The 115,343-nt window shown below is 42.1% G+C and carries 109 protein-coding genes and 2 pseudogenes (2 of these 111 only partly in view); 90 read left to right on the plus strand and 21 right to left on the minus strand.

Annotated features, from left to right (window positions below):
• From E2R31_RS06490 to E2R31_RS06595, 22 genes are all read left to right on the plus strand, one after another.
• On the plus strand, positions 1 to 184 hold the final stretch of the coding sequence (locus E2R31_RS06490) for a mechanosensitive ion channel family protein (protein ID WP_084946949.1). 377 nt of this gene lie to the left of the window's left edge; the window shows 184 of its 561 coding nt (coding positions 378-561); its start codon lies beyond the left edge, outside the window; its stop codon occupies positions 182 to 184.
• Between the two features lie 57 nt (positions 185 to 241).
• Complete coding sequence (locus tag E2R31_RS06495) at positions 242 to 1,150, plus strand: magnesium transporter CorA family protein (protein ID WP_000899719.1); 909 nt, start codon at positions 242 to 244, stop codon at positions 1,148 to 1,150.
• Positions 1,151 to 1,167: 17 nt separating this feature from the next.
• Positions 1,168 to 1,695 (plus strand): YqeG family HAD IIIA-type phosphatase, encoded by a 528-nt coding sequence (locus E2R31_RS06500; RefSeq protein WP_132973540.1) that lies wholly within the window; start codon positions 1,168 to 1,170, stop codon positions 1,693 to 1,695.
• Between the two features lie 2 nt (positions 1,696 to 1,697).
• Positions 1,698 to 2,804, plus strand: a complete 1,107-nt coding sequence (gene yqeH / locus E2R31_RS06505; protein ID WP_132973542.1) for a ribosome biogenesis GTPase YqeH — start codon at positions 1,698 to 1,700, stop codon at positions 2,802 to 2,804.
• A gap of 205 nt (positions 2,805 to 3,009) precedes the next feature.
• Positions 3,010 to 3,321, plus strand: coding sequence for a ribosome assembly RNA-binding protein YhbY (gene yhbY, locus E2R31_RS06510; protein WP_000060169.1), 312 nt, complete (start codon positions 3,010 to 3,012; stop codon positions 3,319 to 3,321).
• Between the two features lie 51 nt (positions 3,322 to 3,372).
• Positions 3,373 to 4,002 carry a nicotinate-nucleotide adenylyltransferase gene (locus E2R31_RS06515; protein WP_132973544.1) on the plus strand — a complete coding sequence of 210 codons (630 nt, stop codon included), beginning with the start codon at positions 3,373 to 3,375 and terminating at the stop codon, positions 4,000 to 4,002.
• Positions 4,002 to 4,595: a bis(5'-nucleosyl)-tetraphosphatase (symmetrical) YqeK gene (gene yqeK, locus E2R31_RS06520; RefSeq protein WP_132973546.1), complete on the plus strand. Its 594-nt coding sequence runs from the start codon at positions 4,002 to 4,004 to the stop codon at positions 4,593 to 4,595. The genes E2R31_RS06515 and yqeK overlap by 1 nt, the downstream gene beginning before the upstream one ends.
• Positions 4,596 to 4,949, plus strand: a complete 354-nt coding sequence (gene rsfS, locus E2R31_RS06525) for a ribosome silencing factor (RefSeq protein WP_042767955.1) — start codon at positions 4,596 to 4,598, stop codon at positions 4,947 to 4,949. It begins immediately after the preceding gene.
• Positions 4,950 to 5,060: 111 nt separating this feature from the next.
• Positions 5,061 to 5,801, plus strand: a complete 741-nt coding sequence (locus E2R31_RS06530) for a class I SAM-dependent DNA methyltransferase (RefSeq protein WP_165941817.1) — start codon at positions 5,061 to 5,063, stop codon at positions 5,799 to 5,801.
• 9 nt (positions 5,802 to 5,810) lie between these two features.
• Positions 5,811 to 6,908 (plus strand): nucleotidyltransferase, encoded by a 1,098-nt coding sequence (locus E2R31_RS06535; RefSeq protein WP_132973548.1) that lies wholly within the window; start codon positions 5,811 to 5,813, stop codon positions 6,906 to 6,908.
• A gap of 204 nt (positions 6,909 to 7,112) precedes the next feature.
• Positions 7,113 to 8,726, plus strand: a complete 1,614-nt coding sequence (locus E2R31_RS06540) for a ribonuclease Y (RefSeq protein WP_132973550.1) — start codon at positions 7,113 to 7,115, stop codon at positions 8,724 to 8,726.
• A gap of 134 nt (positions 8,727 to 8,860) precedes the next feature.
• On the plus strand, positions 8,861 to 9,487 hold the full coding sequence (gmk, locus tag E2R31_RS06545) for a guanylate kinase (protein WP_000775041.1): 627 nt from the start codon (positions 8,861 to 8,863) through the stop codon (positions 9,485 to 9,487).
• 24 nt (positions 9,488 to 9,511) lie between these two features.
• Complete coding sequence (gene rpoZ, locus E2R31_RS06550; RefSeq protein WP_002875802.1) at positions 9,512 to 9,826, plus strand: DNA-directed RNA polymerase subunit omega; 315 nt, start codon at positions 9,512 to 9,514, stop codon at positions 9,824 to 9,826.
• A 65-nt stretch (positions 9,827 to 9,891) separates the two neighbouring features.
• On the plus strand, positions 9,892 to 12,288 hold the full coding sequence (locus tag E2R31_RS06555) for a primosomal protein N' (protein ID WP_132973552.1): 2,397 nt from the start codon (positions 9,892 to 9,894) through the stop codon (positions 12,286 to 12,288).
• 12 nt (positions 12,289 to 12,300) lie between these two features.
• Positions 12,301 to 13,236: a methionyl-tRNA formyltransferase gene (fmt, locus tag E2R31_RS06560; RefSeq protein WP_084949214.1), complete on the plus strand. Its 936-nt coding sequence runs from the start codon at positions 12,301 to 12,303 to the stop codon at positions 13,234 to 13,236.
• A complete protein-coding gene (gene rsmB, locus E2R31_RS06565) occupies positions 13,229 to 14,542 on the plus strand; it encodes a 16S rRNA (cytosine(967)-C(5))-methyltransferase RsmB (protein WP_165941799.1) in 1,314 nt (437 codons plus the stop codon). Before fmt ends, rsmB begins: the two co-directional genes overlap by 8 nt.
• Positions 14,543 to 14,557: 15 nt before the next feature.
• Positions 14,558 to 15,298 carry a Stp1/IreP family PP2C-type Ser/Thr phosphatase gene (locus E2R31_RS06570; protein ID WP_084946411.1) on the plus strand — a complete coding sequence of 247 codons (741 nt, stop codon included), beginning with the start codon at positions 14,558 to 14,560 and terminating at the stop codon, positions 15,296 to 15,298.
• Positions 15,295 to 17,178, plus strand: a complete 1,884-nt coding sequence (gene pknB, locus E2R31_RS06575) for a Stk1 family PASTA domain-containing Ser/Thr kinase (protein WP_132973556.1) — start codon at positions 15,295 to 15,297, stop codon at positions 17,176 to 17,178. The genes E2R31_RS06570 and pknB overlap by 4 nt, the downstream gene beginning before the upstream one ends.
• Before the next feature lie 87 nt (positions 17,179 to 17,265).
• Positions 17,266 to 18,024 (plus strand): threonine/serine exporter family protein, encoded by a 759-nt coding sequence (locus E2R31_RS06580; RefSeq protein ID WP_132973558.1) that lies wholly within the window; start codon positions 17,266 to 17,268, stop codon positions 18,022 to 18,024.
• A 1-nt stretch (position 18,025) separates the two neighbouring features.
• Positions 18,026 to 18,481, plus strand: coding sequence for a threonine/serine exporter family protein (locus E2R31_RS06585; RefSeq protein WP_000176909.1), 456 nt, complete (start codon positions 18,026 to 18,028; stop codon positions 18,479 to 18,481).
• A gap of 118 nt (positions 18,482 to 18,599) precedes the next feature.
• Positions 18,600 to 19,772, plus strand: a complete 1,173-nt coding sequence (locus tag E2R31_RS06590) for a hydroxymethylglutaryl-CoA synthase (protein ID WP_132973560.1) — start codon at positions 18,600 to 18,602, stop codon at positions 19,770 to 19,772.
• Positions 19,772 to 21,046: a hydroxymethylglutaryl-CoA reductase, degradative gene (locus E2R31_RS06595; RefSeq protein ID WP_049519323.1), complete on the plus strand. Its 1,275-nt coding sequence runs from the start codon at positions 19,772 to 19,774 to the stop codon at positions 21,044 to 21,046. Before E2R31_RS06590 ends, E2R31_RS06595 begins: the two co-directional genes overlap by 1 nt.
• A gap of 36 nt (positions 21,047 to 21,082) precedes the next feature.
• On the opposite strand, the gene E2R31_RS06600 is transcribed toward E2R31_RS06595, so the two are convergent.
• Positions 21,083 to 22,048, minus strand: a complete 966-nt coding sequence (locus E2R31_RS06600) for a LacI family DNA-binding transcriptional regulator (protein WP_000225990.1) — start codon at positions 22,046 to 22,048, stop codon at positions 21,083 to 21,085.
• Positions 22,029 to 23,483: a sucrose-6-phosphate hydrolase gene (locus E2R31_RS06605; RefSeq protein WP_049519321.1), complete on the minus strand. Its 1,455-nt coding sequence runs from the start codon at positions 23,481 to 23,483 to the stop codon at positions 22,029 to 22,031. The genes E2R31_RS06600 and E2R31_RS06605 overlap by 20 nt, the downstream gene beginning before the upstream one ends.
• A 378-nt stretch (positions 23,484 to 23,861) precedes the next feature.
• On the opposite strand from E2R31_RS06605, the gene E2R31_RS06615 reads away from it, so the two are divergent.
• A complete protein-coding gene (locus E2R31_RS06615) occupies positions 23,862 to 25,748 on the plus strand; it encodes a sucrose-specific PTS transporter subunit IIBC (protein ID WP_132973564.1) in 1,887 nt (628 codons plus the stop codon).
• A gap of 158 nt (positions 25,749 to 25,906) precedes the next feature.
• Positions 25,907 to 26,794, plus strand: coding sequence for a fructokinase ScrK (scrK, locus tag E2R31_RS06620; RefSeq protein ID WP_000164288.1), 888 nt, complete (start codon positions 25,907 to 25,909; stop codon positions 26,792 to 26,794).
• A 322-nt stretch (positions 26,795 to 27,116) separates the two neighbouring features.
• Here the strand turns inward: scrK and E2R31_RS06625 are convergent, their stop codons facing one another.
• Positions 27,117 to 27,734 carry a TVP38/TMEM64 family protein gene (locus E2R31_RS06625; protein WP_132973566.1) on the minus strand — a complete coding sequence of 206 codons (618 nt, stop codon included), beginning with the start codon at positions 27,732 to 27,734 and terminating at the stop codon, positions 27,117 to 27,119.
• A 135-nt stretch (positions 27,735 to 27,869) separates the two neighbouring features.
• On the opposite strand from E2R31_RS06625, the gene E2R31_RS06630 reads away from it, so the two are divergent.
• The 29 genes from E2R31_RS06630 to dtd all read left to right on the plus strand — a co-directional run bounded on the left by E2R31_RS06630 (position 27,870) and on the right by dtd (position 63,339).
• The gene (locus E2R31_RS06630) at positions 27,870 to 30,503 is read left to right on the plus strand and encodes a DEAD/DEAH box helicase family protein (protein ID WP_132973568.1); all 2,634 of its coding nucleotides are present in this window, start codon (positions 27,870 to 27,872) and stop codon (positions 30,501 to 30,503) included.
• Between the two features lie 67 nt (positions 30,504 to 30,570).
• Positions 30,571 to 33,564, plus strand: a complete 2,994-nt coding sequence (locus E2R31_RS06635) for a type I restriction endonuclease subunit R (RefSeq protein ID WP_132973570.1) — start codon at positions 30,571 to 30,573, stop codon at positions 33,562 to 33,564.
• 407 nt (positions 33,565 to 33,971) lie between these two features.
• The gene (locus E2R31_RS06640; RefSeq protein ID WP_132973572.1) at positions 33,972 to 34,187 is read left to right on the plus strand and encodes a hypothetical protein; all 216 of its coding nucleotides are present in this window, start codon (positions 33,972 to 33,974) and stop codon (positions 34,185 to 34,187) included.
• A gap of 25 nt (positions 34,188 to 34,212) precedes the next feature.
• Positions 34,213 to 34,974 (plus strand): DUF6261 family protein, encoded by a 762-nt coding sequence (locus E2R31_RS09840; RefSeq protein ID WP_165941800.1) that lies wholly within the window; start codon positions 34,213 to 34,215, stop codon positions 34,972 to 34,974.
• 237 nt (positions 34,975 to 35,211) lie between these two features.
• Positions 35,212 to 37,413: an AAA family ATPase gene (locus tag E2R31_RS06650; protein WP_132973574.1), complete on the plus strand. Its 2,202-nt coding sequence runs from the start codon at positions 35,212 to 35,214 to the stop codon at positions 37,411 to 37,413.
• Between the two features lie 24 nt (positions 37,414 to 37,437).
• Positions 37,438 to 38,181 (plus strand): PD-(D/E)XK nuclease domain-containing protein, encoded by a 744-nt coding sequence (locus E2R31_RS06655; protein WP_132973576.1) that lies wholly within the window; start codon positions 37,438 to 37,440, stop codon positions 38,179 to 38,181.
• 95 nt (positions 38,182 to 38,276) lie between these two features.
• Entirely contained in the window at positions 38,277 to 39,428 is a 1,152-nt protein-coding gene (locus E2R31_RS06660; protein ID WP_132974232.1) for a restriction endonuclease subunit S, read from the plus strand.
• Between the two features lie 16 nt (positions 39,429 to 39,444).
• A complete protein-coding gene (locus E2R31_RS06665; protein WP_132973578.1) occupies positions 39,445 to 40,641 on the plus strand; it encodes an HAD family hydrolase in 1,197 nt (398 codons plus the stop codon).
• A gap of 27 nt (positions 40,642 to 40,668) precedes the next feature.
• The gene (locus E2R31_RS06670) at positions 40,669 to 42,471 is read left to right on the plus strand and encodes a P-loop NTPase fold protein (protein ID WP_132973580.1); all 1,803 of its coding nucleotides are present in this window, start codon (positions 40,669 to 40,671) and stop codon (positions 42,469 to 42,471) included.
• 23 nt (positions 42,472 to 42,494) lie between these two features.
• Positions 42,495 to 43,250: a hypothetical protein gene (locus E2R31_RS06675; protein WP_132973582.1), complete on the plus strand. Its 756-nt coding sequence runs from the start codon at positions 42,495 to 42,497 to the stop codon at positions 43,248 to 43,250.
• A 44-nt stretch (positions 43,251 to 43,294) separates the two neighbouring features.
• Positions 43,295 to 44,896 (plus strand): type I restriction-modification system subunit M, encoded by a 1,602-nt coding sequence (locus tag E2R31_RS06680; protein WP_132973584.1) that lies wholly within the window; start codon positions 43,295 to 43,297, stop codon positions 44,894 to 44,896.
• A 35-nt stretch (positions 44,897 to 44,931) separates the two neighbouring features.
• Complete coding sequence (locus tag E2R31_RS06685; protein ID WP_000840048.1) at positions 44,932 to 45,708, plus strand: hypothetical protein; 777 nt, start codon at positions 44,932 to 44,934, stop codon at positions 45,706 to 45,708.
• Between the two features lie 81 nt (positions 45,709 to 45,789).
• Entirely contained in the window at positions 45,790 to 46,194 is a 405-nt protein-coding gene (locus E2R31_RS06690; protein ID WP_000438482.1) for a YbgA family protein, read from the plus strand.
• The gene (locus E2R31_RS06695; protein WP_001241795.1) at positions 46,178 to 46,543 is read left to right on the plus strand and encodes a TIGR02328 family protein; all 366 of its coding nucleotides are present in this window, start codon (positions 46,178 to 46,180) and stop codon (positions 46,541 to 46,543) included. Before E2R31_RS06690 ends, E2R31_RS06695 begins: the two co-directional genes overlap by 17 nt.
• Before the next feature lie 213 nt (positions 46,544 to 46,756).
• Positions 46,757 to 47,065, plus strand: coding sequence for a type II toxin-antitoxin system RelE/ParE family toxin (locus E2R31_RS06700; protein ID WP_050547201.1), 309 nt, complete (start codon positions 46,757 to 46,759; stop codon positions 47,063 to 47,065).
• Positions 47,055 to 47,348: a helix-turn-helix domain-containing protein gene (locus tag E2R31_RS06705; protein ID WP_000796006.1), complete on the plus strand. Its 294-nt coding sequence runs from the start codon at positions 47,055 to 47,057 to the stop codon at positions 47,346 to 47,348. Before E2R31_RS06700 ends, E2R31_RS06705 begins: the two co-directional genes overlap by 11 nt.
• A gap of 352 nt (positions 47,349 to 47,700) precedes the next feature.
• Positions 47,701 to 49,950, plus strand: a complete 2,250-nt coding sequence (gene metE / locus E2R31_RS06710) for a 5-methyltetrahydropteroyltriglutamate--homocysteine S-methyltransferase (protein ID WP_132973586.1) — start codon at positions 47,701 to 47,703, stop codon at positions 49,948 to 49,950.
• Between the two features lie 92 nt (positions 49,951 to 50,042).
• Complete coding sequence (gene metF / locus E2R31_RS06715; RefSeq protein ID WP_132973588.1) at positions 50,043 to 50,909, plus strand: methylenetetrahydrofolate reductase [NAD(P)H]; 867 nt, start codon at positions 50,043 to 50,045, stop codon at positions 50,907 to 50,909.
• 728 nt (positions 50,910 to 51,637) lie between these two features.
• A complete protein-coding gene (gene pnp, locus E2R31_RS06725) occupies positions 51,638 to 53,851 on the plus strand; it encodes a polyribonucleotide nucleotidyltransferase (RefSeq protein ID WP_132973590.1) in 2,214 nt (737 codons plus the stop codon).
• 15 nt (positions 53,852 to 53,866) lie between these two features.
• Positions 53,867 to 54,484, plus strand: a complete 618-nt coding sequence (gene cysE, locus E2R31_RS06730) for a serine O-acetyltransferase (RefSeq protein WP_125848259.1) — start codon at positions 53,867 to 53,869, stop codon at positions 54,482 to 54,484.
• Positions 54,485 to 54,495: 11 nt separating this feature from the next.
• Positions 54,496 to 55,362, plus strand: coding sequence for a GNAT family N-acetyltransferase (locus E2R31_RS06735; RefSeq protein ID WP_125848261.1), 867 nt, complete (start codon positions 54,496 to 54,498; stop codon positions 55,360 to 55,362).
• Between the two features lie 4 nt (positions 55,363 to 55,366).
• Positions 55,367 to 56,131, plus strand: coding sequence for a nucleoside phosphorylase (locus E2R31_RS06740; protein ID WP_132973592.1), 765 nt, complete (start codon positions 55,367 to 55,369; stop codon positions 56,129 to 56,131).
• 8 nt (positions 56,132 to 56,139) lie between these two features.
• Complete coding sequence (locus tag E2R31_RS06745) at positions 56,140 to 56,661, plus strand: dihydrofolate reductase family protein (protein ID WP_000301974.1); 522 nt, start codon at positions 56,140 to 56,142, stop codon at positions 56,659 to 56,661.
• Between the two features lie 17 nt (positions 56,662 to 56,678).
• On the plus strand, positions 56,679 to 58,022 hold the full coding sequence (gene cysS / locus E2R31_RS06750; protein WP_038804836.1) for a cysteine--tRNA ligase: 1,344 nt from the start codon (positions 56,679 to 56,681) through the stop codon (positions 58,020 to 58,022).
• On the plus strand, positions 58,015 to 58,401 hold the full coding sequence (locus tag E2R31_RS06755; protein WP_125424704.1) for a Mini-ribonuclease 3: 387 nt from the start codon (positions 58,015 to 58,017) through the stop codon (positions 58,399 to 58,401). Before cysS ends, E2R31_RS06755 begins: the two co-directional genes overlap by 8 nt.
• A gap of 3 nt (positions 58,402 to 58,404) precedes the next feature.
• Positions 58,405 to 59,274 carry a helix-turn-helix domain-containing protein gene (locus tag E2R31_RS06760; protein WP_125424705.1) on the plus strand — a complete coding sequence of 290 codons (870 nt, stop codon included), beginning with the start codon at positions 58,405 to 58,407 and terminating at the stop codon, positions 59,272 to 59,274.
• 113 nt (positions 59,275 to 59,387) lie between these two features.
• Positions 59,388 to 60,518, plus strand: a complete 1,131-nt coding sequence (locus E2R31_RS06765; protein WP_000229937.1) for an ABC transporter ATP-binding protein — start codon at positions 59,388 to 59,390, stop codon at positions 60,516 to 60,518.
• Positions 60,519 to 60,660: 142 nt separating this feature from the next.
• Complete coding sequence (locus tag E2R31_RS06770; RefSeq protein WP_125424706.1) at positions 60,661 to 62,877, plus strand: RelA/SpoT family protein; 2,217 nt, start codon at positions 60,661 to 60,663, stop codon at positions 62,875 to 62,877.
• A gap of 18 nt (positions 62,878 to 62,895) precedes the next feature.
• On the plus strand, positions 62,896 to 63,339 hold the full coding sequence (dtd, locus tag E2R31_RS06775; RefSeq protein ID WP_084949175.1) for a D-aminoacyl-tRNA deacylase: 444 nt from the start codon (positions 62,896 to 62,898) through the stop codon (positions 63,337 to 63,339).
• A gap of 30 nt (positions 63,340 to 63,369) precedes the next feature.
• Here dtd and E2R31_RS06780 read toward each other — a convergent pair whose 3' ends face one another.
• From E2R31_RS06780 to E2R31_RS06805, 6 genes are all read right to left on the minus strand, one after another.
• Entirely contained in the window at positions 63,370 to 63,783 is a 414-nt protein-coding gene (locus E2R31_RS06780) for a hypothetical protein (RefSeq protein ID WP_132973594.1), read from the minus strand.
• 107 nt (positions 63,784 to 63,890) lie between these two features.
• Complete coding sequence (locus E2R31_RS06785; protein WP_132973596.1) at positions 63,891 to 64,541, minus strand: metal-dependent transcriptional regulator; 651 nt, start codon at positions 64,539 to 64,541, stop codon at positions 63,891 to 63,893.
• Positions 64,542 to 64,624: 83 nt separating this feature from the next.
• Entirely contained in the window at positions 64,625 to 65,119 is a 495-nt protein-coding gene (gene tpx, locus E2R31_RS06790) for a thiol peroxidase (protein ID WP_009729879.1), read from the minus strand.
• A 122-nt stretch (positions 65,120 to 65,241) separates the two neighbouring features.
• Positions 65,242 to 66,171, minus strand: a complete 930-nt coding sequence (locus E2R31_RS06795; protein ID WP_132973598.1) for a metal ABC transporter substrate-binding protein — start codon at positions 66,169 to 66,171, stop codon at positions 65,242 to 65,244.
• Between the two features lie 26 nt (positions 66,172 to 66,197).
• Positions 66,198 to 67,046 carry a metal ABC transporter permease gene (locus E2R31_RS06800; protein WP_000559800.1) on the minus strand — a complete coding sequence of 283 codons (849 nt, stop codon included), beginning with the start codon at positions 67,044 to 67,046 and terminating at the stop codon, positions 66,198 to 66,200.
• On the minus strand, positions 67,043 to 67,765 hold the full coding sequence (locus E2R31_RS06805) for a metal ABC transporter ATP-binding protein (protein WP_000618098.1): 723 nt from the start codon (positions 67,763 to 67,765) through the stop codon (positions 67,043 to 67,045). Before E2R31_RS06805 ends, E2R31_RS06800 begins: the two co-directional genes overlap by 4 nt.
• Before the next feature lie 179 nt (positions 67,766 to 67,944).
• On the opposite strand from E2R31_RS06805, the gene E2R31_RS06810 reads away from it, so the two are divergent.
• Positions 67,945 to 69,837: a M13 family metallopeptidase gene (locus E2R31_RS06810; protein ID WP_132973600.1), complete on the plus strand. Its 1,893-nt coding sequence runs from the start codon at positions 67,945 to 67,947 to the stop codon at positions 69,835 to 69,837.
• Between the two features lie 38 nt (positions 69,838 to 69,875).
• On the opposite strand, the gene E2R31_RS06815 is transcribed toward E2R31_RS06810, so the two are convergent.
• From E2R31_RS06815 to E2R31_RS06830, 4 genes are all read right to left on the minus strand, one after another.
• Positions 69,876 to 70,505: an MBL fold metallo-hydrolase gene (locus tag E2R31_RS06815; protein WP_132973602.1), complete on the minus strand. Its 630-nt coding sequence runs from the start codon at positions 70,503 to 70,505 to the stop codon at positions 69,876 to 69,878.
• A gap of 83 nt (positions 70,506 to 70,588) precedes the next feature.
• On the minus strand, positions 70,589 to 71,662 hold the full coding sequence (locus E2R31_RS06820; RefSeq protein WP_132973604.1) for a DUF2974 domain-containing protein: 1,074 nt from the start codon (positions 71,660 to 71,662) through the stop codon (positions 70,589 to 70,591).
• Positions 71,663 to 71,773: 111 nt separating this feature from the next.
• Positions 71,774 to 72,550 carry a ferredoxin reductase domain-containing protein gene (locus E2R31_RS06825; protein ID WP_132973606.1) on the minus strand — a complete coding sequence of 259 codons (777 nt, stop codon included), beginning with the start codon at positions 72,548 to 72,550 and terminating at the stop codon, positions 71,774 to 71,776.
• An 85-nt stretch (positions 72,551 to 72,635) separates the two neighbouring features.
• Positions 72,636 to 73,205 (minus strand): TetR/AcrR family transcriptional regulator, encoded by a 570-nt coding sequence (locus tag E2R31_RS06830; protein WP_132973608.1) that lies wholly within the window; start codon positions 73,203 to 73,205, stop codon positions 72,636 to 72,638.
• A gap of 322 nt (positions 73,206 to 73,527) precedes the next feature.
• On the opposite strand from E2R31_RS06830, the gene E2R31_RS06835 reads away from it, so the two are divergent.
• From E2R31_RS06835 to E2R31_RS06855, 5 genes and pseudogenes are all read left to right on the plus strand, one after another.
• The gene (locus tag E2R31_RS06835; protein WP_071851469.1) at positions 73,528 to 74,205 is read left to right on the plus strand and encodes a response regulator transcription factor; all 678 of its coding nucleotides are present in this window, start codon (positions 73,528 to 73,530) and stop codon (positions 74,203 to 74,205) included.
• Positions 74,198 to 75,172: a sensor histidine kinase gene (locus E2R31_RS06840; RefSeq protein WP_132973611.1), complete on the plus strand. Its 975-nt coding sequence runs from the start codon at positions 74,198 to 74,200 to the stop codon at positions 75,170 to 75,172. Before E2R31_RS06835 ends, E2R31_RS06840 begins: the two co-directional genes overlap by 8 nt.
• A gap of 6 nt (positions 75,173 to 75,178) precedes the next feature.
• Positions 75,179 to 75,277 (plus strand): annotated as a pseudogene (locus E2R31_RS10165) (peptide ABC transporter); the annotation flags it as partial.
• A gap of 55 nt (positions 75,278 to 75,332) precedes the next feature.
• Positions 75,333 to 75,634, plus strand: a pseudogene (locus E2R31_RS06850) (DUF898 family protein).
• A 279-nt stretch (positions 75,635 to 75,913) separates the two neighbouring features.
• Positions 75,914 to 76,963: a DUF389 domain-containing protein gene (locus E2R31_RS06855; protein WP_000147509.1), complete on the plus strand. Its 1,050-nt coding sequence runs from the start codon at positions 75,914 to 75,916 to the stop codon at positions 76,961 to 76,963.
• 212 nt (positions 76,964 to 77,175) lie between these two features.
• Here E2R31_RS06855 and thrS read toward each other — a convergent pair whose 3' ends face one another.
• The 3 genes from thrS to E2R31_RS09845 all read right to left on the minus strand — a co-directional run bounded on the left by thrS (position 77,176) and on the right by E2R31_RS09845 (position 80,388).
• Positions 77,176 to 79,119, minus strand: a complete 1,944-nt coding sequence (thrS, locus tag E2R31_RS06860; RefSeq protein WP_132973613.1) for a threonine--tRNA ligase — start codon at positions 79,117 to 79,119, stop codon at positions 77,176 to 77,178.
• Complete coding sequence (locus tag E2R31_RS06865; protein ID WP_009014075.1) at positions 79,112 to 79,756, minus strand: ATPase AAA; 645 nt, start codon at positions 79,754 to 79,756, stop codon at positions 79,112 to 79,114. The genes thrS and E2R31_RS06865 overlap by 8 nt, the downstream gene beginning before the upstream one ends.
• 257 nt (positions 79,757 to 80,013) lie before the next feature.
• Entirely contained in the window at positions 80,014 to 80,388 is a 375-nt protein-coding gene (locus tag E2R31_RS09845; protein WP_001233901.1) for a hypothetical protein, read from the minus strand.
• A gap of 196 nt (positions 80,389 to 80,584) precedes the next feature.
• Here E2R31_RS09845 and E2R31_RS06875 point away from each other — a divergent pair, with 196 nt between their 5' ends.
• The 3 genes from E2R31_RS06875 (at position 80,585) to E2R31_RS06885 (ending at position 83,011) form a co-directional block, all read left to right on the plus strand.
• On the plus strand, positions 80,585 to 81,427 hold the full coding sequence (locus tag E2R31_RS06875; protein ID WP_000161103.1) for a metallophosphoesterase family protein: 843 nt from the start codon (positions 80,585 to 80,587) through the stop codon (positions 81,425 to 81,427).
• A 56-nt stretch (positions 81,428 to 81,483) separates the two neighbouring features.
• Entirely contained in the window at positions 81,484 to 81,921 is a 438-nt protein-coding gene (locus E2R31_RS06880; RefSeq protein WP_001167385.1) for an Rrf2 family transcriptional regulator, read from the plus strand.
• A 67-nt stretch (positions 81,922 to 81,988) separates the two neighbouring features.
• Entirely contained in the window at positions 81,989 to 83,011 is a 1,023-nt protein-coding gene (locus E2R31_RS06885; protein WP_000273629.1) for a YdcF family protein, read from the plus strand.
• 68 nt (positions 83,012 to 83,079) lie between these two features.
• Here the strand turns inward: E2R31_RS06885 and E2R31_RS06890 are convergent, their stop codons facing one another.
• The 5 genes from E2R31_RS06890 to E2R31_RS06910 form a co-directional block, all read right to left on the minus strand.
• Complete coding sequence (locus E2R31_RS06890) at positions 83,080 to 83,862, minus strand: DUF4037 domain-containing protein (protein WP_000613846.1); 783 nt, start codon at positions 83,860 to 83,862, stop codon at positions 83,080 to 83,082.
• 131 nt (positions 83,863 to 83,993) lie between these two features.
• Positions 83,994 to 84,653 (minus strand): amino acid ABC transporter permease, encoded by a 660-nt coding sequence (locus E2R31_RS06895; RefSeq protein WP_132973615.1) that lies wholly within the window; start codon positions 84,651 to 84,653, stop codon positions 83,994 to 83,996.
• 9 nt (positions 84,654 to 84,662) lie between these two features.
• A complete protein-coding gene (locus tag E2R31_RS06900; protein ID WP_000183469.1) occupies positions 84,663 to 85,340 on the minus strand; it encodes an amino acid ABC transporter permease in 678 nt (225 codons plus the stop codon).
• Positions 85,341 to 85,352: 12 nt separating this feature from the next.
• A complete protein-coding gene (locus tag E2R31_RS06905; RefSeq protein ID WP_132973617.1) occupies positions 85,353 to 86,147 on the minus strand; it encodes a transporter substrate-binding domain-containing protein in 795 nt (264 codons plus the stop codon).
• A gap of 10 nt (positions 86,148 to 86,157) precedes the next feature.
• Positions 86,158 to 86,916, minus strand: a complete 759-nt coding sequence (locus E2R31_RS06910) for an amino acid ABC transporter ATP-binding protein (RefSeq protein ID WP_001229578.1) — start codon at positions 86,914 to 86,916, stop codon at positions 86,158 to 86,160.
• Between the two features lie 177 nt (positions 86,917 to 87,093).
• Between E2R31_RS06910 and recJ the strand changes: the two genes are divergently transcribed.
• The 28 genes from recJ to truA form a co-directional block, all read left to right on the plus strand.
• Positions 87,094 to 89,316, plus strand: a complete 2,223-nt coding sequence (gene recJ, locus E2R31_RS06915; protein ID WP_165941818.1) for a single-stranded-DNA-specific exonuclease RecJ — start codon at positions 87,094 to 87,096, stop codon at positions 89,314 to 89,316.
• Positions 89,317 to 89,490: 174 nt separating this feature from the next.
• A complete protein-coding gene (locus E2R31_RS06920) occupies positions 89,491 to 91,152 on the plus strand; it encodes a ribonuclease J (RefSeq protein ID WP_132973619.1) in 1,662 nt (553 codons plus the stop codon).
• A gap of 68 nt (positions 91,153 to 91,220) precedes the next feature.
• Complete coding sequence (locus E2R31_RS06925) at positions 91,221 to 92,000, plus strand: alpha/beta hydrolase (protein WP_132973621.1); 780 nt, start codon at positions 91,221 to 91,223, stop codon at positions 91,998 to 92,000.
• Positions 92,001 to 92,104: 104 nt separating this feature from the next.
• Positions 92,105 to 92,806 (plus strand): M57 family metalloprotease, encoded by a 702-nt coding sequence (locus tag E2R31_RS06930; protein WP_132973623.1) that lies wholly within the window; start codon positions 92,105 to 92,107, stop codon positions 92,804 to 92,806.
• A 101-nt stretch (positions 92,807 to 92,907) separates the two neighbouring features.
• Positions 92,908 to 94,755, plus strand: a complete 1,848-nt coding sequence (uvrC, locus tag E2R31_RS06935; protein ID WP_084946363.1) for an excinuclease ABC subunit UvrC — start codon at positions 92,908 to 92,910, stop codon at positions 94,753 to 94,755.
• A complete protein-coding gene (locus tag E2R31_RS06940; protein ID WP_132973625.1) occupies positions 94,745 to 95,590 on the plus strand; it encodes a metallophosphoesterase family protein in 846 nt (281 codons plus the stop codon). Before uvrC ends, E2R31_RS06940 begins: the two co-directional genes overlap by 11 nt.
• 152 nt (positions 95,591 to 95,742) lie before the next feature.
• On the plus strand, positions 95,743 to 96,267 hold the full coding sequence (locus E2R31_RS06945; RefSeq protein WP_132973627.1) for a hypothetical protein: 525 nt from the start codon (positions 95,743 to 95,745) through the stop codon (positions 96,265 to 96,267).
• 185 nt (positions 96,268 to 96,452) lie between these two features.
• Entirely contained in the window at positions 96,453 to 97,058 is a 606-nt protein-coding gene (locus tag E2R31_RS06950) for a nitroreductase family protein (RefSeq protein WP_000670152.1), read from the plus strand.
• A 12-nt stretch (positions 97,059 to 97,070) separates the two neighbouring features.
• Positions 97,071 to 98,471, plus strand: coding sequence for a dipeptidase PepV (gene pepV, locus E2R31_RS06955; protein ID WP_132973629.1), 1,401 nt, complete (start codon positions 97,071 to 97,073; stop codon positions 98,469 to 98,471).
• Positions 98,472 to 98,524: 53 nt separating this feature from the next.
• Positions 98,525 to 99,115 (plus strand): uracil-DNA glycosylase family protein, encoded by a 591-nt coding sequence (locus tag E2R31_RS06960; protein ID WP_132973631.1) that lies wholly within the window; start codon positions 98,525 to 98,527, stop codon positions 99,113 to 99,115.
• The gene (locus E2R31_RS06965; RefSeq protein WP_125450305.1) at positions 99,112 to 99,399 is read left to right on the plus strand and encodes a rhodanese-like domain-containing protein; all 288 of its coding nucleotides are present in this window, start codon (positions 99,112 to 99,114) and stop codon (positions 99,397 to 99,399) included. Before E2R31_RS06960 ends, E2R31_RS06965 begins: the two co-directional genes overlap by 4 nt.
• Positions 99,400 to 99,584: 185 nt before the next feature.
• Positions 99,585 to 100,910 carry a branched-chain amino acid transport system II carrier protein gene (gene brnQ, locus E2R31_RS06970; RefSeq protein ID WP_162284892.1) on the plus strand — a complete coding sequence of 442 codons (1,326 nt, stop codon included), beginning with the start codon at positions 99,585 to 99,587 and terminating at the stop codon, positions 100,908 to 100,910.
• Positions 100,911 to 101,010: 100 nt separating this feature from the next.
• The gene (locus E2R31_RS06975; protein ID WP_125450304.1) at positions 101,011 to 102,048 is read left to right on the plus strand and encodes a M42 family metallopeptidase; all 1,038 of its coding nucleotides are present in this window, start codon (positions 101,011 to 101,013) and stop codon (positions 102,046 to 102,048) included.
• Between the two features lies 1 nt (position 102,049).
• Positions 102,050 to 102,511, plus strand: a complete 462-nt coding sequence (locus E2R31_RS06980; protein WP_125450303.1) for an HIT family protein — start codon at positions 102,050 to 102,052, stop codon at positions 102,509 to 102,511.
• Between the two features lie 14 nt (positions 102,512 to 102,525).
• Positions 102,526 to 103,242 carry an LD-carboxypeptidase LdcB/DacB gene (gene ldcB / locus E2R31_RS06985; protein WP_044021158.1) on the plus strand — a complete coding sequence of 239 codons (717 nt, stop codon included), beginning with the start codon at positions 102,526 to 102,528 and terminating at the stop codon, positions 103,240 to 103,242.
• 122 nt (positions 103,243 to 103,364) lie between these two features.
• Complete coding sequence (rplK, locus tag E2R31_RS06990; RefSeq protein WP_001085808.1) at positions 103,365 to 103,790, plus strand: 50S ribosomal protein L11; 426 nt, start codon at positions 103,365 to 103,367, stop codon at positions 103,788 to 103,790.
• A gap of 97 nt (positions 103,791 to 103,887) precedes the next feature.
• The gene (rplA, locus tag E2R31_RS06995; RefSeq protein ID WP_001085675.1) at positions 103,888 to 104,577 is read left to right on the plus strand and encodes a 50S ribosomal protein L1; all 690 of its coding nucleotides are present in this window, start codon (positions 103,888 to 103,890) and stop codon (positions 104,575 to 104,577) included.
• 175 nt (positions 104,578 to 104,752) lie between these two features.
• On the plus strand, positions 104,753 to 105,265 hold the full coding sequence (locus tag E2R31_RS07000) for an adenine phosphoribosyltransferase (RefSeq protein WP_001049316.1): 513 nt from the start codon (positions 104,753 to 104,755) through the stop codon (positions 105,263 to 105,265).
• 181 nt (positions 105,266 to 105,446) lie between these two features.
• A complete protein-coding gene (gene metA / locus E2R31_RS07005; RefSeq protein ID WP_132973633.1) occupies positions 105,447 to 106,391 on the plus strand; it encodes a homoserine O-acetyltransferase MetA in 945 nt (314 codons plus the stop codon).
• A gap of 8 nt (positions 106,392 to 106,399) precedes the next feature.
• Positions 106,400 to 107,077: a DnaD domain-containing protein gene (locus tag E2R31_RS07010; protein WP_132973635.1), complete on the plus strand. Its 678-nt coding sequence runs from the start codon at positions 106,400 to 106,402 to the stop codon at positions 107,075 to 107,077.
• Positions 107,078 to 107,173: 96 nt separating this feature from the next.
• Complete coding sequence (gene tpiA, locus E2R31_RS07015; RefSeq protein WP_132973637.1) at positions 107,174 to 107,932, plus strand: triose-phosphate isomerase; 759 nt, start codon at positions 107,174 to 107,176, stop codon at positions 107,930 to 107,932.
• Between the two features lie 178 nt (positions 107,933 to 108,110).
• Positions 108,111 to 109,847: an ABC transporter ATP-binding protein gene (locus tag E2R31_RS07020; protein WP_132973639.1), complete on the plus strand. Its 1,737-nt coding sequence runs from the start codon at positions 108,111 to 108,113 to the stop codon at positions 109,845 to 109,847.
• A gap of 8 nt (positions 109,848 to 109,855) precedes the next feature.
• Positions 109,856 to 111,637 (plus strand): ABC transporter ATP-binding protein, encoded by a 1,782-nt coding sequence (locus E2R31_RS07025; RefSeq protein WP_132973641.1) that lies wholly within the window; start codon positions 109,856 to 109,858, stop codon positions 111,635 to 111,637.
• A 149-nt stretch (positions 111,638 to 111,786) separates the two neighbouring features.
• On the plus strand, positions 111,787 to 112,305 hold the full coding sequence (locus tag E2R31_RS07030) for a Dps family protein (RefSeq protein WP_165941801.1): 519 nt from the start codon (positions 111,787 to 111,789) through the stop codon (positions 112,303 to 112,305).
• 210 nt (positions 112,306 to 112,515) lie between these two features.
• Positions 112,516 to 112,854, plus strand: coding sequence for a zinc ribbon domain-containing protein YjdM (locus E2R31_RS07035; protein ID WP_132973645.1), 339 nt, complete (start codon positions 112,516 to 112,518; stop codon positions 112,852 to 112,854).
• A gap of 2 nt (positions 112,855 to 112,856) precedes the next feature.
• A complete protein-coding gene (locus E2R31_RS07040; protein ID WP_132973647.1) occupies positions 112,857 to 113,480 on the plus strand; it encodes a Pr6Pr family membrane protein in 624 nt (207 codons plus the stop codon).
• A gap of 112 nt (positions 113,481 to 113,592) precedes the next feature.
• Complete coding sequence (locus E2R31_RS07045; protein ID WP_132973648.1) at positions 113,593 to 114,744, plus strand: MFS transporter; 1,152 nt, start codon at positions 113,593 to 113,595, stop codon at positions 114,742 to 114,744.
• A 96-nt stretch (positions 114,745 to 114,840) separates the two neighbouring features.
• On the plus strand, positions 114,841 to 115,343 hold the 5' portion of the coding sequence (gene truA / locus E2R31_RS07050; protein ID WP_132973650.1) for a tRNA pseudouridine(38-40) synthase TruA. The gene runs 247 nt beyond the window's last position; 503 of the gene's 750 nt are visible here — the first part of the coding sequence; the start codon lies at positions 114,841 to 114,843; the stop codon falls past the right edge of the window.

Raw genomic sequence — 115,343 nt, forward strand, 5'->3', positions numbered from 1 at the left:
CCTCTTTGAACGCCAGCTCGATGTGGGCGACGAAGTGGTCCTCACAAATGGTCCTATTACCGTATCTGGAAAGGTTGTCAGTGTAGGAATCCGTACGACCCAACTTCGCAGTGACGACCAAGCCCTTCACTTTGTTCCCAACCGAAATATCACTGTTGTCAGCAACTTCTCTCGTACAGAGTAGGTCTGCTATTTTGGCAGATTTGTGGTACAATAGAAAGAGTTTGGTAAAGGAGAGAGTATGCTATTTGTAGAGAAAAAACTAGGTCACAATTGTACCTGGATAGACCTTGATGTGGACAAGATTAAAAACATGGAAGATCTTTCTGACGTCTATGGATTGGACAAGGAAACCATCGAGTATGCTCTAGATAGAAATGAACGAGCCCACATGGATTATAACCGTGAAACGGGGACGGTAACCTTCATTTATAATGTTCTTGATTTAGAAAAAGACAAAGAATATTATGAAGCGATTCCGATGACCTTTATCGTTGAAAAACAACGGTTGATCACTATCAGCAATCACAAGAATACTTATGTGATTAAACGCATGGCAACCTACCTTGAAAGTCATGAAATTATTTCCATCTACAAATTTCTTTTTGCCAGTTTAGAGATTATTAGTAATGCTTATTATCCAGTTATTGAAGAGATGGATAAAAGTAAGGATGAAATCAGTGCACTTCTTCGTCAAAAAACGACTAAAAAAAATCTTTTTGCCCTCTCTGACTTGGAAACTGGTATGGTTTACCTGACAGCAGCTGCCAAACAAAATCGTCTCCTCTTGGAACACATCCAAGGGCATGCTCTTTATCGCAATCTTAATGAGGTAGAAAGAGAGCAGTTTGACGATGCCATGATTGAAGCCCATCAGTTGGTTTCAATGACAGACTTGATTTCTCAAGTTTTGCAACAACTCTCAGCCTCTTACAACAATATCCTAAATAATAATCTAAATGATAATTTGACAACTTTGACAATTATCTCAGTCTTGCTAGCTATCCTTGCGGTTATTACAGGATTCTTTGGAATGAATGTTCCCTTACCGTTTACAGATGAACCAAATGCTTGGATTTATATTTTGATAGCTAGTCTCATTTTATGGGCAGTCTTAGCTCAATGTTTAAAGAAAATTGCTAGAAATTAAAAAGAAAAGGAGCCAGAATGGCGATTGAAAATTACATGCCAGATTTTGCTGTGGAAGCAGTCTATGATCTGACAGTCCCAAGCCTGCAGGCGCAGGGGATCAAGGCTGTTTTGGTCGATTTGGACAATACCCTCATTGCTTGGAACAACCCTGATGGGACGCCAGAGATGAAGCAATGGCTACATGACCTTCGGGACGCAGGGATTCGCATTATCGTGGTCTCAAATAACACCAAAAAACGAGTGCAACGCGCAGTTGAGAAATTTGGAATTGATTACGTTTATTGGGCTCTTAAGCCCTTCACCTTTGGAATTGACCGTGCCATGAAGGAATTCCACTATGAGAAAAATGAAGTGGTCATGGTCGGCGACCAGCTCATGACTGATATACGAGCAGCCCACCGTGCAGGTATTCGCTCGATTTTGGTCAAACCCTTGGTAGAGCATGACTCTATCAAAACGCAGATTAACCGAGCTCGCGAGCGTCGTGTCATGAAGCAAATAACTGAAAAGTACGGACCGATTACATATAAAAAAGGAATCTAACTATGGAAGAAATTCTCTGTATTGGTTGTGGAGCAACCATTCAGACGACAGATAAGGCTGGTCTTGGATTTACTCCCCAGTCGGCACTTGAAAAAGGGTTGGAGACTGGCGAAGTCTATTGCCAACGCTGTTTCCGTCTCCGTCATTACAATGAAATCACAGATGTCCAGTTGACGGACGATGATTTCCTCAAGCTCTTGCACGAGGTGGGGGACAGCGATGCCTTGGTGGTCAATGTCATTGATATCTTTGACTTTAATGGTTCTGTCATCCCAGGCTTGCCACGCTTTGTATCGGGCAATGATGTTCTCTTGGTCGGAAATAAAAAAGATATTCTGCCCAAGTCTGTTAAACCGAGCAAGATTAGCCAGTGGCTTATGGAACGTGCCCACGAGGAAGGACTTCGTCCTGTCGATGTCGTCCTGACTTCAGCCCAAAACAAGCATGCCATTAAGGAAGTCATTGATAAGATTGAGCATTATCGTAAGGGCCGTGATGTCTATGTGGTCGGTGTGACCAACGTTGGAAAATCAACCCTTATCAATGCCATTATCCAAGAAATCACAGGTGACCAGAATGTCATCACGACTTCGCGCTTCCCAGGGACAACCTTGGACAAGATTGAGATTCCGCTTGACGACGGATCTTATATTTACGATACGCCGGGAATCATCCACCGCCACCAGATGGCCCACTACTTGACGGCTAAAAACCTCAAGTATGTCAGTCCTAAAAAGGAAATCAAGCCCAAAACCTACCAGCTCAATCCTCAACAAACCCTGTTTCTAGGTGGTCTCGGACGATTTGACTTCATTGCAGGAGAAAAGCAAGGTTTCACTGCCTTCTTTGACAATGAACTCAAATTGCATCGTACCAAGCTCGAAGGGGCCAGTGCTTTCTACGACAAGCACCTCGGAACCCTTTTAACACCACCAAATAGCAAGGAAAAAGAGGACTTTCCAAAACTAGTCCAGCATGTATTTACCATCAAGGACAAAACAGACCTAGTCATCTCAGGACTCGGCTGGATCCGTGTAACAGGAAGCGCCAAAGTCGCCGTTTGGGCACCAGAAGGCGTCGCAGTCGTCACACGAAAAGCAATAATTTAAACACAGAAAGGAAAGAGTTGTCTGAATTCGGGCGAGCCCCGTAGAGAATACTTTTCGCCGTGGTGTCAGTTGGTACAAGTGATTGTACCAACTGCGGAAAATTTGAGACCTTAGGCTCAAATTTTAGTCATGAAAGTCCAAAGGACTTTGCTGACGTCCGTCACCACTTCAGAAAAGTATAAAAAGAAACTCTTTTAAAGAAATTATGTCATTAACATCGAAACAACGTGCCTTCCTTAACAGCCAGGCACACACCCTCAAACCTATCATCCAAATTGGAAAAAATGGTCTCAATGACCAAATCAAGACCAGTGTCCGTCAAGCTCTTGACGCGCGTGAATTGATCAAGGTTACTCTCTTACAAAACACAGATGAGAACATTCACGAAGTAGCTGAAATTTTGGAAGAAGAAATTGGTGTGGATACTGTCCAAAAAATCGGACGCATCTTGATCTTGTTTAAACAATCTAGCAAGAAAGAAAATCGCAAGATTTCTAAAAAAGTCAAAGAAATCTAAGACCTTACTCCAAACAACTGTTTTTACAGAGAATTAAAGGAAGACGAGCCTATGGCAATCGAATTATTGACTCCCTTTACCAAGGTAGAGTTGGAGCCAGAAATCAAGGAGAAAAAACGCAAACAAGTCGGGATTTTAGGGGGGAATTTTAACCCCGTTCACCATGCCCATCTCGTTGTGGCGGACCAAGTACGACAACAGTTAGGATTGGACCAGGTCCTGCTCATGCCTGAATACCAGCCACCTCATGTAGACAAAAAAGAAACCATCCCTGAACACCACCGTCTCAAGATGCTTGAATTGGCGATTGAGGGGATCGAAGGTCTGGACATTGAAACTATTGAGCTAGAGCGCAAGGGTATCTCCTACACCTACGACACCATGAAGATTTTGACCGAGCAACATCCAGAAACGGATTATTACTTCATTATCGGGGCTGATATGGTGGACTATCTACCTAAGTGGTACCGAATTGATGAGCTGGTCGACATGGTTCAGTTTGTAGGGGTTCAGCGTCCGCGCTACAAGGCAGGGACTTCCTATCCAGTCATTTGGGTGGATGTGCCTCTCATAGACATTTCCTCCAGCATGGTGCGTGACTTCATTGCCCAAGGTCGGAAGCCCAACTTTCTCCTACCTCAGCCAGTGCTAGACTACATCGAGAAGGAGGAGCTTTACTGATGGCATACCAAGACTATATCAACTGTTCCCGTGAGGTTTTGTTGGAAAAAATGGCAGAGCTTCTGCCTGAAAAACGCTTGATCCATTGCTTGGGTGTGGAGCGTGCAGCCATAGAACTAGCGGAGAGATTTGGAGTCGATGCCGAGAAAGCTGGTCTTGCAGGCCTTCTTCATGATTATGCTAAAAAGTTGTCAGATCAGGAATTTCTAGACTTGATTGACCGTTACCAATTAGACCCTGACCTCAAAAACTGGGGCAATAATGTCTGGCATGGGATGGTTGGGATTTACAAGATTCAAGAAGATTTGGATTTGCATGATTCAGAAATTCTGCGGGCCATTGAGATCCATACAGTCGGGGCTGACCAGATGACTGATCTTGATAAGGTTATCTACGTCGCAGACTACATTGAGCACAATCGTGCCTTCCCAGGCGTGGATCAGGCGCGTGAAATTGCTGAGCTATCGCTCAATAAGGCAGTGGCCTACGAAACAGCTCGTACCGTGGAGCATCTAGCTCATCAGGGATTCCCCATCTATCCCCAAACCCTTGAAACCCATAACGCCTTTGTGCACTATTTGAAAGAGGACTAAATGAACGAAAAAGAATTACTAGAACTAGTCGTGAAAGCGGCGGATGAGAAACGTGCGGAGGATATCCTCGCACTTGATGTACAAGATTTGACCAGCGTGACGGACTACTTTGTCATCACGAGCTCGATGAATAGCCGTCAGTTGGACGCTATTGCTGATAACATTCGTGAAAAAGTAGCTCAAGCAGGCTTTAAAGGTAGCCATGTTGAAGGCGATGCAGCGGGAGGCTGGGTTTTGCTGGATCTCGGTGGTGTCGTTGTGCATATCTTCTCAGAAGAAATGCGTGCCCACTATAACCTAGAAAAACTATGGCATGAGGCAGAGTCAGTAGACATTTCGGAAGCCTTGGCATAGGAGATGAACTCAGTTGTAGTCAACTGGGTTTCTTTGCTTATTTTAAAAGGAAAGTGATAGAAAGGTAAAGGGCGAGTGGTGTTTGCCATGGAGGCTCTTGGTATCATGATTATGGCAACTTATGAAACTTTTGCGGCTGTTTACGATGCTGTGATGGACGATAGTTTATACGATAAATGGACGGATTTTTCTCTGCGTCATTTGCCTAAGACCAAGGAGAGAAAGAAGCTTTTGGAATTGGCTTGTGGAACAGGCATCCAATCTGTGCGCTTTTCTCAGGCTGGTTTTGATGTGACAGGACTTGACTTGAGCGCGGATATGTTGAAGATTGCTGAGAAAAGAGCGGCTTCGTCCAAGCAAAAGATTGATTTTATTGAAGGCAACATGCTGGATTTATCCAAAGCGGGTAAATATGATTTTGTCACGTGTTATTCGGACTCTATCTGCTACATGCAGGATGAGGTGGAAGTAGGGGATGTCTTTAAGGAAGTATATAATGCCCTCAACGAAGATGGTGTATTCATCTTTGATGTGCATTCAATCTACCAGACTGATGAGGTTTTTCCAGGCTATTCTTACCATGAAAATGCGGAAGACTTCGCCATGCTTTGGGACACCTATGAGGACGAAGCTCCTCACTCCATCGTGCATGAGTTGACCTTCTTTATCAAGGAGGCTGACGGTTCCTTTAGTCGCCACGATGAAGTGCATGAGGAGCGAACTTATGAGGTTTTGACCTATGATATTTTGCTGGAACAGGCTGGATTCAAGTCTTTCAAACTCTATGCGGACTTTGAGGACAAGGAGCCAACAGCAACCACTACCCGTTGGTTTTTTGTCGCGCAGAAGTAGGAGAGCATCATGACCATCACAGGTATTATCGCGGAGTTCAATCCTTTTCATAATGGGCACAAATATCTGCTTAATCAGGCGGAGGGGCTGAAAATCGTTGCCATGTCTGGGAATTTCATGCAGAGAGGCGAGCCTGCTATCGTGGATAAGTGGACAAGGGCCCAGATGGCGCTTGGAAATGGCGCTGATCTGGTAGTGGAATTGCCCTTTTTAGTCAGTGTTCAGGCAGCGGATTTCTTTGGGCAAGGGGCTGTGGATATCTTGACTCGATTGGGCATTGATAGTCTTGCTTTTGGGACAGAAGAAATTCTGGATTACCAGAAAATTGCTGACTTATACACAGAGAAAGGTGCTGGGATGGAGAAATTTGTGGATAATCTGCCTGATTCGCTCTCCTATCCCCAGAAAACTCAAGCCATGTGGAAGGAATTTGCAGGTCTTGATTTTTCAGGTAATACTCCCAATCATGTCCTTGCTCTGGCCTATGCCAAGGCAATTGCAGGACGAAACATCAAGCTTGAGCCGATTCAGCGTCAAGGTGCTGGCTATCACTCTGTGGACAAGGAAGTGGACTTTGCCTCTGCAACAGCTCTCCGCCAGCATCAATCAGACCAAGATTTCTTAGAACGCTTTATGCCTTCTGTTGACCTCTTTGAGCAGGCCAGTAAGGTGAGTTGGGATGACTATTTTCCTTTTCTACGCTATCAAATCTTGTCAAATCCAGACCTAACCACCATCTATCAGGTCAATCAAGAAATGGCTGTGCGCATCAAGGATGCTATCAAAACAGCCCAGTCTTTGGAAGAATTGGTCGAGGCGGTTGCGACCAAACGCTACACCAAGGCGCGTGTACGTCGCCTATTGACTTATATCTTGGTGCAAGCTAGAGAAAGTTCCTTGCCAGAAGGCATCCATGTCCTTGGCTTTACGGAAAAAGGCAGACAACATCTCAAGTCTCTGAAAGAGCAGGTCCATCTAGTCAGCCGAATTGGCAAAGAACCTTGGGATGTTATGACCCAAAAGGCAGATCAGATCTACCAACTAGGACAGCCAAGCATCGCAGAGCAGAATTTTGGTCGAGTGCCCATTAGAATGGAATCAAACTAAGTCTACTGAAAGGTAGGCTTTTTTTGCCTCGGCTTTCATGAAAATTTAAATTTTTAAAGAATCTTAATTTTGCTTGAAAATATAAGGATTTTCTTCCGAAATTCACACAAAACTCTTCAATTTGGGTTTGTGAAAATCGGTTTTTTATGATAGAATATTAAGGAATGTATGTCATTCGATAAACAAATTTAATGAGGTAAAAACATGGAAATCATGACCATTGCGATTGTTGTTTTTGCCGTCATCATTGGTTTAGTCATTGGATATGTCAGCATCTCAGCTAAGATGAAATCATCTCAAGAGGCTGCAGAGTTGATGCTTCTAAATGCTGAACAAGAAGCAACTAATTTACGAGGACAAGCTGAGCGTGAAGCGGATTTATTGCTAAATGAAGCCAAGAGCGAAAGCAAGTCTCTTAAAAAAGAAGCACTATTGGAGGCCAAAGAGGAAGCCAGAAAATACCGTGAAGAAGTGGACGCTGAATTTAAGTCAGAACGTCAGGAACTCAAGCAAATCGAAAGTCGTTTGACGGAGAGAGCTACGAGCCTTGACCGTAAGGACGACAATTTGACGAACAAAGAAAAAACACTTGAACAAAAAGAACAAAGTATTTCTGATAGAGCAAAAAACCTTGATGCACGTGAAGAGCAATTAGAGGAAGTCGAAAGACAAAAAGAAGCTGAACTTGAACGTATCGGTTCCCTTTCCCAGAGTGAGGCTCGAGATATTATCTTGGCTCAGACAGAGGAAAACTTGACCAAGGAAATTGCTAGTCGCATTCGTGAGGCTGAGCAAGAAGTGAAGGAACGTTCAGACAAGATTGCGAAAGATATCTTGGTTCAGGCTATGCAGCGTATCGCTGGTGACTATGTAGCAGAGTCAACAAACTCGACAGTTCACCTGCCAGATGATACCATGAAGGGGCGCATTATCGGTCGTGAAGGGCGTAATATTCGTACCTTTGAAAGTTTGACAGGGGTCGATGTGATTATCGACGATACACCGGAAGTGGTAACCTTGTCAGGATTTGATCCGATTCGTCGTGAAATTGCTCGTATGACCATGGAAATGTTGCTCAAGGATGGCCGTATCCACCCAGCTCGTATCGAGGAGTTGGTGGAGAAAAACCGTCAAGAGATTGACAATAAGATCCGCGAATATGGTGAGGCTGCTGCCTATGAGATTGGTGCGCCAAACCTTCATCCAGACTTGATGAAGATCATGGGACGTTTGCAGTTCCGTACTTCTTATGGACAAAATGTCTTGCGTCATTCGATTGAGGTTGCTAAGCTATCTGGTATCATCGCCAGTGAACTTGGTGAAAATGCAGCTCTTGCCCGTCGTGCTGGATTCCTTCACGACATTGGGAAAGCTATTGACCGCGAGGTTGAAGGTAGCCACGTTGAGATTGGTACGGAATTGGCTCGTAAGTACAAGGAACACCCAGTTGTGGTGAATACCATTGCTAGCCACCACGGCGATGTCGAAGCCGAAAGCGTCATTGCAGTGATCGTTGCCGCAGCAGATGCCTTGAGTGCAGCGCGTCCAGGTGCTCGTAGTGAATCTCTTGAAAGCTATATCAAGCGTCTCCATGATTTGGAAGAAATCGCCAATGGCTTTGAAGGAGTGCAAAATAGCTTTGCTCTTCAAGCAGGACGTGAAATACGTATCATGGTTAATCCAGGACAAATCAAGGACGACAAGGTCACAATCTTGGCACACAAAGTTCGTGAGAAAATTGAAAATAATCTCGATTACCCAGGAAATATCAAAGTAACCGTGATCCGCGAACTTCGTGCAGTAGATTATGCTAAATAAATAAGAAAGAGCAGTTGAAATATTACTGCTTTTTTGTTACACTAGATAGAAAGACTGTAGAAGGATCACTGACGCTATCATCAGTATCCGAGAGAAATTTTACTTTATTTCACAGACTAACTAAAGGAGACATAATGGCAGACCGAGGCTTGCTAATCGTTTTTTCTGGTCCTTCAGGAGTTGGGAAAGGAACGGTTAGAAGAGAGATTTTTGAGAGTTCTGAGAATCAATTTCAATACTCTGTATCGATGACGACACGTGCGCAACGTCCTGGTGAAGTGGACGGAGTGGACTATTTCTTCCGTACTCGTGAAGAGTTTGAAGAGCTGATCCGTCAAGGCCAGATGTTGGAATATGCAGAATATGTCGGTAACTACTATGGAACTCCTCTGACCTATGTCAATGAAACTCTGGACAAGGGAATCGATGTCTTTCTTGAGATTGAAGTGCAAGGAGCTCTTCAGGTTAAGAAAAAGGTTCCAGATGCTGTCTTTATATTTTTAACGCCACCAGACTTGGATGAATTGCAAGATCGTTTGGTAGGTCGTGGAACAGATAGCGCTGAAGTGATTGCCCAACGAATCGAAAAAGCCAAGGAAGAAATTGCTCTCATGCGTGAGTATGATTATGCTATTGTTAACGATCAGGTGCCCCTCGCTGCTGAGCGTGTCAAGCGTGTGATCGAAGCAGAACACTTCCGTGTGGACCGTGTCATTGGTCACTACCAGGAGATGTTGCCAAAATCTCCAACTACTCGATAAACTATAGGAAACAGGTACAAGCAAATGATGTTAAAACCCTCTATCGATACCTTGCTGGACAAGGTACCATCAAAATATTCACTCGTAATCTTGGAAGCAAAACGCGCCCACGAACTAGAGGCCGGTGCGCCAGCAACTCAAGAGTTTAAGTCTGAAAAATCAACTCTTCGTGCTTTGGAAGAAATCGAGTCTGGAAATGTAACCATTCACCCAGATCCAGAAGGAAAACGCGAAGCGGTTCGTCTCCGTATCGAAGAAGAAAAACGCCGCAGAGAAGAAGAAGAAAAGAAAATCAAAGAGCAAATCGCTAAAGAAAAAGAAGATGGTGAAAAAATTTAAGGTTGGGGGGACTCAATCTTATTTTTTCTATTGCAAGAATTTACTGACAAGAAGGAGGTGAGAAGATGGCAATCGCAAAGATTATTGTGGATGTTCCCCTTATGCAGACGGACCAGCCCTATAGTTATAAGGTCCCTGAGGAATTTGTAGACATGCTGGAAGTCGGTATGCGGGTTCATGTCCCCTTCGGCAAGGGTAATCGTTTGATCCAAGGAATTGTGCTTGGCCTGGAGTCCCAGTCGGATGAAGATGCTGCCAATCAGGACTTGAAGGAGATTGCAGAAGTGCTAGACTTTTCTCCCGTCTTGACTCAAGAGCAACTCTGGCTGGCTGAGGAGTTACGTAAGTCAGTCTTTTCTTACAAAATCACCATTCTAAAAGCCATGTTGCCGGGATTTTTAAACTCCAGTTATGATAAGATTCTTTATCCTCTGGAAGGTCTGAGTCAGGCAGACAAAGAGCGTTTGTTTGGTTCAGAAGCTTCGCTAGCCTTTTCTTCTCTAGACCTTGCCAAACAGGCAGAAATGATGCGTTTGACTAGAAAAGGGCTACTCCGTTTAGAATACCATGCAGTCGATCAGAAAAAGGTCAAGACCCAGTCTTGGTATGAGGTTGATGCTACTCAGCTAGAGAAGATTGTGATTTCTACGCGTGCCAAGAAAAAGGCAGAGCTGAGAGACTATTTGCTGTCTCATCCTGAGAGTGCTCCTCTGGCTAGTTTGTTAGAGGCCTACTCACGCGAGCAAGTCAACTTCTTTGTGGAGCAAGGAGCTCTAACCCTAGTCCAAAAGGAAGTGCAACGATCAGCGGCTTATTTCGAATGCATTGAAGCCAGCCAACCTTTGGAATTGAATCCTGAACAAAGACAAGCTCGCGATGCGGTTATCAGTGCTATTGGCAGTCAACAGCCTCCATTCCTCCTTCAAGGGATTACAGGAAGTGGGAAAACGGAGGTTTACTTGCAGATTATCCAAGGAGCCTTGGATAAGGGTAAGACGGCCATTTTGCTGGTACCTGAGATTTCTCTGACGCCACAAATGACGGAGCGTTTTATTGCTCGATTTGGTGAGAAAGTGGCTATTCTTCACTCAGGTCTGTCCAATGGTGAAAAGTACGATGAATGGCGCAAGGTTGAACGTGGCGATGCCCAAGTAGTGGTTGGTGCCAGATCAGCCATCTTTGCTCCTCTGAAAAATTTAGGTGTCATGATTATCGATGAAGAACATGAAGCTAGCTACAAACAAGACAGCAATCCCCGTTATCATGCCAGAGAGGTAGCCATCTTACGGGCCCAGTACAATCAAGCAGCCCTAGTCCTCGGCTCAGCGACACCGAGCTTAGAAAGCCGTGCGCGGGCTGGAAAAGGTGTCTATCAACACTTACGTCTGACCCAACGGGCCAATCCTTTAGCCACTATTCCTGAGGTTCAAGTGATTGACTTTCGGGACTACATCGGGCAGAATGAGACGTCAAACTTTACGCCTCCTTTGCTAGAGGCCATCCAAGACCGTCTGGATAAAAAAGAGCAGGTAGTCCTCATGCTCAACCGTCGGGGTTATTCTAGCTTTGTTATGTGTCGAGAGTGTGGGACGGTAGATAGCTGCCCCAACTGCGATATTTCTCTGACTCTCCACATGGATACCAAGACCATGAACTGCCATTACTGTGGCTTTTCCAAAGGAATTCCTCATGTCTGTCCCAACTGTCAGAGTCGCAGTATTCGTTACTATGGGACAGGGACTCAGAAAGCCTACGATGAGCTAGCAGAGCTCTTTCCTCAGGCCCGCATTCTACGGATGGATGTGGATACGACTCGCAAGAAAGGCAGTCACCAAGCTCTTCTTGACCAGTTTGGCCGAGGGGAAGCAGATATCTTACTGGGCACTCAGATGATTGCTAAGGGCTTGGATTTTCCAAATGTGACCCTAGTCGGAGTTCTCAATGCGGATACGGCCTTAAATCTGCCAGATTTCCGTTCCTCTGAGAGAACCTTTCAGCTCTTAACCCAGGTGGCAGGCCGTGCAGGTCGTGCAGAAAAGGCTGGGCAGGTCTTGATCCAGTCTTACAATCCTAAGCATTATGCCATTCGTTTTGCCAAAGATCAGGACTATGAAGGCTTTTACGCTTATGAAATGAGTATCAGGCGCCAACTCGGCTACCCGCCTTACTATTTCACTATTGGGATTACCCTCTCTCACAAGAAAGAAGAAGAGGTTGTCAAACGTGCCTATGAAGTCATGGGAATTTTGCGCTCAGGTTTGTCGGAAACTAGTAAAATCCTTGGACCAACACCAAAACCCATCGCCCGTACCCACAACCTCTATCATTACCAGATTTTGATTAAATACCGTTTAGAAGATGAGCTGGGACAGACTCTCAATCAGGTCTTAGCCTTGACTCAAGAACGGGAAAATAGCGAGCTTCGTCTTAGCATTGACCATGAACCGCAGCAATTTTTATAAGAAGGAGAAGAAATGACAAAACTAATCTTTATGGGGACACCTGAATTTTCAGCGACAGTTTTGAAGGGGTTGTTATCAGATGACCGTTACGAGATTCTAGCTGTTGTGACCCAGCCAGATCGCGCTGTCGGTCGTAAAAAAGTAATCCAAGAAACCCCAGTCAAGCAGGCTGCCAAAGAAGCAGGCCTTCCTATCTACCAACCTGAAAAATTATCTGGAAGTCCAGAGATGGAAGCCATTATGAAGCTAGGAGCTGATGGGATTATCACTGCTGCTTTTGGGCAGTTTCTCCCAAGTAAACTCCTTGATAGCATGAACTTTGCGGTCAACGTTCACGCTTCCCTCCTTCCCAAACACCGTGGTGGCGCGCCCATTCATTATGCCTTGATTCAAGGGGATGAGGAAGCTGGCGTGACCATTATGGAGATGGTCAAGGAGATGGATGCAGGGGATATGATTTCCCGTCGCAGCATCCCTATCACAGATGAGGACAATGTCGGCACCTTGTTTGAAAAATTAGCAATCGTTGGTCGCGATTTGCTTTTGGATACGCTACCTGGCTATCTAGCAGGAAAAATCCAACCTGAACCACAAGATCCTAGTCAAGTCACTTTCTCGCCAAATATCAAGCCAGAGGAAGAAAGACTGGATTGGACTAAAACTAACCGTCAACTCTTTAACCAAATCAGAGGAATGAATCCATGGCCTGTTGCCCATACTTTTCTCAAGGGAGACCGCTTTAAGATTTATGAAGCTCTACCAGTAGAAGGTCAGGGAAATCCAGGCGAGATCCTCTCTATTGGCAAGAAAGAATTGATCGTTGCAACGGCGGAAGGAGCTCTATCCCTCAAGCAAGTACAGCCAGCTGGTAAGCCTAAGATGGATATCGCTTCCTTCCTCAACGGAGTGGGACGGACATTGACTGTAGGAGAACGATTTGGTGACTAAAGTAGAAACGGCTAGAAGTCTAGCTCTAGCAGTACTAGAGGATGTTTTGGTTAACCAAGCATACTCAAATATTGCTTTAAACAAACACCTCAAGGGGAGTCAACTCTCGGTAGCAGATAAGGGCTTGGTGACAGAGATTGTTTACGGAACGGTAGCCCGAAAACTCACTCTGGAATGGTACCTGTCACACTTTATCGAAGACCGGGATAAGCTTGATAACTGGCTCTATATCCTGCTCCTTCTGAGCGCCTACCAACTTCGGTATCTGGATAAGGTTCCCAATCACGCAGTGGTCAATGAAGCGGTGGAACTAGCCAAAGCCCGTAAAAAAGGCAGTGAAAAACTGGTTAACGCCGTCCTGCGTCGTATTTTGCGAGAAGGCTGGCCAGATATTGACAGCATTAAGCGAAAAAATAAGCGTGATTCCATTTCCTATTCTCTCCCAGTTTGGCTAGTGTCTAAGCTTAAGGAAGAATACGGTGAAGAGCGAGCACAAGCCATCTTTAAAAGTCTCTTGGTGCGTAACAAAGCCAGCATCCGGGTGACCGACTTGAGCCGAAAAGAGGAAATCAAAGCTTTGTTAGAGGCGGCCGATTCCCCTTTGGCGGCTACTGGTCTGGTCAAGGAGCAAGGCCACTTTGCAGGCCATGATTTGTTCGCAGAAGGAGCCATTACCATACAAGACGAGTCCAGTCAATTGGTTGCTCCGACCCTTCGTCTACAAGGTGATGAGCAGGTACTGGATGCCTGTGCCGCTCCTGGTGGAAAAACAGTCCATATGGCCTCTTACCTCACATCGGGTAAGGTGACGGCTTTGGACCTTTATGATCACAAGTTGGACTTGATCCAAGAAAACGCCCAACGTTTGGGGGTAGCAGATCGAGTGCAAACGCAAAAATTGGACGCCAGAAAAGTTCATGAGTTTTTCGATCGTGACTCGTTTGACAAGATTTTAGTAGATGCTCCTTGTTCTGGGATTGGCCTCTTGCGCCGCAAACCAGATATCAAATACAATAAAGAAACGGCGGATTTCGCATCATTACAGCAAATTCAGCTGGAAATACTAGGTAGTGTTTGTCAAACCTTACGAAAAGGTGGTATAATAACGTATAGTACCTGCACTGTCGTCTCAGAGGAGAACTTTCACGTCGTTGAGGCATTTTTAGAAAGTCACCCCGAGTTTGAGCAGGTTAAACTAGAACATGAATGCAAGGATATTTTGAAGGACGGCTGTATCTTGATCACTCCTGAATTGTACGGAAGTGATGGATTCTTTATCAGCCAATTCCGCAAGATGTCTGATTAGGAAGGAACTGACACAATGGAAATAGCATTATTAACAGATGTTGGTCAGAAACGAACAAATAACCAAGACTATGTCAATCACTTTGTCAACCGAGCAGGACGCACCATGATCCTCTTGGCTGACGGGATGGGAGGACACCGTGCAGGAAATATCGCTAGTGAGATGGCGGTAACAGACCTGGGCGTGGCTTGGGTTGATACCCAAATCGACACCGTCAATGAGGTCCGTGAATGGTTTGCCCACTATCTGGAACTTGAAAATCAAAAAATTCATCAGATGGGGAAAGACGAAGCCTATAAGGGGATGGGAACAACGCTTGAAGCAGTAGCCATTATTGGAAATCAAGCTATTTATGCCCATATCGGTGATTCTCGTATCGGTTTGATCCGTGGTGAAGATTATCGCCAGCTCACAAGTGATCATTCTTTGGTTAATGCTCTGCTAAAGGCTGGCCAGCTAACTCCAGAGGAGGCAGAAATTCATCCGCAGAAAAATATCATTACCCAATCCATTGGGCAAAAAGATGAAATTCAACCAGATTTTGGCATGGTTAGCCTAGAGTCAGGAGACTACCTCTTGCTCAACAGTGACGGCTTGACCAATATGATCTCAGGAAGCGATATCTACGATATTGTAACAAGTGATATTTCCTTGGCAGACAAGGCGGCAACTTTGATTCGTTTTGCCAACAATGCAGGTGGTTTAGACAATATCACGGTTGCCCTTGTTCACATGAATGAGGAGGAAGTAGAATGATCCAGATCGGCAAGATTTTTGCCGGACGATATCGGATTATCAAACAGATTGGTCGAGGAGGCATGGCGGATGTTTACTTGGCCAAGGATTTGATCCTAGACGGGGAAGAAGTGGCGGTTAAGGTCCTGAGGACTAACTATCAGACAGATCCGATTGCTGTGGCACGTTTTCAACGTGAAGCGAGAGCCATGGCGGATCTGGATCATCCCCATATCGTTCGAATAACAGATATCGGTGAAGAAGACGGTCAGCAGTATCTGGCTATGGAGTATGTGGCAGGGCTTGACCTCAAACGTTATATTAAAGAACACTCTCCTCTCTCAAACGAAGAAGCCGTCCGTATTATGGGACAGATTCTCTTGGCCATGCGTCTGGCGCATACGAGAGGGATTATCCACCGAGATTTGAAACCTCAAAATATCCTATTGACACCAGATGGAACTGCCAAAGTTACAGACTTTGGGATTGCCGTGGCTTTTGCAGAGACCAGTCTGACACAGACCAACTCCATGCTCGGTTCAGTCCACTATCTCTCACCTGAGCAGGCCCGTGGTTCCAAGGCAACTGTGCAGAGTGACATCTATGCTATGGGGATTATTTTCTATGAAATGTTGACTGGACATATCCCTTATGATGGGGATAGTGCAGTGACTATTGCCCTCCAGCATTTCCAAAAACCACTTCCATCTGTTATTGCTGAGAATCCAGCAGTACCACAAGCTTTGGAAAATGTCGTTATCAAGGCAACGGCCAAGAAATTGACAGATCGCTATCAGTCTGTATCAGAAATGTATGTGGACTTGTCGAGTTGTTTGTCTCACAATCGTAGGAGAGAACCAAAGCTAGTCTTTGATGAGGCAAGCAAGGTTGATACCAAGACCTTGCCTAAAGTTCCACAAAGCACTCTGACCTCTATTCCGAAGGCTAAGCCACAATTAGAGCGACCTCAATCAAAACAGCAGACTCAGCAGGTGGTAGATGAAACACCAGTACCAAAACCAGCGAAAAAACGGAAGTTTAAAGCTCGCTATATGATTTTACTGGCCAGTGCCTTGCTAGTTGCAGCCTCTTTGATTTGGATCTTCTCCCGAACTCCAGCGACTATTGCTATTCCAGATGTATCGGGACAGACAGTTGCTGAAGCTAAAGAGACACTGAAGAAAGCTAATTTTGAAGTAGGTGAAGAAAAGACCGAGGCCAGCGACACAGTAGCCGAAGGTCGCGTCATTCGAACAGATCCAGAAGCTGGAAGTGGCCGAAAAGAAGGAAGCAAAGTAAATCTAATCGTGTCTTCAGGTAAGCAATCCTTCCAACTAAGTAACTATGTAGGACGTAAGTCCTCGGATGTTGTCGCAGAGCTCAAAGAGAAAAAGGTTCCAGAAAATCTTATCAAGATCGAGGAAGAGGAATCTAGCGAAAGCGATCCAGGAACAGTCATTAGGCAAACCCCAGCTGCAGGAAGTACTTACGATCTCACGAAAGCCAGCACGATTACCTTAACAGTTGCTAAGAAGGTGACCAGCGTTTCGATGCCAAGTTACATTGGTTCAAGTCTCGAATTCACTAGGAACAATTTGATTCAGATTGTTGGTGTAAAAGAAGCTAATATCGAAGTTGTGGAAGTATCGACTGCTCCTGAAGGAACTACTGCGGGAACAGTTGTTAGTCAGGACCCTAAACCTGGAGAAAAGGTAGATCTCAATAAAACACGTGTTAAGATTTCTATTTATAAACCAAAACCACTTCCTTCTTCATCAAGTTCGTCTCAACACAGAAATCCAGGAACAGACACGACGCCTTCACAGAGTAACAATCAAGGTAGCAACCCTACAACGGATTCTTCAGATGGCAGTAGAACGTCAAGTAATGAACGAAATTAACCCAATCTTTGTCATGATTTCATGACAAAGATTTTTTTTCATGAACTTTTGTGATAGAATAGAGGGAGCAGAAAATAGGAGTAGAAAATGGACGAATCAAAAGAGTTAAATGCTGTCATTGATGTGATTATGCTAGCTGGAACCATTCTCTTGAAAAGTGGTTCGGAGATTCATCGGGTTGAGGACACCATGATTCGCATTGCCCATTCACAGGGAATAGTGGATTGCAATGTTCTTGCCATGCCCGCGGCTATTTTCTTTTCGATTGAAAACACCAATATTTCTCGTATGAAACGGGTGACGTCATCCTCCTATAACATCGAAAAAGTCTGTGATGTCAACCAAGTATCACGAGAACTTGTGGGTGGCCAGATTGATCTTTCTACAGCTTTTCAAAAGCTGAAGGAAATCAGAAATCAAGCTCTTCCTTATAGCAAGCTCCAAGTGACTGTAGCAGCGACCCTCAGTGCCCCTTTCTTCTCGATTATGTTTGGCGGCAATGTCTATGATGCTTTTGGAGCAGGCGTTGCGACCTTATTTGGTTTTGCCTTCTCTCTCTATGTCGAGAAGTTTATCCGAATTCCTTTTGTAACAGCCTTTGCGGGAGCCTTTGTTTTTGGCTTGATTGCCCAGTTCTGGTCCCGCTATACGGGATTTCCTTCGACGGCAGACTTGATCATAGCGGGAGCCGTCATGCCCTTTGTTCCGGGGATTGCTCTGACAAATGCGGTTCGAGATATCATGACCAATCATATCAACTCTGGTATGAGCAAGATGTTTGAATCTCTGCTCATTACCCTCGCTCTAGGGGCAGGCACTTCTGTCGCCCTGGTTTTGATGACATAAGATGACTCTAACAAGTATTTTACTCCAAGCAGTGGCAAGTTTGCTCGCCATTATCACCTTTTTAATCGTACTGAATGTCCAACGCTCCATGCTTCTGCCTGGTGGGGTTTTGGGAATGGGCGTTTGGCTCCTCTATCTTGTACTCAAAGAACCAACCAATGTCATCGTTGCGACCTTTATCGCGGCGGTGATTGGCTCTTGTATCAGCCAGATTTTAAGTATTGTCTATAAGACACCAGCAGTGGTTTTTGTCTTGGCTATTCTTGCCCCCTTGGTGCCAGGTTATTTATCCTATCGAACGACAGCTTTCTTTGTGACAGGCGATTACAGCCATGCTATTGCCAGCGCGACTTTGGTAGTTATGTTAGCCCTCGTTATTTCTATTGGAATGGCAAGTGGAACGGTAATTCTAAAGCTCTATTACTATATCCGAAAACAACGAGGAATCTCTTCCTAATGCAGTCAAAGAAAAGGCTTGATTTGGTGAATCAAGTCTTTTTTCTCTCTTTTGCCCCTATTTGTGATAAAATAGAATAAAACGATTTTTTACAATGAATGAAAATACAGAGGTAAATATGACAATCGGTATTGATAAGATTGGTTTTGCAACCAGTCAATATGTCTTGAAATTACAAGACCTAGCAGAAGCAAGGGGAGTTGATCCCGAAAAATTTAGCAAGGGACTCTTGTTAAATGAAATTAGTATTGCACCACTGACTGAGGACATTGTTACCTTGGCTGCCAGTGCCAGCAACTCTATCCTCACAGATAAAGAAAAAGAAGAAATCGACATGGTCATCGTGGCGACCGAGTCAGGGATTGACCAAAGTAAGGCGGCAGCGGTCTTTGTTCATGGCCTATTAGGCATCCAGCCTTTCGCTCGTAGCTTTGAAATCAAAGAAGCCTGCTATGGAGCAACAGCTGCTCTCCATTATGCCAAGTTACATGTGGAAAATTCTCCAGAGTCTAAGGTTTTGGTCATTGCCAGCGACATTGCCAAGTATGGTGTGGGGACTTCAGGTGAACCAACTCAGGGTGCTGGAAGTATGGCGATGTTGATCACCCAAAATCCGCGCATCATGGCCTTTAACAATGATAATGTTGCTCAAACTCGTGACATCATGGATTTCTGGCGTCCAAACTATTCAACGACTCCTTATGTCAATGGTGTTTATTCAACCCAGCAGTATCTGGATAGTCTCACGACGACCTGGGATGAATACAAGAAGCGCTACGATTGGACCATGGGTGACTTCGCGGCCATCTGTTTCCACTTACCTTATCCTAAGCTGGCCCTAAAAGGCTTGCGCAAGATGATGGACAAGACTCTATCTCAAGAAAAACAGGATAGTTTGCAAGAAAACTTTGACAAATCAATTCTCTACAGTCAGATGATTGGGAATATCTATACAGGTTCCCTCTTCCTCGGCCTCCTATCCCTTTTGGAAAATGCAGAGAATTTGAAGGCTGGCGATAAAATTGCCCTCTACAGTTACGGAAGTGGAGCTGTTTCGGAGTTCTTTAGTGGTGAATTGGTCGAAGGCTATGAAGCTTATCTAGACAAAGAGCGTTTGAGCAAACTCCAGCAGCGTACAGTCTTATCTGTTACAGACTATGAAAAAGTCTTCTTCGAAGAAGTGCAGTTGGATGAATCTGGTTCAGCCCAATTTGCAGCTTATGAAAATCAAGACTATGCCTTGGTGGAAATTGTCGACCACCAACGCCGTTATAGCAAGGTTGAAAAATAATGAAGATAAGTTGGAATGGATTTTCTAAAAAATCATACCATGAGCGCCTGGAGTTGTTGCGAGCTCAGGCGCTCCTTAGTCCTGAAAAGCAAACGAGTCTGGAGCAGGATGAACAAGTCAGCTTGGCCATTGCAGACCAGCTGAGTGAGAATGTGGTAGGAACTTTTTCTCTGCCTTATTCGATCGTTCCAGAGCTTTTGGTGAACGGTCAGGACTACACAGTTCCCTATGTGACAGAAGAACCCTCAGTGGTTGCTGCGGCCAGCTATGCTAGCAAAATCATCAAGCGAGCAGGTGGCTTTACTGCTCAAGTACATGAGCGCCAGATGATCGGTCAGGTAGCCCTTTATCAAGTTGCTGAACCTGAACAAGCGCAAGAGAAGATTGCCAGCAAGAAGGCGGAACTCTTGGAACTTGCCAATCAAGCCTATCCTTCCATCGTTAAACGCGGTGGTGGGGCGCGTGATTTGCATGTAGAGCAGATCAAAGGTGAAACAGATTTTCTCGTCGTCTATCTCCATATCGATACCCAGGAAGCCATGGGGGCTAATATGCTCAATACCATGCTAGAAGCCTTGAAGCCAGTCTTAGAAGAGCTCAGTCAGGGACAGAGTCTCATGGGAATTTTGTCCAATTACGCGACAGATTCTCTAGTGACAGCAAGTTGTCGTATTGCCTTTCGCTACTTGAACCCTCAAAAGGATAAAGGACGAGAAATTGCAGAGAAAATAGCCTTGGCCAGCCAGTTTGCACAGGCTGATCCTTACCGAGCGACTACTCACAATAAAGGGATTTTTAATGGTATTGATGCCATTTTGATTGCTACTGGTAATGACTGGCGTGCCATCGAAGCTGGTGCCCATGCCTTTGCTAGTCGAGATGGACGCTATCAAGGTTTAAGTCGATGGAGTCTAGATAGGGACTCGGAAGAATTGGTTGGTGAGATGACACTGCCCATGCCTGTAGCGACCAAGGGTGGCTCTATCGGTCTCAACCCTCGTGTAGCCCTCAGTCATGAACTACTGGGAAATCCTTCTGCCAAGGAATTAGCTCAGATTATCGTGTCTATCGGTCTTGCCCAAAACTTTGCGGCCCTCAAAGCCTTGGTCAGTACGGGCATCCAGCAAGGTCACATGAAATTGCAGGCCAAATCCCTAGCTCTCCTAGCTGGTGCTAGTGAGTCTGAAGTTGCTCCCCTCGTTGAGCGTCTCATCGCAGATAAAACCTTTAACTTAGAGACAGCCCAGCGCTATCTAGAAAACTTAAGATCATAAAAAAACTCAGACGAATCAGTCTGAGTTTTCTTGTACTTAAATACTTTTTCCTGGTAATAGGGTGACGGGTAAGAAGTAACCGGTTGTCGCGACCTCTTTGCCTTCGATCTTCTGCAAGAGAAGATCAACAGTGAGGTGGGCAATCTCTTTCATAGGTTGCTTAATCGTTGTCAAATGAGGATAGTAGTTCTCGATAAAGTAAGTCCCATCATAGCCGATGACCTTGAGCTCATCAGGAACAGAGATACCTAGCTCCTGAGCGATTTTGATCACCAGGATAGCTGTCAAATCATCCGAAGCAAAGATAGCATCTGGTTTCTGATGGGTCAAGATATTCTTGATTTCCATTTCTTTTCTGACGGGAGAAAAGTCGCTCGAAACATTGATAATAGGTGCTTTCGGGAGAACAGAGGCAAATCCAGCGTGGCGGAGTCCAGTTGGTGAGTTGGAGTTGTCATTTCCTGTAATCATGATGATAGACTGGGCGCCTGTCTTGACCAAAGTTTGGGCGGCGAGGACCCCGCCTCCGTAGTTATCAGAGGAGACGACAGGGATGTCTGGTGATAGATTTCGGTCAAAGGAAATGATCGGTGCTGTCACACGATTGTAGTCTTCGATTCCCAAGTTGTGACTTCCAGAAATGATACCATCGACCTGGTTGGCCTCCAGCATTTCAATGTATTCCCGTTCTTTTTCAGAGTCGTGTTCGCTGTTACAGATGATGGTCTTGTAGCCATTTTTGAAGAGTTGGTGTTCCAATTTATCAATCAACTCCGCATAAAAGACATGACTGATGTTTGGAAAAATGAGTCCAATCAACTTGGCAGATTTTCCTTGAAGACTTCGAGCCAGATTATTGGGCTTGTAGCCTAGCTCTCGCATGGCTTCATTAACCTTTTGGATGGTTTTCTCAGATAGATAACCCTTTTTATTGATGACCCGTGAGACGGTAGTAGGGCTGACGCCTGCAAGTTTTGCGACATCAGTTAGTTTTGCGACCATAATCTAATTCATAGTAAGTTCCAGTTGGGTTTCCAAACTTGATGAGGATACCGTTTTGGTCCGCATGTGGGAAAACACGACCAGAAAATACTTTTTCTCCTTTATTGATGAAAATTTCAAAGACTGACTTGTCGATGAAGATAGTGGCTGTTGTAGCTTGGTTATTGATAGGGCAAGAACGAGTTGTACCAAATTCTTGGGCGTACTGTTCACCAGCTTGGCTACGATCCACTGTCACTTGACCGTTTACAAGGTCAAAGTTGATGGAAAGTCCCTTGCCTTCTTTATCAGCGAGCAAGACAATCTCGCTTTGGCTATTGGCCTCCAAGTTAAGCTCGAGTTCATAGGTATTTTTGGTTTGAGTACGATTTGAGAAGACCTCTTCAGAAGAACGAAGTTCTTTGACGGCTGCGACTGGATATTGGTAGAGTTTGCCGTCTTTGATAGTGAGTTCCTTGACCAAAGAGAAGGTTCCTTGGTGGTCAAAACGGTCAGATGGGTAAGAAACATCTGGTAACCCAAGCCAGCTTACTGCCAATGTACGTCCATCCGGAGCGTTGAAGGCTTGAGTCGCATAGGCTTCAAAACCATAGTCTAGATTTTGCAATGGAGACACATCTACCATTTTGGCATTTTCAGGATCAAAGGAAGCCCCGATTTTGTACATATTTGGATAGATATTATCATAGTCTAGAACAATCTTATCCAATCCTTGTGGACAGTAGAGAAGGACAGGTTGCTCCCCTACAAAGACCAGATTTGGGCATTCCATCATGTAGGCAGTGCGATCGTTAGCGAAGTCAAGGTCGCCAACTGCTTGCCAGTTTGTGTAATCGTTGTCAACAGCCTTGTAGAGACGGACGAAGCCTTTTTTATCCAAATCCTGTCCACCGACGATAGCATAGTATTGACCTTTGAAGTTAAAAATTTGCGGGTCGCGGAAGTGGTCAGTAGAGTCTGATGGCTGGTCAATCAAGATCTTGTCAATCTTTGTAATCTTGCCATCCTTATCCATCAAAGCACCAATTTGGTAAGGGTGACGGATCCAGTTTTCATCACGGACATTTCCTGTATAAAATAGGAACAAGTTATCGCCAAACTGCATGGCAGAACCAGAGTAGGCACCGTGGCTATCCAATGGAGTATCTGGCAAAACTTTGACTCCAGTTTCTCTAAAGTGAACCAAATCATCACTTTCTAGCTGCGCCCAAGATTTTAAACCGTGGGCTGCACCAAAGGGGAAGTTCTGGTAAAAGAGAATCCATTTGCCATCAAAATAAGAAAAGCCATTTGGATCATTGAGAAGTCCCATTTTAGGCTCGACATGGTAACGAGTATGCCAAGGAGATTGTGCCATCGTTTCCTTGATTTGTTTGATTTCATCATTAGACCAGTCTTCATAGCGTCTATAACGGCGCTCGGTTGTCCATTCCATTTTATCTTTCCTCCAAAAGTTCTATTCTATTATTAATAGTAAACGTTTTCGGCAAAAAAAGCAAGTCTTTTATGTTAAAAAAAAGAAAAATATATCAAACGATTGCCAGAAATCAAGTGAAGGAAATCTGGCAAATTTTCACGAAAAAATGAAAGAAAATGTAAATAAAAGCCTTGATTCCTCAAGTATAAAGATATTTTTTTGAGGAAAAAGAGAATTTCCCTCAAAAACGAGCAAAAATAATCAGAGAAAAAAGAAAGGGAATAAAAATTTCTGCAAAACGCTTGACATATTTTAGAAACATGATAAAATAATAGTCGTAGGGCGGATAAAATCGCTTTCAAACAAGAACAAAATTTTATAAGGAGATTTTTGCAAATGAACAATCAGGATATTGCAAAAAAGGTCATCGAAGCCCTTGGCGGACGTGAAAATGTCAACAGTGTAGCCCACTGTGCGACTCGTCTACGTGTCATGGTCAAAGATGAAGGGAAAATCAATAAGGAAGTGATTGAGAACTTGGATAAAGTTCAAGGAGCTTTCTTTAACTCAGGCCAATACCAAATCATCTTTGGTACTGGTACAGTAAACAAGATGTACGACGAAGTGGTTGCCCTTGGTTTGCCAACCTCTTCTAAAGAAGACATGAAAGCAGAAGCTGCTAAACAAGGAAACTGGTTCCAACGTGCTATCCGTACTTTCGGTGACGTCTTCGTGCCAATCATCCCAGTTATCGTAGCGACTGGTCTCTTCATGGGTGTTCGTGGTCTCATGAACGCTCTTGGAATGACACTTCCAGAAGATGTTACCATTTACAGCCAAATCCTCACAGATACAGCCTTCATCATCTTGCCAGGTTTGGTTGTATGGTCAACCTTCCGTGTATTCGGTGGTAACCCAGCCGTTGGTATCGTCCTTGGTATGATGCTCGTATCTGACTCACTTCCAAATGCCTGGGCTGTTGCTTCTGGTGGTGAAGTAACTGCAATGCAGTTCTTCGGATTTATCCCAGTTGTAGGTTTGCAAGGTTCAGTTCTTCCAGCCTTCATCATCGGGGTTGTCGGAGCTAAATTTGAAAAAGCTGTTCGTAAAGTTGTTCCAGATGTACTTGACCTCTTGGTAACACCGTTCGTAACACTCCTTGTAATGTCAATCCTTGGATTGTTTGTTATCGGACCAGTCTTCCACGTTGTTGAAAACTACATCCTCATTGGAACAAAAGCTATTCTTAACTTGCCATTCGGACTTGGTGGTTTCTTGATTGGTGGAGTTCACCAATTAATCGTCGTATCAGGTGTTCATCACATCTTCAACTTGCTTGAAGTTCAATTGCTTGCTGCTGACCATGCTAACCCATTCAACGCTATCATCACAGCTGCCATGACTGCTCAAGGTGCTGCGACAGTAGCCGTTGGTGTTAAAACGAAGAATCCTAAACTTAAAACACTTGCTTTCCCAGCTGCTCTTTCTGCCTTCCTAGGTATTACTGAGCCTGCTATCTTCGGGGTTAACTTGCGTTTCCGTAAACCATTCTTCCTTTCATTGATTGCTGGTGCAATCGGTGGTGGATTGGCATCTATCCTTGGACTTGCTGGTACTGGTAATGGTATCACAGTCATCCCTGGTACAATGCTTTACATTGGTAACGGACAACTTCTACAATACCTTCTTATGGTAGCTGTATCATTCGTTCTTGGTTTTGCCCTTACATACATGTTTGGTTACGAGGATGAAAAAGAAGTTGCTTCTGAAGTAGCGACAGAACGTTTGGTTCAAGAAGAAACAACTGGTAACATTCCAGTAGCTCCTCAAAATGAAACAATCCAAACTCCAATCGTTGGGGACGTAGTTGCTCTTGAGAATGTTAATGACCCAGTCTTTTCAAGTGGTGCAATGGGACAAGGGATCGCTGTAAAACCAAGCCAAGGCGTGGTTTACGCACCAGCTGATGCAGAAGTATCGATTGCTTTTGCTACAGGACATGCTTATGGTTTGAAGACAGCAAATGGAGCTGAAATCTTGATCCACGTTGGTATCGACACGGTGACTATGAACGGTGAAGGCTTTGAACAAAAAGTTGCTCAAGGCGACAAGGTCAAAGCTGGTGATGTTCTCGGAACCTTTGACTCAAACAAAATCGCTGCTGCAGGTCTTGACGACACAACAATGGTTATCGTAACCAACACAGCAGACTACGCTTCTGTGACACCAGTCGCAAGTGGCTCTGTTGTCAAGGGTGACGCTATCATCGAAGTGAAAGCCTAGTCTTCTTCGAAAATCAAATCTAAAAACAAAACGAACAAATATCATGTTTGTTCGTTTTTACTTGGATGGTAAGATTTACAGAGGAAAATCTAAAATATTGAGAAATCTAGCCCTTTAAAATGTGCTATAATAGAGAAAACAAAGATAAGAGGTTTATCATGACAAAATTATATGGAAGCTTAGAAGCGGGCGGTACAAAATTTGTCTGTGCTGTCGGAGATGAAAATTTTAATGTTGTAGAAAAAACACAATTTCCTACAACAACTCCTATCGAGACCATCGATAAAACCATCGAATTCTTTTCAAAATTCGATAATCTTGCAGGCCTTGCCATCGGTTCCTTTGGTCCGATTGATATCGATAAAAACTCAAAAACCTATGGCTTTATCACAACGACTCCAAAACCTCACTGGGCAAATGTAGACCTACTTGGTGCCCTTCGTCGTGCCCTCAACGTACCTATGTATTTCACAACAGATGTAAACAGCTCTGCCTATGGTGAAGTGGTTGCTCGTAACAATGCTGGTGGTCGTATCGAAAACTTGGTTTACTACACGATCGGTACAGGGATTGGTGCAGGTGTTATCCAACGTGGTGAGTTTATCGGTGGTGTCGGTCACCCTGAAATGGGTCACTACTATGTGGCTAAACACCCAATGGATGTGGAGAAAGAATTTAACGGCGTTTGTCCTTTCCACAAGGGCTGTTTGGAAGGCTTTGCGGCTGGACCAAGTTTGGAAGCTCGTACAGGTATTCGTGGTGAAAACATCGAACTCAACAGTTCTGTCTGGGACGTTCAAGCCTACTATATCGCTCAGGCTGCGGTCAATGCTACAGTAACTTTCCGCCCAGACGTGATCGTCTTTGGTGGTGGCGTCATGGCACAGCAACACATGCTGGACCGTGTACGTGAGAAATTCACAGCTCTTCTCAACGGCTACCTACCAGTACCAGACGTGCGCGACTATATCGTGACTCCAGCAGTCGCAGGAAATGGTTCTGCAACACTTGGGAACTTTGTCCTTGCTAAGAGTGTCGCAAAATAAAACAAAGAAAACATCCGCTTGGGAAACCAAACGGATGTTTTGTTTGATGAAAATGTTTTTGAGCCTTTCCTTAAGTGATTACGGACGGTAGCGACTTTCTTCGAAATTCCATACCTAAACTTTGAGCCTAATGTCTCAAAGTTTCCCAACACCTGAAATCATTAGATTTCAGGTCTTTCTATCACAGCGGAAAGGCAAGGTAAGCCCTCGCTTCACTATCGAAAATAAGCATGATTTCCATACCAAAGTATATTTAGTATCAGGCTATAGTCTATCTATGATCTAAAAATCCGTTTGGTTTCCCAAACGGATTTTTCTATGCTCAAAACATCTGCCAGAAGAAATCAATAATATAGGTCAAACCATAAGTATAAACCACTAGGGTAAAGGGCTTGGTCAAAACGATGATAATCATATAGCGTTTGAAGGTCATCTTGGTAAGGGCAGCCAGCATGCAGAGAAAGTCAGCCGGACTGACAGGCCAGATCATCATAAAGATAAAGAACCGCTCGAAACGATTGCCCTTATCTAGCCAACCGATGTACTTGTCATAGGTGCGCTTGCTGACGACAGACTGGACAAAGGCAGCTCCATAGAGGCGCACGAGGTAAAAGATAATGGCACAGCCAATCACGATGCCGATATAGTTATAAACAGTCCCGATGATATGTCCGTAAATAAAGACCCCAGCCACTGAGGTCAAAGCTCCCGGAATGATCGGAACAACGGTTTGTAGGATCTGTAAAAAGATAAAGAGTGGTGGCCCCCAAACCCCAGCTTGCTGGATAAAGGCCGATAGGGTTTCCTTTGACTGTAAGACTCCTGCCTGATAGGCCCAAATGCAGAAAATCAAGGTGCCGACTCCCCCGACGATAGACGAAATATTGATGACTTGCTGCAGAAGGGGAGAAACAGCTTTCATTTGTTTATGCTGTGACATAGAAACTCCTTATAGATAGTATGGTTCTACTATACCATATTTTTCTTATAAAGACTAATTTGATTCCTTATCTTGCTTTTTATATAAGTGTGGTACAATTAAAGGAGTAAGTCAAGAGATATAATGGTGAAAGAAATGTTAGATTTAAATTTTAAAGGAAGATGGAGAAAGTACCAAAAACAGGTCTTGGATCGTTTTCAAGACTATCAAGCAGATGGCCATGTTCACCTAGTGGCTGCACCAGGGTCTGGAAAGACCACCATTGGTATCGAGCTAATCGCTCGTTTTGGCAACCCAGCCCTTGTTTTAGTTCCGACTGTCACCATTCGTGAACAATGGGTGGACAGGATTCAAACAGCCTTTTTAGAGAACGAACAGAAGATTTCAGATCTCGTTTCCCAAAACTTAAAGGAGATGAAAGCATTAACGATTGTGACCTATCAGGCTTTTCATAGTGCCATGAACCAACTGCAATCACAAGAAGATGGTGAAGCAGAGGATTTTGTGGGATTCGATTTGCTTGCAAGTCTAAGAGCTCAGAAAGTTGCGACTCTTTGCTTGGACGAATGCCACCATCTGCGCAATGAATGGTGGAAAAGTCTGGAAGCCTTTCGCAAGCAGTATGAACAGCTGCAAGTCATCTCCCTGACAGCCACACCACCATATGACAGCGAGCCAGAACTCTGGGAACGCTATATCCGTATGTGTGGGGAAATCGACCAAGAAATAACAGTACCCGAATTAGTCAAGGAAGACACCCTCTGCCCTCATCAGGATTTTGTTTATATCTGTTCACCAACAGCTGAAGAGTCGGAACACCTCAGGCAGTTTGAAGATAGAAAGTGGGAGTATATCCATCAGCTTTTGGTCAATCCTGACTTTCAAGCTCTAGTGTCAGGTTCAAAGGTACTCAAAGGAGACATTTCATCCGATGTTCTACTAGAAGACCCTAAGTACTTGTCGGCTATTTTGATCTATATGTATTCTCAAGGCTTGACCATTCCTGACTCTTTAGAGAATCTTTTGGGGGCGAAACGTCTGCCTCAGGTGAACTCCTACTGGCTCGAGCTGTTGTTGCAGAGTGTTCTCTATCAAACTCCAGATTGGTACGAGGATTCAAATGGATTTAGGGAAAAGTTAGAATCGGAGTTGAAGGCGCGTGGGTTGGTGGAAAAACGTCAGGTTTATCTGGTTAAGTCTAAGGCTTCTGACCAGCTTTTAACCCAATCTCTGGGGAAGTTGTCTGCCATTGCCGATATCTTTTTGACGGAGTATGAGAGTCTAGGTCAGGAACTGAGACAGTTAGTACTAGCTGACTATATTCGCAAGGATTTTGTCACCTATCTGGGAGATGGACAGGCAGGGATTTCTCAGTTGGGAGTTCTTCCTTATTTTGAAAGCATTCGTCGGAAAGCTCAGGAGCATGAGATACCTGTATCTTTGGCTGTCTTGTCAGGGAGTGTCGTTATTTTGCCTACCGATGTGGTAGCAGAGTTGAAGGAACTCTTGCCTCAGGTTCCTCTTAGTTTCTCATCTATTGGTCACTTGGATCCAAAAGATTATGTGCAGGTTGGTTTTCCTAGCTCAGCTAAGGGAATCGTAGCGGCAGTGACGGAGCTTTTTCAACGAGGGCAGATTCAAGTCCTAGTCGGAACCAAATCTCTCCTCGGAGAGGGTTGGGATGCTCCTTGTGTTAATTCCCTAATACTCGGAAGCTTTGTGGGGAGCTTTATGCTAAGTAACCAGATGCGTGGCCGTGCCATTCGTATCTGGCCGGGACATCCAGAAAAGACCAGCAACATCTGGCATCTGGTAGCCGTTCAAGCGCAAGCACTTATCACTCTTCCTGGTGAGGAGCCTAGACCAGAGAGCAATCAGGATCTGCAGACCTTGTCGCGACGGATGGAGCATTTTCTTGGCTTGGCCTATAATCAGGAGAGTATTGAGACCGGTTTGGATCGTTTGGATTTTCCCAAGCCCCCTTTTAGGAAAAAGCAAATCAGCGAGTATAATGAGCGAGTTAAGAGTCTCTCCAAGGATCGAGCAGGCTTGCGCAAAAAATGGCAAGATGCTCTCGTAGTGGCAGATCGATTTGAGATTGTCACTGAAGTCGCTGCTCAACAACAGAAGATTCCAATCATGCTCCAGTTTGATGCATTAAAATGGGTTCGCATGTCTTTGTTGCTCCTAGCAGTGGATTTATTGCTCTTGTTGTTTAGATTGAGACTGATTAGAGTTTGGTGGCTTACGGCAGCCTGTCTCCTCTTTTTTGCCTTTGCATCTTGGCGCTACCTCTGCTATAAGAGTCCCTATAAACGATTGCAGTCTCTGGGTGAGCAGATTCGAAAGGCTCTGCTAGATTTGGGGCATCTAACGGACGGTCAATCCCGCGTTCAGGTAGAGGAGGACAAGGGAAATTATATGATTTTTGTCTATCTCAAGGGAGGAAGCATGAGGAACAAGGAGTTGTTTGCTCAGACTGTGGGAGAATTCTTTGCTCCAGTGGACAATCAGCGCTATCTCTTGAAGGCAGAGAAAGTCCGACAAGATCAGTCACCTTACTATGCCGTGCCTAGTCTTTTTGACAAGCGCAAGGAAGAAGCGCAGAAATTCCTCGACTTTCTGACTCCGACTATCGGACATTATCACCTCGTCTACACACGAACAGAGGCCGGACGGAAAACTCTTCTCGAAGCTCGTATCAAAGCTCTCTCCAATAAAAACGACCGTACCTTGACTAAGAAGAAGGTTAAGAGCCGGTTGGAGTAGGAGCGTATGGAAAAATCCATCTGAAACATGATATAATATAGTAAAATTGTGCATTATAAAGGAGAGAATGATGCAAGTAAAACCAGAACTGGAGATAGAAAAACAACTAATCACCCAACTGGTAACTGGGGAAAGTCAATGGACTTATCGAGAAGATTTAAAAACAGAAGACCAATTATGGGACAATTTCTTTACTAAACTAGCCCAAAACAACGTTGCCCTGCTAGCAGACTATCCTTTGACAGAGCAGGAAAAACGCCAGATAAAAAACCAACTCAACTTTATCAGCTACTATGATGCTGCCAAGTGGTTGGTCGGTGAAAACGGCATTGCCAAAGTCGAGGTTCAAAGAGAGGATGCAAGCCTAGGAACCATCCGCTTATCCGTCATCTGGCGAGACAATATCGCAGCTGGTAAGTCTAGCTATGAAGTTGTCAATCAAGTCGAGAGAGACAGGGCCAATCCCCTAGATCAAGACCGTAGGCTAGATGTGACCCTCCTCATCAATGGCTTGCCCATGATTCAAATTGAACTTAAAAGTCCTAGAGTTCCCTTTTTAGATGCCTTTCATCAGATTAAAAAATATGACCGCGAAGGCAAGTTCCGTGGCATCTACTCTAGTTTACAGATGTTTGTTGTGACCAATAAGGTAGACACTCGCTATATCGCTGCAGCTAGGGAAAATAAACTCAATAAGCAATTTCTAACCAAATGGGTGGATAAGGATAACCAACCTATAACGAGCTTGACGAGTTTTGCCCACGAAGTCCTTTCTATCCCTCGTGCCCATCAAATGGTCATGCAGTATTCGGTCATTGATGACAGCAAGAAAGCTCTCATCCTCTTGCGTCCCTATCAGATCCACGCCATCGAAGCAGTGCAAGAAGCCTCTCGCCAGCAAGCATCAGGCTATGTTTGGCATACAACAGGTTCAGGAAAGACCTTGACTTCTTATAAGGTAGCTCGGAATCTCCTCCAGATTCCATCTATCCAAAAGACGATTTTTGTCGTTGACCGCAGGGACTTGGACCAACAGACCACATCATCCTTCCTCTCTTATGCGACCAATGATGTCATTGATATCGACGAGACGGATAATACCCATGACCTAGTCAAGCGACTAGAAAGTAATGATAAGCGTGTCGTGGTGACCACCATCCAGAAAATCACCACCATGATGCGCAAGTTTGACCAAGGACTTTACCAGCGTGATGCGGACAAAATCAAGGGACTCCGAGTGGCCTTTGTCGTGGATGAATGCCACCGTGCCGTGACTCCACAGACACAAAAAGACATTAAAGCCTTTTTCCCACAGTCCCTTTGGTATGGATTTACAGGGACGCCTATCTTTAAGGAAAATAAACGTCAGCAAGTCGGCGACCTAGCCCAAACCACCCAGCAACAGTATGGAGACCGTCTACATGAGTATACCGTCAAGGAAGCAATCCATGATGGCGCAGTTCTAGGGTTTAAGGTCGATTACCGTAATACTCTCATCACAGATCAGTCTGAAGATCAAGTCCCAGATAGTGTCTACGAAGATGAGGAGCATATGCTGGAAGTCTTGGATGCCATTATCAATAAATCCCGCCAACAGCTAGGCTTCCAAAAGGGAGTAGGTAAGACCTACAATGCCATCCTAACCGTTAAATCCATCCCTCAAGCCCAAGCCTACTATGACCTACTCAAACGAGTCAAGGCTGGTCAGACACGTGTCAAGGTGTCGGAGAGGGTCAAGCAGGTCCTGCCTGACTTTCCAAAGGCAACCATCACCTACTCGGTCACAGAAAATGAAGAAGAGTCAAGAGCCAACCAAGACCATATGAAGCAGGTCTTGCTAGATTACAACCAAGAGTTTGATACCCACTTTACCATGGCAGATCTCCGTGGCTTTAATACGGATGTCAATAACCGCCTTGCTCGAAAACAGGATAAATACCTCTATCGCAAGGAGCAGTTGGACTTGGTTATCGTGGTCAATCGTCTCTTAACGGGATTTGATGCGCCTTGTCTATCGACCCTCTTTATCGACCGCAAACCCATGCAACCGCAGGATTTGATTCAGGCCTTTAGTCGTACCAACCGTATCTTTGATTCTAGTAAATCCTATGGTCATATCATCACTTTCCAAAAGCCTCTAGCCTTTAAGGAAGCAGTGGATAATGCCCTCAAGCTCTACTCAAATGGTGGAGAAAACGAGGTCCTAGCCCCTAGCTGGGAAGAGGAAAAGAGGAACTTTTTACGGAGTTGCAGTGATTTCCAAAATCTCATCACCGATGATCCTGAGGAAGGACTCCAAATCGAGCAGATTTCTACACCTGAGTTGAGAAAGCTCGCCAAGGCCTATCAGGTCTTTGATAAATACCTAGCTTCTATCCGAGTTTATAAAGAGTATGATGAGGAAGAAATCTACGCGCAGACAGGACTTAGCGCAGAAGAATTGGAAACCTATCTTGGCTTCTATCAAAACATCCTAGCTGAATTAAAAAGCCGAAGAGATGATGGTGGTGAGGATGGGGAACCCCTTGATATTCACTATGAACTAGAGTCTATCCAAGTGGATGAGATCAACTATGCCTATATCCTAACCTTAATCCAAAGCCTGATTGAGCAAGGTCAGAGTCAAGAAAAGAACCTAAGCGCTCAAGATAGAGAGGCAGTGGATAGCTATATTGAGAGCCTTGAGAAGACCAATCCAAATCTTGCCCAGATTATTACTGAACTATGGAAGGAAGTACAGGACAAGCCAGAAAGCTATCGTGGTCAGTCCATTGCCAATATCTTGGACCAGATGATAGAGGCGGTTATCCAGCAACATATCCAAGTCTTTAGCAAACGTTGGTATATCGGAGAGGATGAACTCCGTTACTATGTCGAGCACTACCGCAAGGGAGCCAAGAAACAACTAGGAGAGAGCCAGCTGACCAAGAGCCAGCGCTATCAGGACTATAAGATAGAAGTGGCGGATGCACTTAATCCCCTCCTCTATAAAAAACAAATCAAGGAAGCTTGTAAGCAACTTGTCGAAGAAGTCATTGAGCCACTCAGAGTGGGGAGATAGTCCTTCGAAGTTTCGAAGACATACACTTCCTAAAGTTTATATGTATTCTAAGCTGAGAATGATAAGAAATACATAAATTTATGAGTATTCTAAGCTTCGAATAGTCTAGCTGAGAAAGTTTTGAGGTCTTCGAACTTTCGAATAGTCGTCTTTCCTAAAGTTTAGATGTATTCTAAAGCTAGAAAAGTTAAAAGTTGAAAATAGTAAGAGTCTCTATCTGACAGACGGAGTGTATTTCCAGTCAGATAGGGATTTTTTGTTTCTGAAATGGCTGATTTATCCAGTAAAAGCAAGAAATAGACTGAAAAAGTGCTGTTGGGATGATAAAGTAGACAGTTGAGCGGATGAGTGTCATAAGTTCAGTGCTATTTGTTAGAATTGTCTTATCAACTTAAAGGAGAAATCTGATGAAGGAAGATAAAGAAAATGAGGAGAGTATCCTATCGGTACTTCCTCTATGGGGGCTCCTATTTTTGGTCTTTGTATTGCTTCAAGTCTATGTAGGAAAGGAGAGACCTTTGATTCAACCTGTTAGACAAAGAAGTATTGTAAAAACAGATCAAAAACAGGTCTATCTTCCAGAACTAATCCAGTCTTTATTTGATAAAGAAAAAAACAAATGATTCGTTAAATAGAAAGGTTATCATCATGACAAAAACATTCACTATCCATCCGCTAAGCTATACCAACTTTACCAACCGTGAGTTTGAAAGTCTCATGGTAGATACGGGTCAACTACTAGAAGTTTTTGCCAAGGCACATAAGGACGAGCCTATGTATGGCAAGCATCTCGATTCCTTCAAGAGCAAGCTAGCAGACTTCCAAAGCCAACTCGCTATCGTAGAAAAGAAAGAGGCGACGAATCTGACCGAAGTCGATCGAAATCGTGACAGTGCCCTAGTCGGTCTCTTTACTCTTCATCGAGGCTTTGCTAAGATCAAGGAAACCAAACTCAAAGAAGCCCATGAGACTTTGAAACCAGTCTTTGCCAAGTACAAGGACATCACCAAGCACAGTAACGATGTAGAAACGGCAGAAATCAAGAGCCTGCTTAAAACTCTAAGCGAAGAACCCTACCAGACAGCAGTGACCAGTCTAGGCCTGACACCTATGCTACAGGCGGTGACTAGTGCGCAGGAGGAGTATGATAAGGTGGAAAGTCAGGCGCGTGCGCATAAGTCTGCCAAGGAAGTCGGCAAGACCAGACAAGTTCGTACCGAACTAACCAGCATCTACGACCTCTTTATGCGCTACACCGCAGCCAGTGCAGAAGCCTATCCTGAAAAAGAACACCTGACCAAACTCCTTAAGGAACTCAATACAATCCGAGATAGTAAACGTCGATTGACTGGTTCAAGTAAGAAGGATAAAAAAGTAAAAGTAGAAGAAGCTACACAAGTGGCAGGATAAAAAATAAACGTCTTTAGATATATTATTATCTAAAGGCGTTTTTGGGTGGATTCGTGGTATAATTTTATTATGAGATAATGGAGGTTAAAAAATGAAAATTCAATATTTTAATGTTTTTTTGTGTCGAAATGGTGAGAAGACAGATTATGATTTATCTAAGTTAATTGCTAAATAGCGAAGAAACATATTGGTGGTTGATGGAAATTAATTTTTAACAATATACATAGAGGTTGTATTATGGCAAGTACTATTATCAATTTGGAACAGATTAAATTTGAAGATTCTCTAACTCCGCTTTTTAAAGGTAAGCAATTAGAGTTATCTTCAAAGAATTTTATTTATGCAAGAAACGGGTCAGGTAAATCAACATTAAGTAAAGGAATTTATAATCAAAAACAATCGGAATTTGAAGTACATGTTTTTAATGGTTTTGATTCTTTGATAGGAGAAAATGAGAATCTAGATGCTTTTTCATTAGCTGTTAATGCAAGTGAAAAAGAGGAAGAAATAAAAGAGTTAAAAGAAAAAATTACAAAAACAGAACAGGACTTGTCTTTAGTTAAAAAACTACTTGTTGAAAAAAATGGTGAGAATGAAGAACCAACTTTGTATGATGAGTGCTTAGAGAAAAGTAGAGTGTTTAATGAACAAGATAGGAAAATACAAAATTTTTATAAGGATTCTGCCAGAACTATTTCATTAAATACGGATCCTGTTATTGTAGATAACCCAAGGTCATATAATAAAAAAATTTTTGAATCAGAAATAAAAAGTGCCTGTCGTTTAGAAGAAACTGATATAAATCTTTATAGGAAGATATTGCAGAGCGTTCCGAAAGAAATTGCTCGCATTAGCGAGAAGAAAATTAATTTTGAAAATTATATAAAAGCTGTCAATGAAATTATTTCAAGTAAAGTCGTTGAACGAGTCCTTATTGATAGATTAGACAACCAAAGAAAAATCAACTTCGCTAAAGAAGGCTTAGAAATCCATAAAGAAGAAAACATATGTTCGTTTTGTGGGAATGAACTTTCTGATGAAGTATTGATGGAGTTGGAGAGATATTTTTCAGCAGATGAGGTGAAGGAACTACAAAATCGGATTAAAGTTGGTAAAGAAAAAATTACTAACTTGCTTAATGAGATTGCTGTAAATGACAAGATAAGTACTGATGATTTTTTTCCAGATCTTAAAGACGAGGTTGAAAAAGAAAGTGAGAAAGTGAATGAGTCTCTAGCAGAGCAGAAATCCTATTTAGAAATATTACTTAAAACATTAGAACAGAAAGAGAGCAATCTCTTTGTGGAAAGTGAAAAGTTAGAGTTATTTGTACCAAATAATGTGAATTATGCTGAAATAAATAGACTTATTGAAATACATAATAAAAATGTTTTAGATATTAAAAATAAACAAAAAGAGGCTAGGGATGCAATTCGATATCATGAAATAAAATTGTTACTTGAGAACTTCCAATATGATGTTCAAATAGAAAGACTAACTGTTCTTAAGAGTGAAAAAGAGGAAAAAGAATTAGTATATAGTCAAAAAGAAGATAAAAAGAAAGAATTGGAACAAAATTTAGCTGATTATCGGAGCCAGGTTGATAAATTAAAACCAAAGGCAGAAAAAGAAGCTATTGAGAGAATAAATAAAAAACTTCGTTTAAAAGTTTCTTGGGAGTTAGATCATGTAGATGATGATAACCTAGGATATTACAGAATAAAAGAAGGGGAACGATATAGAAGTGTAAAACAATTGTCAACGGGTGAGAAAAATGTCATTGCATTTTTATATTTTATTGAGCGTTTGGAGGAAGTTAAAGAAGGGAGCAGGAAGAAAAAAATAATAGTTTTTGATGATCCAATGAGTTCGAATGATGATAAAATGCAATATCTAATTATTTGGGAACTACAAAGACTTTACCAAGGTAAAGATAGAGATAAATTTAATGAAGATAGAGACATCATGGTAATTTTGACTCATAATATCCATTTTTATTTAAATGTTCAACCTCATGGTAATTTCAAAGACAAGAATGATAGAACCAAATATGATAAAAATAATTTTTATCGCATTGATCATCACGAGTTTATTAAAATTTTAAGTGAAAAAGACGATTTTAAAACTAATTATGAAGCCATGTGGGTAGAACTGAAGGATTTGTATGAGTGTGGTCATAAACTCTCAATGTTAAATACGATAAGAAGGATAATAGAAACATTTTTGAAGTTTAATGCATTGAATCAAGAAATTTTTTATAAAGACAATGAGCAGTATTTGAAATTATTTAATGTCAATTCTCATGGAATAGATGATACAACTGCAGTTCAATATACAGAAACTATTGATGAGATGAGAGCTCTTTTTTATCAAATTTTTAAAGATAATCACTATGAAGAGCATTTTAAACACTATTGGAAATTTGATGACGAGAAATGATTTTAATGTAGGATATAGAAGTAAATGGAATTTGAAAAAACAAAAAAAATAAAACTACTACTCAATCAGAGTAAGACACTGTCTAAAATTATTAATACAACTTTGAGTGATACTTCGGATGTAGTAGGAAGATACAATTCTTGTGTAGAATATGCAAAAAGTTATAATAGATTATTAAAAAGATCATATGACATACTAGATAATACTGAAGATTTAGTATTTTATAAATTGAAAAATTTAAGTCCAGATAATATGACTTGGCCACAACAGAAAACATTAATGGAAAGTGTATTAACTAATTTAGAATTTTTACTTTCTAATTTAAGTAGCTCCCTAGAATTTGTTGAGGATGAGTTTAATAATCTTGAGAATTTTATAAGAACAAAATTACGATCAGCACTTTTCAGTTTTCCCGAAAAAGAACTAGATATTCAAAATGCCTTGGAGTCTCTTTTTATTGGAAGAGGATGGTCAAAAGGTATAGATTATGATAGAGAAGCAGGGAAATTTAATTTTTCTGGTCGCGAATATATTCCTGACTTTATAATACCGAATTTAAGATTAGCTATAGAAGTAAAATTAATTAGAAAAGGTAGAAAATCTAAGATTATCGAAGAAATAAATGCAGATGTGTCCGCCTATAGTAAGCAATATTCTAAGCAAATGTATATTATTTATGATCTAGGAGAAATTAGAGATGAAATAGAGTTTCGTCGTGATATAGAACTGTTGGATGACGATATTCGTGTTCTAGTTATAAAGCATTAGAAGTAAAACAATTTAAATATGGATAGGTAATACATTTCTGACTAAAGATATAAAACTTAGTAATACATGGATATGATATGAATTTAGATAAAAAGATGATAAAAAATAATATTCCCCGAATTAGGTTTAACAATTTTAAAGCTTTTTGGGTAGAAAAAAAAATTGCAGATATAGTCAAAATATCTGCTGGTGGAGATGTAGATAAAGTAAAATTGAAAGAAAGTGGGCAATATCCCGTTATTGCAAATGCTTTGACAAACAAAGGAATCGTTGGATTTTATGACGATTATAAAGTGAAAGCTCCGGCAGTGACTGTTACAGGTCGCGGAGATGTTGGATATGCAGTAGCTCGACATGAAAATTTTACTCCGGTTGTTAGACTTCTGACTCTTCAATCGGAAAATATTGATGTTGATTATCTTGAAAATCAGATTAATTCAATGAGAATTTTAAATGAGTCTACGGGTGTTCCTCAACTAACAGCTCCTCAACTTGGGAACTACAAAGTGTATCATCCTGAAATTGATGAACAAGCCGCCATCGGCTCCCTCTTTCGCACTCTCGATGACCTTTTGGCCAGCTACAAGGACAATCTCACAAACTACCAATCCCTTAAGGCGACAATGCTTTCCAAGATGTTCCCAAAAGCTGGACAGACATTCCCTGAGATACGTTTAGATGGATTTGAAAGAAAATGGGAGAAAAAAAAGTTAATAGACTTAGTATCGCCAGTGTCCAGAAAAGTAAAAAAACCCTCCGATCCTTACTATAGATTATCGATTCGCTCACATGCTAAAGGTACCTTTAAACAATTTGTTGATGATCCTAAGAAAATTGCAATGGATAATTTATTTGAAGTTAAAGAGAGTGATTTGGTTGTAAATATTACATTTGCTTGGGAACATGCGATTGCTGTAGCTAGTAAAGAAGATGATGGTTTATTGGTTTCTCATAGGTTTCCGACATTTGTAATTGATAAATCTGATAAGAATTTTATTAGTATTTATATTAAGAGAGAAGAGTTTAGACAAAAGTTGGATTTGCTATCACCGGGTGGAGCAGGACGAAACAGAGTTTTAAATGTAAAAAATTTTATTAAGATTCAAATGATAGTTCCAGAATTGGAAGAACAACAAGCTATCGGTGCTTACTTCTCAAATCTCGATAATCTCATCAATTCTCACCAAGAGAAAATCACTCAGCTAGAAACACTCAAAAAGAAACTCTTGCAGGATATGTTTATTTAATTGAAAGGGGCTAAATATGCCAGACACAACTTTTAACCGTGAAAAGAAAACAGATAGACCTGTTATTGCGCTATGCTATGATTTTGATAAGACACTTTCTCCAGATGATATGCAGGCTCAAGGATATATCCAAACAGTACAACCAGAAGGTAGCGATATGATTGGTGATTTCTGGAAGGAGTCAAATGGTCGTGCCACGGCAAATAATATGGATAAGAACCTTGCTTATATGTATACAATGAAGAAAAAAGCACGTGGTCAGATTGTTTTTACAAAAGAGAAGTTAGCTGAGTATGGATCTCAGGTTGCACTTTTTCCTGGAGTAGAGGATTGGTTTAAACGCATAAGAGACTACGGGGATGATAAAGGGATCATTGTCGAGCATTATATTATATCTTCAGGTTTAAAAGAGATGATAGAGGGAACTACAATTGCAAAAGAGTTTAAAGAACTGTACGCAACTTCGTTCTATTTTGATGATGATGGAGTTGCTGTCTGGCCTGCTCAAGTAGTGAATTATACAAATAAGACACAGTTTCTTTTTCGTATCTCAAAGGGTGTTCTTGATGTTAATGATGAAGCGGTTAATGATTCTTTCGCACCTGACGAAATCAGAGTTCCATTTCGAAATATGATTTATCTGGGTGATAGTGACACAGATATTCCTTGTATGAAATTGGTGAATTCTCAAGGTGGTTATTCTGTCGGAGTTTTTAATCCAGATGAAAAAGATGAACTGAAGGCAAAGAATAAAGTCTATAAAATGATGAGAGATAATCGTATTTCTTACTTTGCTCCTGCAGACTACTCAGAGGGTAGTGAACTTGACGAACTCGTGAAATTGATTATTGATAAAACTGTATACAATGAAAAACTGTATGAGAAAAAGTACAATAATCAAAAAGAAGCTATTGAACAAGCTAAACCAAAAGAAGAGCAAGAGAAATTAGATTTAATCAACTCATTAGAAAGTAGTGGTAGCTTCAAAAATACTCATGCTATAGTTGAGAAGTTATCAAAATATACTAGTTGGAAACATGAAGAATTGGAAGACCTTTTACAAATTGCACTAGAAAATACACAGGTATGGCATATTTTAAATGATCCAGATATTAAAAAGTTTTACCAGTATCTTATTGAACAACTTGGTAGCAATACTGATGAGTTAATTAGAGACACAGTTGAAAATATTCAACAAAAATTTGAATCATAATTGAAGATGAGAATTGTTAGGTAGGTTATGACGGAGAATGATTTTATAAGACTAGAGAAAATTGATATCTCAATTGCAGCGCAAAATTTTGCAAATTTATTAAACGAGAATAAGACGTATTTTCTAAATGGAACTTGGGGATCAGGTAAGTCTACTTTTCTAAAACAAGTTGACAATTTAAAACTAAAAAATAAAAAAAAAGTTAAACTAGTTACCATTGATTTTTGGAGATTAAATGACAGTCGCTCGACTTTAGAAACAGTTTTTGCTAAGCTACATCCATTTGTTTACTGGGGTCTTAGATTAATTGTAATTCTATGCATTGCATTATCAATCCTAATGACTAATGTAGTTGATTTGGGTCTAAGTGTTTTTGTACCTGCTTGGGTTATATTGAGTGCAGGAGTAGTTGCTTTAATAGTCGCAATCCATCAGTTTTTGAAAATAAAATCAGACGGAATTTATAGTCGGTTGTTGACTTTTAATTTTCCTTCATGTAGGAAGAAAGTCTTAGTCGTTGATAATTTTGATAGAATGACTGAAGAACAGCAGGAAGCTAGTTATAAACTTTTCAGTTTGCTTAATGGAAAACTTCCGATTATTTTCGTTGGAGATATCGATATAATCCATCGAAATGAGAGTAATTATCTTTCAAAAATTATAGATCGACGTATTGAGCTTCCATTTGTTCTCCATCCTACAAAAATATGGGGAGATTATTTTGAACAACTAGAAAAGAGATTTGAGATAAAGCTTTCTGATAATTTTATTAATCTTGTTATGAAGGAAAATAGAAATTTACGAGACAGAGAGCACTTTAATGATTATGTTAATTTGGAATTGATTGGACGGAATAAAAAGGAGTATGTTTTAGTTGAGCAACAAATGGTTGTTATCTATCTATATATTTTTTATCCTGATATATATAATGTCTTATTAAAGATGGGAAGAATTACCGATAGTATAAAAAGGAAATATGATATAGCAGAGTCATTTATAATTTTGAGGGCGGAACCTAGCATTTATCCTTTTCCATTTTCTTCAAATACAGAGGCATATTTGATTAGTGAAATCCCTTCTAATAGGACTTTAGAAGAGTTGAATGCTATTATAGAAACTCCATCGTTATTATTAGAAGAACTGAGTGGAATGCTTAGTTCAGATTTTACCACATACATAACAACCTCTTTTTATGATAATGATTTCAATTACAGATTTCTTTTGTTTAAAACGTCATTCAAGTTGTCAGAAGAAGGAAATAATAATTGGCTGATTGATTTTATTATAATGAATATGGCTAAAATTAATATTAAATATCCAAATTATGAACTTGATCAACTTTTTAATCAACTTATAGTAGATACTAAATCAACATTTATAAGTCAAGTTGAAGGATTTTGGAGGGCAAATACAGAATTAACAGATTTTTCTGATATTCTTTATTACTCTTTTAAGCATAAAGTCATAGATAAAGAACACATTCGAGATTTAGTCACAGATATTAGTCCATTTAACAAGATGTTTTCGTCTTTTAGAAGAAAAGAGCAGATAATATTATTCTACATATACATCAATAAGATGGATGAGTATTTTTCTAAGTGGGATGAAGATCTATTAAATGTAATAAACAACCTCAACAATCAAGAGTTTATAGATTTCTTATTAGGATTTGGTTATATTCGCAGTGGTGATGACAATGAGGGTGTTTTAAAAATTAATGGAAAACCATATGTTATAGATTTTAAATTTAAAAAATTAGCAGGTGATGAGTATTTTGATAAGATCTCAAATGTATTTGATAATCGGCTAGATGAAATAAAAGATAAATAATTTTATACGAAATAGGAGAAATCATGGTATCTGTAACACAACGTATCAAAGAAATTAACCAACCTCGAGGTGGTTATCTGCCCATCAAGTTATTTTCAGTAGAGCAGTTCGAAGACCACAGAATTCTGCATCCGGTAGAGTCTGTATCTCCTAGTTTAGTGGGGATTTGTGTGGACTACTTGACTCGATTTATGAAAGGGGCAGAATCTAGTGATGCTTTTAGAATATCTCTCTTGGGAGCTCAGAAGGTGGGTATGGGAGACCTAGCAGAAGCACTTCTCGATTTGGTGACAGGATTGGACGATTTATCGATAGAAAGTGCGTGTCGTTTGGTTTCTTTTGATGTCGTTTTTCGTGCGGGGAAACAGTATTATAAGCCTTTTGAGGAAATTTCGGTGGATGCAGAAACGATAGAGAATATTCGCATCATGGTAGAGCGAAGTCTTTGCTTTTTCGACCTCTATGGTCCTTTGGTAAAGGATGGCTTTAACTTTTTGGGAGGCTATACAGATACGATTGATAAGGGGGATGGAGATTTTCTTACCAAAGATACATTATGGGATTTTAAGGTGACTAAAACAGCTCCTAATAAAGACCATACACTACAAGTCCTTGTCTACTATATCATGGGCCTACATTCCTTTGACCCTGACTTCCTGTCTATCGAAAATCTTGGATTTTATAACCCTCGAAAAAATATCGTTTATCAACTTCCAGTCTCTTCTATTCCTTTAGATTTGATTCGAACGATTGAGAATGAAGTGATTTGTTATAAATGATTGCTTGTTTAAAAAAATAATTGTAAAACTTAGAAAGAAACATTATGGAAACAACACAAACTTCCCAGTCGCTCTACCAAGCCCTGTGGAATTCAGCGGATGTTCTCCGCTCTAAGATGGATGCCAATGACTACAAGTCCTATCTCTTGGGTATGGTCTTTTACAAGTACCTGTCTGACAAGATGCTCTTTTTCGTGGCGGAGACCATGGAGGAGGAGACGGATAGTCTAGAGGCTGCCCTTGAGGTCTATCGCTCCTACTACGAGGATGCGGATACCCACGAGGATCTTCTCTCTGTTATGAGCGACGAGCTCAACTATAGTATCAAGCCTGACTTGACTTTTACTGCTCTGGTAGCAAGGGTCAATGACGGGACTTTCCAGCTGGAAGATCTAGCTCAAGGTTTTCGTGATATCGAGCAGAGTGACGACCTCTATGAAAATCTCTTTGAAGATATCGACCTCTACTCTAAAAAGCTAGGGGCTACTCCGCAAAAGCAAAACCAAACGGTAGCAGCAGTCATGAAGGAGTTGGCTGTGCTGGATGTGGCTGGTCATGCAGGCGATATGCTGGGGGATGCCTATGAGTATCTGATCGGTCAGTTTGCGACTGACTCGGGTAAGAAGGCTGGTGAGTTTTATACACCTCAGCCAGTTGCCAAGCTCATGACTCAGATTGCCTTTTTGGGTCGTGAGGATCAGCAAGGTTTTACCCTCTATGATGCGACTATGGGGTCTGGCTCTCTCTTGCTCAATGCCAAGAAATATTCTCATAAACCGCAAACGGTTGTCTATTTTGGTCAGGAGCTCAATACCTCCACTTATAACTTGGCTCGGATGAATATGATTCTACACGGGGTTCCAGTTGAGAATCAATTTCTCCACAATGCCGATACCTTGGATGAAGACTGGCCGACACAGGAACCGACCAACTTTGATGGGGTTCTCATGAACCCTCCATACTCTGCCAAGTGGTCAGCAAGTTCTGGCTTCTTGAATGATCCTCGTTTCTCTCCTTTTGGGAAACTGGCACCCCAGTCCAAGGCTGACTTTGCCTTCCTTTTACATGGTTACTACCATCTCAAGCAAGATAATGGAGTTATGGCTATCGTCCTTCCTCACGGTGTTCTTTTCCGTGGAAATGCGGAAGGGACCATTCGTAAGGCCTTGTTAGAAGAAGGGGCTATTGACACAGTTATCGGTCTTCCTGCCAATATCTTCTTTAATACCAGTATTCCGACCACGGTCATCATTCTCAAAAAGAACCGCACCAATCGTGATGTTTACTTTATCGATGCTTCTAAGGAGTTTGATAAGGGCAAAAACCAAAATATCATGACGGATGCTCATATAGAGAAGATTCTGGAAGCCTACAAATCTCGTGAGGAGATTGACAAGTTTGCCCATCTGGCAAGCTATGAAGAAATCGTCGAAAATGACTACAACCTCAATATCCCTCGCTATGTAGACACCTTTGAGGAAGAAGAAGTTGAGCCGCTGACAGACATCGTCAGCAAAATTAACGACACAAATAAAGCTATCGAAAGTCAAACAGCTTCTCTACTTGAAATGCTGAGCAAACTCCACGGAACCACACCAGAAGCCGATGCAGAACTCAAAGAGTTTTTGAAAAAATTTAAAGGGTGATGAGGAAATAAGGATATAGCAAAGGAAGTGTGCTTATGAAGTCAAATGAAAATGAAAAAAATCAAACAAGTGTAGGAATAACATTGACCTCACGTCATGAAATTAGTAGTGATTCAGATAAATCGGCTTGGGATTTTTATTTGAAATATTATGGGGAAAGTTTATATAAAGAGGGAAAAAAATTTCTTTTCTCAAATAAAGTGGAATCAATCGAAGTTAACGGAGATGTGTCTTTTAATATAGATTCTACAGTCTTTAATAAAGGTACTAAACTTTATGAGTCAATTTTAAAGGAGACCAATATTTCGGAAGGGTTAAAGGATTCTCTTGGCGTTATGCGTTATTCGCCTATGAACATCAGTATCATGCCTAAAACTGGTGGTTTAAATATCATAAAAAAATCTTTAGGGAACGATAGATTTGATACTTTTGCTTACTTTATTAATCAATATTATGAAGGCTTTAAAACTCCCATCATTAATGCTGGTTCTTTAACAATGGGAATTGGGAATAGATTGTTTTTAGAAAAATTTTTGGATAGCTATAAAACTGCTGGAGAGTTCTTTGAAGATATCTATGGTATTGATGAAACATTTGTTAGCGAATTGATAGAATCAGGTAAGTCTCTAATAATAAATAGAGAAGACTACTGTAATTACATGAAATTAGCTTGTAAGTATTGGGAGTTGAGACTAAAACAGAAGAAAATTAAGAATTACATAGATAGTAGTATGATTAAAAACTATCAAAATCATTTGAATACCATTTTAAACGAGATTGAAATACTAGAAAATAGTATTAATAAGCAATAAAGCATACTTCAAGAGTCTACTTTATAGGACTGTTACTTTGTTTCCATATTTCCTGGAAACGGATAGATAGCAAGGAGAAACATGGAACAAACTAACCAAAAATCCCAGTGCCAACAACTCTGGGCTAGAAACAAATATCTCGTTTTGAGCCATTCCAGCAATATTTACAATGAGATTCGTCAATATCTCAAGAATGAACAGGTGGAGGTAAGTCATGTTCAAGAACTGATCGACCGTGCCTGTCAAATCCCAGAGCATAGAGGTCAGGTTTGTAATGCCTTTCAGCATATTTGGGGCTATTTCAAAAAGAAAGCGACAGATGCCGAGCGTAAGGACTATATGCTCTTGCTGGATCGCTACCGCTTTGGTCAAGTTTCCAAGGAAGACTTGATTACTAAAACTCGAGAGTTGCTTGATCGCTATCCGAATACCTACTTGCAACATTCGACCTTACTGAAAGGAGACACCTATGAGACTTTGGCATGAGGCTTTGATTTCACAACTTCCCCGTCCACAGCTTTTGGGGCAACACCGAGAGTGCTGTGCCCTTCGTGGCAATGGCTGGGGCAGAAAGCATGCGACGGTGGACTATGTCTTTACCCACTCGCCCTATCGTCTCTATGCCTATCATCGCTTGATCATGGAGGAGATGGCCGACCGTGGCTATAATGTCAGTCCAGAGTGGCTGGACAAGGACTACCGAGGTAAGACCTGCCCTCCTTATCAAGACTTGCCTGAGGAGAACCTAGGTAATCCCGTCTATAGTGAGCATGACGCAGGATACTATGAGGAGTGCTTAGCTAATCTTCGTGAGAAGGGGATTGAGCTGGAGTAAGAGTCAGACTTATCTCCAATTTATAACTCTTCTCGTAATTTTTTCGAATAATAAAAATGAGACCTTTAGATTTTTTCTAAGGTCTTCTTTTTATGAGTGTTAAGATTTACTTTCAATAACTTTTGAGTTATAATTTAATTAGAAAGAGGCTACTTGGTTCATACGATTTACTTCTATAAGGACAAAAATGGAAACGAGCCAGTCTTAGATTATATGAGAGAATTGGCTAGTCAGAAAAGTAAGGATAGTCGCATCAAACTCAATAAACTAAACGACTATATCGAGTTGCTTAGTCAGCATGGGACTAGAGCAGGTGAACCCTATATCAAACATTTGGAAGATGAGATTTGGGAGCTTAGACCTCTTAGGGATAGGATATTATTTGTGGCTTGGCTTGGTGGGAGTTTCGTTCTCTTACATCATTTTGCCAAAAAGACTCAGAAAACTCCTAGAAGAGAAATTGAAAAAGCCAAGCGTGAACTGAATGACATAAAAGAAAGAGGGTTAAGTGATGAAGAATAGGGCTATTGGGAGTAATTGGAAGGATGTCCGATCTGAACTCCTTACCAAGGAGGAAATTCTTGAAAGTGATATGCGAGTGGCTATTATGAGTGAGTTGATTGAGGCTAGACATGAGCAAGGTATTAGTCAGAAAAAGCTAGAGGAACTCAGTGGGGTAAGCCAGCCTGTCATAGCTAGGATGGAAACAGGAAAGACTAGTCCTCAGTTGGATACGGTCTTGAAAGTCTTAGCCAGTTTAGGAAAGACACTAGCAGTCGTCCCACTTGAACAGGAAAAAAGTTGATAGAGATGAGATTACTTGGTTGGCTAAAATTATCCACAGAACAATTTTACCTCCCGTCCGCACTTTTCAAGGGAAATATCAAAAATACCAAAGGAAAATCAACCTATAGTCTTTTCTAATAACAAGCCATAGTCACTTATAAGAATCATCAATAGCTTGTTTGAGCATTTCATCTAAATCACAACATAAAACAAGCTATACAAAGGATTTGAGGCACTGGTCTCAAGTCCTTTTCTTTTGTCTAAAAGAGAGATATAGTTTCAAACTATATCAAAGCCTAATTATTTACAATTATACAGACACTTTCTTTTCTGTTAAGATAGTTTCAACAACAAATTTTGGAGGACACATCATGTCAACTACGATCATCGGTTTCCCACGTTTGGGCGAATTCCGCGAATTAAAATTTACAACTGAAAAATACTTTAGAAAAGAAATCTCAGAAGAAGAACTCTTGGCTGCAGCAAAAGAATTGCGTGCGAAACACTGGAACATTGTCAAAGAAAAAGGCATCACTGAAATCCCATCAAATGACTTTTCTCACTATGACAACTTCCTAGATGCAGCCTTCCTCTTCAACGTGGTGCCTGCATCCGTTCAAAACTTGGACTTGTCTGACCTTGAGCGCTACTTTGCTTTGGCGCGTGGTTACCAAGGGGAAAAAGGGGACGTTCGCGCCCTTCCAATGAAGAAATGGTTCAACACTAACTATCACTACATCGTTCCTAAATTTGAAAAAGACACTCAAGTCAAATTGGCTGGTCACAAGATTTTTGATGAGTTCCAAGAAGCCAAAGAACTTGGTCTCAATACTCGTCCTGTTCTTGTAGGTCCATTCACTTTCCTCCAATTGTCAGACTTTGAAGAAGGCGTAAAAGCAGAAGACTTCGTAGATAGCTTAGTAGCTGCCTACCAAGAAGTTTTTGCAAAATTGGCTGAACTTGGTGCGACTCGCATCCAGTTGGACGAAGCGGCTCTTGTCAAAGATTTGACAGCTGAAGAAAAAGCTCTCTTCTTGAACATCTACAACAAACTTTTGGCTGACAAGAAAGGTCTTGAAGTCTTGCTTCAAACTTACTTCGGAGATGTTCGTGACGTTTATGCTGACCTTGTCAAATTACCAGTAGATGCCATCGGTCTTGACTTCGTTGAAGGTAAGAAAACTCTTGAATTGGTTAAAGGTGGTTTCCCAGCTGACAAGACTCTCTATGCAGGGATTGTCAATGGTAAAAACATCTGGCGCAACAACTACGAAAAGAGCTTGGCTGTTCTTGAGCAAATCCCAGCTGAAAACATTGTCTTGACAAGCTCATGCTCACTTCTTCATGTGCCATTTACAACTGCTAATGAAGAATTTGAACCAGCTATCTTGAATCACTTTGCTTTTGCGGTTGAAAAATTGGAAGAACTTCGTGACTTGGATGCTATCCGCAATGGTCAAGGTGAAGAAGCACTTGCGGCCAACAAAGAACTCTTTGCGACTGAGCGTGTGGGCGAAAATGCTGAACTCCGTGCTCGTATTGCTGGCTTGACAGACGCTGACTACACTCGTTTGCCAGCCTTTGCAGAACGTGAAGCGATCCAAGAAGAAACTTTCAAACTTCCAGCTCTTCCAACAACAACCATCGGTTCATTCCCTCAAACTAAGGAAGTCCGTGCCAAACGTTTGGCCTTCCGTAAGGGTGAATTGTCACAAGAAGAATACGATGCCTTCCTTGCTGAAACCATCGACGAATGGATCAAATGGCAAGAAGAAGTTGGATTTGATGTGCTTGTACACGGTGAATTCGAGCGTAATGACATGGTTGAGTACTTCGGTCAAAACTTGTCAGGTTACCTCTTCTCTAAGAATGGTTGGGTACAATCATACGGTATGCGTGGGGTTAAACCACCAATCATCTGGGGAGATGTCACTCGTCTTAACCCAATCACTGTCAAATGGTCTAGCTACGCACAAAGCCGTACTGACAAACCTGTTAAAGGTATGTTGACTGGACCTGTTACCATCCTCAATTGGTCATTCCCACGTGAAGACATCTCTATCAAGGATTCGACTCTTCAAATCGCTCTTGCAATCAAGGATGAAGTTCTTGACCTTGAAGCTGCAGGTGTGAAGATTATCCAAATCGACGAGGCCGCTCTTCGTGAGAAATTGCCACTTCGTCGTAGCGACTGGTACGAAGATTACCTTGACTGGGCTATTCCAGCCTTCCGCTTGGTACACTCTACAGTAGCGCCAGACACACAAATCCACACTCACATGTGTTACTCAGAATTTACAGATATCATCCCAGCTATCGACAACATGGATGCGGACGTTATTTCCTTTGAAGCAAGCCGTTCAAACCTTGAAATCTTGGACGAACTCAAAGCGAAGAACTTCCAAACAGAAGTGGGACCTGGGGTTTACGATATCCACTCACCTCGTGTACCTAACGAAGGCGAAATCGACCACACTATCGAAGCTATCCTTGCAAAAGTACCAAGCAAGAAAGTTTGGATCAACCCTGACTGTGGTTTGAAAACACGTGGTATCCCAGAAACAAAAGAAAGCTTGATCCGCCTTGTCGAAGCAGCCAAAGCTGCGCGTGAGAAATTGTAAGATTAGATTTCTCGCTTGACACAGTTTGATCAAGGAACTGCTTAGCCCTATCTAGCTAAGCACTATCGAAATCAAAGAAAAGGATAATGACTATGTCACGCCAAACACCGTCACTCTCATTTGAAGTGTTCCCTCCAAACCCAGCTGTGGGTAATGATAAGATTATTTCTGCTCTTCAAAATATGCAGGAGCTAGCGCCACACTTTATCAGTGTGACGGCTAGTAATAATAAATTTAATATCAAGGAAACGACGGTTCGTTTGGCTGACTTTATCCAGAATGATTTGGCGATTCCAACCATTGCCCACTTGCCAGCTATCTATCTGACCAAGGAAAAGGTTGCTGAAACTATTGCGGAATTGGACAAGGTTGGGGTACAGAAAATCTTGGCCTTGCGTGGGGATATCATCCCTGATGTGGTGCCACAAAAGGATTTCCGCTACGCAACGGACTTAATCGAGTTCATCAAGGAACAAGCCCCTCACTTTGATATTGTCGGAGCTTGCTACCCAGAGGGACACCCCGATTCGCCAAACCAGATCTCGGATATCCAAAATCTCAAGAAGAAAGTGGATGCAGGCTGTTCAAGTCTCGTAACCCAACTTTTCTTTGACAATGAGCGTTTCTATGATTTCCAAGACAAGTGTACCTTGGCAGGGATTGATGTTCCCATTCATGCGGGTATCATGCCCATTCTTAACCGAAATCAAGCGCTTCGTCTCTTGAAAACGTGTGAGAATATTCATCTTCCGCGCAAATTCAAGGCCATCTTAGACAAGTATGAGCATGACCCTGAGTCGCTCAGAGCAGCAGGACTTGCCTATGCAGTGGATCAGATAGTGGACTTGGTGACCCAGGATGTCGCAGGTGTGCATCTCTACACCATGAACAATGCTGAAACAGCCAAATACATCCACCAAGCAACCCATGCCTTGTTTAATCATCAGTCTTTAGGATAATCGATTCTTTAACCACTGAGACGGTAGCTTGTCATTTACATGCTTTTAAATGAAAAATGACAGTTGCGAAAGCCAAAGAATTTGCTAAATAAAATAAACAACAAACCATTCCTCTTTTCATGGGGGAATGGTTCTTTTTTAATAGAAAAGCCCGCACTTTTTAAGAAAAATATGATAAAATAGACTCTGTACGTACTTGATACAAAGATGAGGGTATTTAAGCTATAGAAGTTTTTATTAAAACCTGATAATAGGTGTCTATAAAAAGATATTTCACGCTATAGTGGTATCTTAGATGATAACAATGTTATTATCTAAGACGGGATTTTTGAGATATTTGGTTCAAAAATTAGGGATGAAATTCCACTGGATTTCTAAAATCATCCACTGGATAATTTTACCTCCCGTCCGCACTATTCCAGTGAAATATCAAGAAAACGACTTAATTGAATTTTGGTCTCATTTCTTAGGAAAAAAGATAAGCTTCTTAGCACTCATCGAGTGCGGCGTTACCTTCCTATTTTTCTACAGAAATGTTCGGCAAGCCGAACCGTCCAAAATATCTTGATTAATTGAACACGCCTACAACTCTGTGGAAAAAGATAAATCTACCTAGGAGCAGTCGCTCCGTCGTTCGATTTCCTATTCTCCTTTGAGTTGCTTAACGGCTTAGTATCTTGATCTTTGTAGGCAAGGCGTATAATTTCATCAATCCAAAGGGGATTAAAATGACAAAACAAGTGTTTCAAACGACTTTTGCGGGTCGTGAGTTAATCGTAGAGACTGGTCAGGTTGCTAAGCAAGCAAATGGCTCGGTTGTTGTGCGTTACGGTGAGTCAACTGTCCTGACTGCTGCCGTTATGTCTAAGAAGATGGCAACTGGGGATTTCTTCCCACTTCAAGTCAACTATGAAGAAAAAATGTATGCGGCTGGGAAGTTTCCTGGTGGCTTTATGAAACGTGAAGGACGTCCTTCAACAGATGCGACCTTGACAGCGCGTTTGATTGACCGTCCAATCCGTCCGATGTTTGCGGAAGGTTTCCGTAACGAAGTCCAAGTTATCAACACCGTTCTTTCTTACGATGAAAATGCATCTGCACCAATGGCAGCTATGTTTGGTTCATCATTGGCATTATCTATCTCAGATATTCCATTTGACGGACCAATCGCTGGGGTACAAGTAGGCTATGTTGACGGGGAAATCATCATCAACCCTACTCAAGAACAAGCAGAGCAATCTCTTCTTGAATTGACAGTAGCTGGTACCAAACACGCTATCAACATGGTAGAGTCTGGCGCCAAAGAATTGTCAGAAGAAATCATGTTGGAAGCTCTTCTCAAAGGGCACGAAGCAGTCAAAGAATTGATTGCCTTCCAAGAAGAAATCGTTGCTGCTGTTGGTAAGGAAAAAGCAGAAGTGGAATTGCTTCATGTAGACGCTGACTTGCAGGCTGAAATCATCGCAGCCTACAACAGCGACCTCCAAAAAGCGATCCAAGTAGAAGAAAAATTGGCTCGTGAAGCTGCAACTCAAGCAGTTAAAAATCAAGTGACTGCAGTGTATGAAGAAAAATATGCGGACCACGAAGAATTTGACCGTATCATGCGTGATGTGGCTGAAATCTTGGAACAAATGGAACACGCTGAAGTGCGCCGTTTGATTACAGAAGACAAGGTGCGTCCTGATGGGCGTAAGGTCGATGAGATCCGTCCTTTGGATGCGGTTGTTGACTTCCTTCCTCGTGTGCACGGTTCAGGTCTCTTCACTCGTGGACAAACTCAGGCCCTTTCAGTTTTGACCTTGGCTCCGATGGGAGAAACTCAAATCATCGATGGTTTGGACCCAGAGTACAAGAAACGCTTTATGCACCACTATAACTTCCCTCAATACTCTGTAGGGGAAACAGGTCGTTACGGAGCCCCTGGTCGTCGTGAAATTGGTCACGGTGCTCTTGGTGAGCGTGCTCTTGCTCAAGTCTTGCCAAGTTTGGAAGAATTCCCATACGCGATCCGCTTGGTAGCTGAGGTCTTGGAATCAAATGGTTCTTCTTCTCAAGCTTCTATCTGTGCGGGAACGCTTGCCCTTATGGCTGGTGGTGTGCCAATCAAGGCACCAGTAGCTGGTATTGCCATGGGTCTTATCTCAGATGGAAATAACTATACAGTATTGACAGATATCCAAGGGTTGGAAGACCACTTTGGAGACATGGACTTTAAGGTTGCCGGTACTCGCGACGGGATTACAGCCCTTCAAATGGATATCAAGATCCAAGGGATTACTGCAGAAATCTTGACTGAGGCTCTTGCTCAAGCCAAGAAAGCACGTTTTGAAATTCTTGATGTGATTGAAGAAACAATCCCAGAAGTGCGTCCAGAATTGGCTCCAACTGCTCCAAAAATTGACACCATCAAGATTGATGTGGACAAAATCAAGATTGTCATCGGTAAGGGTGGAGAAACCATTGACAAGATTATCGCTGAAACAGGCGTTAAGATTGATATCGACGAAGAAGGTAATGTGTCCATCTATTCTAGCGACCAAGATGCCATTAACCGTACCAAAGAAATCATCGCTGGCTTGGTTCGTGAGGCGAAAGTGGATGAAGTTTACCATGCTAAGGTTGTTCGTATCGAGAAATTTGGTGCCTTTGTCAACCTCTTTGATAAGACAGATGCACTTGTGCACATTTCTGAAATGGCTTGGACTCGTACCAACCGTGTCGAAGACTTGGTAGCTATCGGTGATGAAGTCGACGTTAAGGTTATCAAGATTGATGAAAAAGGCCGTATCGATGCCTCTATGAAAGTTCTTCTTCCTCGTCCGCCAAAACCTGAGCATGATGAAAAAGGAGAAAAGTCTGAGCGACCTCACCGTCCACGTCATCACAAGGACCACAAACCTAAGAAAGAAGTTACAGAAACACCAAAAGATTCAGAATAAGAAAAGGAGAAATGTATGGGATGGTGGCGCGAAACCATTGATATTGTAAAAGAAAATGATCCAGCGGCACGCAACAGTTTGGAAGTTTTGCTGACTTATCCAGGTGTCAAGGCCTTGGCTGCCCATCGTCTCTCGCATTTTCTCTGGAAGCACGGCTTCAAACTCCTAGCTCGGATGCACAGTCAGTTTTGGCGCTTTTGGACTCAGATTGAGATTCATCCGGGTGCCCAGATTGACTCAGGTGTTTTTATCGACCATGGTTCTGGCTTGGTGATTGGAGAGACAGCGATTGTTGAAAAAGGCGTTCTTCTCTATCACGGAGTAACACTTGGTGGAACAGGGAAGGATGTTGGGAAACGCCATCCGACTGTGCGTAAAGGAGCTCTCATATCAGCCCATGCCCAAGTCATCGGACCGGTAGAAATCGGTGAAAATGCCAAAGTCGGTGCTGCTGCAGTAGTCGTGGCAGACGTACCAAGTGATGTGACAGTTGTCGGTATTCCAGCTAAGATCGTCCGAGTTCATGGACAGAAGGATGAACCAACGATCCACGAAGTCGAAGAAAAACGCGAGTACTACGTCAATAAACTCGAGCATGCTAGAGAAGCCAGCCACAGATCGTCGGGATTGTAAAGGATATTTATATGATTATAGCAAGAAACAAGTTAAGCCCAAAGGAGTTATCTGAGGCGAAAGTCCTAATTAACTGTTGCCAAAAATATGACGGTACCTACCGTGAACCCTATCTCTCTAACATGCTTAATTTTGACCCAAACATGCCCGCCTTTTTCCTTTATTACGAAAAAAGTGAACTTGTTGGTTTATTAACTGTCTATGCTGATGACCAAGATGTGGAAGTAGCGATACTGGTTCATCCAGAACATCGCCGACAGGGAATTGCGCGTGCTTTGTTTAATAGTTTTGAGAAAGAAACGGCTTCTTTCCCCATTCGGTCAGTCACTTTTCAGACAGAACGTATTTTTTTAGAGAATCATCCTGACTTTGCCAGTAACTGGGGACTAATCGAGGATGAAGAGACAGAAACTTGGTTAGGTAAGGATAGAAGACCTTATCCGTTAGCAAATGTTTCCAATCTGGAAGTTTTGTTAGCAGATAGTTCATTTCAGAATCAAATTAGTCAGTTGAAATTTCAGGTATTTTCAGAGGAACATGAATCTAGAGAAGTTGTGGATAGATATGTCGCCGAAGCTCTGAAAGATCCAGAAAGTCGCCTATACATTTTATTAAAAAACGGTCAGGTCATTGGAACTTGCACAGTTGATTTATCAAGTAATACTAATTACCTCTATGGTTTAGTAATACTGGAACTTGAACGTGGAAAAGGCTATGGAAGCTATTTTGTAAAATCTCTTGTCAACCAACTGATTGAGCAAAATGACAGGGAGTTTCAAATTGCAGTAGAAGATAGTAATGTAGGTGCCAAGCGCTTGTATGAAAAAATTGGCTTTGTCAAACAGACTCAGGTAGTTTATCTGAATGAGAAAGAATAGAAAAATGCTATTAGAAGAATTCGAAAATGTACCTGCTGTTATCGAACCAACTGATCGAAGTATTCGAGGTGGTGGAGAAATCTGTGACACGATTATTTTATCTTTTAATGGAGAAATCGTTGAACGAGTAAAGCAGTTTGAAGATGTTTATGAAGGTGGCTATCTAACCAATCTAAATGGCAGACTTCCATGGTATATCTATGAAAAAGATGGGAGTAAGGTAGCAGTTGCTATAGCTACGATTGGAGCCCCGATGGTTGTTGGACTCTTAGAAGAACTCAAATCAAGAGGATTTAAGAACTTTATTGTTTTGGGTTCTTGCGGAGTTCTAGATCAGTCTATTCAGACAGATAAGATTATCCTACCAAGTTCAGCTCTACGTGATGAAGGTACAAGTTACCATTACGCTCCTGCAAGTGATGAGATAGCTTATGACGAAACTTTGCTCTTAACCATGGAAGAAGCTTTGAACAAATCTTGCATTGAGCATATCCGCACCAAGTCTTGGACGACTGATGCCTTTTATCGAGAAACGCCTGATAAGGTCAAGCGTCGCTTGGCTGCTGGAGCCAAAGTGGTGGACATGGAAGCTTCAGCTATCATGGCTTGGAGTAAATTTCGCAAGAGTAAAGTCTATCACTTCTTCTACACAGCTGACTATGTGGATCATCATAACCGAACCTGGGATGCCCGCCATGAAGAGCGGACAGCTGATGCCATGACTTTTTTCACTATCGCTTTGACAATAGCAAAGGAACTAGAAAGGTAACTACAAGAATGGCAGTATATTTTTACGGCTGTATCACCATGGATGGCTACTTGGCAGACAGCCAGCACAGGATAGACTGGCTGCATCAGCTTGGTTCTGTAGAGGATACAGGCTATGATGACTTTTACAGGCAAATGGATATCACCATCATGGGCAAGCGGACCTTTGAGGAAATCCAAGATTTGCAAGATGTAGAAAGTTTTTATCAAGCTACGGAAAACTATGTCTTTACGCATGATAGGCACCTCCCTGTCAGCAATTACCAGCCAGTAGCTGGGGATGTGGTGGACTTTGTTCACCAGATTGACAAAGGCAAAAATGTCTTTGTGATTGGTGGTAATTCCTTGGTAGGACCGCTCTTGGATGCGGATCTTTTCGACCACCTCATTATTCAGATAGCGCCCCTTATCCTAGGAAAGGGGGTTCCCCTCTTTACCCAAGAGGAAGGGCAGCGCTTTTACCAACTGGATAGCCTCAGACAATTTGGCCCTTTTGCAGAGCTGGTTTTCAGCCGAAAAAGTCAGAAATAGAGAAGGGAGTGGACCGCATGATTAAAATTTACGACACCATGACCCGCAGCCTACGTGAATTTGTGCCCATTGAAGAGGACAAGGTTCGCATGTATGTCTGCGGTCCGACGGTTTATAACTATATCCATGTCGGCAATGCCCGCTCAACAGTAGCTTTTGACACAGTTCGTCGCTATTTTGAGTATCGGGGATTTGAGGTCAATTATATTTCCAATTTTACAGATGTAGATGATAAGATTATTAACCGTGCCAAGGAAGAAGGCATCACGCCTCAGGAGGTTGCGGACAAGTACATCGCTGCCTTTCGTGAGGATGTGACGGCCTTGGGCGTGAAACCTGCGACTCACCATCCGCGTGTAGTGGAGTTTATGGCTGATATCATTCGTTTTGTCGCTGACTTGATTGAAAAAGGTTATGCTTACGAGAGTCAAGGGGATGTTTACTTCCGTGTGGAAAAATCCCACAACTATGCTAAATTGGCCAATAAAACCTTGGAAGATTTGGAACTAGGTGCATCAGGTCGTACAGATGAAGAAACGGCTCGTAAGGAAAATCCTGTAGACTTTGCTTTATGGAAAGCAGCCAAGCCAAGCGAGATTTCTTGGGATAGTCCTTGGGGAACTGGTCGTCCGGGTTGGCATATCGAGTGTTCGGTCATGTCAACAGAGATTTTGGGAGATACCATTGACATTCACGGTGGTGGAGCTGATCTGGAGTTTCCTCATCACACCAACGAAATTGCCCAGTCAGAAGCCAAAACAGGCAAGACCTTTGCCAACTACTGGATGCACAATGGCTTTGTCAATATCGACAATGTCAAGATGTCCAAGTCTTTGGGGAATTTTATCACCGTACATGATGCCCTTAAAACTCTTGATGGGCAAGTACTTCGTTTCTTCTTTGCGACACAACATTATCGTAAGCCTATCAACTTTACGGAAAAAGCAGTGCGTGATGCAGAGACAAATCTCAAGTATCTAAAGAACACCTACGAGCAACCATTTTCTGGGACTGTAGATGCTCAAGAGTTACAGGACTTTAAAGATAAGTTTGTAGCCGCTATGGATGAGGATTTCAACTCTGCCAATGGTATCACAGTAGTTTTTGAAATGGCCAAATGGATCAACTCAGGCAACTATGATGCAAGTGTTAAGGAAGCTCTTGCGGATATGTTGGAGGTCTTTGGGATTGTTTTTCTTGAGGAAGTTTTGGATGCAGACATTGAAGCCTTAATCCAAAAACGCCAAGAAGCGCGTGCCAATCGTGACTTTGCGACAGCAGACCAAATCCGTGACCAATTGGCTGCTCAAGGAATTAAGCTACTTGACACCAAGGATGGAGTGAGGTGGACACGTGATTGATGTCAATCTCATTAACGGGATTGCGTTGGCTTTTGAGGGAGATGCAGTTTACTCCATGTATATTCGTCGCCATCTCATCCTTAAAGGCATAACCAAACCCAATAAACTCCACCAAGAGGCGACCAAGTATGTGTCAGCCAAGGCTCAGGCTCGCTTGATTGCCCTTATGTTAGAAGAGCAAGTCCTGACGGAAAAGGAAGAAGAAATCTACAAACGTGGTCGCAATACCAATAGCCACACAAAGGCTAAAAATGCTGATGTGGTGACCTACCGCATGTCTACAGGTTTTGAAGCAGTGATGGGCTATCTCCATCTGACTGAAAATGTGGAGCGTCTAGAGACCTTAATTTCTTGGTGCATCCAAAAAGTGGAGGGCTAGAATATGATTGCAAAGGAATTACAAGACTGGTTCCCTGAAGCTCAGATTTCAGATCAGCCAGTAGAGAAACCAGGCTATCTTACTCTCCCTTTAGCTTCTAAGCAGTGGATTTTACTGGAGGAAGCTGGGCTCAGCGAGCGTGAAAAGCAGCTGGTTGCCCTTTTAACCCAGCAGGAGCAGGCTCGTTCGCTCAATCCTTGGTATCCCTATCTGATCGAGGGGAAGGGGCAGGCACCGCAAGCTTTCAAAAAGATTCAGCTGGTTTATTGCCATCTTTCCTATTTCCAACAGGAAAATCTATCCTCTTGGCTAGACATGATGCAAACTCTCTTTCCCAACTGTCAGACAGTATTGCAGGTCGGAGTTCAGGACTATGTTTTTGTTCTCCAGCAAGATAAATACACTTCTGTTCGCTCAATCTTATCCGATACGATTGAGGCAGTAGAGTATGACTTTGGTCTTCGTCTATCTATCATGTTGGGGCAGGTTTGGTCTCAGACTGGGTATCAGGCTCTGTCAGATTTAATCCAAGCAGAGCGGGACTTGTTTAAGGCTTGGTGGCGTCAAGGTCATCAAGGTGTTCATACTTTTTCACAGCTCTATCTCTGGAGTCTTGGGGAAGGACTGGTTGACCATAGAATTATCAAAGACTACCTTCGTCAGTTGATTCTGGACCAAGATCAGATTCAGGAAATCATTCTTTCTCTCTGGGAAAATAGTGCTGTCCTAACTAAAACAGCCCAGCAACTCTATCTGCACCGCAATTCTCTCCAATATAAGATTGATAAATGGGAAGAGTTAACAGGACTTCAGTTGAAGGAGTTGACAGATCTAACCTTGTGTTATCAGTTGATTTTACCAGATATTCTCTAAAGTTTTGTGCAAGTTGCACAGAACTTTTTTATTTTTTTGGTCACCTTGCCATAGAAAAGTAAAGCGTTTTCATCTATAATAAAACTATCAAAAGACAAAAGGAGTTCACCTCGATGGTAGAATTAAATCTTAAAAATATTTACAAAAAATATCCAAACAGCGAACACTACTCAGTTGAAGACTTCAACTTGGACATCAAAGACAAGGAATTTATCGTTTTCGTAGGTCCTTCAGGATGTGGTAAATCAACAACTCTTCGTATGATTGCGGGTCTTGAAGACATTACAGAAGGTACTGCATCTATCGATGGCGTGGTTGTCAACGACGTAGCTCCAAAAGACCGTGACATCGCCATGGTTTTCCAAAACTACGCTCTTTACCCACACATGACTGTTTATGACAACATGGCTTTTGGTTTAAAATTGCGTAAATACAGCAAGGAAGATATCGACAAACGTGTGCAAGAAGCAGCAGCAATCCTTGGTTTGAAAGAATTCTTGGATCGTAAACCAGCTGACCTTTCAGGTGGTCAACGTCAACGTGTTGCCATGGGTCGTGCCATCGTCCGTGATGCAAAAGTATTCTTGATGGATGAACCTTTGTCAAACTTGGATGCCAAACTTCGTGTATCTATGCGTGCTGAAATCGCGAAGATTCACCGTCGTATCGGAGCTACAACTATCTACGTAACCCACGACCAAACAGAAGCGATGACACTTGCAGACCGTATCGTTATCATGTCAGCAACTAAGAACCCTGCTGGTACAGGTACTATCGGACGTGTTGAACAAATCGGTACACCTCAAGAAGTTTACAAAAACCCAGTTAACAAGTTCGTTGCAGGATTCATCGGAAGCCCAGCTATGAACTTCATCAATGTGAAATTAGAAGGCAATGAAATTGTTTCTGACGGTTTCCGCTTGAAAGTTCCAGAAGGTGCTTTGAAAGTTCTTCGTGAAAAAGGCTACGAAGGAAAAGAATTGATCTTCGGTATTCGTCCAGAAGACGTGAATGCAGAACCTGCTTTCCTTGAAACATTCCCAGAATCAGTTGTAAAAGCAACTATCTCTGTATCAGAATTACTTGGTTCAGAATCTCACCTTTACTGCCAAGTTGGTAAAGATGAATTTGTTGCCAAAGTGGATGCTCGTGACTACTTGCAAACAGGTGCAACAGTTGAGCTTGGATTTGACTTGAACAAAGCACACTTCTTCGATGTAGAAACTGAAAAAACAGTCTACTAACCAAATGAAATGTCAAAACACTGCTAGAGAAATCTGGCAGTGTTTTTCTTTTAATTGCTTAGGCTAGGCATGAAAACAGGCTTTTCTAGTTTTAATATTCTTAAAAAAGTGATAAAATGGTAGGAAGAATTGGAGAAAATAAATGCCGAAAGAAGTGAATTTGTCGGGCGATGAGGTTGTCGCTTTAACGCAAAAATATTTATCGAAAGAAGATGTTGCTTTTGTACATAAAGCCTTGGTTTATGCAGTTGAATGCCATAGTGGTCAATATCGTAAATCTGGCGAGCCCTATATTATTCATCCCATTCAGGTAGCAGGCATTCTGGCTAAGCTCAAGCTGGATGCCGTAACCGTTGCCTGTGGTTTTTTGCATGATGTGGTTGAGGACACAGAGGCGACACTGGATGATTTGGAGAGAGAGTTCGGTCATGATGTTCGGGTTATCGTTGATGGGGTGACTAAACTTGGTAAGGTTGAGTACAAATCACTCGAGGAGCAATTGGCGGAAAATCACCGCAAGATGCTCATGGCCATGTCTGAGGATATCCGTGTTATCTTGGTTAAATTATCGGACCGCTTGCATAACATGAGGACGCTCAACCACCTACGAAAGGACAAGCAGGAACGCATTTCCAGAGAAACCATGGAAATCTATGCTCCACTTGCTCATCGTCTGGGGATTTCCAGCGTCAAGTGGGAGTTGGAAGACTTGTCCTTCCGATATCTCAACCCAACTGAGTTTTACAAAATCACTCACATGATGAAGGAAAAACGCAGAGAGCGTGAGGCTTTGGTCGATGAAGTCGTGACAAAGTTAGAGGAATACACTTCCGAACGCAATCTAAAAGGGAAAATCTATGGCCGTCCCAAGCATATCTACTCTATCTATCGCAAGATGCAGGATAAGAAGAAACGCTTTGAGGAGATTTATGACCTGATTGCCATTCGCTGTATCTTAGATACCCAGAGTGATGTTTACGCCATGCTGGGTTATGTGCATGAACTTTGGAAACCTATGCCAGGCCGTTTCAAAGACTATATCGCAAACCGTAAGGCCAATGGTTACCAGTCTATCCATACGACTGTCTATGGACCAAAAGGACCGATTGAATTCCAGATTCGTACCAAAGAAATGCACGAAGTTGCTGAGTACGGGGTTGCGGCTCACTGGGCTTATAAGAAAGGAATCAAAGGTCAGGTCAACAGCAAAGAGTCTGCGATTGGTATGAACTGGATCAAGGAAATGATGGAATTACAAGACCAGGCTGACGATGCCAAGGAATTTGTCGAGTCTGTTAAGGAAGAGTATCTGGCGGAGGAGATTTACGTCTTTACTCCAGATGGTGCAGTTCGCTCCCTTCCAAAAGATTCAGGCCCGATTGATTTTGCCTATGAAATCCATACCAAAGTCGGTGAAAAAGCAACCGGTGCCAAGGTCAATGGCCGTATGGTTCCTCTGACAACTAAGCTCAAAACTGGAGATCAGGTCGAAATTGTAACCAACCCCAACTCTTTTGGCCCGAGTCGTGACTGGCTCAACATGGTTAAGACCAGCAAGGCACGCAACAAGATTCGTCAGTTCTTTAAAAATCAAGACAAGGAATTGTCTGTTAATAAGGGACGCGAACTGCTGATTAATCAGCTCCAAGAGAATGGCTATGTGGCTAATAAGTATATGGACAAGCGGCACATGGATCAAGTCCTTCAAAAGACCAGCTACAAGACAGAAGACTCCCTCTTTGCTGCTATCGGTTTTGGAGAAATCAGTGCTATTACCGTCTTTAACCGTCTGACTGAAAAGGAACGCCGTGAGGAGGAACGTGCCAAAGCTAGGGCTGAGGCTGATGAGTTAGTTAAGGGTGGCGAGGTTAAGGTTGAGAATAAGGAGAAGCTCAAGGTCAAGCATGAGGGCGGTGTGGTAATCGAAGGCGCCTCAGGTCTCTTGGTTCGGATTGCCAAGTGTTGTAATCCAGTGCCGGGTGATGATATTGTCGGCTACATCACCAAGGGGCGTGGTGTGGCCATTCACCGTGTGGACTGTATGAATCTCCGTGCCCAAGAAAACTACGAGCAACGTCTCCTTGATGTGGAATGGGAAGATCAATTCTCAAGCAAGGAATATATTGCCCACATCGATATCTACGGGCTCAACCGTACAGGTCTCTTAAATGATGTTCTGCAAGTTCTCTCTAATACGACCAAGAATATCTCGACCGTTAACGCCCAACCAACTAAGGATATGAAATTTGCCAATATCCATGTCTCCTTTGGCATCTCAAACCTCTCAACTCTAACGACAGTAGTTGATAAGATTAAAAGTGTGCCAGAAGTCTACTCTGTCAAACGAACCAATGGCTAAGATCTAGAAAGGATTTTTATGAAAATCATCATTCAACGAGTCAAAAAAGCCCAAGTGAGTATCGAAGGTCCGGTTCAGGGAAAAATCAATCAGGGGCTCTTATTGTTGGTCGGTGTAGGCCCAGAGGACCAAGAGGAAGATCTGGATTATGCTGTGAGAAAACTGGTCAACATGCGGATTTTTTCAGATGCAGAAGGCAAGATGAACCTGTCTGTCAGGGATATTGAAGGGGAAATTCTTTCTATTTCTCAGTTTACCCTCTTTGCAGATACCAAGAAAGGCAATCGTCCAGCTTTTACTGGCGCAGCCAAGCCTGATATGGCATCAGATTTCTATGACACTTTCAACCAAAAGCTAGCTCAGGAAGTGTCCGTTCAGACAGGCATCTTTGGAGCGGATATGCAGGTGGAGCTGGTAAATGATGGGCCAGTTACCATCATTCTTGATACTAAAAATAGATAAGAAAACCAAGCCAGCTGGCTTGGTTTTTGTTTATAGACACTCCCATAAAGAGGTATGTTTGTTGTAAAAGTCGGGATAGTTTTCTCTTAGGTGGCTAGCCGTTATATAATATAAAGTAGAATGACAGGAAGTAAAGACTGGAGTAAGAGAGTAGAAATATTGAGGGCCAGTGATTGCTAAAAAGACAAATAATAGAAAATCGCTGATGAGCACCCCTAAATAGTAGAGGCGAATTTTTTTGTTCATCTGAGGATAAATCTCAGAGAAATGTTTTTTGAGTCGGAAGACCAAGCGAGACAGCAGTAGTCCCTGAGCGAGGATGAAAATGAAGCAAAAAATCAGACCTCTCTCCAAAGAAAGTTCGTATCGGGGTCTGAAAGTTACCAACAGTAGCAAATCGCTGACTGCAATGGCTGCAAAATGGATTCTAAAGAGCTTTTTCATAGGAAAACCTCCCTCTTTTATCTAGCTTCATTCTACACCAAATGAATGGGACTTACAAGCAAAATAATAAAAAATCCCTGAAAGGAACTTCTTTCAGGAATAAGGGATTAACTGATTTTTTCGACATAGAGTTGTTTGGCGATATCCATACTAACTTGGAGGTCTTCACCTTTGTTGACCAGTGTAAAGGTATTGGAAAAATTATCAAACTGCTTGACTTTGACTTGGTCACCAATATGGATTTCATGCTTTTCTAAGTATTTGAGCAGATCAAAGCTATCGTGAACCCGAGTCAGGAGATAGGTACCAGCTTCCTTGGTACCTGCTAGTGGTAAGTTATTGATTTCGACCAGGAGCTCTCCCTTGGCTGGGATGGTTCCTCCGTGGGGACAGGTTTTAGGGAAGCCCAGGAGTTTATCCAGTCTCTCTACGAAGAGATCGGATACAGTGTGCTCTAGGACCTCAGCTTCTTCGTGGATTTGATCGCTGGTATAGTCTAGATGGTGAACTAGAAAGACTTCAATCAAACGGTGTTTACGATAAAGCTCAGAGACCAGTTTGAGGCCAATATCTGTCAATAGATAGCCATTCTCCTTATCCTTGAGGATGAGATTTTCACTTTTCATGCGTTTGATCATCTCTGTTACAGCAGGTGGAGAGACCTGCATACGGGCAGCAATTTCTTTATTGGTAATTTTTTGCATTTCCGTACCGATTTCATAAATACATTTTAGATAATCTTCTTTGTTTGGCGTCATTCGTTTCCTCTTGTCTTTTCTCTCCATCTAGTATATCAAAAAAAGCTAGATTTCTCTAGCCTTCTGCCCTAATGGATTTGATTTTAGTCCAGTTCTTTCACTGCAGCAATAGCAGCTTCAAAGTCTGGTTCCGTGTTGATGTTATCAACGTATTCTACGTAACGGATGACATTATCAGTATCGAGAACAAAGACGGCACGTGCAAGGAGATGCCATTCGTTGATCAAGAGGGCATAATCGCGCCCGAAAGAATGGTCAAAGTAGTCTGAAAGCATGATGGCATTGTCAAGGCCTTCAGCCCCGCACCAGCGTCCTTGGGCAAATGGTAGGTCCATAGAAACAGTAAGAACGACGGTATCATCAAGGTTGGCAAGTTCTTGGTTGAATCGACGTGTTTGCGTTGAGCAGATACCAGTATCGATAGAAGGGACAACACTCAAAACTTTTTTCTTTCCATCAAAGTCAGATAGTGTTTTTTTAGAGAGATCGGTTGTCGTAAGAGAAAAGTCAAGTGCCTTGTCTCCGACTTGCAGTTGTTTACCTGTAAAGGTTACAGGGTTTCCTAGAAAAGTGGTCATGAAACTACTCCATTCTTTTTTCTTTTATTTTACCGAGAATTGTCAGATTTTTCCAATGATTTGACTGGAATTTAAGGGACAAAAAAACGCCCATTCACGTGAGAATGACGTTTTTTAATGGATTACTTAGACAAACCTTCAGCAATCTTGTCAAGGTTGTATTTCATCATGCTGTAGTAGCTGTCGCCTTCTTTACCTTCTTCAGCGATTGAGTCAGTAAAGATTTGTGCGTAGATTGGGATATTTGTGTCTTGTGAAACAGTCTTCATTGGACGGTCATCGACACTTGATTCAACAAAGAGTGATGGAACTTTTGTTTGGCGAAGTTTTTCAACCAAGGTCTTGATTTGTTCAGGAGTACCTTCTTCTTCCGTGTTGATTTCCCAGATGTAGGCACTTGGGACACCGTAGGCTTTAGAGAAGTATTTGAAGCATCCTTCGCTGGTTACGATGAGTTTCTTCTCAGCAGGGATATTGTTAAATTTCTCTTTGGCTTCCTTGTCCAGTTTGTCTAGTTTTTCAGTATAGTCTTTGAGATTTTTTTCGTAGAATTCCTTGTTGCTAGGATCTTTTGCAATCAACTGTTTAGCGATATTTTTAGCATAAATCATCCCATTTTCAAGGTTGAGCCAAGCGTGTGGGTCTTCTTTGCCTTTCTCGTTTTGGCCCTCAAGGTAGATAACATCAACACCTTCGCTAACTGCAAAGTAGTCTTTGTTTTCAGTTTTCTTGGCATTTTCGACCAATTTGGTAAACCAAGCATTGCCACCTGTTTCAAGGTTGATACCGTTATAGAAAATCAAGTCAGCTTGAGAGGTTTTCTTAACGTCTTCAGGAAGTGGTTCGTATTCGTGCGGGTCTTGACCAACAGGAACGATACTGTGAAGATCAATCTTGTCACCAGCGATATTTTTGGTAATATCAGCGATGATTGAGTTTGTAGCAACAACTTTTAGTTTTTGACCAGAAGCTGCATCTTTTTTTCCGCTAGCACATGCTACAAGTGCAATGACGGAAAGAAAGAGTACAAGCAATGTACCTAATTTTTTCATTAGATTCCTCCAGAAGGGTTTCCCCGTTATTTAATGATTTTTTTGTTTTTCAGTTTCAAGTATCGTTGCTTAGGAGAGATAAAGAAACTGATTAGAAAGAAGCTGGCGGATGTGAGCACGATGCTAGATCCTGCTGCGAGATTGAAACTATAGCCGATAAAGAGTCCCACAACAGAAGCGGTTGCCCCTAGGGTTGATGAAAGGAAAATCATACTCTTTAGGCTATTAGCATAAAGGTAAGCCGTCGCGGCTGGAGTGATTAGCATGGCCACGATAAGAATGGTTCCAACACTTTGCATTGCGGTGACAGACACAAGGGTCAAGAGCACCATGAGCAGATAGTGGTAGAAATTAACGGGCATTCCCATGGCCTTAGCCAGAAGCTCGTCAAAGGATGTAATCAATAGTTGTTTAAAGAAAATCCCGATAATCAAGAGAATGACTGCGCCCACACCAATGGTAATCCACATGTCCGTATCTTGGACAGCGAGGATATTCCCAAAAAGGATATGAAAGAGGTCTGTCGAACTCTTGGCAACACTAATCAAGATGACACCTAAGGCTAAGAAAGATGAAAAGGTAATACCAATGGCAGTGTCACTCTTGATAATAGAGTTTCCCTTGATGTAGGTAATGATGATGGAAGCCATCAAGCCAAAGATGATGGCTCCAATAAAGAAATCAATTCCCAGGATAAAGGAAAGGGCTACGCCGGGCAAAACTGCGTGAGAGATGGCATCCCCCATGAGAGACATCCCACGTAGGATGATAAAACATCCCACGGCTCCAGCAACAACTCCGATGACAATAGCTGTTATCAAGGCGTTTTGTAGGAAATGGAAATTTTGCAATCCATTGATAAATTCTGCTATCATAGGTCACCTCCATTGAAAAAGAGTTTGCTACCGTAGGCCTTTTTGAGATTGACCTCGGTAAAGGTTTCTTCGGTCGGACCAAGGTCTATTAATTCTCGATTGAGAAGCAAAACTTGGTCGAAATAATGGGGGACTTTGCTGAGGTCATGATGGACGATGAGAACTGTTTTACCAGATTTTTTTAGGTCTCTCAGCGTATTCATGATAATCTCTTCACTGATCGAGTCAATCCCGACAAAAGGCTCATCTAGAAAGATGTAGTCAGCTTCCTGCACTAAGCAACGGGCAATCAAAACACGTTGGAATTGTCCTCCTGAGAGCTGGCTGATTTGGCGATCAGCATAGTCTGAGAGCCCAACGATTTCAAGTGCTTCTGCCACTTTTTTCCAGTGGCTGGCCTTTAAAGTGTGGAAGAGCGGGATGGATGGATAGAGTCCCAGAGAGACACATTCCTTGACCTTGATAGGGAAATTGTAGTCAATATGGATTTTTTGCTCGACATAGGCAACTCGATTTAAAGATTTCTTGACTTCTTTGTCGTCGAGAAAGGCCTGACCTTCATGTGGGATAATTCCCAACATACCTTTTAATAAAGTTGATTTTCCAGCACCGTTTGGACCAATAATTCCGGTAATAGTTGGTCCGTGGAGCACTAGTGAGATATCCTTTAGTGCCAGCGTTTCTTTGTAGGAGACGCTGAGGTGTTCAATACGTATCATAACAAATTCCTCCCTCCCGTATTTAATATACATTAAAAAAAAAATTAAGTCAAGTTAATTTTTAAAAAATTTAATAAAATAACAATAAAATGAAAGATACAAGAAATTTATTTTTGATTGCATTCCCTAGATTTTTTTGCTAAGCTAGGAATAAGTGAAAATATGAAAGCGAGAACAAGATGACACGTTATCAAGACGATTTTTATGATGCAATTAATGGCGAATGGGAAAAAACAGCTGTCATTCCAGCTGACAAATCTCGAACAGGTGGTTTTATTGACCTTGACGAGGAAATTGAAGAGTTGATGCTGGCGACTACGGACAAGTGGTTGGCGGGTGAAGAGGTCCCAGAGGATGCTATCCTCGCAAACTTTGTTAAGTACCATCGTATGGTACGTGATTTTGACAAGAGGGAAGCAGATGGGATCAAGCCTGTTTTGCCAATGCTCAAGGAATACCAAGATTTGGAGAGCTTTGCAGATTTTACTAGCAAACTGGCAGAGTTCGAACTAGCTGGTAAACCAAACTTCCTTCCATTTGGTGTATCGCCAGACTTTATGGATGCCAGAACCAATGTTCTCTGGGCAAGTGCACCAGGAACAATCTTGCCAGATACAACCTACTACGCTGAAGACCATCCTCAGCGTGAGGAACTCTTGACGCTTTGGAAGGAAAGTACTACAAATCTTCTCAAAGCTTACGATTTCTCAGACGAGGAAATCGAAGACTTACTAGAGAAGAGATTGGAATTGGACCGTCGTATCGCAGCGGTGGTTCTTTCTAACGAAGAAAGTTCAGAATATGCCAAACTTTACCATCCATATGCCTTTGAAGATTTCAAGAAATTTGCCCCTGCCCTACCTCTGGATGATTTCTTCCAAGCAGTGATTGGACAAACTCCAGATAAGGTTATCGTAGACGAGGAACGTTTCTGGCAAGCAGCAGACCAATTCTATAGCGAAGAAGCGTGGCCTCTACTTAAAGCAACCTTGATTTTGGGCGTTGTCAATCTCTCAACAAGCTATCTCACAGACGAGATTCGTGTCTTGTCAGGTGCTTATGGTCGTGCTCTTTCAGGTGTTCCAGAAGCTCAGGACAAGGTCAAGGCAGCTTATCACTTGGCTCAAGGTCCTTTCAAGCAAGCCCTTGGTCTCTGGTACGCGCATGAAAAATTCTCTCCAGAAGCTAAGGCAGACGTAGAGAAAAAAGTAGCGACTATGATTGATGTTTATAAGGAACGCTTGGCTAAGAACGACTGGCTCACACCTGAAACGCGTGACAAGGCCATTGTCAAACTCAATGTCATCAAGCCTTATATCGGTTATCCAGAGGAATTGCCAGAACGCTACAAGGATAAGGTAGTGGACGAAACTGCCAGTCTCTTTGAGAATGCTCTAGCCTTTGCGCGTGTGGAAATCAAGCACAGCTGGAGCAAGTGGAACCAGCCGGTTGATTACAAGGAGTGGGGAATGCCAGCTCACATGGTCAATGCCTACTACAATCCTCAGAAGAACTTGATTGTCTTTCCAGCTGCTATTTTACAGGCTCCATTCTATGACTTGCATCAGTCGTCTTCAGCCAACTATGGTGGTATTGGTGCTGTTATTGCCCATGAGATTTCTCATGCCTTTGATACAAATGGTGCTTCCTTTGATGAAAATGGTAGCCTCAAGGATTGGTGGACTGAGAATGACTATGCTGCCTTCGAGGAAAAGACTCAGAAAGTTATCGACCAGTTTGATGGTCAAGAATCTTACGGAGCAAGGATCAACGGAAAACTAACCGTATCAGAAAATGTTGCCGACTTAGGAGGGATCGCTGCAGCCCTTGAAGCTGCCAAGAGAGAACCAGACTTCTCTGCTGAAGAATTCTTCCACAACTTTGCTCGTATCTGGCGTATGAAAGGCCGTCCGGAGTTGATGAAACTCATGGCCAGTGTCGATGTACACGCGCCAGCTAAGCTCCGTGTCAATGTCCAAGTGCCAAACTTTGATGACTTCTTTACAACCTATGATGTCAAAGAAGGCGATGGTATGTGGCGTTCACCAGAGGACCGTGTGATTATTTGGTAAGACTAAAACCAAGGATAGCATCCTTGGTTTTTTGCTTGCTAGAAAAAGGGATTGAAGGTCTTTTCGTGAGCGATAGTCGTAGCTGGACCATGCCCGGGATAGACATCGTAGTTAGGAAGAGTGAAGAGTTGCGTCTGAATGCTATGGAGAAGTTGTTCCGTACTACCTGTAGGAAGGTCTGTCCGTCCGATGGTTTCGCGGAAAAGAGCATCTCCAGTCAAGACTAGATGGGCATCAGGAAAGACCAGGGAAACACCACCGATAGAGTGGCCTGGGGTTGGTAGGGCAGTAAAACGGAATTCCTCAAGCTGGTATTCCTCATGAAAGACAAAGGTGTGTTCTGCAGGTTTGCACACGACATCTGCCATATCATCATGTCGAGGCAGACCGGAGAGATTGTCAACGGGAGTATAGAGCCAGCTGGCTTCACTTTCCGCTACATAAACTGGAGGATTTCCAAAAGTCTCACGCACCAAGTCCAGACTCATAATATGGTCGTAGTGGGTGTGGGTCAGGAGAATCGCACAGACGGGTTTGTTGATTTTCTCGATGGTCTTACGAATGGTTTCCCAATGGCTACCTGGGTCAACCACAATCAGGTGTTGGTCTCCCTCTATATAGTAGGTGTTTTCATAGGCAACAGGATTCACGGTTTTATGGATTTTCATAGGATTTCCTCTCTCAAAGAATGTACTGATATCAGTATAACACAGAAGAGAAGGCTTAGGGTATCAGAAAGTCTTTTTCTACCTTAACGATTTTTCCATGCTTGGTAGCGGGTGTCAATCAAGAGTTGGGTTAAGCGTCCCATGGTTTCTCTTTCTTCGGGAGTGAGGGATTGGGCTTGGACAAAGAGATGGTGAATGTGTTCAATGACCTTGAAGGAAGAAAGATCGTTGATAGAGGAGATGCCTGCATCAAGAATGATTCCAAAAAAGAGGTCGAAGTAGAGCTGTAGTTCTGTATCAGGGACTGTCTCCACCCATTCCTTGAAGGTAGTATCAACTTGCTGGCTGTCACTATTGGTCTCATCCAGTTGGACAAAGTGTTTGTTTTCAACTTGCCAACTAAAGGTGTCATGCTGGGCGATACCACCTAGGGCAGTGCTGCGAACAACGATTTTTTTATCAGGGATTTCCAGCATCATACCGATGATAGAACCTTGTGGGACAAATACTTTCGTTCTTTCCATCATGTTTTGATAGCCTGGCGTTTTGGTCAGTTCCTTGTGAAGCCCAGGAGAATCAAAAGTATAGACAGCGATAATGTTTTTCTGTAAGTTTGGATCAAGTTGACTGGCAGCATAGACGGCTAGGTTGCCCCCTTTTGAGTGTCCTGCTAGGATAACCTTTTGCTTAGGATGTTGGGCAAAAAAGTCTTGTAAATACTGGAGGGCATGTTTTTGAGCTGGGATTTCCTTCATATAGGTCATATGGAAATCTTCTTTCCAACCGATGATACTATCATCCGTCCCACGAAAAACAAGCAAATAAGTATCGAGACTGATACGATAAGTCATAGCCGCAAACTGTTTTTGCAATTCAGGGTCAATATCATTGATAAAGTCTGAGAGCTTGCAATTTTTAAAACGTTTGTGTTGAGCGAGCTGATCCAATAACTGGATGCGGTTTTTGCTAGTCAGCATCGTCGTTTCTCTAGGGATTTGAGGTGCTAGATCTATGAGGCGCTGGGGTTCTTGGGTGACTACACCATCAAAAGCAAGGTAGGTTAATTCAGTCAAGGCAAGAACATCTAACTCATTCACGGGGAGGTCATAAAAGGAATCGTATGCTACATCATTCAAGTAGTCAAAAATATTGGCCATAAAAGCTCCTTTCTCTATGTCTATCCTATCACATTTACCTAGAATTAGCTAGTAGGCTTGTTGGAATGACCTAGTAGGGTTTGATTGAAATACATAGAAGATAGATTGCTCCTATTTCAAACCTCTAAACGAGCTTACTTGTATGTTTTTGCTATCAATCCCATTTTCCTTTAAAAAATTCTTCATCTCATTTACATCATCAGGCTGACCTGTGATGAGATAGCTGGCTTGATTGCCGTATTCATCAATAGCACGTTTTAAAAATTCTTGACTTTGAGAAAGTTCATCGTTAGTTTTATAAGTAAAATTCGGTGTTTTTTGAGCTAGTTCTTTCATCTCTTTATCAAAAATAGTTACTCCTTTGTCAAAATGATTGAGAATAATCGGGCATTTACCAGCCCACTCTTTGACAAGCGGGCGTAGAGCAGAAATACCAACATCAGATGCAAAGCAAACTAGTGGCTGATTCGTATCTTTAACGGTCAAAGAGGAATCCAGCCAACTCATCTCAATCTCACTGCCAGCCGGTAAATGTGTCAAGGTTTCCTTAAAGAGGCTACCACTATTATGAGTTAAAATGAGAATTTCATCTTCATCAGGTGTGGAGGCAATGGTTAGCCATCGACTAGATTGATTCCCTTTATCTTCATTTTTTCTAGTAGTAGACGAGGTATCAGGGAGTGTAAACTTAGCATAAGCCCCAGCTTTCCAGATTTGATGACTCGGTTTTGTGATATGAATTAAATATAGATCTCCGCTGGGGTTTTCGATGGATTTTATCGATAATGTCTGGCTTCGTCCAAGATAAGCGATGGCACCCCAAATTATAAGGCTTAGGACTCCAAGTGTAGATAGAATGATAATGAACATTTTTTTACCTCTTTTCATTTTTTATGACTCCTATTCTTAATTTTATGAATGAACTTTAAAAAAATTCATTCATATTTTTCCAAAAAATAAAGAAATCCATTCTTTATTTTAGAACTCCTTTAATGAAGTTGGTTGCAAGTATTTCAACGGTCTTGCCAATATCTGGAAAATCTTTTTCCGTGATATGCATATCCATGTAGTAAAACAGGTTGTAAACTTGTAAGATATCTTGAATCTTTTCTGGCGAGTACCCTTCAGCCTGCATACGATTTGTAAAAGTTTTAACTAGAAACTGATGAAATGGATTTGCGACTTTGCCTTCCTCCGAGGAATAGTAGCTGTGCAACTCATCTGCTATGGCAGGATTGTACCATTCTGCAAGGATTTTATTGGAAGAAACGAGAGTTCTGGACTGAGCAAATAGTTGACCAATGAGGTCGATCATGTCAATTTCCCAATCCAGTTCTTCGATCATAGCTTGGCGAACACGGTTGTTTTCATCTATATAGATGTCTAGAAAAATGGCTTCTTTACTCTCGTAATAGTTATAAAAAGAACCAACTGCAACACCAGCTTGCCTAGCAATTTCTGAAATTCCTGTTGCCTTGTAACCTTTTTTCGAAAAAACTTCATAGGCTGCTGTCTTTAAAGCTTGTTTTTTGTCCAATATGATTTAGCCTCCTTTGTTTTATGAATGAATAAACCGATTTGTTCATTCATATTCTAACAAATCATGGCTAGCTTGTCAATAAGAAGGCTAGATCTATTAAATAAGTGAAAGAAACGCTAACCAAATGAACACAAAAGGAAAATATAGGATAAGGCTGGAACTATACTTAAAAATAAGGTATGATATCAGTGGGAATGTTCTCTATATAGCATCTGTTTACTGATCTGGATTTGTGGGGAATAGGCTGCTAAATAGTATGAGACACTGATCCGTAGATCTGATATAAAGGGTTTTGATACTTTGAGAAATAGCAAAGGAGGAGCGCATGCACAAGATTTTACTAGTAGAGGATGACCAAGTCATTCGGCAACAAGTGGGAAAACTACTCTCTGAGTGGGGATTTGAGGTCGTTTTGGTAGAGGATTTTATGGAAGTATTGAGTCTCTTTGTCCAGTCGGAGCCACATTTGGTCCTCATGGATATTGGTCTGCCACTCTTTAATGGTTATCACTGGTGCCAGGAGATTCGTAAAATTTCCAAGGTACCTATCATGTTTCTGTCTTCGAGAGATCAGGCTATGGATATCGTCATGGCAATCAATATGGGAGCGGATGACTTTGTAACTAAGCCTTTTGACCAGCAGGTCCTCCTTGCCAAGATTCAAGGTTTATTGCGCCGTTCCTATGAGTTTGGGCGGGATGAAAGTTTGCTAGAGTATGCGGGTGTGATCCTCAATACCAAGTCTATGGACCTGCATTATCAGGGGGAAGTTCTGAGTTTGACTAAGAATGAATTTCAAATTTTGCGGGTCTTGTTTGAACATGCTGGCAATATCGTGGCGCGTGATGACCTGATGCGGGAACTCTGGAATAGCGACTTTTTCATCGATGACAATACCTTGTCCGTCAATGTTGCTCGCCTGCGCAAAAAGTTGGAAGAGCAAGGTTTAGCAGGGTTTATCGAAACCAAGAAAGGGATAGGATACGGACTGAAACATGCTTGATTGGAAATCATTTTTTCTAGCCTATCTGCGTTCTCGCAGTCGCGTTTTTGCCTATATTTTTTCATTAGGCTTTCTCGTCCTTCTCTTTCAGTTTTTATTTGCTAGTCTAGGAACTTATTTTCTTTATTTCTTTCTACTCAGTGGTTTTTTGACCTTCTTATTTTTGGCTTGGGATATATTTGCAGAAGCTCAGGTTTACCGTCAGGAAGTACTCTATGCTGAGCGAGATCCCAAGTCTCCTCTGGAATGTGCGCTAGCAGACAAGCTCGAAGAGCGTGAGTCTGAATTGTATCAAAAGAAGTCGGAAGCGCAGAGCAAGCTGACGGATTTGCTTGATTACTACACCTTATGGGTTCACCAGATCAAGACACCCATTGCGGCAAGCCGTCTCTTGGTAGCAGAAGTTTCTGATCGTGAGGTCAAGCAGCAACTGGAACAGGAAATCTTTAAGATTGACTCCTATACCAATCTGGTGTTGCAGTATCTTCGTTTAGAGAGCTTCCATGATGATTTGGTATTTGAAAAGGTTCAAGTGGAGGATCTGGTGAAGGAAGTGGTTCGCAAGTATGCTCTTTTCTTTATCCAGAAGGGGTTGACGGTCAATCTGCATGACCTTGACAAAATCATCGTGACCGATAAGAAGTGGTTGTTGGTCGTCATTGAACAAATCCTCTCAAACAGCCTCAAATACACCAGGGAAGGCGGTTTGGAGATTTATATGGAGGGCCAGGAGCTTTGTATCAAGGATACGGGAATCGGGATAAAAAATAGCGATGTACTCCGAGTCTTTGAACGTGGCTTTTCAGGCTACAATGGGCGTTTGACCCAGCAGTCATCTGGACTGGGTCTCTACCTATCCAAGAAAATTTCTGAAGAACTTGGCCACCAGATTCGTATCGAGTCTGAGATCGGGACAGGAACAACTGTTCGCATCAAGTTTTCCAATATGAATCTGATGATTGAGTGAGCATAGTTGATGATAACCTTATCCATCTGTGGAATTTTTGTTCTAGTCTATATCTCTATTTTCATGATAACGTCTAGAAGTTACTATAAGATTGTCCAGATGTAAAAAATGTTACACTAGGAAACGACTAGAATATAGTCAAAAAATAAAAGAGGCAAAAATGAAAGAAAGTTATTTTGACGGAGGAATCCTAGATTATATTGGATATTCTATCTTAGTAGCCATAATTTTCGGGCATACCTTGGGGATCGCAACACCTTGGGCGGTTTGCATGATGCAAAATTGAAAACCAAACATACGGTAGTGGATGGTCAACGTCTATACTTTGACGGGACTGGAACACAACTGTTCGGTAACTGGATCAAGTGGTTTCTTCTAACTATCATCACATTTGGGATCTATGGCTTCTGGTTGAAAATAAAAATGGAGCAATGGATTGTCAAACAGACTCATCATGTTTAAACATTAAAACGGCATCTTCTTTCAGAGGAGATACCGTTTTTTTCTTTTTCGTATAAGGAAACAAAAATTTCTTCCTTTCTCTATCTTTTAAATTGATATATTTTTCCAGAGAAAGACTGTAAAATTTTTGATATAATGTTAAGGATAGACTGACGGAGGCTTAAAGGATAATTTTCAAAAAAATAACAGGTGAGAATTAAAAATATGTAAGATTGAACAGAAGTCTCTCTGCCGTCATCCAAGCAGAAACAAGATTATATGAAATAAAAGGAGTAACCAATGACCGGAAACTATTCAACACGTGAATACCGTGAGAAATTATATGATGATCTTCATGTTCGATTAAGAGATACAGTGATTTTGATGTGTGCGATTTTTATTGCCTCTATAGGTTTAAATATGAATTCAACAGCTGTCATTATTGGAGCCATGCTGATTTCCCCTCTTATGACATCGATTGTTGGACTCGGATTTGGTTTAGCTATTTTTGATACGCGTTTAATCAAGCAATCTCTAGAGGTTTTATTTACTCAAGTATTGGTCAGCTTGTTTGTCTCGACTTTGTATTTCTGGATTTCTCCCTTATCTTATGCAAGTAACGAACTGATTGCACGAACCTCTCCAACCATTTGGGATGTTCTCATTGCTATTGCTGGTGGGATAGCAGGTGTAATTGGGTCAAGGAAAAAAGAAGCAAACAATATCGTGCCAGGAGTAGCCATTGCAACAGCTCTGATGCCACCTATCTGTACTGCAGGATATGGTTTAGCTAACGGAAATGTACGATTTTTATTTGGGGCTCTCTATCTTTTCTTGATCAACTGTATCTTTATCATGCTAGCCAACATTGTTGGAACAAGAATTTTGATGAGAAAATCTCCCTTAAGTTCATTTAAAGAGCTAAACATTAAAATGAAAATTGGCTTGACATCCTTGATTGTATTATTGGTTCTTCCAGCCAGTTATTCAGCAGTCACTCTGACGATAGATCAAGCGCGAAAAGAAGGAATCAAACAGTTTGTAGCAAAAGAGTTCGCCAATCACACGGTCATTAATCAAGTCTACAAGTCAAGGAACAATGAATTGGTCTTGACGGTTGTTGGAGATCCGATTTCAGAAGAAGAATTAGAAACGCTCCATCAAAAACAAGCCTCTTACGGTATTCAATCTGTTCAATTAAAAGTCAATCAAGTTCATAATTCGACAAAATTAGATAGTGAGATGACCAAGGAATTTTATGAAAACATTAACAAGTATATCGATCAAAAACTCTCTGAAAAGGATTCGCAAAAAGATCTCGTAAAAGAAAATGAGGCAGACAAGGATTGAGGATATTGAACTTATCTAACTCATGGAAGCAAATTTTGGGAGGATATCCTATATCCAACAGTTAGTGGATAGAAAGGATTGTTTATGAGGATACCATTTATGGTGGTTTAACCAATCACTACTAGCTCAGGTTAAATAAAATATAAAAAAGCAACAACTATTTCAGTTGTTGCTTTTTCTTACTGAAAAATGTTTCTCAGACAGTGATCGTTTTATTTTTCTACACGAGATTTGTTGGCGATATCAGCAAGGATTGCTGATACAAACTCATCTACTGGGACAGTGTTTGTTTCTTTTTGGCCGTAGCGACGAACGTTGACAGTTCCGTCTTCCATTTCCTTGTCACCAACGATGAGCTGATAAGGAATTTTGCTAGTTTGTGAAGCACGAATTTTGAATTGCATTTTTTCATTGCGCTCATCCACATCGGAACGGACACCGCGGTCACGGAGTTTCTTAGCTACTTCCCAAGCGTAGTCCACGTGTTTTTCGTTAGATACTGGGATGAGGGTTACTTGGTGTGGTGCCAACCATGTTGGGAAGGCACCCTTGTAGTTCTCAATCAAGATAGCTGTGAAGCGTTCCATGGTTGAAATAACCCCACGGTGAATCATAACTGGACGGTGCTCTTCACCATCAGCTCCGATGTATTTGAGGTCGAAGCGTTCTGGAAGCAAGAAGTCAAGCTGGATAGTAGAAAGGGTTTCTTCTTTTCCGAGAGCTGTCTTAACTTGGATATCCAATTTTGGTCCGTAGAAGGCTGCTTCACCTTCAGCTTCAAAGTAGTCAACACCCATTTCATCAAGTGCTGCACGAAGCATGGTTTGGGCATTTTCCCACATCTCATCGTTGTCAAAGTACTTGTGAGTATCTTGAGGGTCACGAAGAGAGAGACGGAAGCGGTATTCAGTCAAGTTGAAGTCTTCATAAACATCGATAATCAACTGAAGGGCACGTTGGAATTCTTCTTGGATTTGTTCTGGAGTAACAAAGAGGTGTCCGTCGTTGAGAGACATTTCACGCACACGTTGAAGACCAGTGAGGGCACCAGATTTCTCGTAGCGGTGCATCATACCGATTTCAGCGATACGGATTGGCAATTCACGGTAAGAGTGAACATGGTGTTTGAAGACTTGGATGTGGTGAGGGCAGTTCATTGGACGAAGGACAAATTCTTCCCCATCACCCATGTCCATAGTTGGGAACATATCTTCACGGTAGTGATCCCAGTGACCAGAAGTTTTATAGAGTTCCACTGAGGCAATTGGTGGAGTGTAAACGTGTTGGTAGCCTGCAGCTATTTCCTTATCGACAATGTAGCGTTCCAATTCACGACGGATTGTCGCACCATTTGGCAACCAGAATGGCAAACCTTGTCCAACTTCTTGAGAAATCATGAAGAGGTCAAGCTCTTTACCAAGTTTACGGTGGTCACGTTCTTTGGCCTCTTCACGCATTTGAAGGTAGTTCTTCAAGTCTTTCTTGTCAAACCAAGCTGTACCGTAGATCCGTTGCATCATGGCATTGTCGCTATTTCCACGCCAGTAAGCACCAGCTACATGGAGAAGGTGGAAGATTTGGATGCGACCTGTTGACGGAACGTGTGGGCCACGGCAAAGGTCCACGTATTCGCCTTGACGGTAGATAGTTAAACCGCCTTCGTCTTCAGAGTGTTCTTCAATCAATTCCAACTTGTAAGGGTCGTTCTTAAAGATTTCACGCGCCTCGTCTTTCGTCACTTCTTCACGGATTGATGGGAAGTTTTCTTTGACGATTTTTTGCATTTCTTCTTCGATACGAGGAAGGTCTTCGTTAGAAATTTGACCAGCTTGATTATCCGTATCGTAGTAGAAACCATCCTCGATAGCTGGACCAACACCCAAGTGAATATCTGGGAAAAGGCGACGAGCTGCTTGGGCGAACAAGTGAGCCGCTGAGTGGCGCAAGATTGGAAGGGCATCTTCGTGATCAGGTGTCACGATTTCGATGCTTCCATCTTCAGTGATAGCACGAGTCGTGTCAATGAGTTTACCGTTGAATTTACCAGCCAAGGCTTTTTTAGCTAGGGAATTGCTGATAGATTGGGCAATTTCAAAAGTTGTCACGCCAGATTCGAATTCACGAACAGCGCCATCTGGGAAAGTAATCTTAATCATGGTTTTCTCCTTTGATATTTATTCTATTTTTGTTGGGCAATTTTAAGAGCCGAGCAACTTCTTCCGCAGTCTGCTTTTCTGACTGACTACCATCTGTTATGAGGCTAGGATAGCCTAATCTCACCGCTTCCTTCCGAACCATTTGGGCAAAAAGAATGTCTCGCTGCATCCAGTTTTCAAAAGCTTGCTCAGAGTTGGTTGTTCCCTCTAAGACAAAAGGAACCCATTCTCTCTGTCTATAATGCTTTTTTTGAAAATCAGCTGTCGGAGTCAAGCATAGATAGGAAGATGCTGGGCATTCAAGCTCCTTTACCAAGTGAGGCAAAAGTCCTGCCCCCTCCACCAAGAGAGGTCTATCTTGATTTTTTATCAAGTAATATCTTACATAAGGAAAAATCTCTTCATAAAAGCGCCATTCTTCATCTGCCATCTCTTCTGGACTTCTCATCCAGATTTGTTCTGGACTTCTATCCTGTCTAAGAAGGCAAATCGGCTGTGAGTCTGCACTTGCTTGACTCATCATCTCGTCTACCAAATCATCCAATTTGATATGAAGTAGCTGATACTGTCTAGCAAGAAGTGAAGCAACTGTTGACTTCCCACTACAAGGCGATCCGCCAATCATATAAAGCATCATTCTTCCTCCTTCTGACAAAATAAAAACGACATCCTCAAAAGGACGTCGTAACGTGGTTCCACCTTCATTTATGCAAGTCAAAAAGACCTACACCTCTGATTGGCTTTAACGTGGCCACCGTTTTATGTTTTCATAAAAGTCAGTAGAGTAGTATCAGTTTAGGCTCTCTATGCGTTTCCAGCAACCACGCACTCTCTAGTAGAAAGGGACTAAGTGACTTGTCTCTATGCATTATTATAGCATGATTGCGAGAATTTTCAAGGATTTTGTGAAAGTTTTTTATTTTTTCCTTGCTGGAGCATGTATTTGATACCTGAACCTGAAGCCATACCAAGTAGGGCAAAGAGTTCATAAGCTAGGAAATAAACGAGAATGAATTCATTGAAAGTGATGATGGTAAAGCAATAGAGAAGAGCAATACCGAGCAGCCACCACAGTGAGAATTGGAAACGGTAGCTATAAAGAAGGGACACGATGAAGGTTGCCAAAGGTGAAAAGAGGATGATGTTGTAAATGTAAAGCCCTTTCAGCGTATAAGGATCAGATATCAGCAGCAAAAGCAACTCATAGAGGGGCCAGTAAAAGAAGAATAGGACAAGGTAGTATGGAATATACTTAAGATATTTCCGCATGGCAATAGTCCTCCAATCTGAAAAAATAGAGAAATGTTGAAGACCACATGATCCTAAATGAAGGGGAACTCTCTACCTATATTATAGCACGATTTGCAACCCCTTACAAGGTGCTATGATAGGCAGAAATAATAAGCTTTATGAATTTTTTTGTTATAATACTAGCATAAGAAGTAAGAAAAATTGAGGAGAAAGAATGACCAAAATAGCAGTTCTTTCAGACATACATGGAAACACGACTGCCTTGGAAGCTGTACTGGCTGATGCTAAAGTGGCAAAGGTGGATGAGTACTGGCTTTTGGGGGATATTCTTATGCCTGGAACAGGACGTAGAAGGATTTTGGATCTCTTGGCTGATTTGCCCATCACTGCTAGAGTGCTGGGAAATTGGGAGGATAGTCTCTGGCGTGGTTTGCATCGCAAGCTAGATCTAACAAAAGCTAGTCATCGCTATCTCCTACGCCAATGCCAGTATATCTTAGAAGAGATTAGCCCTGAAGAAATCGAAGACCTCCACAATCAACCCATGCAAGTTCACCGTCGGTTCGGTAATTTGACGGTGGGAATCACTCACCATCTCCCTGATAAAAACTGGGGTAGAGAGTTGATTCATACGGGAAAACAAGAAGATTTTGATAGATTAGTGACGGAACCGCATGCCTCTATCGCAGTATATGGGCATATTCATCAACAGTTGCTTCGTTATGGAAGTGACGGACAGTTGATCCTTAATCCAGGATCCATTGGGCAACCCTTCTTTTTAGATGCGAAATTGCGTAAGGACCTGCGTGCCCAGTATATGATTTTAGAGTTTGATGAGACAGGTTTGGCTGATGTTGATTTTCGTCGAGTGGATTATGATGTAGAGGCTGAGTTGCAGCTGGCTAAGGATTTAAAGCTTCCTTATTTTCAGGTCTATTATGAAAGTTTGGTAAATGGGATTCACCACACTCATAACCAGGAACTTCTGTATGAAATTGCCCAAGAACAAGGGCATGATGCCGAGTTGGATGCATGGCTAGATAGTGGTAATAATTGACATTACAACGTAAAAGGGTATAATGAGTATCAGATAGGATGTGAAAGGAGAAGGAGATGCAAATTTCAAGTCGATTTACGATTGCAACGCATATGTTGATTATCATCGCTCTAGAAGGGAAGAAAACAAAAGTTACCAGTGATTTTTTGGCTGCTAGTGTTGGGGTCAATCCAGTTATTATCCGTAAAACCTTGTCCCAACTCAAAAATGCAGAGCTGATATCGGTTGCGCGTGGAACGGGCGGTACCGAGATTCTCAAAGACTTACAAGATATTAGTCTTTTTGATGTTTATCAGGCAGTTGAATGTTTAGGAAAATCTGGTAAACTCTTTAGTTTCCATGATAATCCCAACCCCAACTGTCCAGTAGGGGCCAATATTCATGAAGTTTTGGATCAAAAACTACTAGATATCCAAGAAGCGATGGAAAACCAACTCCGTCAGACGAGTCTGGCTCAGGTTGTGGCAGATGCAGAAGCAAGAATAGCAAAATAAGAGGACTAGGCTCCTCTTTTTCTATTACCATAATTATGGTACAATGTAGTCATCAAAGGAGGAGACTATGTACTTTATTACAGGATTTTTCGTCCTACTTTTTTTGATTTCATTTTTTAGGGACAATCGCAGTCTCTGGAATCCAGCTCTCTTGCTTTTATCTCTGCTCTTTTCTTACCTGTCTATTGCCAATCTTTTTTATGAAGCTGGACAGGAAGAAGTGCACATGATTTTCTTTGCAGTGATTTTTCTCTTGCTCCCTTTTTTAGTTTTTCTAAGTGGCTTTTTCCTGATTTATAATGGATTTGTGTTATTGAGAAAAGAAGGGAAATCCAAGGCAAATTATTTGTCTCTGGGGCTAGGGTGCGTGATTCTGTTCTTTTTTGTGATCATGGCGATTCGAATGAGCGATACCAATGGCTTGTTCTACACCAATCATCTAGTGAATATTTTCTTTTTCTTTCTGATCTACTCGTATTTGATTTTCGGCTTTGCCTTTGCAGGATTTCTACTTTATTCTATTCTGTATCTTTTTATTCCTAAGAAAAAACATTATGATTTTATTATTATTCACGGTGCAGGCTTATTGAATGGAGAAAAAGTAACTCCCTTACTTAAGAACCGTATTGACAAAGCCGTAGAGGCTTATCGTCAGTCGTCCAATCCCAACGTTAAACTCATTGCCAGTGGAGGTCGAGGTGGGGACGAGAAAATTTCTGAAGCTCAGGCAATTTGTAATTATTTGATGGAAGAGACGGATGTTCCGAGAGAAGCGATTCTCCTAGAGGAAGACTCAACGACGACTTATGAGAATCTTCTCTTCTCAAAAGAAATAGGAGAGAAACTGGTAGCAAATCCACGTTTTCTCTTTGTAACCAATGACTATCATGTTTTTCGGACCAGTACCTATGCTAGACAACTCCGTATGAAAGGAGATGGCTTGGCTTGTCGGACAGCTGGTTATTATATTCCCTCAGCCTTTATTCGTGAGTATGTAGCTCTTTGTGTAAAAATGAAATGGCTCTTTGTTGCCTTTTATATTTTATTAATTTTAGCTCTGATTTTCTCTTATAGAGGTGTTCTATGGTAATATGTGAAAAAAATCTCCGTTAGGAGATTTTTCGTAAAATTCATGTAGTCATTATTGTTCGATTTTGCTTATGGCAAAATGGCTTTTAGTTGTTTTAGAATAGTTTGTAAGGTTACGACCGCTTGCTTTTCTTGTTGTGGTTGGTAGAGTAGTTGGAAATACTTGCGAATAGTTTCTTCAAATTGCTTAGGGAGGAGTGTACAATTGGTCTTTGCGTACTCCAACATTCGTTTTTCACCAGGATGGGTTTGCTCATTGAGCGCAAATAACAAGTCAAAGTAGGAAGCAAAAAACTCACTCGTACGATGATTCATACTGAGAAGATCTTGGCGTTTGATAGCTTTTTCTATTTGGTGAGAGAAGGCAGGCATGGCTTGTTCTAGCAAAAGGAGTTGCCTTTCGATGATCTGTTTTTTGAGTTCCTGTGGATAGGGAATCTGGTAGGTTCTTTGGAGCGAAGCATAGTGTCCATTTGGGTCGTATAGAATCTTGCTGTGGAGTAGATTATGCCACATGCAAGTTGTATAGGCATTTTGAGCTTTGTGCTGAAAAACGGTTGAGTTCAATTCCTGTTCAAACGACTCCAGCGAACGATAAATCAACTCGATTTCGATACCGTTGTTTAGTACGCAGTCATCTTCTAATTCCCAAAACTGGTTTCCAATTTCCATATAGGAGCAATAGTTGCTAAGAATGATTTGACGAGTTTTTTCATCAATAGGTGAGTTAAGATAGACATAGACATCATAGTCAGAATTTTGATCATAGTTTTGTCCTGCACGAGAACCACCAAGAGCGATAGCTTCTACTTGTTCCAGTTGAGAGAATTCTTTGTAAAGGTCTTGGATCATTGTTTTTCTCCTTGCTTTATGGTTTTAAAGTCATTTTATCAAAAAGTAAAACGTTTGCATAGCATTAAGTTGCTGCTTTTTCATTTATAGCAAAAAATGTGAACCCTTGTTTTGAGTTCACATTTCTTTTTTTATTCTGCTGCTTGTTGCCAGCGTTTGGCTAGCATGCGGGATAAGCTTGAAATCGCTAGGTTAAAGCTGAAATAGATCAAGGCAATCAGGATATAAAGGCTGAAGACCTGCTCTGGCTCGAAATAGCGTCCCATGAGAATTTGGCTAGCCCCAAAGAGTTCTTGCAGCGCGATAACAGAGTAGAGGAGGCTGGTATCCTTAATCACGGTTACAAACTGAGAAATGATAGCTGGCAACATTTTACGGATCGCTTGTGGGAGAATGATGTAGTAGAGGATTTGCGCAGAGGTGAATCCTTGCGACATTCCTGCTTCATGCTGGCCCTTGTCCACGGCATTGAGGCCGCCTCGGATAATCTCAGCCAGGGCTGCTGAGGTAAAGAGGGTAAAGGCTGTAATACCAGCTGGCGTGGACTTCATCTTAAACACCAAAAAGATGGTGAAAATCCAGAGAAGGTTGGGAACGTTACGTACAAACTCGATATAAATGCTGGAGATGATCCGTAAGACAGGATTTTTCCCATTTCTCATGACGGCTAGTACTGTTCCGATAAGGGTCGAGAGGACGATAGCAATCAGAGAAATGTAGAGGGTCAAGCCGAATCCTTTAAAGATAAAGACTAGGTTATCTGGGGTCAAAACTTCTAAAATAGATTCCATAGTAACCTCCTAAAGTGAATAGGCTTTTTTGTTGGCTTGCTCCATCTTGCGGCCAAACTGGGCAACAGGGAAGCATAGGGCAAAGTAGAGAAGAGCAGCACCTAAAAAGGCTGGGATGTAGTTTCCGTTGAGAGCCGACCAAGACTTAGTCACAAACATCAAGTCCACTCCAGAGATGATGGCAACTGTAGAGGTATTCTTGATGAGGTTAACGATTTGATTGGTCAAAGGTGGGAGAATGATGCGGAAAGCCTGAGGCAAGATAATCAAGCGCATGGCACTGATATAGGTAAAACCTTGCGACAAGGCGGCCTCCATCTGACCACTAGGAATAGACTGAATCCCTGAACGAATAACCTCAGCGATATAAGCGCCGTGATAGAGTCCCACGCAGAGAACAGCTGTCCAATAAATGGGAATCATGATGGTATGGTCACTGATAAGAGGCAAACCATAGAAGACGATGACAAACTGTACCAAGAGGGGAGTATTTTGATAAAATTCGACAAAGATACGAGCCAAAACGCGCAAGAATGGGCGTTTACTGGTTGACATGGCCCCGAAGAAGATGCCTAAAACCATGGCGAGGATAAAGGAACCAATCGCTAGGGCAAGGGTGAAGAGGAAACCATTGAAAAATTGTCCAAAATCCTGAAAATAGGCTGTCCAAGATGATAAATTTGTCATGGGGTGTCCTCCTTAATCTGCGGTATGGCTAGATGGTTTGAGCTTGTAACGGTCATAGAGTTTCTGCAAACTACCGTCCTTGGTCCATTTAGTGACCAAGGTATCAAGATAGTTGTGTAGCTCGGTATTTGATTTCTTGGTGACGATACCGTAGTCAGATGGCTTGAAACTATCATCTAGTAGTTCTGTTCGTTTACTGGTGTAGCCAGACAGGATAGAGCGGTCCACGGAAAAGGCATCAATACGGTGAGCGTGAAGGGAAGTAATCAATTCTGGGTAGGAACCAAGTTCGACGAATTTAAAGGTTAGACCTTTCTTTTTACCCAGTTCAGTAATCAGGCGTTGGGTGATGGAGCCTTGAGCAACCCCAATGGTTTTACCGTTTAGGTCCTCAATGCTTTTAATGTTGGCAGATTTATTGACCAAAAAACCAGAAGCATCCGTATAGTAGGGACTGGTGAAGTTGTATAATTTTTTACGCTCGTCTGTGATAGTGAAGGTCGCGATATCCAAATCGACCTGTTCATTGTCTAGTAGTGGACCGCGGGTTTGAGCGGTAACCGGAACGTAGCGAATCTTGACCTTGAGTTCATCTGCAATCATCTTGGCCAAGTCGGTTTCGATACCAGAATAAGTCCCTGTCTTGGGATCCTTGTAGCCAAAATTCGGAACGTCTTGTTTGACACCGACAACTAATTCGCCTCTTTTTTGAATGTCTGCCACACTAGTATCGGCTTGGACTGGTTTGGCAGCAACAAGGCTGAAAAGGCTGATCAATAATGCTGATAAAAAGAATTTCTTTTTCATAGGCGCCTCCTTATTTGACTTTGTCACTTTCGTGGTTGATAATTTTGCTGAGGAATTGTTGGGCACGAGGTTCGCTTGGATTGTCGAAAAAGTCATCGACATCTGTCGTATCCACCAAAACTTCTCCGTCGGCCATAAAGATGATACGGTCAGCAACTTCACGGGCAAAGCCCATTTCGTGGGTAACGATGATCATGTTCATCCCGTCGTGTGCTAGTTTTTGCATAACTGCTAGTACATCACCGATAGTCTCAGGATCAAGAGCAGATGTTGGCTCATCAAAGAGGAGGAGTTCGGGATGCATAGCGAGTCCGCGTGCGATGGCAATCCGTTGTTTTTGTCCACCAGATAGCATGGCTGGATAGGAATCTTTCTTGTCCCACATATTTACAAATTCCAGATATTTTTGGGCTGTTTTTTCAGCTTCTTTTTTATCAATTCCTAGAACTTTAACGGGTGCAAGTGTCACATTTTCTAACACTGTTTTGTGTGGATAAAGGTTAAAATGTTGGAAAACCATGCCGACTTCCTTACGAAGAGGAACTAAATCTTTCTGACTAGCACCTGCTACTTGGTGTCCATTGACTAGGAGACTTCCTTTGTCAACAGCCTCTAAACCATTTATAGTACGGATAAGAGTGGACTTTCCAGAACCAGAAGGTCCAAGCAGGACAACAACTTGTCCTTTTTCAAAACGGAGATTGATGTCGCGGAGTGCGTGGTAGTCTCCGTAATATTTTTCGACGTGTTTAAATTCTACTAAAGCCATGAGAGATCTCCTTTGTGTTAGATTTTATAACATGATTCTACAACAAAAGAATGTTCTTGTCAAATCATATCTGAAAAAAATTCACTAAAATTTTATAAAAAAGCAATCTGAATAGAGAAAATGCCTAAATCATGTTATAATGAAACGATAGAATTCTTAGAAAGAGTGGATGTTTTTTTGATAACTCCTACTTATGAATGGCAGTTTGCCCCGCAGGTTGAAGATGCGGATTTTACAAAGATAGCCAAGAAGGCTGGACTGGGTCCTGAGGTGGCTCGATTATTATTTGAGAGAGGGATTCAGGATGAGGAAAGTCTGAAGAAGTTTTTAGAACCTTCTTTGGAAGACTTACATGATCCCTATCTGCTCCATGATATGGACAAGGCAGTAGAACGGATTCGTCAGGCCATTGAAGAAGGGGAAAATATTCTCATCTATGGAGACTACGATGCGGATGGTATGACTTCAGCGTCGATTGTGAAGGAAAGTTTGGAACAGCTTGGCGCCGAGTGCCGTGTTTATTTGCCAAATCGTTTTACCGATGGCTATGGACCAAATGCCAGTGTCTATAAATACTTTATCGAGCAAGAGGGAATTTCCTTGATTGTGACGGTGGATAATGGGGTTGCAGGTCATGAAGCTATTGAACTAGCTCAGTCTATGGGAGTGGATGTCATTGTGACTGACCACCATTCCATGCCGGAATCCCTTCCTGATGCCTATGCGATTGTTCATCCTGAGCATCCAGATTCGGACTATCCCTTCAGATATTTGGCTGGTTGTGGAGTGGCCTTTAAGCTAGCTTGTGCCCTTTTAGAGGAAGTACAAGTGGAGCTGCTCGATTTGGTCGCCATCGGAACTATTGCAGATATGGTGAGCTTGACAGATGAAAACCGTATCTTGGTCCAATATGGTCTGGAAATGTTGGGACATACTCAGCGCATCGGTCTGCAAGAAATGCTAGACATGGCTGGGATTGCTGCCAATGAAGTGACAGAAGAAACGGTTGGCTTTCAGATTGCCCCTCGTTTAAATGCCTTAGGCCGCTTGGATGATCCCAACCCTGCCATTGATTTGTTGACTGGCTTTGATGATGAGGAAGCGCATGAAATTGCCCTTATGATTCATCAGAAAAACGAAGAGCGCAAGGAAACCGTCCAATCTATCTATGAAGAAGCCAAGACCATGGTGGATCCTGAGAAGAAGGTCCAAGTTTTAGCCAAGGAAGGCTGGAATCCTGGCGTTCTGGGTATCGTTGCTGGTCGTTTGTTGGAAGAACTAGGGCAGACAGTCATCGTTCTTAATATAGAGGACGGTCGTGCCAAGGGCAGTGCTCGTAGCGTGGAAGCGGTCGATATTTTTGAGGCACTGGATCCCCATCGAGACCTCTTTATCGCCTTTGGCGGCCATGCTGGTGCAGCGGGAATGACGCTGGAAGTTGAGAAACTTTCAGATTTATCTCAGGTCTTGGAAGACTATGTCCGTGAAAAAGGCGCAGATGCTAGTGGTAAGAACAAGTTAAACCTAGATGAAGAGCTGGATTTGGAGACTTTGAGTCTTGAAACAGTCAAGAGTTTTGAGCGCTTGGCGCCTTTTGGAATGGACAATCAGAAACCTGTCTTTTATATCAAGGATTTTCAGGTCGAAAGTGCCCGTACTATGGGGGCCGGCAATGCCCACCTCAAACTAAAAATTTCCAAGGGTGAGGCGAGTTTTGAAGTAGTAGCCTTCGGACAAGGTAGATGGGCGACAGAGTTTGCTCAAACAAAAAACTTAGAATTGGCAGTCACCCTTTCTGTCAATCAATGGAATGGCCAAACTGCCCTCCAGTTGATGATGGTAGATGCGCGTGTGGAGGGTGTTCAACTCTTTAATATTCGCGGGAAGAATGCAGTCTTGCCAGAAGGGGTTCCAGCCTTGGATTTCTCTGAAGAGTTGCCAGATCTAGCGACCAGTGAAGCGGTTGTTGTAAAAACCATTCCTGAGGATATTACCTTGCTTAAGACTATATTTAAGGAACAGAATTTCTCTGCTGTCTATTTCAAAAACGACATTGACAAGGCCTACTATCTGACAGGTTATGGAACTAGAGAACAGTTTGCAAAATTGTACAAGACTATTTACCAGTTCCCAGAGTTTGATATTCGCTATAAACTCAAGGATTTGGCGGCTTATCTCAATATCCAACAAATCTTGCTGGTCAAGATGATTCAAGTCTTTGAGGAACTGGGCTTTGTAACTATCAAAGATGGTATCATGACAGTCAATAAAGAAGCACCAAAGCGAGAGATAGGAGAAAGTCAGATTTACCAAAATCTCAAACAAACCGTTAAAGACCAAGAAATCATGGCGCTGGGTACGGTGCAGGAAATGTATGATTTCTTAATGGCAGAAAACTAGAAGATAGGAAAGAGTTGGGCAACCAGCTCTTTTTTTGAAAACAAATCTTCATTTTGAAAATCATCAAAAAAATGATATAATGGTAGGAAAAGATTCGGCTGAAAGTTTTAGAACTTTTAGAATAAGAGGGTAAACCTACCCTATAATCATGATAAATTAAGTTTCGGAGGAAAAATGAGTAATATCAGTTTAACAACACTTGGTGGTGTACGAGAAAATGGGAAAAATATGTACATTGCTGAAATCGATGAATCTATCTTTATTTTGGATGCAGGACTTAAATACCCTGAAAATGAACAACTAGGGGTTGATGTCGTCATTCCAAATATGGACTACCTTTTTGAAAATAGCGACCGTATCGCAGGAGTCTTTTTGACCCACGGACACGCGGATGCCATTGGTGCCCTGCCTTATCTTTTGGCAGAGGCTAAGGTTCCTGTGTTTGGCTCTGAGTTGACCATTGAGTTGGCGAAACTTTTTGTCAAAGGAAATGATACGGTTAAGAAATTCAATGACTTCCATGTGATTGATGAAAATACGGAGATTGACTTTGGAGGAACTGTAGTTTCCTTCTTCCGTACAACTCACTCCATCCCAGAAAGTTTGGGAGTCGTCTTGAAAACTCCAAAGGGCAGCATTGTTTATACAGGTGACTTCAAGTTTGATCAGACGGCTAGTAAATCCTATGCGACGGATTTTGGCCGTTTGGCAGAAATTGGCCGTGATGGTGTCTTGGCGCTCCTCAGTGATTCTGCGAATGCAGACAGCAATATCCAGGTAGCGAGTGAGAGTGAAGTTGGGGATGAAATTACCCAGACCATTGCAGACTGGGAAGGTCGTATCATCGTTGCGGCAGTTGCCAGCAACCTCTCTCGTATCCAGCAGGTCTTTGATGCTGCTGCGGATACAGGTCGTCGAGTTGTTTTGACTGGTTTTGATGTTGAAAATATCGTCCGAACAGCGATTCGTCTCAAAAAATTGTCTTTGGCCAATGAAAGTCTGTTAATCAAACCAAAAGAAATGTCTCGTTTTGAAGACCATGAGTTGATTATCCTTGAGACTGGTCGTATGGGTGAGCCTATCAATGGACTTCGTAAGATGTCCATCGGCCGCCACCGCTATGTGGAAATCAAAGATGGGGACTTGGTTTATATCGTAACGACTCCATCTATCGCCAAAGAAGCTGTCATGGCGCGTGTGGAAAATATGATCTACCAAGCTGGTGGTGTGGTGAAACTCATTACCCAAAGCTTGCGAGTATCAGGACACGGGAATGCGCGTGATTTACAGTTGATGATCAATCTCTTGCAACCAAAATACCTCTTCCCTATCCAGGGGGAATACCGTGAGTTGGATGCGCATGCCAAGGCTGCCATGGCAGTTGGAATGTTGCCAGAACGCATTTTCATCCCTAAAAAGGGAACTACCATGTCTTACGAGCATGGAGACTTTGTCCCGGCTGGAGGAGTTTCTGCAGGTGATGTCTTGATTGATGGAAATGCCATCGGAGATGTTGGAAATGTCGTCCTTCGTGACCGTAAGGTCTTGTCAGAGGATGGAATCTTTATCGTGGCGATCACTGTCAACCGTCGTGAGAAGAAGATTGTGGCTAAGGCTCGCGTCCATACGCGTGGATTTGTCTATCTCAAGAAGAGTCGTGACATTCTCCGTGAAAGTTCTGAATTGATTAACCAAACGGTAGAAGAATATCTTCAAGGTGATGATTTTGACTGGGCAGATCTCAAAGGTAAGGTTCGTGATAATCTGACCAAGTACCTCTTTGATCAAACCAAGCGTCGCCCAGCAATCTTGCCAGTCGTGATGGAAGCAAAATAATAAGCAGAATACCTACAGAAAAAGTCGAAATTCGGCTTTTTCTTATAGAATAGTAAAAGGAGAAAATCATGGCAGTTATGAATATTGAGTATTACTCAGAAGTTTTGGATATGGAGTGGGGTGTTACCGTACTCTATCCGGATGCCAGTCGGGTGACTGAACCAGATTGTACAGATATTCCTGTCCTTTATCTTTTGCACGGAATGTCAGGAAATCAAAATAGCTGGCTCAAGCGTACCAATGTCGAACGCTTGTTGCGCGGAACCAATCTCATTGTTATCATGCCCAATACTAGCAATGGCTGGTACACAGATACCCAGTATGGTTTTGACTACTTTACTGCTCTAGCAGAAGAGTTGCCTCAGGTTATGAAACGTTTCTTCCCCAATATGACCAGCAAGCGAGAAAAGACCTTCATAGCAGGTCTATCCATGGGTGGTTACGGTTCCTTCAAACTTGCTCTATCGACAAATCGTTTTTCTCATGCGGCTAGTTTTTCTGGTGCGCTCAGTTTTCAGGAATTTTCTCCTGAAAGTCAGGATCTGGGGTCACTTGCCTACTGGCGAGGAGTTTTTGGAGAGATTAAAGACTGGACATCTAGTCCTCATTCGCTTGAAAGCATGGCTGCAAAATCCGATAAAAAGACCAAACTATGGGCTTGGTGTGGTGAGCAAGACTATCTATACTCTGCCAATAATCTCGCAGTGAAAAACCTCAAAAAGCTTGGTTTTGAAGTGACCTATAGTCATAGTCCAGGTAAGCACGAGTGGTACTACTGGGAAAAACAATTGGAACGTTTTTTAGCTACACTACCAATTGACTTTGTTTTGGAAGAACGTTTATCTTAGTTTTAGGTTTCTTTCAGCTTTTCTCAGTAAAATAGAGAATCTATCTTGATCAAGGAAAATGCGATTTCAAGATAGGTTCTTATTTTTATGAAAGGTGGAATGTCATGTTCTGGATTATTCGATTATTCTTCCGATTTCTGTTGGGAATTTGGCGTTTCTTCTGGCGTCTGGTTTGGACTGTGGTCATTCTACTGCTCATTGCCTTTGGAGTGGTTTGGTATCTGTCTGGTGATTTTCATTCTGCGGTCAATCAGGTTGAAAAAATGAGCCAGATTGGTCAAGATGGCTGGAATCAATGGCAGGAGACGGGAACGCTGGAAGTCTTATCTCAGACAGACAGTCACCAACATGCAGAAGGCAAGTGGGCTCAGGCCTCAGCTCGCATCTATATTGAGCCTCAAATGGATGAGACCTTCCAAGGTGCCTATGCAGAAGCCATAAAAAACTGGAATCAAACGGGAGCCTTTACCTTTGAGGTGGTTGCGGATCCTAGCCAGGCAGATATTGTGGCAAGTGAGATGAATGATGGATCGACCGCTGTAGCAGGTCAAGCCGAGAGTCAAACCAATTTGTTAACCAATCAATTTATATCTGTAACAGTTCGCCTGAATCACTATTATCTATCCAATCCAAGTTATGGTTATTCCTATGAACGGATCGTGCACACGGCGGAACATGAATTGGGGCATGCCATCGGATTGGATCATACCAACGAGATTTCTGTCATGCAGCCAGCAGGTTCCTACTATGGAATTCAGCCTCAGGATGTGACAGCTGTTCAAGAACTCTATACCAGTAGCGATTAGATGAAGTCGGTACAATCTAAAATGAAATCAAAGCTCCTCCATCAAGCGGCGGGTGGGGCTTTTTGTTCGTCCTGTTACGGCCTTTTTGCTATAATGGAACTATGAATAACTTAATCAAATCAAAACTGGAGCTCTTGCCGACCAGCCCTGGTTGTTACATTCACAAGGATAAAAATGGCACTATTATCTATGTAGGAAAGGCTAAAAATCTGCGTAACCGCGTGCGGTCTTATTTCCGTGGAAGTCATGATACCAAGACAGAGGCTCTGGTGTCTGAAATTGTGGATTTTGAATTTATCGTCACCGAGTCTAATATTGAGGCCCTCCTGCTGGAAATCAACCTCATCAAGGAAAACAAGCCCAAGTACAATATCATGCTCAAGGATGATAAGTCTTACCCTTTTATCAAAATCACCAATGAGCGCTATCCTCGCTTGATTATCACCCGTCAGGTCAAAAAGGATGGAGGTCTTTATTTTGGACCTTATCCCGATGTCGGTGCGGCCAATGAAATCAAGAGGCTTCTAGATAGGATTTTCCCTTTTCGTAAGTGTACCAATCCGCCGTCTAAGGTCTGTTTTTATTACCATATCGGTCAATGTATGGCTCACACTATCTGTAAAAAAGATGAGGCTTATTTCAAGTCCATGGCCCAGGAGGTTTCTGATTTCCTAAAAGGGCAGGATGACAAAATCATTGATGACCTCAAGGGAAAAATGGCTGCGGCAGCTCAGACTATGGAGTTTGAACGTGCGGCGGAATACCGTGACCTGATTCAGGCGATTGGAACGCTTCGGACCAAGCAAAGGGTCATGGCGAAAGATTTGCAAAATCGGGATGTCTTTGGTTACTATGTGGATAAGGGCTGGATGTGTGTTCAGGTTTTCTTTGTTCGTCAAGGAAAACTCATCGAGCGGGATGTTAATCTTTTCCCTTACTATAACGATCCGGATGAGGACTTCTTGACCTATGTGGGACAGTTTTATCAAGAAAAATCTCACCTGGTTCCCAATGAGGTACTGATTCCGCAGGATATCGATGAAGAAGCAGTCAAGGCTTTGGTGGATACCAAGATTCTCAAACCTCAGCGTGGTGAGAAAAAACAACTGGTCAATTTAGCTATAAAGAATGCCCGTGTTAGTCTGGAGCAGAAGTTCAATCTGCTAGAAAAATCTGTCGAAAAGACCCAAGGGGCTATTGAAAATCTAGGACGCTTGCTCCAAATCCCGACTCCGGTTCGCATCGAGTCCTTCGATAACTCTAATATCATGGGAACTAGCCCTGTTTCAGCTATGGTGGTCTTTGTTAATGGCAAACCAAGTAAGAAGGATTACCGTAAGTACAAGATAAAAACGGTTGTTGGCCCGGACGATTATGCTAGTATGAGAGAAGTCATTCGCAGACGCTATGGTCGAGTCCAGCGTGACGGTTTGACTCCTCCAGATTTGATTGTCCTAGATGGGGGACAAGGTCAAGTCAATATCGCTAAGCAAGTCATTCAAGAGGAGCTGGGCTTGGATATCCCAATTGCAGGCCTGCAAAAGAATGACAAGCACCAAACCCATGAATTGCTCTTTGGAGATCCGCTGGAAGTAGTGGAGTTATCTCGCAATTCTCAGGAATTTTTCCTCCTCCAACGCATCCAAGATGAGGTGCACCGCTTTGCCATCACCTTCCACCGTCAACTACGCTCCAAAAACTCCTTTTCATCACAACTGGATGGGATTGACGGTCTAGGACCTAAACGCAAGCAGAATCTTATGAAGCATTTCAAGTCTCTAACTAAAATCAAGGAAGCCAGTGTGGATGAGATTGTCGAAGTTGGGGTACCAAGAACAGTCGCAGAAGCTGTGCAGAGAAAGTTGAACCCTCAGGAAGAAGTGGAATTAGCTCAAGTAGCGGAAGAGAGAGTAGATTACCAAACGGAAGGAGATTATCATGAATCATAAAATCGTAATTTTATCAGATATTCATGGCAATGCGACGGCGCTAGAAGCGGTGATTGCAGATGCTAAAACTCAAGGAGCCAGTGAATATTGGCTTATGGGAGACATTTTCCTCCCTGGTCCAGGTGCAAATGACCTGGTCTCTCTGCTAAAAGACCTTCCTATCACGGCAAGTGTTCGAGGCAATTGGGATGATTGTGTCCTTGAGGCTTTAGATGGGCAATATGGCTTAGAAGACTCACAGGAAGTCCAGCTCTTGCGTATGACGCAGTATTTGATGGAGCGAATGGATCTTGAAACGATTGTCTGGCTACGAAGCTTACCTATGCTAGAAAAGAAAGAAGTTGATGGACTGCGCTTTTCTCTTTCTCATAATTTGCCTGATAAGAACTATGGAGGAGACTTGCTGGTTGACAATGATACGGAGAAGTTTGACCAACTCCTAGATGAGGAAACGGACGTGGCAGTCTATGGTCATGTCCACAAGCAGTTGCTTCGTTACGGTAGTCAAGGGCAACAAATCATCAATCCAGGTTCGATTGGTATGCCCTATTTTAACTGGGAGGCGTTAAAAAATCACCGTGCCCAGTATGCCGTGATAGAAGTGGAAGATGGGGAATTGGTAAATATTCTATTCCGAAAAGTTTCATATGATTATGAAGCAGAATTAGAATTGGCCAAGTCTAAGGACCTTCCCTTTATCGAAATGTATGAAGAGCTACGACGAGAAGACAACTATCGGGGGCACAATCTGGAACTTTTAGCTAGTTTAATTGAAAAGCATGGGTATATAGAGGATGTAAAGAATTATTTTGATTTCTTGCAAAGTGAGAAATAAAGCGGGCAGCCCTTATTTCGAAGTGAGGTTTATAGTCGAATTGCTTAGAAGAGAGTCAGACGATAAGGAAGAAAAGACAGCTTAGCTAAAGTTTGACATTGAAATTATTTTGTTATACAATGAACTTAATTCTTAATAAAAAGGAGAACATTATGAAGAAAATTATTACAGCCAGTATGGCTCTTTTATCTGTTGTTGTTTTAGCAGCATGTTCAGGGAAAACAACGTCTGATTCTTCGGCTAAAAATTCAAGCTCTGTAGGACAAACTTCTTCTTCAGAGACCTCATCAACAGCGTCTAGTTCAAAGACAGAAAATAATGAGGTTGTTTTGATCACCGATGAAGAAATTGACAATGCTAAAACTGTTGGAGATGTGAAGAAAGTCTTTGGTAAACTAGTCGACAATTATAAAAAGCATGCAGTTGAAATTGGGGAGAAAATTCCAGAGAGTGGAAAAGAAGCATATAACGCCCAAGTTGAGCCAGCGCTTAAGTCTATGGAGACTGTAAGAGAGTCATTTAACGAAAGCCTTTCAAGCATTGGTTCTGATGATACAGTAGTGCCAGAACAAACTCGTACTCTATTTGTTCAACAGTTGAAAACTGGACGTGACACAATGAAGAAAGCGCTGGAAGCGGCTTATAAAGCAATTGCTCCATACACATCTGGTCAATAATATAAGAAAGTAGGTGTTCGATCACCTGCTTTTTGATTGCTTCAAATCTAAAGCGATACCTACTTAAATAGCTCCAAATTAATAGCAGAGAGTTTGAAAGAAGTACTAACTCTATGAAAAATCCCTGCAAGCTCTTTCAAAATATGGTAGAATGGAAGCAGTAGAATTAGAAAAGGAAATCGATTATGAAATTTCTTGAATTAAACAAAAAACGCCATGCGACCAAGCATTTCACTGATAAACCGGTTGATCCCAAAGATGTGCGTACGGCTATCGAAATCGCAACCTTGGCCCCAAGCGCTCACAACAGCCAACCTTGGAAATTTGTGGTCGTTCGTGAGAAAAATGCTGAATTGGCAAAATTGGCTTATGGTTCGAACTTTGAGCAGGTGTCATCAGCACCTGTAACCATTGCCCTATTTACAGATACAGACCTAGCCAAACGCGCTCGCAAGATTGCCCGCGTTGGTGGTGCGAAGAACTTCTCTGAAGAGCAACTTCAATATTTTATGAAGAATTTGCCTGCCGAGTTTGCGCGTTACAGTGAGCAACAAGTCAGTGACTACCTAGCTCTCAATGCAGGTTTGGTTGCTATGAACTTGGTTCTGGCTCTGACAGACCAAGGAATCGGCTCTAACATTATCCTTGGATTTGATAAATCAAAAGCCAATGAAGTTTTGGACATTGAAGACCGTTTCCGCCCAGAACTCTTGATTACAGTGGGTTACACAGATGAAAAATTGGAGCCAAGCTACCGCTTGCCAGTTGATGAAATCATCGAGAAAAGATAGAAAGAAGAAAAAATGACAGCAATTGATTTTACAGCAGAAGTAGAAAAACGCAAAGAAGACCTCTTGGCTGACTTGTTTAGCCTTTTGGAAATCAACTCAGAACGTGATGACAGCAAGGTTGATGCTGAGCATCCATTTGGACCTGGGCCAGTAAAAGCCTTGGAAAAATTCCTTGAAATCGCAGACCGCGATGGCTATCCAACTAAAAATGTCGATAACTACGCAGGACATTTCGAATTTGGTGATGGAGAAGAAGTTCTCGGAATCTTTGCTCACATGGACGTGGTGCCAGCTGGTAGTGGTTGGGACACAGATCCTTACACACCAACTATCAAAGACGGTCGTCTTTATGCGCGTGGAGCTTCAGACGACAAGGGGCCTACAACAGCTTGTTACTATGGTTTGAAAATCATCAAAGAATTGGGCCTTCCAACTTCTAAGAAAGTTCGTTTCATCGTCGGAACAGACGAAGAATCAGGCTGGGCAGACATGGATTACTACTTTGAACATGTAGGACTAGCAAAACCAGACTTTGGTTTCTCTCCAGACGCTGAATTCCCTATCATCAATGGTGAAAAAGGAAACATCACTGAATACCTCCACTTTGCAGGTGAAAATACAGGTGCAGCTCGTCTTCACAGCTTCACAGGTGGTTTGCGTGAAAACATGGTACCTGAATCAGCAACAGCAGTCGTTTCAGGTGACTTGGTTGACTTGCAAGCTAAACTAGATGCCTTTGTTGCAGAGCACAAACTTAGAGGAGAACTCCAAGAAGAGGCTGGCAAATACAAGGTGACCATCATTGGTAAATCTGCTCATGGTGCTATGCCTGCTTCAGGTGTCAACGGTGCAACCTACCTTGCCCTCTTCCTCAGCCAGTTTGACTTTGCAGGACCTGCAAAAGACTACCTTGACATCGCTGGTAAGATTCTCTTGAATGACCATGAAGGTGAAAATCTCAAGGTGGCTCATGTGGATGAAAAGATGGGTTCCCTTTCTATGAATGCGGGTGTTTTCCGCTTTGACGAAGCAAGTGCTGACAATACCATTGCCCTCAACTTCCGTTATCCAAAAGGAACAAGTCCAGAGCAAATCAAGTCAATCCTTGAAAACTTGCCAGTTGCTTCTGTTAGCCTTTCTGAACACGGACACACGCCTCACTATGTACCGATGGAAGATCCACTTGTGCAAACCTTGTTGAATGTCTATGAAAAACAAACTGGACTTCAAGGTCATGAACAAGTCATCGGTGGTGGAACCTTCGGCCGTTTGCTAGAACGTGGTGTTGCCTACGGAGCTATGTTCCCAGATTCAATTGACACCATGCACCAAGCCAACGAATTTATCGCCTTGGACGATCTCTTCCGAGCAGCAGCAATCTATGCCGAAGCTATTTACGAATTGATCAAATAAAGCTATAGAAGTCTGAGATTTTATGCTTGGACTTCTTTTTGGAGGGAAAACAGATGTCTCAAATCGAAAGAATCAAGCAAGCCATTATGGCGGATCCGCAGAATGCCAGCTATACAGAACGTGGAATCGAACCTCTCTTTGCAGCGCCAGAGACTGCTCGCATTAATGTTATCGGACAAGCTCCGGGCTTTAAAACGCAAGAAGCTGGAATTTACTGGAAGGATAAGAGTGGTGATCGTCTGCGTGAGTGGTTAGGTGTTGATGAAGACACCTTTTACAATTCAGGGTTGTTTGCAGTTATTCCCATGGACTTTTATTTCCCAGGACATGGGAAATCGGGCGACCTTCCACCTCGTACAGGTTTCGCAGAAAAATGGCACCCACAACTCCTCAAGGAATGTCCAAATATTGAATTGACCCTCTTGATTGGCCAATATGCCCAAGCCTATTATTTACATGAGAAAGTTAGTGGCAAGGTAACAGAGCGGGTAAAACGCTACAAAGACTATCTACCAGAATTTTTCCCTCTGGTGCACCCGTCACCACGAAATCAAATCTGGATGGCTAAAAATCCTTGGTTTGAGGCAGAAGTGGTGCCAGAATTGAAAAAAAGAATTAAAACGATTTTAGGAGAAAAAGAATGAAAGAAATTTCCTTCGATGAATTTTACAAGCTTTATCAAAATGAGAAACTTTCTCTAGTGGACGTGAGAGAAGTAGAAGAGTTCGAGACGCTTCATTTAGAAGGTGCTCAGAACCTACCACTTAGTCAATTAGCTGATATCTATGATCAATTGGACAAGGACCAGTTGCATTATGTCATTTGCAAATCTGGGATGAGGTCAGCTCGTGCTTGCCAATTCTTAGAGGAACATGGATACAAGGCCATCAATGTCCAAGGTGGAATGACGGCCTTTGAAAATCTTTAAACCTATATGGTGATAGATCCTAATCTTCCCTTGCTCGGTTCCAACTGAGTGAGGGTTTTTTGTTTTTAGACAATTCTTATTTTTAAAAATATTGAAAACATTCAATGATTAATTTTGGATACTTTTTTCAGAGTCTTAATCATGGTATACTAGGTCAGTATTTTAGAAATATGAAGGAGATTTTTATGGCTAAAAAAGGTGCTCTAACAGGCTTGCTCCTGTTTGGAATATTTTTTGGTGCGGGAAACTTGATTTTTCCACCTTCTCTAGGTGCTTTATCTGGAGAACAGTTTCTTCCTGCCATCGCAGGTTTTGTCTTTTCAGGTGTCGGTATTGCTGTCTTGACACTTATTATTGGAACTCTAAACCCGAAAGGATACATTCACGAGATTTCTAAGAAAATCTCACCTTGGTTTGCGACGCTTTATCTTGCAGTCCTCTATCTATCGATTGGTCCCTTCTTTGCTATTCCGCGTACAGCTACAACAGCTTATGAAGTTGGGATTAGCCCCCTCTTGTCTGAAGCAAATAAAGGTCTAGGATTGATTATCTTTACTGTGCTGTATTTTGCAGCAGCCTATCTGATTTCACTCAACCCTTCAAAGATTTTGGATCGAATCGGACGTGTTTTAACGCCAGTCTTTGCGATTTTGATTGTTATCTTAGTTGTTCTAGGAGCTTTCAAATACGGTGGAACTAGTCCTCAAGTAGCTTCAGCAGCCTATCAATCTTCTGCTTTTGGGACAGGTTTCCTAGAAGGCTATAACACCTTGGATGCCCTAGCCTCAGTGGCCTTCAGTGTAATCGCTGTTCAAACCTTGAAACAACTTGGATTCTCAAGTAAGAAAGAGTACATTTCAACCATTTGGGTTGTTGGTATCGTTGTAGCTCTTGCCTTTAGCGCTCTTTACATTGGTTTAGGTTTCCTTGGAAATCATTTCCCAGTACCAGCAGAAGTGATGAAGGGTGGAACACCAGGTGTTTATATCTTGTCACAAGCAACTCAGGAAATCTTTGGTTCAACAGCTCAACTCTTCCTTGCTGTTATGGTAACTGTAACCTGCTTCACAACGACAGTTGGCTTGATTGTGTCGACAGCCGAGTTCTTTAACGGTCGTTTCCCACAAATCAGCTACAAGGTCTATGCCACTGCCTTTACCTTGATTGGATTTGCTATTGCAAATCTTGGTCTTGATGCAATCATTAAGTATTCAGTGCCAGTACTGGTAATCTTGTACCCAATCACCATCGCCATTGTGATGATCGTGATTGTTAATAAGTTTGTTGCCCTATCAAAACCGGGTATGCAGTTGACAATAGGAGTAGTTACAGCAATCGCTCTTGCAAGTGTTCTTGGAAGTTCCTTTAAGATTGAGTTTCTAGCAAATCTCGTCAATGCTCTTCCGTTTGCAGCTGCCTCTCTACCGTGGTTGGTGCCAGCTATTATTGGAATTTTGCTTTCCTTGGTTTTACCAAACAAGCAAGAAAGCGATGTTTTTGAAATGGAATAAAAAATAGAAATCACTTTTGTAAGTCAACTCTACAGGAGTGATTTTTCTTTTTTCCTCTCTACTGAAATGTGCTATAATAGGTAGCAAAAGAGGTGAAGAAATGAATCAAACTGTAAACTATATCAAAGAATTAACCGCTATTGCATCTCCGACGGGTTTTACTCGTGAGATTTCAGACTATCTAGTCCATACTTTAGAAGAGCTTGGTTACCAGCCTGTTCGCACAGCAAAGGGTGGTGTCAATGTAACTATCAAAGGTCAAAACGATGATCAACAGCGCTATGTGACTGCCCATGTGGACACACTCGGAGCTATTGTACGTGCTATCAAACCTGACGGTCGTCTCAAATTGGACCGTATCGGTGGTTTCCCTTGGAACATGATTGAGGGAGAAAACTGTACAGTCCATGTGGCTAGCACAGGTAAAAAGGTATCTGGAACCATCCTCATCCACCAGACTTCTTGTCATGTCTACAAGGATGCAGGAACTGCTGAACGCACTCAGGATAATATGGAAGTGCGTTTGGACGAAAAAGTGACCAATGAAAAAGAAACCCGCGCCTTGGGCATCGAGGTTGGCGACTTTATCAGTTTTGACCCGCGAACTGTTGTGACAGAGACTGGTTTTATCAAGTCCCGCCACTTGGATGACAAGGTCAGCGCAGCGATTTTGCTCAATCTTCTTCGTGTTTATAAGGAAGAGGGAATTGAGTTGCCAGTAACAACTCATTTTGCCTTTTCAGTCTTTGAAGAGGTAGGCCACGGTGCAAACTCCAATATTCCAGCTCAGGTAGTGGAATATCTAGCTGTAGATATGGGAGCTATGGGAGATGACCAGCAGACAGACGAATATACAGTGTCTATCTGTGTCAAGGATGCTTCAGGTCCCTATCACTATGACTTCCGTCAACACTTAGTAACTTTGGCGAAGGAGCAAGATATTCCATTTAAGCTCGACATTTATCCATTTTACGGTTCGGATGCTTCGGCAGCTATGTCAGCAGGAGCAGAGGTCAAACACGCCCTTCTTGGAGCTGGTATTGAATCAAGTCACTCTTACGAACGAACACACATTGATTCAGTCGTGGCGACCGAGCGTATGGTAGACGCCTATCTCAAGAGTGCATTGGTAGACTAATATGTGCTTGATTTGTCAAAGAATTGAATGGATCAAGGCAGGGGAAAATCCCTACTTTGTAAAAGAACTAGAAACAGGCTATGTGGTAATTGGAGACCACCAATACTTTAAGGGCTATACCTTATTTCTAGCAAAAAAGCATGTCACAGAACTCCACCAAATGGAAACCTCTGTAAAACTTCGTTTTCTAGAGGAAATGAGTTTGGTCCAAGAAGCTGTTGCCAAAGCGTTTAAGGCTGAAAAGATGAACATAGAACTTCTAGGAAATGGAGATGCCCACGCTCACTGGCACCTCTTTCCAAGACGGTCGGGTGATATGAAGGGTCATGGTCTTAATGACCGTGGTCCAGTCTGGTGGGTGCCCTGGGAAGAAATGGCGGCAGAAGATTACCAAGTGCAATCCCCTGAACTGGAACAAATGATAAGAGCCTTATCCGATGAACTAGAGAAGCACGTGGTTTAAGAGAGGAAGAAAAAATGAAAAAAAGATACATTGTTTTATCTGGTTTGCTGGCAGTAACCCTAGCAGCATGTTCTCAAGAAAAACCTAAAAATGAAGAAAATACTCAAAAAACGGAACAAACTAGTCAACCTGAAGGAACTGTAGGGAGCAAATCTCAAGCTTCTAGTCAGAAGAAGGCAGAAGTTGTCAATAAGGGAGACTACTATAGTATTCAAGGGAAGTACGATGAAATCGTCATAGCTAATAAGCACTATCCTTTGTCAAAAGACTATAATCCAGGAGAAAATCCAACAGCTAAAGCAGAGTTGCTGAAGCTCATTGCAGCAATGCAAGCAGCTGGCTACCCAATCAGCGATCACTACAGTGGTTTTAGAAGTTATGAAACTCAAACCAAACTTTATCAAGACTATGTGAATCAAGACGGGAAGGAAGCAGCAGATCGCTACTCAGCTCGCCCAGGTTATAGTGAACACCAAACAGGTCTTGCATTTGACCTTATTGGGACAGATGGAGATTTAGTTACTGAAGAAAAGGCGGCCCAGTGGCTCTTGGATCATGCGGCTGACTATGGCTTTGTTGTTCGCTATCTCAAAGGCAAGGAAAAAGAGACTGGCTACATGGCGGAAGAATGGCATCTTCGCTACGTCGGAAAAGAAGCCAAAGAAATTGCTGCAAGTGGTCTCAGTTTGGAAGAGTACTATGGCTTTGAAGGCGGAGATTACGTCGATTAAAAAAGTAATTTTTCTCTTGCTTTTTTAGATAAATAGTGTATAATGGAAAGGTATGTGTAAAGCATACTTGTGGGAGGTAAAAATCTTTAATTACCGCCAAAACCACAAAGGAGGATTTAAAAATGGCTAAAAAAGTCGAAAAACTTGTAAAATTGCAAATCCCTGCTGGTAAAGCTACACCAGCTCCACCAGTTGGACCTGCTCTTGGTCAAGCTGGTATCAACATCATGGGATTCACAAAAGAGTTCAACGCTCGTACAGCTGACCAAGCTGGTATGATCATTCCAGTTGTTATCTCAGTATACGAAGACAAATCATTTACTTTCGTTACAAAAACACCACCAGCTGCTGTTCTTTTGAAAAAAGCTGCAGGTGTTGAAAAAGGATCAGGTACACCTAACAAAACCAAAGTTGCTACAGTTACTCGTGCACAAGTACAAGAAATTGCAGAAACTAAGATGCCAGATTTGAACGCAGCAAACATTGAGTCTGCAATGCGTATGATCGAAGGTACTGCTCGTTCTATGGGATTCACTGTTGTTGACTAATCAATAACACCCCCAATATAACCCGCAAGACTTCATCATTTCGAGAAGTGACGTGGGAGATGAAAATCGATTGAACCACTTACAAGGAGAATAGAAAATGGCTAAAAAAAGCAAACAACTTCGTGCTGCTCTTGAAAAAATCGACAGCACAAAAGCATACAGTGTAGAAGAAGCTGTAGCACTTGCAAAAGAAACTAACTTTGCAAAATTTGACGCAACTGTAGAAGTTGCTTACAACTTGAACATCGACGTTAAAAAAGCTGACCAACAAATCCGTGGAGCAATGGTATTGCCAAACGGTACTGGTAAAACTTCACGCGTTCTTGTTTTCGCACGTGGTGCAAAAGCTGAAGAAGCAAAAGCTGCTGGTGCAGACTTTGTTGGTGAAGATGACCTTGTTGCAAAAATCAACGATGGTTGGTTGGACTTCGACGTAGTTATCGCTACACCTGACATGATGGCTCTTGTTGGACGTCTTGGACGTGTCCTTGGACCACGTAACTTGATGCCAAACCCTAAAACTGGTACTGTAACAATGGATGTTGCTAAAGCAGTTGAAGAGTCTAAAGGTGGTAAGATTACTTACCGTGCTGACCGTGCAGGTAACGTTCAAGCAATCATCGGTAAAGTATCATTTGAAGCTGAAAAATTGGTTGAAAACTTTAAAGCTTTCAACGAAACAATCCAAAAAGCAAAACCAGCTACAGCTAAAGGAACTTACGTAACAAACTTGACAATCACAACTACTCAAGGTGTTGGTATCAAGGTTGACGTAAACTCACTTTAATTAACAGATTTTTAAAAACGAGTACGAAAGTGCTCGTTTTTTTGATGATAAGTTCATTCCAGGGAAAATAACTCTATTAATAGCCTGATGGAGCAAGAGAATAGTGCTTTTCCTTTTTTCTTTCTTAAAAAATATGCTATAATATAGAGTAAAAAACTTTGAAAGAAAGAAAAAGATGAATTTAAAAGATTATATCGCAACGATTGAAAATTATCCTAAAGAAGGCATCACCTTCCGTGATATCAGCCCTTTGATGGCAGATGGTAATGCCTATAGCTACGCTGTTCGTGAAATTGTTCAGTATGCAACAGACAAGAAGATCGACATGATTGTGGGTCCAGAGGCTCGTGGATTTATTGTTGGCTGTCCCGTTGCCTTTGAGTTGGGAATTGGCTTTGCTCCTGTTCGTAAACCAGGGAAACTGCCACGTGAAGTCATTTCTGCTGATTATGAGAAAGAGTACGGTATTGATACCTTGACCATGCATGCTGATGCGATTAAACCAGGTCAACGCGTTCTCATCGTAGATGATCTCTTGGCAACAGGTGGAACTGTCAAGGCAACAATTGAGATGATCGAAAGACTTGGTGGAGTTGTGGCAGGTTGTGCTTTCTTGATTGAGTTGGATGAGCTTAAAGGCCGTGAAAAAATCGGAGATTACGATTACAAGGTACTTATGCATTATTAATGAAAAACAGTCCTTGGGGCTGTTTTGTCTTCATCTGCTATATAAATTAACTATAGCTAGTTAGAGAAAAACTATAATTGAAAACTATATCTTCTTGCAGTATAATAAAAGGACTAAGTGTTTGAGATTTGACTTCAAACACATTCAATTATTTCTAAAAGAGTACAGTTAGGAGAAGGTTATGCCGATTCGAATTGATAAAAAATTGCCAGCTGTTGAGATTTTACGGACAGAGAATATCTTTGTCATGGATGATCAACGTGCGGCCCACCAAGATATCCGTCCCTTGAAAATTTTGATTTTAAACCTAATGCCCAAAAAAGTGGTCACAGAGACCCAGTTGTTACGGCATTTAGCAAATACTCCTTTGCAATTGGACATAGACTTTCTCTATATGGAGAGCCACCGTTCCAAGACGACTCGTGCCGAACATATGGAAACCTTCTATAAGACCTTCCCAGAGGTCAAGGATGCCTTTTTTGATGGAATGATCATCACAGGAGCCCCAGTGGAGCACTTGCCTTTTGAGGAAGTGGACTATTGGGAGGAATTCAGTCAGGTGCTTGAGTGGTCCAAGACCCATGTCTATTCGACCCTTCATATCTGCTGGGGTGCCCAAGCAGGTCTTTATGCTCGCTATGGAGTTGATAAACACCAGATGGAGCAGAAATTGTCAGGCATTTACCTGCAGGATACCTTGAAAGAGGGCCATCTTCTCTTTCGTGGTTTTGATGATAGCTATGTAGCTCCCCATTCTCGTTATACAGAAATCTATAAGGAAGAGATATTAGGAAAAACCAATCTGGAAATCCTCTCTGAGGGAGAACAAGTCGGCGTTTCAATTTTAGCCAGTCGGGATCTTCGTGAGATTTATAGTTTTGGTCATTTAGAATATGACCGTGATACTCTAGCAAAAGAGTATTTTCGTGATTGTGAGGAAGGACTTAATCCTCACATTCCAGAAAATTACTTCAAAAATGATGATGTGAATGAGACACCGTGTCTCTGTTGGTCTTCATCAGCTGCCCTCTTTTTCAGTAACTGGGTTAACTATGCTGTCTATCAGGAAACTCCTTTTGACTGGAAAAAGGTAGAGGACGATGCGGCTTCATTTGGATATTTATAAGAGGAATTATGACATATTTTGACGCTTTTAAATCAGGGAACTTGGTTTTGCCAAGTGCCCTGCTCTTGCATTTTAAGGAACTCTTTCCTTCCAGCGAAGATTTTCTGGTCTGGCAATTTTTCTATTTACAAAATACCACAGCCTTAGGAGATGTTTCACCTAGCCAGATTGCTGAAATTATTGGCAAAGAGGTAGCAGATGTCAACCAATCCATTTCGAATTTGACTGAAAATGGTTTGCTACAATATCGGACCATTGAACTAAATGGGGAAATTGAGCTGATTTTTGATGCTAGTTTGGCTTTTGAACGCTTGGATAGCTTGCTAGACAACCAAACTCCAGATACAACTGCCCCCAACCCGCAGAATCAATTGAAGGATCTGGTTGAAACTTTTCAGCAAGAATTGGGACGCTTATTAACACCATTTGAAATCGAAGATCTTTCTAAGACTGTCAAAGAAGACGGAGTTAAGGCGGATTTGATCAAGGAAGCTCTCCGAGAGGCTGTTCTCAATGGCAAGCCAAACTGGAAATATATTCAGGCAATCCTACGAAACTGGCGCCATGAAGGTATTCAGTCTGTGGCTCAGGTAGAGGCCAAACGAGCAGAGCGAGAAGCTAACAATCCCAAACAAGTGCAAGCTTCGGCTGATTTCCTCGATGCTATGAATTTGTGGCAAGAGTAGCCGCTCGGAAAATCTTGTAAATTAGAGTAAGATTTGCAAGCTCCTTATAAATATGATAAAATAATAGAAAATAAAATGAAAAAAGAGGTATGTGAAATGTCACGTAAACCATTTATCGCTGGTAACTGGAAAATGAACAAAAATCCAGAAGAAGCAAAAGCATTCGTTGAAGCCGTTGCCTCAAAACTTCCTTCATCAGACCTTGTTGAAGCAGGTATCGCAGCTCCAGCTCTTGATTTGACAACTGTTCTTGCTGCTGCTAAAGGTTCAAACCTTAAAGTTGCTGCTCAAAACTGCTACTTTGAAAATGCAGGTGCTTTCACTGGTGAAACTAGCCCACAAGTTTTGAAAGAAATCGGTACTGACTACGTTGTTATCGGTCACTCAGAACGCCGTGACTACTTCCATGAAACTGACGAAGATATCAACAAAAAAGCAAAAGCGATCTTTGAAAACGGTATGCTTCCAATCATCTGTTGTGGTGAGTCACTTGAAACTTACGAAGCTGGTAAAGCTGCTGAATTCGTAGGTGCACAAGTATCTGCTGCATTGGCTGGATTGACAGCTGAACAAGTTGCTGCATCAGTTATCGCTTATGAGCCAATCTGGGCAATCGGTACTGGTAAATCAGCTTCACAAGACGACGCACAAAAAATGTGTAAAGTAGTTCGTGACGTTGTAGCGGCTGACTTTGGTCAAGAAGTTGCGGACAAAGTTCGTGTTCAATACGGTGGTTCTGTTAAACCTGAAAACGTTGCTTCATACATGGCTTGCCCAGACGTTGACGGTGCCCTTGTTGGTGGTGCGTCACTTGAAGCTGAAAGCTTCTTGGCATTGCTTGATTTTGTAAAATAATCTAACTTATTCCAGACAGACAGTCAAAAGTACCAGATGACTTTGACTGCCTGTCTTGTTTTTACTTGGAGTATTCTTGTGAAAGAGGAATTTTTCCGACTAGGAAAGTTCCTTAGGGAAGGAAAGGCGTGCGGATGCGCGCTCTTTTCTGTATCAAAAGGTTATGAAAGGGGGAGTTATGCTCTATATTTGGTCTTATTTGAAAAAATACCCCAAGTGGTTATTCATGGATTTCTTTGGAGCGGTTTTCTTTGTTGTCGTCAATCTTGGATTACCAACTGTTCTGGCTCGGATGATTGATGAAGGTGTGAACAAAGGGAATGAACAGCAATTGTATGTTTGGGCTGCCATCATGCTGGTGATTATCCTATGTGGAACCTTGGGGCGTATAGTCTTAGCCTACGCTGCTAGTAAGCTAACGACCAATATGGTCAAGGATATGAGGGATGATCTCTATGCCAAATTGCAAGAGTATTCTCATCATGAATATGAAAAGATTGGAGTATCTTCACTGGTTACTCGTATTACCAGTGATGCCTTTGTTCTCATGCAGTTTGCAGAACAGACCTTAAAACTGGGTGTCATCACTCCCATGATGATGCTGTCTAGCATCTTAATGATCTTTTTGACCAGCCCGTCATTAGCTTGGATAGTGGCTTTTGCAGTACCTTTCTTGGCTGTGGTGGTCATTTATGTTGCTGTTAAAACTCGTCCTTTATCAGAGAAACAGCAGAAAACTTTGGACAAAATCAATCAATACGCTCGTGAAAATCTGATGGGGCTTCGTGTCATTCGTGCCTTTGCCCGTGAGGAGTTTCAAGAGGAACGCTTTGCAGGACAAAATGCAGTCTATGCAGCTAATTCCAATCGTCTGTTTAAACTAACTGGTCTGACAGAACCCTTGTTTGTTCAGATTATCATTGCCATGATTGTAGCTATTGTCTGGTTCGCTCTGGGCCCTATCAAACAGGGTAGTTTGCAAATTGGAGATCTGGTGGCCTTTATCGAATATAGTTTCCACGCTCTCTTGTCCTTCCTTTTCCTATCCAATCTCTTCACCATGTACCCTCGTACAGCCGTTTCGAGTGAACGTTTGAAAGAAGTCATGGATATGCCGATTTCTATTGATCCCAATGAAGGAGGCGTTAGAGAGACAGCAACCCACGGCTATTTGGAATTTGAAAATGTCACCTTTGCTTATCCAGGGGAGACGGAAAATCCTGTTTTGCACAATATTTCATTCTGTGCCAAACCAGGCGAAACCATTGCCTTTATCGGTTCGACCGGATCTGGTAAGTCCTCTCTTGTGCAATTGATTCCTCGTTTTTACGATGTTACCCTTGGGAAAATCAAAGTTGATGGTGTCGATGTGAGGGATTACCGACTTAAGTCTCTTCGTCAAAAGATTGGATTTATCCCACAGAAGGCTTTACTCTTTACAGGAACCATCGCTGAGAATATTCGCTATGGGAAGGAAGATGCCAGTCACAAAGACCTACATCAGGCGGCAGATGTGGCGCAAGCTAAAGATTTTATTGAAAGTCGAGAAGAAGGATTTGCGACCCATCTAGCTGAAGGCGGAAGCAACCTTTCTGGGGGACAGAAACAGCGCCTTTCAATTGCCAGAGCGGTTATAAAGAATCCTGATATCTATATTTTTGATGATTCTTTCTCAGCCTTGGATTATCGCACAGATGCCATTCTACGCCGTCGTCTCAAGGAAGTCACTCAAAATGCTACAGTCTTAATCGTTGCCCAACGTGTTGGGACCATTATGGATGCGGACCAAATTATCGTTCTTGATAAGGGAGAAATCGTGGGTCGCGGTCGACATGAGGAATTGATGGAGACTAATGACATCTATCGTGAAATAGCTGAGTCGCAGTTGAAAAATGCATCTCTAACAGAAGAATAGGAGGAAATATGAAAGCACAATCTAGTTTGGCTCGTTTGTGGAGCTATTTAAAGGCCTACCGTTTTTCTGTCTTTTTTGCAGTCTTTCTAAAAGTTTTAAGTGTGGTCATGAGTGTCTTGGAGCCTTTTGTCTTGGGGCTGGCCATTACGGAGTTGACAAAAAACATCTTAGATATGGCTAAGGGCCTTTCAGGTGCTGGTATCAATACTGGCTACATCGGAACTGTTTTAATCATTTATCTCTTTAGAGGTTTCTTGTATGAACTTGGTTCTTATTATTCCAACTATTTCATGACCAATGCGGTCCAGTCCATGACCCAAGATCTGCGAAATGAAATGACTGAAAAGATCAATCGTATCCCTGTGTCTTTCTTTGACAAACACCAGTTTGGTGATTTATTGGGACGCTTTACCAGTGATGTTGAGACAGTTTCCAATGCCCTTCAGCAGTCTTTTCTTCAAATTGTAAATGCCCTTTTGACGATTGTCCTCGTCATGGGAATGGTATTATACTTAAACTTTCAGCTGGCTATAGTGGTGATTCTATCCATTCCAGTGACCTATTTTGGTGCAAGAAGTATCCTGAAACGTTCTCAGCCTTATTTTAAAGAGCAGGCGGCTATTTTAGGACGGATGAATGGCTACGTGCAGGAAAATCTCACAGGTTTTAATGTCTTGAAACTCTATGGTCGTGAGGAAACTTCTCATAAAGAATTTTCTGAGATTACGGACGACCTCCAACGTGTTGGCTTTAAAGCCAGCTTTATCTCTGGACTCATGATGCCAGCTCTCCATGCCGTATCAGACTTGACCTATCTGATCGTTGCAGTTCTTGGTGGTTTGCAGGTTATTGCGGGCCGTTTGACAGTGGGGAATATGCAGGCCTTTGTTCAGTATGTTTGGCAGGTCAGCCAGCCTATCCAAAACATCACTCAACTTGCGGGTCAAATGCAAAGTGCCAAGTCTTCGCTCGATCGTATCTTCGATATCTTGGATGAGACAGAGGAAGTCGAGGGAGAAGAACTCGAAATCCTTGAACCCTTAACAGGTCAGGTAACTTTTAAGCAGGTTGATTTCCAGTATGTCGAAAACAAACCATTGATTCGAGACTTTAATCTAGAAGTTCAACCGGGAGAGATGGTAGCGATTGTAGGTCCGACTGGAGCTGGTAAGACAACCTTGATTAATCTACTCATGCGTTTTTATGATGTTACAGCAGGTGCAATCTTGGTTGACGGGCAGGATATCCGTCAGTTGTCACGACAAGACTACCGCCGTCAGTTTGGGATGGTCTTGCAGGATGCTTGGCTTTATGAAGGTACTATCAAAGAAAACCTACGTTTTGGAAATCTTGACGCCAGTGATGAGGAAATAATAGAAGCTGCCAAAGCAGCAAATGTAGACCACTTTATTCGAACTCTTCCTGGTGGTTACAATATGGAGATGAACCAAGAGTCCAGCAATATTTCCCTCGGGCAAAAGCAACTCTTGACCATCGCGCGTGCTCTCCTAGCCAATCCTAAAATTCTCATTCTGGATGAAGCAACTTCCTCTGTTGACACCCGTTTGGAACTCTTGATTCAAAAAGCCATGAAACGGTTGATGAAGGGAAGAACCAGCTTTGTCATCGCCCACCGTCTTTCGACCATTCAAGAAGCAGATAAGATTCTCGTTCTTAAAGATGGACAGATTATTGAGCAGGGAAATCATGAAAGCTTGCTCCAAGAAAAAGGCTTCTATTACGACCTTTATCAAAGTCAATTTTCGAGTAAATCCGATCAAGTCAGCTAATAAAATAAGGCTAGATTTTTCTTAAATTATCAGTCTATTTCAACTTTTTTAATATGAGTTAATTCCCTTGCTTTTGTATACCAGGAGTAGTATACTTAGGTAGTAATCAATAAATTGGTTACAAAAATAATATTTACGAGGTAAGAAAAATGGTTGAATTGAAAAAAGAAGCAGTAAAAGACGTAACAACATTATCTAAAGCAGCGCCAGTAGCATTGGCAAAAACAAAGGAAGTATTGAACCAAGCAGTAGCGGACTTGTATGTGGCTCACATTGCCCTTCACCAAGTTCACTGGTATATGCGTGGTCGTGGTTTCCTCGTATGGCATCCAAAAATGGATGAATACATGGATAGCCTTGATGGTTATCTTGACGAAATCAGCGAACGTTTGATTACCCTTGGAGACAAACCTTACTCAACTTTGACAGAGTTCCTTCAACACAGTGAAATCGAAGAAGAAGAAGGAGAATTCCGCAACGTTGAAGAAAGCTTGGAACGTGTTCTAGCGATTTATCGCTACCTCATCGCTCTTTTCCAAAAAGCTTTGGATGTGACTGATGAAGAAGGCGATGATGTTACAAACGATATCTTTGTTGGTGCTAAGGCTGAACTTGAGAAAACAGTTTGGATGCTTGCAGCAGAACTTGGACAAGCTCCTGGTTTGTAAAATATAGTTGCTACCCCTTTTATCATGAGGTGCTTGATAAGTGCCCATGACCAATCATCTTTTAAAAGTCATGTAACTGTAAAAAGTTGCATGATTTTTTTGTTTGCTGGACTTAGGACACATTGTCAAAAGTAGGATTTTACGGTATAATAGTTGCTGTTCGAGAAATTTTGATTGTCAAAAAATAGTGAAATGTTATAAGGAGAACCCATGAACAACTTACCAAACTGCCCAAAATGTAATTCAGAATATGTCTACGAAGACGGAAGTCTCTTGGTCTGCCCAGAGTGTGCCTATGAGTGGAATCCTGCAGAAGTTGCAGAAGTAGAAGAAGGCGTTGTCGCTATCGATGCCAATGGATATAAATTGGCTGACGGAGATACTGTGACCCTTATTAAGGACTTGAAAGTAAAAGGTGCGCCAAAGGATTTGAAACAAGGAACTCGTGTCAAAAATATCCGTATCGTAGAAGGTGACCACAACATCGACTGTAAGATTGATGGCTTTGGAGCTATGAAACTCAAATCAGAATTTGTTAAGAAAATCTAGCCATGAAACTGAACTACAAATTTATCTTTTATAGTCGTGTACTTTTGTTCTTAGCGGCATTTACAGGAGTTTATTTAGAGATTACCAAGCACGGTGGTTTTGGTATGCTCCTTTACTACACAGTGTTGTCCAATCTTTTGGTAACGATTTTCACGGGCTATCTGCTCCGTGTGATGAGCCGTTCAGGTGAAAATTGGCAAAGTCCGACCTTGCTTCGTCTCAAGGGTGGCGTTACCATGAGTATCATGATTACCTGTGTGATTTACCATTTTATGCTTGCTCCGATAGCGACAGACTTTTATCGTGTGGAGAATTTCCTTTGCCACTATATCGTTCCACTCTGGTTTTTAGCCGATACCCTCTTCTTCGATAAACAGGGTCAATACAAGATCTGGGATCCAGTCTTGTGGACCATCTTGCCCTTGGTTTATATGATTTTTGCCTTGTTTAACGGCCTGGTCTTAAAACTCAATATTCCGAATTCCAAGGACAATCCCTTCCCTTATTTCTTCTTAAATGTGGCTAAGGGTTGGGACGTGGTCATAAAATGGTGTTTGATCATTTTTGTAGCCTATATGGTTGCAGGCTTTATCTTCTATCTGATCAAACAAATCAAGCGAAAATAGTCTTCCTATTAGGAAAGTTAGAACGGAGTCTCTAGTTCAAACAGGCTCCTTCTTTTCTTGCCATCTTCCTTTTAAAAGGATCAACAGTGAGAAATATATAGAAAGAAAATTCATGAAACAATATTTAGAACGGGCTAGTATCTTGGCCCTCTCCCTCGTTTTGATTACTTCCTTTTCCATCTCGAGTGCTTTGCCAGCCATGTTTGACTACTATCAGGGCTATCCCAAAGAACAAATCGAGCTCTTGGTCAGCCTTCCTTCTTTTGGAATCATGATCATGCTGATTTTAAATGGTTTTTTGGAACGTTTGTTTTCTGAGCGTCTTCAAATTAGTCTAGGGCTTCTCATCCTCTCTATTGGGGGAACAGCCCCCTTCTGGTATCAGGATTATAACTTTGTCTTTGCGATGCGGATTTTATTTGGTTTGGGTGTGGGGATGATCAATGCCAAGGCCATTTCTATTATCAGTGAACGCTATCATGGAAAGACACGAATCCAGATGCTGGGTCTCCGCGGATCAGCAGAAGTTGTCGGGGCATCGATTTTGACTCTAGTGGTAGGTCAACTCTTATCCCTGGGATGGACAGTGACCTTCTTGGCCTACAGTGCGGGATTTTTAGTATTGAGCCTTTATCTGCTCTTTGTCCCTTATGGCAAAGAAAAGAAAGAAACAAAGAAAAAAGAGGCCGAAACGACTCGTTTGACAGGACAGATGAAAGGATTAATTTTTCTATTGGCTGTCGAAGCAGCAGTCGTTGTCTGCACTAACACAGCTATCACCATTCGTATTCCTAGTCTGATGGTGGAAAGAGGCCTCGGGGATGCTCAATTATCTAGTTTTGTTCTTAGTGTCATGCAGCTGATTGGGATTGTGGCTGGTGTGAGTTTTTCTTTCTTGATTTCTCTCTTTAAAGAAAGATTGCTCCTTTGGTCAGGCATTACCTTTGGATTGGGGCAGATTGTGATTGCCTTGTCTCCGTCATTGGGTGTGATGGTAGTTGGAAGTATTGTGGCAGGTTTTTCCTACAGTGTGGCCTTGACCACTGTTTTTCAGCTTCTTTCTGAAAGAATACCAGCCAAGCTCCTTAATCAGGCAACATCATTTGCAGTGCTAGGATGTAGCTTTGGAGCCTTTACGACACCTTTCATTCTTGGGGCGATTGGCTTGGTAGCTCAAAACGGTATGTTGGTCTTCACCATTCTAGGATGCTGGTTAATAGTGACTTCCGTATTTGTCATGGTTGCACTTCAAAAGAAAGCTTAGGATTGATTTCCTAAGTTTTTCTTTTTTGTTTTTGTCCCCAGACAATTATTGTTTTTTAAACTTGTTTGTACTATTATTTCCTGATAAAATAGACACATGACAAGATATAAAGCAATTATTTCCTATGACGGCTATGCCTTTGCTGGCTTTCAGCGTCAGCCCCATGCGCGGAGCGTTCAGGAGGAAATCGAAAAAACCTTAACGAGGCTGAATAAAGGACAAGCGGTTACTGTTCACGGTGCTGGTAGGACAGATAGTGGGGTCCACGCTCTTGGTCAGGCCATTCATTTTGACCTCCCCTATCAAATGAATGAGGAAAAACTCCGTTTTGCTCTGGATACCCAGTCTCCTGAAGATATCGATGTGATTTCGATTGAGCTTGTGGCGGATGATTTTCATTGCCGTTATGCCAAGCATAGCAAGACCTATGAGTTTATAGTAGATAGGGGGCGTCCTAAGAATCCGATGCGTCGTCACTATGCCACTCACTTTCCCTATCCCCTCGATGTGGAGCGGATGCAGGAGGCTGTCAAGAAATTAGAAGGAACCCATGATTTTACCGGTTTTACAGCATCTGGGACTAGTGTAGAGGACAAGGT

The sequence above is a fragment of the Streptococcus downii genome, assembly GCF_004353325.1.
In the GTDB taxonomy this organism is placed as follows: domain Bacteria; phylum Bacillota; class Bacilli; order Lactobacillales; family Streptococcaceae; genus Streptococcus; species Streptococcus downii.

Excerpts from the sequence above, each read along its gene's own strand:
- E2R31_RS06495 (WP_000899719.1), top strand. The coding sequence starts at position 242 with ATGCTATTTGTAGAGAAAAAACTAGGTCACAATTGTACCTGGATAGAC.
- E2R31_RS06500 (WP_132973540.1), top strand. The coding sequence starts at position 1,168 with ATGGCGATTGAAAATTACATGCCAGATTTTGCTGTGGAAGCAGTCTAT.
- yqeH (WP_132973542.1), top strand. The coding sequence starts at position 1,698 with ATGGAAGAAATTCTCTGTATTGGTTGTGGAGCAACCATTCAGACGACA.
- yhbY (WP_000060169.1), top strand. The coding sequence starts at position 3,010 with ATGTCATTAACATCGAAACAACGTGCCTTCCTTAACAGCCAGGCACAC.
- E2R31_RS06515 (WP_132973544.1), top strand. The coding sequence starts at position 3,373 with ATGGCAATCGAATTATTGACTCCCTTTACCAAGGTAGAGTTGGAGCCA.
- yqeK (WP_132973546.1), top strand. The coding sequence starts at position 4,002 with ATGGCATACCAAGACTATATCAACTGTTCCCGTGAGGTTTTGTTGGAA.
- rsfS (WP_042767955.1), top strand. The coding sequence starts at position 4,596 with ATGAACGAAAAAGAATTACTAGAACTAGTCGTGAAAGCGGCGGATGAG.
- E2R31_RS06530 (WP_165941817.1), top strand. The coding sequence starts at position 5,061 with ATGGCAACTTATGAAACTTTTGCGGCTGTTTACGATGCTGTGATGGAC.
- E2R31_RS06535 (WP_132973548.1), top strand. The coding sequence starts at position 5,811 with ATGACCATCACAGGTATTATCGCGGAGTTCAATCCTTTTCATAATGGG.
- E2R31_RS06540 (WP_132973550.1), top strand. The coding sequence starts at position 7,113 with ATGGAAATCATGACCATTGCGATTGTTGTTTTTGCCGTCATCATTGGT.
- gmk (WP_000775041.1), top strand. The coding sequence starts at position 8,861 with ATGGCAGACCGAGGCTTGCTAATCGTTTTTTCTGGTCCTTCAGGAGTT.
- rpoZ (WP_002875802.1), top strand. The coding sequence starts at position 9,512 with ATGATGTTAAAACCCTCTATCGATACCTTGCTGGACAAGGTACCATCA.
- E2R31_RS06555 (WP_132973552.1), top strand. The coding sequence starts at position 9,892 with ATGGCAATCGCAAAGATTATTGTGGATGTTCCCCTTATGCAGACGGAC.
- fmt (WP_084949214.1), top strand. The coding sequence starts at position 12,301 with ATGACAAAACTAATCTTTATGGGGACACCTGAATTTTCAGCGACAGTT.
- E2R31_RS06570 (WP_084946411.1), top strand. The coding sequence starts at position 14,558 with ATGGAAATAGCATTATTAACAGATGTTGGTCAGAAACGAACAAATAAC.
- pknB (WP_132973556.1), top strand. The coding sequence starts at position 15,295 with ATGATCCAGATCGGCAAGATTTTTGCCGGACGATATCGGATTATCAAA.
- E2R31_RS06580 (WP_132973558.1), top strand. The coding sequence starts at position 17,266 with ATGGACGAATCAAAAGAGTTAAATGCTGTCATTGATGTGATTATGCTA.
- E2R31_RS06585 (WP_000176909.1), top strand. The coding sequence starts at position 18,026 with ATGACTCTAACAAGTATTTTACTCCAAGCAGTGGCAAGTTTGCTCGCC.
- E2R31_RS06590 (WP_132973560.1), top strand. The coding sequence starts at position 18,600 with ATGACAATCGGTATTGATAAGATTGGTTTTGCAACCAGTCAATATGTC.
- E2R31_RS06595 (WP_049519323.1), top strand. The coding sequence starts at position 19,772 with ATGAAGATAAGTTGGAATGGATTTTCTAAAAAATCATACCATGAGCGC.
- E2R31_RS06600 (WP_000225990.1), bottom strand. The coding sequence starts at position 22,048 with ATGGTCGCAAAACTAACTGATGTCGCAAAACTTGCAGGCGTCAGCCCT.
- E2R31_RS06605 (WP_049519321.1), bottom strand. The coding sequence starts at position 23,483 with ATGGAATGGACAACCGAGCGCCGTTATAGACGCTATGAAGACTGGTCT.
- E2R31_RS06615 (WP_132973564.1), top strand. The coding sequence starts at position 23,862 with ATGAACAATCAGGATATTGCAAAAAAGGTCATCGAAGCCCTTGGCGGA.
- scrK (WP_000164288.1), top strand. The coding sequence starts at position 25,907 with ATGACAAAATTATATGGAAGCTTAGAAGCGGGCGGTACAAAATTTGTC.
- E2R31_RS06625 (WP_132973566.1), bottom strand. The coding sequence starts at position 27,734 with ATGTCACAGCATAAACAAATGAAAGCTGTTTCTCCCCTTCTGCAGCAA.
- E2R31_RS06630 (WP_132973568.1), top strand. The coding sequence starts at position 27,870 with ATGTTAGATTTAAATTTTAAAGGAAGATGGAGAAAGTACCAAAAACAG.
- E2R31_RS06635 (WP_132973570.1), top strand. The coding sequence starts at position 30,571 with ATGATGCAAGTAAAACCAGAACTGGAGATAGAAAAACAACTAATCACC.
- E2R31_RS06640 (WP_132973572.1), top strand. The coding sequence starts at position 33,972 with ATGAAGGAAGATAAAGAAAATGAGGAGAGTATCCTATCGGTACTTCCT.
- E2R31_RS09840 (WP_165941800.1), top strand. The coding sequence starts at position 34,213 with ATGACAAAAACATTCACTATCCATCCGCTAAGCTATACCAACTTTACC.
- E2R31_RS06650 (WP_132973574.1), top strand. The coding sequence starts at position 35,212 with ATGGCAAGTACTATTATCAATTTGGAACAGATTAAATTTGAAGATTCT.
- E2R31_RS06655 (WP_132973576.1), top strand. The coding sequence starts at position 37,438 with ATGGAATTTGAAAAAACAAAAAAAATAAAACTACTACTCAATCAGAGT.
- E2R31_RS06660 (WP_132974232.1), top strand. The coding sequence starts at position 38,277 with ATGATAAAAAATAATATTCCCCGAATTAGGTTTAACAATTTTAAAGCT.
- E2R31_RS06665 (WP_132973578.1), top strand. The coding sequence starts at position 39,445 with ATGCCAGACACAACTTTTAACCGTGAAAAGAAAACAGATAGACCTGTT.
- E2R31_RS06670 (WP_132973580.1), top strand. The coding sequence starts at position 40,669 with ATGACGGAGAATGATTTTATAAGACTAGAGAAAATTGATATCTCAATT.
- E2R31_RS06675 (WP_132973582.1), top strand. The coding sequence starts at position 42,495 with ATGGTATCTGTAACACAACGTATCAAAGAAATTAACCAACCTCGAGGT.
- E2R31_RS06680 (WP_132973584.1), top strand. The coding sequence starts at position 43,295 with ATGGAAACAACACAAACTTCCCAGTCGCTCTACCAAGCCCTGTGGAAT.
- E2R31_RS06685 (WP_000840048.1), top strand. The coding sequence starts at position 44,932 with ATGAAGTCAAATGAAAATGAAAAAAATCAAACAAGTGTAGGAATAACA.
- E2R31_RS06690 (WP_000438482.1), top strand. The coding sequence starts at position 45,790 with ATGGAACAAACTAACCAAAAATCCCAGTGCCAACAACTCTGGGCTAGA.
- E2R31_RS06695 (WP_001241795.1), top strand. The coding sequence starts at position 46,178 with ATGAGACTTTGGCATGAGGCTTTGATTTCACAACTTCCCCGTCCACAG.
- E2R31_RS06700 (WP_050547201.1), top strand. The coding sequence starts at position 46,757 with ATGAGAGAATTGGCTAGTCAGAAAAGTAAGGATAGTCGCATCAAACTC.
- E2R31_RS06705 (WP_000796006.1), top strand. The coding sequence starts at position 47,055 with ATGAAGAATAGGGCTATTGGGAGTAATTGGAAGGATGTCCGATCTGAA.
- metE (WP_132973586.1), top strand. The coding sequence starts at position 47,701 with ATGTCAACTACGATCATCGGTTTCCCACGTTTGGGCGAATTCCGCGAA.
- metF (WP_132973588.1), top strand. The coding sequence starts at position 50,043 with ATGTCACGCCAAACACCGTCACTCTCATTTGAAGTGTTCCCTCCAAAC.
- pnp (WP_132973590.1), top strand. The coding sequence starts at position 51,638 with ATGACAAAACAAGTGTTTCAAACGACTTTTGCGGGTCGTGAGTTAATC.
- cysE (WP_125848259.1), top strand. The coding sequence starts at position 53,867 with ATGGGATGGTGGCGCGAAACCATTGATATTGTAAAAGAAAATGATCCA.
- E2R31_RS06735 (WP_125848261.1), top strand. The coding sequence starts at position 54,496 with ATGATTATAGCAAGAAACAAGTTAAGCCCAAAGGAGTTATCTGAGGCG.
- E2R31_RS06740 (WP_132973592.1), top strand. The coding sequence starts at position 55,367 with ATGCTATTAGAAGAATTCGAAAATGTACCTGCTGTTATCGAACCAACT.
- E2R31_RS06745 (WP_000301974.1), top strand. The coding sequence starts at position 56,140 with ATGGCAGTATATTTTTACGGCTGTATCACCATGGATGGCTACTTGGCA.
- cysS (WP_038804836.1), top strand. The coding sequence starts at position 56,679 with ATGATTAAAATTTACGACACCATGACCCGCAGCCTACGTGAATTTGTG.
- E2R31_RS06760 (WP_125424705.1), top strand. The coding sequence starts at position 58,405 with ATGATTGCAAAGGAATTACAAGACTGGTTCCCTGAAGCTCAGATTTCA.
- E2R31_RS06765 (WP_000229937.1), top strand. The coding sequence starts at position 59,388 with ATGGTAGAATTAAATCTTAAAAATATTTACAAAAAATATCCAAACAGC.
- E2R31_RS06770 (WP_125424706.1), top strand. The coding sequence starts at position 60,661 with ATGCCGAAAGAAGTGAATTTGTCGGGCGATGAGGTTGTCGCTTTAACG.
- dtd (WP_084949175.1), top strand. The coding sequence starts at position 62,896 with ATGAAAATCATCATTCAACGAGTCAAAAAAGCCCAAGTGAGTATCGAA.
- E2R31_RS06780 (WP_132973594.1), bottom strand. The coding sequence starts at position 63,783 with ATGAAAAAGCTCTTTAGAATCCATTTTGCAGCCATTGCAGTCAGCGAT.
- E2R31_RS06785 (WP_132973596.1), bottom strand. The coding sequence starts at position 64,541 with ATGACGCCAAACAAAGAAGATTATCTAAAATGTATTTATGAAATCGGT.
- tpx (WP_009729879.1), bottom strand. The coding sequence starts at position 65,119 with ATGACCACTTTTCTAGGAAACCCTGTAACCTTTACAGGTAAACAACTG.
- E2R31_RS06795 (WP_132973598.1), bottom strand. The coding sequence starts at position 66,171 with ATGAAAAAATTAGGTACATTGCTTGTACTCTTTCTTTCCGTCATTGCA.
- E2R31_RS06800 (WP_000559800.1), bottom strand. The coding sequence starts at position 67,046 with ATGATAGCAGAATTTATCAATGGATTGCAAAATTTCCATTTCCTACAA.
- E2R31_RS06805 (WP_000618098.1), bottom strand. The coding sequence starts at position 67,765 with ATGATACGTATTGAACACCTCAGCGTCTCCTACAAAGAAACGCTGGCA.
- E2R31_RS06810 (WP_132973600.1), top strand. The coding sequence starts at position 67,945 with ATGACACGTTATCAAGACGATTTTTATGATGCAATTAATGGCGAATGG.
- E2R31_RS06815 (WP_132973602.1), bottom strand. The coding sequence starts at position 70,505 with ATGAAAATCCATAAAACCGTGAATCCTGTTGCCTATGAAAACACCTAC.
- E2R31_RS06820 (WP_132973604.1), bottom strand. The coding sequence starts at position 71,662 with ATGGCCAATATTTTTGACTACTTGAATGATGTAGCATACGATTCCTTT.
- E2R31_RS06825 (WP_132973606.1), bottom strand. The coding sequence starts at position 72,550 with ATGAAAAGAGGTAAAAAAATGTTCATTATCATTCTATCTACACTTGGA.
- E2R31_RS06835 (WP_071851469.1), top strand. The coding sequence starts at position 73,528 with ATGCACAAGATTTTACTAGTAGAGGATGACCAAGTCATTCGGCAACAA.
- E2R31_RS06840 (WP_132973611.1), top strand. The coding sequence starts at position 74,198 with ATGCTTGATTGGAAATCATTTTTTCTAGCCTATCTGCGTTCTCGCAGT.
- E2R31_RS06855 (WP_000147509.1), top strand. The coding sequence starts at position 75,914 with ATGACCGGAAACTATTCAACACGTGAATACCGTGAGAAATTATATGAT.
- thrS (WP_132973613.1), bottom strand. The coding sequence starts at position 79,119 with ATGATTAAGATTACTTTCCCAGATGGCGCTGTTCGTGAATTCGAATCT.
- E2R31_RS06865 (WP_009014075.1), bottom strand. The coding sequence starts at position 79,756 with ATGATGCTTTATATGATTGGCGGATCGCCTTGTAGTGGGAAGTCAACA.
- E2R31_RS09845 (WP_001233901.1), bottom strand. The coding sequence starts at position 80,388 with ATGCGGAAATATCTTAAGTATATTCCATACTACCTTGTCCTATTCTTC.
- E2R31_RS06875 (WP_000161103.1), top strand. The coding sequence starts at position 80,585 with ATGACCAAAATAGCAGTTCTTTCAGACATACATGGAAACACGACTGCC.
- E2R31_RS06880 (WP_001167385.1), top strand. The coding sequence starts at position 81,484 with ATGCAAATTTCAAGTCGATTTACGATTGCAACGCATATGTTGATTATC.
- E2R31_RS06885 (WP_000273629.1), top strand. The coding sequence starts at position 81,989 with ATGTACTTTATTACAGGATTTTTCGTCCTACTTTTTTTGATTTCATTT.
- E2R31_RS06890 (WP_000613846.1), bottom strand. The coding sequence starts at position 83,862 with ATGATCCAAGACCTTTACAAAGAATTCTCTCAACTGGAACAAGTAGAA.
- E2R31_RS06895 (WP_132973615.1), bottom strand. The coding sequence starts at position 84,653 with ATGGAATCTATTTTAGAAGTTTTGACCCCAGATAACCTAGTCTTTATC.
- E2R31_RS06900 (WP_000183469.1), bottom strand. The coding sequence starts at position 85,340 with ATGACAAATTTATCATCTTGGACAGCCTATTTTCAGGATTTTGGACAA.
- E2R31_RS06905 (WP_132973617.1), bottom strand. The coding sequence starts at position 86,147 with ATGAAAAAGAAATTCTTTTTATCAGCATTATTGATCAGCCTTTTCAGC.
- E2R31_RS06910 (WP_001229578.1), bottom strand. The coding sequence starts at position 86,916 with ATGGCTTTAGTAGAATTTAAACACGTCGAAAAATATTACGGAGACTAC.
- E2R31_RS06920 (WP_132973619.1), top strand. The coding sequence starts at position 89,491 with ATGAGTAATATCAGTTTAACAACACTTGGTGGTGTACGAGAAAATGGG.
- E2R31_RS06925 (WP_132973621.1), top strand. The coding sequence starts at position 91,221 with ATGGCAGTTATGAATATTGAGTATTACTCAGAAGTTTTGGATATGGAG.
- E2R31_RS06930 (WP_132973623.1), top strand. The coding sequence starts at position 92,105 with ATGTTCTGGATTATTCGATTATTCTTCCGATTTCTGTTGGGAATTTGG.
- uvrC (WP_084946363.1), top strand. The coding sequence starts at position 92,908 with ATGAATAACTTAATCAAATCAAAACTGGAGCTCTTGCCGACCAGCCCT.
- E2R31_RS06940 (WP_132973625.1), top strand. The coding sequence starts at position 94,745 with ATGAATCATAAAATCGTAATTTTATCAGATATTCATGGCAATGCGACG.
- E2R31_RS06945 (WP_132973627.1), top strand. The coding sequence starts at position 95,743 with ATGAAGAAAATTATTACAGCCAGTATGGCTCTTTTATCTGTTGTTGTT.
- E2R31_RS06950 (WP_000670152.1), top strand. The coding sequence starts at position 96,453 with ATGAAATTTCTTGAATTAAACAAAAAACGCCATGCGACCAAGCATTTC.
- pepV (WP_132973629.1), top strand. The coding sequence starts at position 97,071 with ATGACAGCAATTGATTTTACAGCAGAAGTAGAAAAACGCAAAGAAGAC.
- E2R31_RS06960 (WP_132973631.1), top strand. The coding sequence starts at position 98,525 with ATGTCTCAAATCGAAAGAATCAAGCAAGCCATTATGGCGGATCCGCAG.
- E2R31_RS06965 (WP_125450305.1), top strand. The coding sequence starts at position 99,112 with ATGAAAGAAATTTCCTTCGATGAATTTTACAAGCTTTATCAAAATGAG.
- brnQ (WP_162284892.1), top strand. The coding sequence starts at position 99,585 with ATGGCTAAAAAAGGTGCTCTAACAGGCTTGCTCCTGTTTGGAATATTT.
- E2R31_RS06975 (WP_125450304.1), top strand. The coding sequence starts at position 101,011 with ATGAATCAAACTGTAAACTATATCAAAGAATTAACCGCTATTGCATCT.
- E2R31_RS06980 (WP_125450303.1), top strand. The coding sequence starts at position 102,050 with ATGTGCTTGATTTGTCAAAGAATTGAATGGATCAAGGCAGGGGAAAAT.
- ldcB (WP_044021158.1), top strand. The coding sequence starts at position 102,526 with ATGAAAAAAAGATACATTGTTTTATCTGGTTTGCTGGCAGTAACCCTA.
- rplK (WP_001085808.1), top strand. The coding sequence starts at position 103,365 with ATGGCTAAAAAAGTCGAAAAACTTGTAAAATTGCAAATCCCTGCTGGT.
- rplA (WP_001085675.1), top strand. The coding sequence starts at position 103,888 with ATGGCTAAAAAAAGCAAACAACTTCGTGCTGCTCTTGAAAAAATCGAC.
- E2R31_RS07000 (WP_001049316.1), top strand. The coding sequence starts at position 104,753 with ATGAATTTAAAAGATTATATCGCAACGATTGAAAATTATCCTAAAGAA.
- metA (WP_132973633.1), top strand. The coding sequence starts at position 105,447 with ATGCCGATTCGAATTGATAAAAAATTGCCAGCTGTTGAGATTTTACGG.
- E2R31_RS07010 (WP_132973635.1), top strand. The coding sequence starts at position 106,400 with ATGACATATTTTGACGCTTTTAAATCAGGGAACTTGGTTTTGCCAAGT.
- tpiA (WP_132973637.1), top strand. The coding sequence starts at position 107,174 with ATGTCACGTAAACCATTTATCGCTGGTAACTGGAAAATGAACAAAAAT.
- E2R31_RS07020 (WP_132973639.1), top strand. The coding sequence starts at position 108,111 with ATGCTCTATATTTGGTCTTATTTGAAAAAATACCCCAAGTGGTTATTC.
- E2R31_RS07025 (WP_132973641.1), top strand. The coding sequence starts at position 109,856 with ATGAAAGCACAATCTAGTTTGGCTCGTTTGTGGAGCTATTTAAAGGCC.
- E2R31_RS07030 (WP_165941801.1), top strand. The coding sequence starts at position 111,787 with ATGGTTGAATTGAAAAAAGAAGCAGTAAAAGACGTAACAACATTATCT.
- E2R31_RS07035 (WP_132973645.1), top strand. The coding sequence starts at position 112,516 with ATGAACAACTTACCAAACTGCCCAAAATGTAATTCAGAATATGTCTAC.
- E2R31_RS07040 (WP_132973647.1), top strand. The coding sequence starts at position 112,857 with ATGAAACTGAACTACAAATTTATCTTTTATAGTCGTGTACTTTTGTTC.
- E2R31_RS07045 (WP_132973648.1), top strand. The coding sequence starts at position 113,593 with ATGAAACAATATTTAGAACGGGCTAGTATCTTGGCCCTCTCCCTCGTT.